Below are 115,343 nucleotides of genomic sequence, written 5' to 3' on the forward strand. Positions count from 1 at the left end.
TTTTGAGAGGATTTGCAAGTTATGGTCTCACGATTATTGGCTACCTTTGCAACAGAACAAGAACTATGCTGGGCAGAATGATTACTGCGCCATGCAGCAATGAGGCTTTGGAAGGCAGAAAAAGGAACGGCAAAGTAACAAAAAAGGTTCTTCCGTTAAATGCATAGATAGAAAAAAAAATTTTATATTATGATAAAAATAAAGCTGGCATCATCTATCTTTGTAGTGACCAAACTCAATGATAAATGAATGCCAGCATAATGCATAAAGCTTTTGGCATATCCTTGCAAGAATGTTTGGATATGCGTTGCGAAAGTAATAAAATAGTTTTGAATATCCAAACTCCATCAGACAAACTTTGCTGTCCGGAGTGTGGAAGCCATAATGTAGTCCGTAATGGTTTCACGGCCAGACGCTTTGTGAGCGTGCCGATAGGTTGTTCAAAGACTTTCGTCGAGATGAAGATCCAACGTGTCAAATGTTCTGATTGTGGCTGCATAAAGAACGAGGATGTCGATTTCGCAAAAGGCAAGCGCAGGCATACGACCGCTTTCGCCAATATGGTTATAGACTTGTCGCGCTTTGCAACTATACAGGACATTGCATGGTTCCTGGATGTATCTTGGGACATGGTGCGGAACATACAGATGGAGTTCCTGCAAAAGGAGTATGGCAGCCCTGACCTTTCAAACCTCAGATACATATCCATAGACGAGTTCGCTACCCACAAGGGACAAGTTTACAAGACGATAGTCGTAGACTTGGAAACCGGGCGGATTGTCTTTGTAGGTGACGGTAACGGCAAGGCTTCGCTTGAGGAATTCTGGAACAAGCTCGGAGACAGAAAGAATGACATAAAAGCCGTATGCACAGACTTGTCGTCTGCTTATACGGGGGCGGTAACGGCAAATCTCCCCAATGCCTCTCTTGTCGTGGATCATTTTCATGTGGTAAAGCTCATGAATGAAAGGATAGACCAGTTGCGCCGCCAGTTGTGGCATGCTGAGAAAGACGTTAACAAGCGTAAGGTAATCAAGGGCACGCGCTGGATATTGCTGAGAAACGGCAACGACATCTTTGACGCAAAATACAAGACAAGACTTGACAATGTGCTGAACTTGAATGAACCGTTGATGATTGCATATTACCTGAAAGAAGACTTGAGGGAAATATGGAACCAAACCAACAAGGATGATGCAGAATTGGTGCTAAACGAATGGGTGCGGCAGGCCATGGATTCAAAAATACAGCCATTGGTCAAAATGGCTGCTACCTTGCGGGCCTACAAGCCATATATACTTGCATGGTATGACTACCCGATATCAAATGGCCCTACTGAAGGTATAAACAACAAGATTAAAGTGCTGAAAAGACAAATGTATGGATTCAGAAATGATGAATTCTTCACGTTAAAGCTATACGCTCTACACGACAAGCGTCTACGCATTTAACGGAAGAACCACAAAAAAAATGAACATAAAGCAAAACAAAACTTAAATCAGACGTGACAAAACAAGAAAAGGTCTTATTTTTGTAGTATTCCTGTCAGTTCCTGCGTCAATATGGGAAAAGAGACAGAAACGCATAAAGAACAGAGAAAGAAAATATCACATTATTAACAACGCCGACAATCCCGGCGCGGCAAGCGACGGGAGAAGGCACTAAAAAAACCTAAACATTATGACAACAACAATCGTGATCATCGTTATCGTCGCAATCCTGGCGATATGGCTCGTGTCAATCTACAACAGACTCGTGAAACTGCGCAACAACCGCGAGAATGCTTTCGCAAACATCGACGTGCAGCTCAAGCAGCGCTGCGACCTCATCCCACAGCTCGTGGCTACGGTGAAGGGATATGCCACTCACGAGAAGGAGACGCTGCAGCGCGTGACCGACGCCCGTGCCGCATCAATGGGAGCACAGACCATAAACGACAAGGTGAAGGCTGACAACATGATGACAAGCGCACTCGCCGGTCTCAAGGTTTCGCTTGAGGCTTACCCAGACCTGAAGGCTAACCAGAACTTCATCCAGCTGCAGGAGGAGATTGCCGACATCGAGAACAAGCTCGCTGCCGTTCGCCGCTTCTTCAACTCTGCCACACGTGAGCTCAACAATGCCGTGGAGACTTTCCCAAGCAACCTCTTCGCCAAGATGTTCGGATTCTCACGCCAGCCTATGTTCGAGATTCCGCAGGAGAGCCGCGCCGCAGTGGAGAAGGCTCCGGAAATCAAATTCTAAGCCGCGGCCAGCATATCAATTCGGGTGAAAACCCGCTGACAAGCATGGGAGTCTGGACTAAGACTCCGATTTCTAACTCTTCCCCCGTCGCGGCAGCCACCATAGGCAGCCGGGCGGAGGATATAAACTCTTGATTATGAAATACGTAGGAATGTATACCCAAGTCAGCCGCAACAACAAACTGACTATAATGCTGCTGCTGCTCTTTCCGGCTCTCACGCTCCTCATGGTGTGGCTGTTCTACGTGCTGCTGAGCCTTTGCGGCGTCGCATTGGACGGCAATGCCGAACAGGTTGGGGGCAACGTGAACTGGACATGGGTGAACGGAGCGTTCATCGACTCGCTGCCTTGGGTAGTGGGCACCGTGAGCGTGTGGTTCGTGATAGCATATTTCTTCAACGCGTCGATGGTGAAAGCGGCAACGGGAGCCAAGACTCTGGAGCGCCGCGAAAACCCCAGGGTGTATAACATCGTGGAGAATCTGACGATGACGGCGGGAATGGACATGCCGAAGATAAACGTGGTGGACGACCCGCAGCTCAACGCCTTTGCCAGCGGAATAGACAGGAAGAGCTACACTGTGACGGTGACCACCGGACTGCTGAAGGTGCTCAACGACGACGAACTGGCCGGCGTGATAGCCCACGAGCTGACGCATATCCGCAACCGCGACACCCGTCTGCTCATCACGAGCATCATCTTCGTGGGAATCATCACGACGATAATACAGGTGAGCATAAGGTCACTGTTCTGGATTGTCAGCGACAGTTCGAGCAGCAGCAGCAGCGACGATGACGACAACAACGGAGGCGCTGCTATACTAGTGTTTCTGATTGCCATCTTCCTTGGCATCATAGCCTATTTCTTCGCCCTGCTCACCCGCTTCGCCATCAGTCGCAAACGCGAATATATGGCTGATGCCGGCGGCGCTGAACTCTGCGGCAATCCGCTTGCCCTTGCCTCGGCACTGCGCAAGATAAGCGACAAGCCCGGACTGAAGAAGGTGAAGCGCGACGATGTGGCACAGCTGTTCATCGTGCATCCGCAGGCTCTGAGCGGCGGCAAGGGCATGGGCTTCTTCACATCGCTCTTCTCCACCCACCCCGACACGCAGAAGCGCATCGAGATTCTGGAGCAGTTCTGACGCCTGCTGCCGCATCAACAATCGGGCATAAGGCCGTTAAACCCAAATCGCTTTCTATGTTAATATCCAAATGTTTTGACCATTATTTTCAATTTATGCTGAGATTTTATATTCAGGGGTGAATGTTTGGCGATTTCTGACCATGGCTGTGACCAAATGTACAAGTTTGTTCTTGACATTGTTCAGTGCAACCTGCTTCTTCTTTCCTCGTTCTACGAGGCGCATGTAGTACCTCGCCATAATGGGATTGAAGTTGACGGCAGCTAGTGCCGCTTGCGTCAGCATGGCCTTTATCTGGCGGTTAGCCATATAATGTACATGCGGATCGGAATGCACACTGGTTCCCGAATCTTTGCCAAATGGAGCTAGGCCGTAATAGCAGGCAATCTTGCGTGAGTCGTAGTTGAAACGCCGGAAGTTGTCGGTGTACACCATCAGGCACACAGCGTTCTGCGTTCCTATGCCAGGCACCGAGGTCACGATGGTGAACACCTCGGTGAGTTCCTCGTCCGACTTGATGAGATCGGCAATGCGCTTATCTATCTTCTCTATCTCCTTATTGAGTTCAGAGACGATGTGCCGTCCGCTCTGCGAAATCATTGTCTTGACTGGCGACTTCTCCATAGTGAGTCGCTTTTCGCCTCTACGCACCTGGAAACTGCATCTGTGTCTTACGATCATCTGACGGTATAGGAACAGCTCACGCAGTTGTGTAAGCGACTCGCTAAGAGGCTCGTACATAACGGCTTTATCGTAATTCCTCATGGCGTATTCTGCAATCATCGAGGCGTCAGCACGGTCAGACTTCAATCGTCTAAGACCAGATGCGTCTTTGATGCTCTTTGCGTTCTCAAGCCACATGTCGTAGCCTTTACCGTAGAGGAAGTTGCACAGTCCCTTGCTGTAGTCGCCCGTGTTCTCGCCACAGAAGAGCCACAAGGACGAGTCGATACCGCAGGAATTCTGCTCAACCCACTTGACCAACTGCCTATAGCCAGACACGGTTGTCTTGAACTCGTTGAACACTCTAGCAGCGGTTTCTGCCAGTCCGTCTGCAAAAAGGATAGCCACATCAACTTTTTCTTTCGAAAAATCAACTCCGATAAATAAATTCTTCATAACTTTGTACGAGTTATATTGTGTAGAATTGGTCAATAGTTGTATGGACTAACACTCTAACAAGGCTCAGAGCCGATAACTTTCTATCTGGTCTTTGCAACTATGTCGATGAGGACCTAAACGATTTATAGCTTTACGGCTGGGTCATTAGCTGGTTTACCTCTTCGACAGACCGATTCTACCTTTTTACAACAAAGGTACGAAACTGTCTTTAGCAATCATAGTTTTACCTTGATTATTTTGGAGTTTATGCGACTTCGTCGCAATCTTCTGCAAACTTAGAGGTCATTAGGGCTTGCCTGGATTTTGTTCTTTTAGAAGAGTGGATTTTGTTTGGCTTTTAATGAGTAATAGCGAGCTATTACGAATTAAAAACAAGCAAAAGACGCCTTATAAAAAACAAAAGACTGCAAGCAGTAAATATAAAATACAATAAACGGCCTAATGACCGTTTTGGGTTAAATAATATAATAGGCCGTCAATGTAATATTTTACGACTGCTTCAATGTAATATTTTACTTTGCAGTCTTCCGCATGCGGCAGAAGAGAATACAAACAGAATCACGCATCATGTGAGGATAATTCCCTCCATGATGCGTGATTGTTTTTTTATGGCCTTTCAGTCAGCCAGTCAAGCACGTATATCTGCTTGATGCCATCGTGCTGCGCAACAGGGTCATTGTCCATCGTGAGCAGATATTTTGGGAAAGAATCCGGCAACGACTTCAGCGGTGCCAGCTCCCTGTTCATCGTAGCCTCATCTCTGACGCTTAGCGCCACCTGATAGTAAGCCTTGTCATTGCCATTGATTACAACGAAGTCTATCTCCGCCTCTCCAGCCTTGCCCACATAGATTTCCCCACCGCGTCGCGCAAGTTCCAGAAAGACAATGTTTTCAAGAATATGTCCCATGTCGCCGCCCTTCGTTCCATTTATTACATTGCACAGTCCGATGTCAGCCAAATACAGTTTCATTCCCGTTTTCAGCAGTTGCTTGCCCTTGGTGTCGTATCTCTGTGCTTGATAGAAAATATAGCTGTCTGTCAATGCCGAGATATAGTTCTCCACTGTATGTGAAGTGATTTTCCTTCCGAGCGACGTCAAGGTATCGCTGATGCGCTTTATCACCGAGATGTTGCCTATATTGTCGGCTATGAATCTCACGATGCTCTGCAGCATCATCACGTCGGTTATCTTTTTCCTGCCCACCACGTCTTTCAGCACTATGGTATTGTATAGTCCCGACAGATATTCGCGCACCATCTCCTTGTCATTGCATATCTGAGTTACATACGGAAACGACCCGCATTCTACATACTGTCTGTAAGCCTGCTCAAGAGACTGCGGCTTGCCGCTTGCCATTATGAATTCACTGAAAGAGAACGGGAAAAGTTTTATTTCAACATATCTTCCGGTAAGCAACGTGGCAATTTCGCCAGACAACAAGTAGGCATTGGAGCCTGTGATGTATATGTCCACGTTGTCGAGCAAAAACAGACTGTCTATGGTTTTCTGAAAATTGCCGACCAACTGTATCTCATCGAAAAACAGATAGTTCATCCTGTCTGGCAGCAGCCGTTCTTTAATATGACTGTGAAGACGTTTGTAGTCAAGCAAAGGTTCATTGTCGAGGTCTTCAAAATTAACGCTCTGTATCTGTTCCTTCCTGACTCCATCCTGCTGCAGCTTGTCACTGAACATCTTCAGAAGTGACGATTTTCCACACCTGCGGATGCCTGTAACTATCTTTATCACCTTCTTGTTCTTCCATTTTTCAAGAAGTGATATGTATTGCTTTCGTTCTATCATATCCCCAAAAATGTAATCCATTGCAAATATAGCCATTTATGCCGACAAATTTGCATTCCATTGCAAATTTCTTCAGATTTAACTGCAAAAATGAAATGTATTGCAAATTTCTTAGGGTTATCCACGAAAAATGAAATGCATTGCAAATCTCCTTACATTTTCTATAAAAAATGAAATGCATTGCAAATTTCCATCGGCTTATATCGTCGCCCAAATCAGTCGAGAAGAAACGAAAAGGCGCCAAGCCGTGACCGTGGTTGGTCGTGACTTGGCGACTTGCTTATTTATAATTTGCCAAAACTATTGTTGTTTTGTCTGGCCATAGAGGGGGTTGACCTCCTGCCGGTTGGTGTGACAGCTTACTGCTTTTTGTTGAGATATGACATCACCTTCTCGTAGTAGCGCTGCGTACCCTTTATGGAGTATCGCATACCGCCGTTCCATGAACGGATTGCCTTCTCGATGTTGTTTTCTACATTGTAGAACGACTGAATGAGTCGGAACATCTCTTTCGACTTAGCCACATCGAAACGGTCTTTCAGCGAATAGCGCTTCTTGCTCTTGCGCGCCTTCAGTATGATGTTACACTGTGCCACGCAAATCGGAGTTATCTGCATTGCTCCGCACGAATTGCCGCTTCTGGCATTCGGGTTGCCTCCGCTCTCCACCTGTATCACCGCTTCCATCACGGGTTCCCAGTCGAAATCTGCTGTCGTTTGTTCGTCGCCTCCGGCAAGCGCTGCCAAAGGAAGACAGATGAATAATAATACTACTAATAAAATCCTACTCTTTGTTGAAAAATTCATAACCTTTTGTTTTTGGCATCTGGGCCGTATTGACTGGGCACAACAACAACTCTGGTCAATACTCTGAACAATATATGAACATTAATCCCGCGGTGTCAACTTTAAACATAAGAGAAAAAAAACGTTGACCCTGGACACCAGTTAAATACTGTGGCAAAACTTGCTTGATCAATACGTAAGCAGTTAAGCCGTTTCTTAAATTCGGATGCAAAAGTAGTAATAATTGTTGACATACACAAGCATTTCAGCACAAAACCCTCATTTTGTGCACATTCTTAACATGGGTCAACAGAAATTAAGACAGCAGTTTTTTAACTTGAATATTGACACCAGCCCCCACCTAACCTCTGACCCATCCTGACCTTCCCCAAGGGAAGGAATAAGTTACTCCGGCTATTGCCATCAGCCCCCACCTAGCCTCAAACCCATCCTAACCTTCCCCAAGGGAAGGAATAAGTTACTCCGACTATTGACACCAGCCCCCACCTAGCCTCAAACCCATCCTGACCTTCCCCAAGGGAAGGAATAAGTTACTCCGACTATTGACACCAGCCCCCACCTAACCTCAAACCCATCCTGACCTTCCCCAAGGGAAGGAATAAGTAACTCCGACTATTGACACCAGCCCCCACCTAACCTCAAACCCATCCTGACCTTCCCCAAGGGAAGGAATAAGTAACTCCGACTATTGACACCAGCCCCCACCTAGCCTCCCCCGAAGGGGGAGACTGTCCGAAAACTATAGCCACGTAGGTTAGATTCGTTACCAGTCGTGTGATTTTGTTTGTTTTGTTATAGTTGTTTAACTCAGAATCGTCTTTATTCTCAAGTATTTTTCGTACCTTTATAGTAAATTAAGACGATAAGATATGGCATACAAGAAAGGTTCTGACAGGCGACAGAGGGTTCTTTTCCCAGACTGCATTGACGAGTATGTGGAGGCTGACGCTCCCGTAAGACTCTTTGATGCATTCGTTGACCGTCTCAAGATGGATGAACTGGGATTTATCCGCAGTACACCCGCTGAGACCGGCACTCCTGGTTACAATCCTCGCGATCTGCTCAAGCTATACATCTACGGTTACTTCTATCAGGTTCGCTCCTCACGCAAGCTTGCCCGTGAGTGCAAGTGTAACGTTGAGGTTATGTGGCTGCTCGGCAAACTGTCTCCAGACTTCCGCACCATCTCTGATTTCCGCAAGGATAACAAGGAGGCTATCACCAAAGTATATAAGGAGTTCAATAAGTTTTGCATGGGACTGAAGCTCTTTTCCAAGTCGTACATCTCCATTGACGGCAGTAAGTTCAAGGCTGTAAATGCCAAGGACAATAATCTTACGTTGAGCAAGCTCGATGACCGAATCAAGCGTCTTGACGAACACATCTCCATCTACATGGAGGAGCTTGACGCTTACGACCATGAAGAAGGACGCAAACTCTCAAAGGATGAGATTCAGCGCAAACTTGATGTATGCAAGGAGCGCAAGGAACGCTACGAGGGCTACCGAAATCAGCTTGAGGAGAGTGGCGAAAGCCAGATTTCTCTTACCGATACCGATTCCCGACTGATGAAAGCCAACGAGGGTTTCTGTGTAGGCTACAACGTGCAGACTGCTGTTGATGCCGAGAGCCACATGATAGCTGGTTTTCAGGTAACCAACAACCCTACTGACCACGGTCAGATAACCAACGTTGCTTCTGAGATAAAGGCTGATTACGATGTGCCAGTTCTTGAAACCACTGCAGACAAAGGCTACGAGTGTCCTGAGGATCATGCTGACGCACTGGCAAATGGTATCATACCTAACGTCATCCAGCGTGATGGTGGATGTACGGAGCAAGTCCAATTTGACTACAACGAAGCAACCATAACCGATGAACAGAAGGCAAGCACAAAGCCGGAAGACCTGAAAGCATGCTTGGAGGCAGGCGTAATACCTGATGTTTACGAAGGAATCCTGACCGATGCACAGACTGCTGAGGTCAAGGAATTCGCTACCGATGTTGTTGACTCCGCAGTACTGAAGATGACTCCCGAGCAGATGCGTGCCAAGGCTCTTGAAGGATACTTTGTAAGGGATGCCGAACGTAATCTTGTCTATTGCCCGCAGGGTGAAATCCTCAGACAGAAGTCAATCAAACGAAACGGCATGATACGCTACTGCAACAAACTGGCATGCAAGAAATGCAAATGCAAGTGTACTGCCCAGAGGTTCAAGGAGGTCGACTTTAATAAGGATACATTGATAAAGGCTACCGAAGCTAAGCGCAAGCAACTCAAGGAAGAGAACAAGGACAAACCGAAACCTCCCAGAACGAAGGTAGTGAAGAAAGTCGTACGCTATGTCCTTCACCTTGACCAGAATAAAATGGACAATCGCAAATGTCTCTCCGAGCATCCTTTCGGAACCATGAAGCGAACTCTTGGACAATACTATTTCTTACTCAAAGGCTTTGCCAAAGTCAGTGCTGAGATGGGCCTCTTCTGCCTATCTTACAACCTTCGTCGTGCCATAAGTCTCAGAGGTGTGCTAGCCCTTGTTGCTGCACTCCGATAAATTTATTTAGGGGAATCATATACCATCAAAAACACGCTCTAAGTATGCTCGTAGCGGCAATTTTTAGCCCTTATGACGAATTGTTTAACATAAACTGATTTTTTAAGATGAAAACTTATATGCCCTTAAATGGGCTCAGGTGGAGTCGCAATAGCGGCTCTGCCAACTGTGATATGCCTCAAAGTGCCGTTTTCGGACGGCCTGGGGGAGGGACAGATACACTTGACTGGCCGATTGACTGACGACACCAGACTGTCTAACAGACTGACGACACATAGCTGTCTAACAGACTGACGACACATAGCTGTCTAACAGACTAACGACACATGGATGGCCGATTGACTGACTACGCCTGCCTGGCAGATTGATATCGTCAGAATACCATTTTCTTGCCGTTGTGGATATAAATCTGGCCTCTGACGAGCCGGTCAACTTTCTGTCCCATGAGGTTGTAGTAGGTGTCAGAGGGGCGGGTCTTGTATGTAGGGGCGGTGATGCCATCGACGGGCTGGTTGGGGTTAGGACGGGGCGTGATGATATAAGGGGCGTCATCGTAGCCGGGCACGAGATGCAGGTCCTGGAAGGTGTCTATTTCAGTGGACGTCTCGCCGATCAGACCGCAAAACTGCAACACGCCGGTTGCCACGCGCACGAAGTCGATGTGGTCGAGAGCCACCGGACGACCATCCTTGTCAACAGCCCAGTCGATGTCGAACGAACAATATTTCGGGTCGTTAGCCGGACAGGCGTCCACATATCCGTAAGAGTCAGCCGCATAGCGGTATTGCACCCAATAGTCCCTGCCGTCCACCTCGTATTTCTTGGCCGGATTCGGCAGGCGACCGCCCTCGAAGGTCAGCTCATCGGCAGTCTCCCACATAGGCCAGTATGTCTGCTTGTGGGCAGCGAGCTTAGGAAAATAGTACGTGAAATCCCAACATGAGTTGTTTTTTTCCGTCACCAGTCCTGAGCATTTCAGATACATATCATACATCGACCCCGGCAGTGCGTGGTCGCCCTCCTCAGCCGTCGGTCTGTAGTAAGTGAGCCTCATCCTGCTGTATTCATCGGTGAAATATTCCGAACCTGCGAGTTCATACCATTCCGCCGTCTCCACATTGTCGCCCACTCCCACATATACTATTCCCGGTTCAATGCTTCCGCCTATCGTCTCCTTGCCATACACGGGGTCGTCGGCGGCATACATGGCATTGCCGGTGATGAGAAGGTCTGAACCGGTCTTGTTCTCCACGGGATGGTCGAACTTCACGGTGATGTATCCGCCGAAAGAACCGAGGTGTACGAGATAGCCTTTCTTTGCCAACTGTTCCTCGCAAGCCTTCAATACCTGTTCGCGGGTCATCCCCTCTTCCACTTCGGGCAGTACGTTGACAAACTGTCCCGGTGCCGGACAGTATTCCAATACGCTGACTTTCTGAGTCTGTGCGCCGGCAACTGCCGTCATAGCGCATAATGCAAATGCCAATAACAACTTCTTCATAATCTGTGTGGTTTTAAGTTCTTCTATTCTTTTATTTCAATAAACGCTGATTTACATTTCTGCAAGTCACCGCTTCCGTTTCAGCAAGCACTTCACTTCTTCAGAAACAGCAACTTGCCGGGATTTATCCCCTCCAGAGGGTATCGCCCTATCAGCTCGCCTGTGGGAGAGAATTCATACAGTCTGCCGTTCGTGGCATATCCCCGGGCATCGGTGACATACAGGTGTGCCGAGTATGGCGATATGAAAATGCCGTAGGGCGCCTGCATCTTCAGTATTTCCGGAGCTGCCGCGGCATAAGAGGCAAGTCCGTCTGCCACGTCAAGCGAGGGCAGGCCGATGGTGTGTGTGGTGAGGGTGTAGGCGCCGGTGACATACGAGAAGCTGCTGCCTATCAGATAGAAGCGGTTGCCGTAGGCACAGGAGTATGTGGCAGGGAAATCAAACACCCGGAACTCCTCGTCCGCCATGTTCATCACCACGGTCTTTGACGCCACGTCATAACTGTCGCCGGCGGAATTGATACACAGAAACTGTCCGCAGCACGTCATGTCGCCGAAGAGATTGATGCACCCCGTGTCGATGCGCCTTATCTCGCACATCGTGGCGGCGTCCACCACAGAGACGGTGCTCTCATACTTATGACCAGCCTGGCCGCCGTATCCTCCGGTGTTTGCCACGAAGAGCCTGCCGTCATAGTATGCCACACCCTCCGGCTCGTAGCCCACATGACAGGTGTCTACTATCTGCTTCGTCCTGATGTCAATCTTGGCCACATAGCCGTTGTCGGCATACGAGGTGCAGTAGAGATATCCGCAGCGGTCGGTGGCGAGGCGGCGGTTGTTTGGTATGTCTTCGGTGGCGGCAATCGCCCTGCCGTCGGGATAGATATACTGTATGATGTTCGACCAGTTCACCGATATGGCAATCAGCGTGTCGTTCACCTGCAGTATGTCGTTGCCCGTGTCGCCGAGGTGCATTCCGGGATTGTTCTTCTTGAACCACCCGTTTGTCACCGTTCCGCCGTCGATATAGCTCAGCGTGGAGTTGTCGAGTCCCCACAGTCCCTGGCAGAGAACCACGATTCTGTCGTCTGTCTGCGTGGGCGCTACGGGTAGCTCGCTGTCTGCCGGCTCCAGCGAGCAGGCGGCGAGCAGCGTTGCCGTCAGCATTATCGTCAGTATATATATATAATGTCTGTTCATATCATCAAGAGTTGGAGAACTTCTCAGAGTTCGAATTTCACTGTCGCCTTCCAGTTACGTCCCGGCATGGGATAGCGCTTCACCACTTCGTGGCGCGAGTCGGTCAGATTGTTGCATTCCACTGTAGCCTGCACCACCATACCGTTTTTCAATCTGAACCGCTTGTTCAGCTTCAGGTCCACGGTATACCAGTCGCCAAGCAGGTCGTCGGCATTGTTTGAGATGAGGGCGAAGCGCTCACCGGTATACAGGAACGAGGTGCAGAGCGAATATGAGTCGTAGCCGAGATCTATGATGAGCGAACCGGAATGCAGCGGACTGTATGGCACGTAGTGCTTGTATTCCGGGTCGGAGGGCATACTGTAGTCGCGGTCGCTCTGACAGGTGTAGTTGGCGTTTGTGGCAAGTGAGAATTTTCCCCATTCGTTGCTGTATCCTCCGGATAGCGACAGTCCGAGCGACTTCACCATGCCGAAGTTCACCATCGACCATCTGAACTGGCATTTCATCGGTATCGCCACTATCTTGTCTTCTATCTCGTTGTAGTATCCGTCGATGGCAAAGTGGAGATGTCTGCCGCGATAGTCCACTCCGGCATCCCACTGCGTGGTGTATTCCGGCTTCAGGTCGGTGCTACCCACAAGGGTGTAGTATAGGTCGTTGAGCGTGGGGGCGCGGAAGATGCGCTTGTTGAAGGCTCTCACCACCCACGGCCCGCTCTTGTAGGAGGCGAGGAACATCGGTGTGAGCTTCCTTAGCGGCGAGGCGTTGCCGCGTGTGTGGTCTTGTATGTGGGTATAGAGCATGGCGAGGTTCACCTCCAGTCCTCTATACGAGAGAATGGCTGAGAGTAGGCTCTTGGAGTCGAGGCGGTATACGTAGCTCGACTTATACACGTCGGTATTGAGGTCGCTCCATGTGATGTCGGTGCTCGCCGTGAGCGACAGGTATTTCATGTTGTACGACCCTGCCACAGAGGCGTAGACGCTCTGCTGCGTGTAGTGGTTGTTGCAGTAGATGGCGGCGGCGTTGGTAGATGGGTCCTGCAGATAGTGCAGATAGTCGAACGAGTATTTCAGGTTGGTGCGCAGTCCGAAGTTCTCCCACAGTTTCTTGTATGACGACTGCACGAAGAAGTTCTGGTCCCACTGCCGGTCGGTGGAGTCCCACTGGTCGGTGAGCCGTCGTATCACGGGACCGGGCAGTCCGCGCTCCGAGTTGTAGTAATACACGTGGGTGGCGAGACCCTTGTAGAATCCAGCCGCCTCGAGCCTGTAGAAACGGATGTCTGAATTGTGGCGCTTGCCGATGGTGTCTTCAGAGAGGGAGCGGAAGCGGAACTTGTAGTTTCCGTCAGTATGCTGATATTCGGCATCCACGAAGAGGCGGTCTTTCAGCGAGAAATACCCCTTCACCTTGTTCAGTCCGAACGACCCCGTGCCGTATTCTGCGGTCAGCGTGGTGCGGTCGGGTTTCCTGGTCTGCATATACACTGTGGCAGCCGAGGCATATTCGGTTGCCGACTGCAGGCGCTCGTTCTTGTTGGCGTTGTATAGCGACACCGACTCCATATTGGAGAGTGAATATCTGCCCAGGTCCACCTGTCCGTTCTGTGCGTTGGTGATGCGGATGCCGTCGAGATACACCCCCACGTGCTGCGAGCCGAGCGAGCGCACGTTTACGGTCTTCAGTCCGCCCAGTCCGCCGAAATCCTTTATCTGCACGCCTGAGAAATATTTCAGTGCGTCGGCAACAGAAGTGGTGGAGAGGTTCTGCAGCGTAGGACCCGAGATGGTCTGGCTGGGTGTGAGATAGTGGGGACGCTCCCCCACACACACCACGTCGTCGATGCTGAAGAGGCTGTCCTCATAGTTTATGAGACTCTTCTGCGCCCAAAGGGTATGGAGAGAAGAGCACAGGATTATCAATGCTGATAGTATTTTATGATTCATAGAATAATGTATGGGCGGATTGCCGCTGCAAAAATATGAAAAAAAGGATATATCAGCACTATATATGTCGGAAAAATGTATCGGGAGGCATTATAGCATTGTATGTCTATAAGGCCCCAATCGGTCATCAGAACGTTTACCCCACCATCGGTCATTATACCTTGCATGTGATTATTGTCAGTCTTTCAGACATCCGACAGGCACAACATACACGCCGTCTTTCCTTCGATATGCGAAGTCGCCAGTTCCCGTCAGCACCATCATGAATGAAGGTACATTCATCTTGTCTGTATTGATTTTTTCTGCAAGACTAATAAGATTGGTAGCTCCCTCGTTGATGAGCTTGTCGCCACCGAGCTTCACTTCCACAAGACCATATTTCCCGTTTCGCAGATGCACTACAGCATCACATTCCAATCCGTTTTTGTCCCTATAATGATATACCTCTCCATCCAAAGCGTCAGCAAAGACTCTCAAGTCTCTGACACAAAGAGTCTCGAAGAAAAGTCCCATCGTATTGAGGTCGTTAATCAGATCCTTAGGACCAAGTCCCAATATCGCAGTACCTATAGAGGGGTCAATGAAATATCGGGTATTTGCAGTTCGGATTGCGGTTTTGGAGCGCAGGTTCGGATTCCACGCTTCAGAGTCCTCGATAACGAATATCTTCCGCAACGTTTCCAAGTAGCTTCCTGCCGTCTTGACGCTGATTTCATTTTCATCATTTGTCAGCATGTCTGCCACGATAGTACCGATAGTAGCTTGCGAACCTTGGTTGCGGGCATACGACCGCAGGAGCAACCTTGTAGTAGTGGCATTACGATTCACGCCATCAACCCGCGAAACGTCTTTCTTGACAACCGCATCCACATAGTCGAAAGCCTGTGCCAAAGCAGCCTCATCCTGCAATCCGCATGCAAAAGGCCAGCCGCCACGGCAGATAAGAAAGGCAAGGTCTTCAATTTTCAACTTGTTAGTGGCAATTATTTTTTCCGGTGTCTCAAACAAATGTGCCAAGCTCACCTTTCCGTTTGATTCTCCCGACTCATACAGACTCATGGGACGCATGGTAAGCCAGCTGAATCTTCCTGTTCCAGAATGATGCATGTCTTTTTCTTCGGCAGGAACGGCAGAACCTGTCAAGACAAACTGTCCGACATCATGCCTATGGTCAACCTCAAATCTTATGGCGTCCCAGAGTTTTGGTGCCAGCTGCCACTCGTCGATCAGCCTTGGAGTTTCACCATCCAGCAAGACAGAAGCGTCGATTTCTGCCATCTGCAGATTCGTCTCCAGCGAGGCAGGATTGTCCATATACAGGATACTGCGGGCTTGTTGCTCTGCGGTGGTCGTTTTTCCGCACCATTTAGGTCCTTCAATCAAAACCGCCCCCTTGCTTGCCAGTTTCTTAGCAAGCATCTGGTCAGCAATTCTATGTTTGTATTCCATATCTCAGATATTTGATTACGAATTCATATAATTAAAATGCATGAAGAACGGTAACATCAAACGTGTTTTTATGTTATCACAATATGCATCTTTATATTTCAAGATAGTGTAAATCGAATGCAAAGATAGGAATTTATTGTCATATTTCCTCAGTTGGCCGTGTTTTATTTCCTCAGTTGGCCGTGTTTCACTTCCTCAGTTGGCTGCATTTCACTTCCTCGGTTGGCCGATATTCGTTTCCTCAGTTGGCCGTGTTTCACTTCCTCAGTTGGCCGAAACACTATCAAAAGAAACTATTTTTGCATGGAAGAACTACTGCAAGCTACACAAGACTGACACTCCTCCGGTAGTTGTTCTTTGCTTTGAAAATTGCCAAGCCATAATCATTGGAAAGTATAACAAAAACTACAGGAAATGGGCAAGCACCGTGCCCATGTGGGGCAAGCAGCTTTCTCACTTGGGGCAAGCAGCGTGCCCCAAGTGGGCAAATTTCGTACTCCAAACTGCGCCCAAAACATTACATTGGACGGACAGTAATCCACTATTCTGAAAAAGCAAAATCCAGACAAGTTCCAATGACCGGTTTGGGATAAAAACACTTCAGGCAGCATAAAAAAAACAGTTCAGGCAGCAGTGGAAGAAAGCTCTTCATCACTGCTGCCTGCTGTTGATGTGACGACGTCCAGACAAGTTGGCGGAAAAGTGGCGCAACCGACAAACCCTGTGGGGAGGGTGTACGGACGCTAACCCAAAACTGTTGCTAAACGATACATAATTGCCCCCAAAGTTAGTACCTTTGCACTATGAATCGTAGCAGCAACATAAATATGTATGAAGGCCTTGCCTCATATTTTCTCCCTACAGGTATCCTTGAGTACTTTGAAGTGACAGACTTCACTGAGATTCCGACACAGGACACCGAAGTCCTATACACAACCGAGCTTCATATCTATCTTGATGAACGCGACAATCGCACTCCAGACATGAGTGGCTCTGTGAGCGATGGTTTCGGCGAGGAGGCATGTCTTCTTGGTTTGAACCACCAAGGCTTACTAACGGAGAAACACTCGTTGAAGCATTAACCCGGTGTCGCAGGCAATTGTCCATGAGCCGGGAGAAATGGAGCCTGACGCAGGAAAAACGGGCGAAGACTCTCTTTGAACTGCATCCAAAACTAGAATTACTTCACGAGAACCCTCTTTCCATTGCATATATAAATACCTCGGGGCAGTGACGAAGCACGTTTTGCCGAAACCTTTCGTCCACTGACATCGTAGATGCAATCTGCTGACGATTTGCCGGCACCGGGAATGGAGATGGATGATGGAATACCACTGCCGGAAAGAAGAAAGCCGCCACCACCCTCTGGTGTAAGGCACGAAAGTGTGTATGCCGCACCGCCTATTTCCTCAATGCGTATTATACCTGCACGGACGGAACAAACTGCAGTGGAAAAATCCACGTCAAGATTATCTATCTTCAAGTCAGGCATCTCAACCACACATTCGCCATCAAGGGCCGGAACGGAGGCCGCAAGGATGTGGTTGAATGTTTTTCCATAATCAGTCGAGAGCGTTATCCTCAGTCTGCTTTCCGAATTAAAATAACTGGTATTTACTCCCCATGAAAGACGCACCTTGTCGCCAGGAACATAGTTCTGCTTGTCTGGAGAGAGGGATAGCGAGAAGCGTTCGCCTCCTACAATATCCACACCTATCTGGCGTGTAGTATAATTGCTGTAGAAAGGTGAAGCGATAAAAGTCTGCCACGTAAGAATGTCGGAGTCGGGCATATCGTTGATAGAGAGTGTCATGGAATAACTGCCCGCTGCCTTGTTATGGATGTCGGTCTTGTTTACTATATAATAATAACCGTCATAAAAGATATCCGCCACGTATTGGGGTCGGAAATCCAATCGCGAACTAAAGGTCGGAGGCATCAGGGTAAAATCATTGCTGACAGTAGCGTAAGAAATCCTGTTATTCTCTGCATCGTCTGCCTGAACATCCAACGCAAGGCATGCTCCCAAGGGAATTCTGACAGAATATGGCATGTTGCTTCCAAATGCAGGTGCTGTATTGGATACCTTCTGTCCGTACACATAGTTTCCTCCCAAATCTGAACCGACAAGGGTGTTCTTGTCCTGGTCGCTGTAGTAGGCAGCGTTATTCTTGACACATGAAGAGCGTATCTGCATAATGGAAGTCAGGGAGAGAAAATTTCCCCCTGCGTCCATCAGCGAAGCATCCTCTGTGTGCCCGGCACCAAACAAGTGTGCTATTTCATGCGCCACAATCCATGGATTAGGGGCGGCATATCCGGATGCCTTGCTGTCCTTCTTGTATGCCCCTTCCAGTATAGAAAGGCCGTTGTTGTTTTCATTCTCGGGACGATGCAGAATCCAAATGCCTATATCGTACGAAGACTGACCGATAAGTTCGTCGAGAAGTTCTGTTCCGTAACTGGGAGCATTCATATAGTTTTCATCTATAATGTTATACGAAGACAGCAAAAGTCTGCTATCCCTGTTCACGGTAAAACAAAATCCCAACGGAACGTAAACCTTGTTGAGATATTCCTCCACATCGGACCAGAATTGTTTTACAGCGGCTTCATCGCCATGAAAGTCTTCCTCAAAGGATGACCTTGTAACTGGCACTGCCGCCTTGTAATAACGCATTACATTGTCGCCGGGAATGGTATTTTGCGACATGGACGGTGCGGATACAAGGATGCACAGTAAAAAACAGAAAATAAAACTTAACCTTGAATGTTTCATAGAAGTATGTCTTTAGGGAGGGTTTATAAATCCACTTTAAGCTCAGCGAGAAGTCAGAACCTCATTATGGCTACCGCTGATGTGATTTTGTTTCCGCAAATTAAGCGAAACTTTTTCAAATATTGCAAGTATCTCTATTGATATTTTTCGGAGAGAGTATCGCTTTGATTATTATTAACAACTAAGCATAAAGATTTTAAGCGGTTATCCAGTTTCTATGGTATTTGAATACCTGTGCCGTACGGGCGATGTTATATGTCAGGTTTGTCAATGCAACATTTGCTTTGTCACGGATACTACCTATCCCACTAAAAACAAGACCTCCCATCGAACGCTCTATTAAAGCATGACCGCGCCTTGCTGATGCAAATCGCGTCTTTTTAACATTTCAAGGATTGTATTCAAATGTTAATACGATTTGCTTTTTGCCGAAAAATGTTGTATATTTGTATAGTGAAAAGGAGAGAGCCCGAAGACAGAAGGCTTTCTCCTCTTTTTTGGCCCATATTGGCCGTTGTTTTTTCTTTGAGATAGAAAAATTTCTCGTTGCGAGCGAATTTTTTCTCCGTGCAGTTGGTGCGTGCGGCGGCCCTTTCCCGATTTTTTTTCGGGCCCTGAAACTATAAAAAAACCGTCAACCATCTGGTCCCATATCCGGAAGTGTCTATAATTCAGCCACTTCCGTCTGTTTCTGCATGCAAAAACCATCTGGTAATTGTCCGGACAATTCAATTATCGTCTGATGAAAACAGACATAAAGCTGCATGAGAACCAAGGAAGACCCTGATGCGTACAGACGCAAAAAAAATCCTCCGGAGGATTGCTCTTCCGGAGGATTCAAGCTTTAAAGTGAAAAAAGGCGGTTACCTACTCTCCCACATTGCATTGCAGTACCATCGGCGCAAGCGGGCTTAACTTCTCTGTTCGGAATGGGAAGAGGTGGAACCCCGCCGCTGTCGCCACCTGATATGGGGGACATGCGTTATAGTTACAGACATATCACTTGGTAGAATTGACAGTTGCAATACAACTGAAAGTGTGTGCCGGAAAGCGAAAGCTCTCGGGCAATTAGTAGCGCTCGGCTTTGACGTCGCCGTCTTTACACCTGCGCCCTATCAACGTCGTCGTCTGCGACGACCCTCAATGGAGTTCTAATCTCGTGGAAAGCTTCGCACTTAGATGCTTTCAGCGCTTATCCGATCCAGACGCGGATACCCGGCGGTGCGCCTGGCGGCACAACCGGTACACCGGAGGTCTGTCCGTCACGGTCCTCTCGTACTAGTGACAGCACCACTCAAAACTCCTGCGCCCACGATAGATAGAGACCGAACTGTCTCACGACGTTCTGAACCCAGCTCGCGTGCCACTTTAATGGGCGAACAGCCCAACCCTTGGGACCTTCTCCAGCCCCAGGATGTGACGAGCCGACATCGAGGTGCCAAACCACCCCGTCGATATGAGCTCTTGGGGGGGATCAGCCTGTTATCCCCGGAGTACCTTTTATCCTTTGAGCGACGGAGTTTCCATACACATCCGCCGGATCACTATGCCCCAGTTTCCTGCCTGCTCGGGATGTCTCCCTCCCAGTCAAGCGCCCTTTTGCCATTGCACTCTTGAAGGCCGCTTACCAAACGGCCCGAGGGCACCTTTGGAAGCCTCCGTTACGCTTTTGGAGGCGACCACCCCAGTCAAACTACCCACCAAGCAGTGTCCGCGACTATCCGCGTTAGACCTCAGACAGCCAAAGGGCCGTATTTCAAGGATGGCTCCACAACGCCTGGCGACGCCGCTTCGAAGCCTCCGGCCTATCCTACACATCGGATGACCAAGGTCAATGCTAAGCTGTAGTAAAGGTTCACGGGGTCTTTTCGTCCCATCGCGGGTAATCGGCATCTTCACCGATACTACAATTTCACTGAGCTCATGGCCGAGACAGCGTCCGGATCATTACACCATTCGTGCAGGTCGGAACTTACCCGACAAGGAATTTCGCTACCTTAGGACCGTTATAGTTACGGCCGCCGTTTACCGGGGCTTCAATTCAATGCTTCCCTTGCGGTGACATCTCCTCTTAACCTTCCGGCACCGGGCAGGTGTCAGGCTGTATACTTCATCTTTCGAGTTCGCACAGCCCTGTGTTTTTGTTAAACAGTTGCCTGGACCTATTCTCTGCGCCTCACCCGGAGGTGAGGACCCCTTATCCCGAAGTTACGGGGTCAGTTTGCCTAGTTCCTTAGCCATGAATCTCTCAACGCCTTAGTATGTTCTACCCAACTACCTGTGTCGGTTTGCGGTACGGGTACCGCCAACATGAGTTTAGCCCATTTTCTCGGGAGTATGATTACCCTCGCTGTCAGGTTCCCCCGAAGGGGACCCCGTACTTTCGGGTTTCAGCTCAAACGCCGGATTTGCCTGGCATTCTCATAGCCTACGCCCTTCAACGCCCTATTCCGTCAGGGCGCGGAGGTGTCACTGCTCCGTCTGGACATCACTGATGGCGGTAGTCACGGAATGTTGACCGTGTCTGCCATCGGCCTCGCCGCTCGGCTTAGCCTTAGGACCCGACTGACCCCAGGATGAATGGCATTGCCTGGGAAACCTTAGTCGTTCGGCGGGAGGGGTTCTCGCCCTCCTAATCGTTACTTATACCTACATTTGCTTTTCCATAGGCTCCAGCAGTAGTCACCTACTGCATTCTACGCCGATGGAATGCTCCCCTACCGATACTTTTATTATTTGCTATCCCGCGCCTTCGGTGCCTGTCTTATACCCGATTATTATCCATGCACGGACCCTCGACCAGTGAGCTGTTACGCACTCTTTGAATGAATGGCTGCTTCCAAGCCAACATCCTGGCTGTCTCAGGGACCACACTTCGTTAGACTAACTCAGACAGAACTTCGGGACCTTAGACGGCGGTCCGGATTCTTCTCCTCTCGGGGACGGACCTTAGCACCCGCCCCCTTACTGCAGGAATACTAAGCGTGAGCATTCGGAGTTCGTCAGGTCTCGATAGGCGGTGAAGCCCTCTTGACCTATCGGTCGCTCTACCTCTCACGCTGACCTTCCCACGCGGCACCTAAATGCCTTTCGGGGAGTACGAGCTATCTCCAAGTTTGATTGGCCTTTCACTCCTACACTCACCTCATCCAGAAGCTTTTCAACGCTTATTGGTGCGGTCCTCCATCCCGTGTTACCGGGACTTCAACCTGGACAAGTGTAGATCACTTGGTTTCGCGTCTGCCTCCGCCAACTTGACGCCCTCTTCAGGCTCGCTTCCACTACGGCTTCGTCCCTCATGGGACTTAACCTCGCTGGCGACGGCAACTCGTAGGTTCATTATGCAAAAGGCACGCCGTCACATCACATGGATGCTCCGACCGCTTGTAGGCGCATGGTTTCAGGATCTCTTTCACTCTTCTCGTCGAAGTGCTTTTCACCTTTCCCTCACGGTACTGGTACACTATCGGTCTCACGGGAGTATTTAGCCTTGCCGGATGGTCCCGGCGGATTCGGGCAGGATTCCTCGTGTCCCGCCTTACTCAGGATACCGCTAGGCCTTCGCTCGCTTCACGTACGGGGCTTTCACCCTCTACGGCCGGACTTTCCAGTCCATTCTGTTCACGATAAAAGTACCACAGCGCGGTCCTACAACCCCGGCGTTGCCTTGACAACACCGGTTTGGGCTCTTCCCCGGTCGCTCGCCACTACTGGGGGAATCATTGTTTATTTTCTCTTCCTGGAGGTACTAAGATGTTTCAGTTCCCTCCGTTCGCCTCCGGACTTTTGTCCGGATGACAGTCCTTCAGACTGCCGGGTTGTCCCATTCGGAAATCCCTGGATCAAAGGTCATTTGCACCTCCCCAGGGCTTGTCGCAGCTTATCACGTCCTTCATCGCCTCCGTGAGCCTAGGCATCCGCCATACGCCCTTTCTTACTTTCGCCTATGTCCGCATGTGAATATGAATACTCACAAGGGACCTAGCCCATACTTTCAGCTGTATTGAAATTTTCTTTTCTACAGTTTTGTCTGTAACAACATGTCAAAGATCGTTTTCGTTGAGAATCTTCAGAATTCTCACGAATCGTGGAGAATAACGGATTCGAACCGTTGACCCCCTGCTTGCAAAGCAGGTGCTCTAGCCAGCTGAGCTAATCCCCCAAATTACATTGAAGAACAATATTGGAGAGTGAGGCTCATTTCGTTTCGCCTCTTACGTAGTCCCAGGCAGACTTGAACTGCCGACCTCCACATTATCAGTGTGGCGCTCTAACCAACTGAGCTATAGGACTGTCAGGTTGGTCAGGTGTATGGACTTCTCCGCCCAGTTTCCTTTGTCTCTCTTTATTCTTGAAAAACAGGAGTTCGTGAGTACAAGAAGATTTTTGGAAAGACTTACTTCCGTATCCTCTAATCACAGGTGCACCTTTTCGAAAGGCATCTCCAGAAAGGAGGTGTTCCAGCCGCACCTTCCGGTACGGCTACCTTGTTACGACTTAGCCCCAATCACCGGTTTCGCCCTAGGCCGACCCTTGCGGTCACGGACTTCAGGCGCCCCCGGCTTTCATGGCTTGACGGGCGGTGTGTACAAGGCCCGGGAACGTATTCACCGCGCCATGGCTGATGCGCGATTACTAGCGAATCCAGCTTCGTGGGGTCGGGTTGCAGACCCCAGTCCGAACTGGGGGACACTTTAGCGATTGGACGGACGTTGCCGGCCGCCGGCGCTCTGTATGCCCCATTGTAACACGTGTGTAGCCCCGGACGTAAGGGCCGTGCTGATTTGACGTCATCCCCACCTTCCTCACACCTTACGGTGGCAGTGTCCGCAGAGTGCCCGGCATCACCCGATGGCAACTACGGAGAGGGGTTGCGCTCGTTATGGCACTTAAGCCGACACCTCACGGCACGAGCTGACGACAACCATGCAGCACCTTCACAGAGACCCCGAAGGGCGTCATTATCTCTAAATCCTTCCTCTGCAATTCAAGCCCGGGTAAGGTTCCTCGCGTATCATCGAATTAAACCACATGTTCCTCCGCTTGTGCGGGCCCCCGTCAATTCCTTTGAGTTTCACCGTTGCCGGCGTACTCCCCAGGTGGGATGCTTAACGCTTTCGCTTGGCCACTCGCCCAGGTGGGCGAATAGCGGGCATCCATCGTTTACCGTGCGGACTACCAGGGTATCTAATCCTGTTCGATACCCGCACTTTCGAGCCTCAGCGTCAGTTGCGCTACCGTCAGCTGCCTTCGCAATCGGAGTTCTTCGTGATATCTAAGCATTTCACCGCTACACCACGAATTCCGCCAACGTCCCGCGTACTCAAGTGGACCAGTTCGCGCCGCACGTCCGCCGTTGAGCGACGGAATTTCACGACACGCTTAACCCACGGCCTGCGCTCCCTTTAAACCCAATAAATCCGGATAACGCCCGGACCTTCCGTATTACCGCGGCTGCTGGCACGGAATTAGCCGGTCCTTATTCAAATGGTACATGCAATGCGGGACGCGTCCCGCACTTTATTCCCAAACAAAAGAGGTTTACAACCCGTAGGGCAGTCTTCCCTCACGCTACTTGGCTGGTTCAGGCTTGCGCCCATTGACCAATATTCCTCACTGCTGCCTCCCGTAGGAGTTTGGACCGTGTCTCAGTTCCAATGTGGGGGACCTTCCTCTCAGAACCCCTACTGATCGTCGCCTTGGTGGGCCGTTACCCCGCCAACAAGCTAATCAGACGCATCCCCATCCCATACCGCCAGTCCTTTCGTCATCAAAAAATGCCTCTTAATGACAGCATACGGTATTAATCCGCCTTTCGACGGGCTATCCCGTGGTATGGGCCAGGTTGGATACGCGTTACTCACCCGTGCGCCGGTCGTCATCCTGGAAGAGCAAGCTCTACCAGATGTTACCCCGCGACTTGCATGTGTTAAGCCTGTAGCTAGCGTTCATCCTGAGCCAGGATCAAACTCTCCATTGTATAATATCTTTATAATGACCTTTCCCGAAGGAAAGTTCGTTTTGTCTCTGTTCAGAATGCCTCCGAAAATCATTCGGTATCACCTTCAGAAATTGATAGGTTTCGTTCTACCCAGAACTCCTTTATCCATGACCCCTATATAATATAAGGTGGAAAAGAAGCCTGCTTCTTGTACTACTACTTCTCTGTTTATTGTAATCTTTTCAAAGAACTCTTTCTTCTGTCGCTCTTTCTGACTTAATAACTGTTTTGTAACAGCGTTCGTTCTCAAAAGCGGATGCAAAGGTATGGGTTTTTCTCATACCATCCAAATGTTTTCAAAAGAAAATGAGAAAAAAGTGACGGTTTTCCTTTTATTTGACAGAATTAAAGGGAAAGGTGTAGGGTTTACATTATATTTATATATGCGCGCGAAAGGAAATTATCAATGATTCCTCTTTGGGTGTTTCTTAGATTTGAAAGTGCGGGGCTCCCCTTTCACTTAGCAAATGATTCGGTTGATGGTTTTTTATACAAAAACCATGATAAACCGCAAGTATAATGGCAGAAAATGAAAACAAGTCTGATGGCATCAGCCCCCTCTCGGTCTCGAACCCATCCTAACCTTCCCTGCAGGATAACCCATCCTGACATTCCCCAAGGGAAGGAACAAGTTACTATGCTTTGTCAAAGACTTCTTCAGACAATCATATCAGCCCCCACCTAGCCTCCCCCGTAGGGGAGGGACAGATACTATTGCTTTTGATAAACCACTGATAATCAGACGACTACTGACGATAATATTACTTGCAAGGGTATCTGTCCCTCCCCTACGGGGGAGGCCAGGTGGGGGCTGATGTCATTTAACCAGAGTAACCTGTTCCTCCCCTTGGGGAAGGTTAGGATGGGTTGTACTAAAATCCCTCCCACCCTATCATGAGGGCAAGAGGGAAAATGGCGTCAGAATCAGACAGTCTTGTTCTTCTCCTTGTTCGCACTGTCTACGAGCATCTTGTCACTTTCACGCATGAGAGTATTGAAGTTCTTGAACGACATCGCCTTGGTGAAGGCCGAACGGGTGAGGTTGTCCTTGTTTTCGGTCTGTGATGAGATGAAACGCAGTCCGCAGTCCATGATATTCTCTGCGGCGTTGAACTCCTCATACTTTGCTGCAGGCTTCGAGGTGAGATTGAGATAGAAAGTGCCGAGGTCGCCGAGCTGCACCTTCTTGCTCTGTGCCACGAGTTCGAGCAGACAGTCCACGAACGACATCATCACTCCCGACACTACACCTCTTGGGAATCCCACGTTGTGGTTTGCCATGTGGGTGATGAGCTCGTCGAAGGTCACGGTGTCGATGTGTTTCGCCTTCGCATACCACATCTTGTAGAATTTAGAGTCAGCAACGTTGTTCTGGAACAACTGATAATAAAGCTTGCCATTCTGTACTTTTGACATGATAATAAATTTTTAAGGGTTAATGATAATTGTTACTTGTTCAACGGGTTGTTCCGTTTTACATTTGCAAAGTTACAACATCCCCCAGGCGAGTTTTACGGTTATGGCGTGTTAGCGTTGGTTGATTAAAGTTATTGTTGAAAGAAAGTTCAGTTTAGGGGTAAAATACCAAGAAATAATTCGTAAAAGAATCAGATAAATGATAATTTAGCAATGGCTATGACCGTTCATAAGGGGCAGAACTCTCCGATGCTTAGTCAAGCTGATTTCTGCAGTTTCAGTATTTGCCGAATGAGAAGGTGAAACGTTAGCTAAACAGTGGCGGAGCATATGGTCTTGGTATTAATATTGAACGAAGATACAAGAGGTTCATCACTGAAGCACTTAGTCTAGATAGCTGCCATACTTCATTATGTGCAATTACGTTTGAGCGGCAACATTCATTAACAATGAAAGATGGTGAAGCATTATCTTTTCTATAAGAGTAAATGATGTTCACTTAGTTCAATTGCGGATATTCGACAATATACAATTGCGCCAATGGGCCAATACACTAATATCAATATGCACAATTTGTAACTGTGAACGTGATTGACTTTAGAAGCTTCAGAATAATGTTCGCAGTGTTCCTGTCTATCTGTTGTCGCCAAACTGTCTAATGTCACATAATAATCATTTCACGCTACCTTAGACTAAAGTCTTCGTGGAATGAATCTCGTTATGTAATGCGTCATATAATCAAAGATACACATATGCTCCACCCCTGTGGTATCTCACGTCTTCAGCTTCTCATTCCAACCATAGCTCCGCCACTCGATTTATACGGCTTGCCATCCTCATTCGGGAAGTCAAACTGCACAAACCAGTAGTCGTACGAGTTGCTTTGCCATTGCCTCTAAATTATCATTTATCAGCATCGTTTCTTTCTTCCATTATATTATATAGAGTCCAATACAAGTTTTATGACATGAAAGAAACAATTTTACAAGCCGTTTTGGACGGTATGCGAGCGTTTTTGACTGAAAATCAGTTGGAATTGCTGAATGATGTGACCCGAAAGGCACTGTCAGAGTGTGAGATTACGCCAAAGGCAACAGAGGAAGAACAACGCAATAAGGAAAACGCTGAACTTCTTGGCGCTTTTATATCCTCAAAGAAAGTGGAGGGTTGTTCTGACAAGACAATCCACTATTATAAGTCTTCCATTGAGAAGCTAATTGCTGCAGTTAAGAAAAACGTATGTGAAGTTGCAACCAATGACATTCGTTGCTATCTCGCTGAACAACAGGAACAACGAGGACTTAGCAAGGTTACGATTGACAACTTGCGTCGTATTTTTTCCAGTTTCTTTTCTTGGCTTGAAGACGAGGACTATATCACCAAAAGTCCTGTGCGCAGAATACACAAAGTGCGCACAGATGCTCTGGTGAAAGAGGTGCTGACAGATGAAAATATAGAAGTGTTGCGTGACAGTTGCCAAGAATTGCGTGACATTGCTATGATTGATTTGCTGCTTAGTACAGGTATGCGTGTTGGGGAGTTGGTGAAAATCAATCGTGAGGACATCGACTTTCAAGAGCGACAGTGTGTAGTGTTTGGCAAAGGCAACAAAGAACGTGAGGTGTATTTCAACGCACGCACTAAAATCCACCTCAAAAGGTATTTGGAGCAACGCACAGACACTAACCCTGCATTGTTTGTGAGTCTGCATGAACCTCACACACGGCTAACCATTAGTGGCGTAGAAGTTCGTTTGCGTCAGCTTGGAAAACGTGTAAATCTCAACAAGGTTCATCCTCACAAATTCCGTAGGACTTTGGCAACAATGGCTATTGACAAGGGTATGCCAATAGAACAAGTACAAAAGATGTTGGGACACGTAAAAATCGACACTACGCTGCATTATGCTATGGTAAACCAAGCCAATGTAAAGGCTGCTCACCGCAAATTCCTTAATTAAGGTTTAGAAATAAGTTATTCTGCTTGATTTTAATTACCTTTGCCATATAATACTATATGGGCAAATGAACAAGCCGATAAATATTTTAGACAAGGACTACTTACAATGGGTCAGTGAACTCTGTAAGCGTTATCACCAGAGTCAGGTAAAGGCCGCGGTGAAAGTCAATACCGAGATGCTCAAATTCTACTGGAGTTTGGGTAGGGACATTGTTGCCTTAAAAGCCGAAGCGCGTTGGGGAAGCAAGTTTCTTGCCAATTTGAGCCGAGACTTAAAGGAGCAGAATCCTGGTGCTACTTGCTTCTCGCCAAAGAACCTTCTCTATATGAAAAATTTCTACTGTATGTACTTGCCGTATTTTTCAATTGGTCAACAAATTGCTGACCAATTAGAGAATAATTCTACTCTGCTACAAAATGAGGGTAGAAACAGCAATAATGAAATTGGTCAGCAACTTGCTGACCAATTAGAGAGTGATATATTTGCTACTCCTTGGGGACATCATATTTTGTTGATTGACAAATTCTTGAATGAACCACAAAAGGCATTGTTCTATGTCCACCAAACCGTAGCAAATGGTTGGAGCAGAAATATGCTTCACAATTACAAAATGGAAGCAAGCAGATCATGAAACTAAATGATATAGCAGAATTTGTCACAGACAAAATTAGCAGTAGTAACATTTCTTTAGACAGATATGTCACTACGGATTCTTTATTGCAAAACAGAAGAGGTAGAGAAGGTGCTCTAAATCTACCTCCAATTCCGTGTGCCCTTACTCATTATAGGCAAGGTGATGTATTGGTAGCAAACATTCGACCTTATCTTAAAAAAGTTTGGTATGCAGATTCTGAAGGAGGGTGTTCTTCTGACGTTCTTGTTTTTAGAGCAAAGAATGGTCACTGCACTTCGTTTCTTTATACTGTTTTAATGCAGGATCCTTTCTTTGAATATGCCATGTTGGGTTCCAAAGGTAGTAAAATGCCACGTGGTGACAAAGACCAAATCATGCGATATGAATTGCCGACATTCACTCCTATGGAGGAAGAGAATATCGGCAATATGATGGTTGATATTATGTCAAAAATCAATGTCAATCGTCAGATAAATGATAATTTAGAGGCGATGGCAAAGCAACTCTACGACTACTGGTTTGTGCAGTTTGACTTCCCGAATGAGGATGGCAAGCCGTATAAATCGAGTGGCGGAGCTATGGTTTGGAATGAGAAGCTGAAGCGTGAGATACCACAGGGGTGGAGCGATTGCTGTTCTTGGTTGAATATCGGAGCGCAATTACATAACGGCTTAAATCCACTGAAAGAACATTTGTCTTAGGTAGCGTAAATATTTACTTATGTGACAATTAGACAGTTTTCGGACAATAATAGATTGGACCAACTGTGCAAAGATGTGATGATGAAGCCTTATGTAATGTCAACTCACTGTTCACATGCTTACAAATTGGTGATATTGTATTCAGTGCTATTGTTGTAACCATTGGGCTTGCACATATTATATTCTCGAAGAACTGACATTAGAACAAAGTTGAAACATGAACTCTTAGAGCAGTGTTCGACTATTATGGGTGCGCTCATAACGAACAAGAAGCAGACAAGTCGGCTCTGTAGCACTGTTGATCTTAGTAATAAGTCTTTATTTCGTTGCAATATATTAAGCCAAGCTATTGATGAGCTGTTTGCAGCAAATTTCATTGGTGAAGTCAAACTGCACAAACCAGTAGTCGTAGAGTTGCTTTGCCATTGCCTCTAAATTATCATTTATCTGACGATTGAGGGCTATTTTTGAGTCTAACAGTTGAAGAGTATAAGCAATTTTATTTTGCTCTTTTACTGTTGGTATGTATAGTTCTATATTCTTTAAGTCAGATAGAGCGAAACTTGATTGGTTAATGGCATCCTTACGAATATTGTCTATATGCCTTTTGAAAAGGCTAGTTCTAAATAAATAGGAAGCAAATATTGGATCTAGAATGTCCTGATTAGTTTTAATCCTTAGTACATTCATTCCATGAATAATCTTTTCACCATTTCTTTTACGATATAGAACAGTTCTCCCCAGGAATGTACGACTATTAATATGCGACATAAGCAAATCCTTATCATCTAAAATGTAATGAGAATATTTCTCCTCGTCAAAAATATCCCCATACCCCAATCTATCCCGATTAAAACAATCATTAGATAGTGTTTCTATACGTGTTATTGGCATTCCTTTAGCTGCTTTTGTCTGTTTTATAACAAGACCATTTTCTGCCATACGGAAGCAATCTCCCAACTTGTATTTTTTAAATTCCATAGCCAGTCATAAATTTGAAATAGTGCAAGTCAGACTTGCACTATTGTTAAAATCAATTTGGCAAGTGTACTTGCAGAATTGTATCATTCCTTACCCAGCAATCCTCTTATCTCCTTATCGAAGTCAGAGTCAATGCGTTGCGTCTTATTGAAAATATCATATTCTTCTTCCGCTTTCTTCTTGGCTTGCGCTGCCGATATTTTTCCTTTATCGGGCAATATCTGATAGCGCCGGAAAGTTAGGAATTCATTGACACTTGTAGAGAACTGCGCCATGTTGAACGTGTTTTCACGCTCAATGAGGTCTTCAATATAGTCGAAGAAGCCTGTAACGGCACGCTCCAGTTGTCGGATTTCCTTCTCTTGCAAGTAGTTCTTGGCAATAGATACGTCCGACTTTAAGACACGCCCGTCAGGAGCGTTCTTCCATGTGGTCAATCCCATGTGGTCTTTCGTATGGTCTGCCTTTGAATAGATAATCTCCGCTGCGGTCTGCCCTGTGATGGCAAAGTGGAAGCGGTTTTGTATCATCGCATAGAAATCTTTTGTTGTCGGAGAGTTCTTGTCATAGTCGGTGCTACACTCTGCATAGATGTCCGTAATCTGTTGCCAAATGCGGCGTTCACTCGCACGAATAGAACGCACACGTTCAAGCAATTCACGGAAGTAGTCTTTGCCAAACACCGCCGTTCCTTGTTTCAACCGCTCATCGTCCATAGCGAAGCCCTTCTTTATATACTCATTGAGAATCTTCGTAGCCCATTGGCGGAAACGTGTGGCTTTCAGAGAAGACACGCGATAGCCTACGGCGATAATTGCATCCAAGGAATAATATGTCGTGGTGTAGTTTTTGCCGTCAGCGGCAGTTGTTTCCATTTTGGAAATAACTGAATCCGCTACAAGTTCCCCCTCTTCAAAGATATTCTTCAGATGCTTGCTTATGGCAGGAACACCAACACCAAAGAGTTGTGCCATAGCCTTTTGGGTACACCAAAGCGTCTCGCCCTTGATAACCACTTGCACCTTGCCGTCAGCATCCGGCATGCTATACAGAAGATATTGGATCTCGTTACTCATCGTCGTGTTCCTTCCCTACGTTTTCATTAAAGTTGATACTATCCAACTGCTTCAGTATCTCTTCTTCGAGGCGGTGACTCTCCTCAAACTGTGCTTTCAGCGTTGTCTTGTATTCGTCCATGCGCTTGTTGAACTCCTCCTCGGTGATGTCCACATAGTCAATCTTGATGTCGAAATACTGTCCGGCAGACAGGCTATATCCTTTCTCTTTGATTTCATCGTATGTAACAGCAACCGAGAAGTCATCAACAGCCTCCTTGTTCTGGAATGTGTTCACGATCTTGTCAATCTCAAAATCGCGGAGTCTTCGCTTCTGGTTGTTACCCTCCTTGTATTCCTCACCCAGCTTGCTTGCGTCAATAAGAATCACCTTCTCGCTCTTTGCCGATTTGTCAAAGAACAGCACGGAGACATTGGTACCTGTAGTTGCAAACACGTTTGACGGCATGGAAACGCAGCCATACACCCATTTCTCGTCCACAATGCGCTGCAAAATACGCTTCTCCACACCACTCTTGGAAGTGATAAATCCAGTAGGAATGACAATGGCACCCTTACCCGTAGGTTTCAGCGAGTTAAGCAGATGTTGGATGAAGCAAGTGTATATAGCCATCTTCGGCTTGTTGGGATCAACCTTTTTCACAGCGTTAGGAACGCCAGCCCAAAAGCGGATGGTATCAGCAGCAAGCGTGTCACGGTATTCAGGGAAATCGAGCTTGAACGGAGGGTTGCTGACGATGAAGTCAAACTTCTTCAGCACCCCGTTGCTCTCCTTGTGCGAAGGCTCAGTGAGCGTGTTTCCCTGCACCACGTTAGGCAGCGAAGCCGCAAAATTGTTGAGAATAAGATTAAGACGAAGCATCTCCGACGACTTCTCCGAAATATCCTGCGAATAGATGGAGCATCTGTCCTCACCAATCTGATGGGCGAGCGCCATGAGCAGCGTACCAGTACCAGCCGACGGGTCATAGCAAGTGATGCCACGAAGATCAGCATTATCGCCAACCAGCAGCCGAGCCATCACCTGCGCAATGGCACGAGGCGTGTAATATTCTGCATACTTGCCACCACCGGCATTGTTAAAGCCCTTCAGAAGATATTCGAAGATATGAGAGAAAAAATCGTATTTCTCATCAAACACATCCTCAAAGTTGAACGAAGCCACATTACGCATCAGCGCCTTGGCAAACTCGTCACGCTTCTGCGTGTCAGTAACATAAGTGGTAAGCGGAAAGAAAATGTTCACCTTACTCTTGCCCGAAGTAGATACAGAGAATGTGTCGGCATTGAGGGAGGCGATGTCAACGAGCGTAGCGTCGAGCAGCGTAGAGAAGTCGCCCTTAGTGGCAGAGTTGTAAAGATGCGAAAGCGTATGCTCAGGTTTCATGCGTGGCACCGAGTGCGGCAGATAACTGAACAAGTCCTCCACCTCATCCTCTGTGAAAGAGTCATACTCGGCATCCCATTTTTCGGCGTTTCTCAACCGCTCGCCATACACCTCGTCGCGTTTGGCCTCATAACCGAACTTGTCGTTGAAAAACTTGTAAAGGAACATCTCCGTTACAATCTTGTATTCACTGCCCGTACCAGCCAAGCCGAAAGCCCCGGTAGTGCTCTTCAGAGAATCAATGAGGGCAATAGTAGCCTCCGATATATTGATGTTGCTCATTATTTAATATGCGTAGTTGCGTTGTTGTAAATATTCTGTTGTGATGAGATTATTGATAAACTTGCGGTCTTTGATGTCCGCCCGAATGTGCATCTTCAGGAGTTCCTTGCCAATGATGGCAAGCACATCCTGCTGGAAAGCCGGCACATTGTCGAGCTTGTTGATGTCGAGAAAAATCATTCTGTCGATGTCCTGTTTCATATTTGCCAGGTTCTCCGCAATCTCATATTCCTGTTTAGAGATGATAGGCTTTTCGCGCTTTTCGTTTTGCTCCTCGATGCGTTTGTGTATGCGTACAAACCGCTCGTCGCCCTTGTACTTGCTTTTCAAAATACGGTTGCGTCGGTTGATTTCCCTTATTTTCTTCATCACCTCGTCCATATATTGTATGCTCTCTTTCGCATCAGCCGTATCCTTTGGCACAAAGCCCTTTTTGCGGAAATACTCGCGAAACTCGTCGGCAAGAATCACATATTTGTCCTCCTTTGTGTCGAAGTTCGCCTCAAACTCAGCCTGCACACGCTCACACCGTTCACGGATGTCGTTGACGATGATGCGCATTTCCTCAGGCATTCCTTTCTTGAATTCAAATTCCAACTCAGAAAGCGCAACGTTAATGATGCCCGACACGTCAGCCTTATGCTCCGTATTCTCAAGAAGATTGATGCGCTCAATGCGGTGTGTTACCTCCGTGATAAGCGTAGGAATGGTGCCTGTGGGAAGAGAATCAAGTTTCTTTTTCGTCTCCTCGTCGCCGAAAGAACGAACTTGATTGACAATAGCCTTCGCCTCCGAAAGCGTGTTGCGCAGCTCATACAGACTGTCCTTATTGTCAATCTCGTCAATCTGTTTGCGGAACTCCTCCATATTGTCGGTGGTGAAGTTGAATAGCACACCTTTTACCTGCTTAATCTTGGCTTCCACCTCCTCCTTAGTCACCATCACGTCATTGGCGATATTGTTCTGTCCGGCACCAGCGTCATCAGTAGTGCGGTTAAGTTCACGCAGGTAGCGGTCGTTAGTGGCATCAAAATTCTCCTTGATGTTCACGAAGTCCACCACATAGCCATATTTGAAATCATGGTAAGGGCGGTTGACACGAGTCAAAGCCTGCAAAAGGTCATGTCCGTCGAGAGATCGTCCAAGATACAACTTCTTCAGACGCGGAGCGTCAAAACCAGTGAGAAGCATCTTGTTGACAATGAGCACATCTACCTCCTGTAGCTTTTTGAAACCCTCGATATATTCCTTACGCTCCATCTTGTCACCCTCGTCATGCAGGATAAGCGAAGCCGTCAAAGGTCTGTAACCGGAAGGCAAAACCATCGGTTCAGCTGCCATACCGAGCTGTTCCTCCTTATGGTGCCATATATTCTCCGCATTATGGAACCGATCCTGCCACAGGCGGAACATCTCCCTTGCCTGAAGATTGGTCTTGCAGACAATCATCGCTCCGACAGAATCGTCGTTCTGCTCCCTGCGGAAACGGCGGAAGTCGGATATTATATAGTCGAGCAACGCATTGAGATAGCTGTCATCCTCGATAATCTTGTTGCGGTCAATGTCAGACTTCTTAACCTGCACACTTCCCGCCAGTTTGTCGAGGATGTCCTCTATCTTCTCCTTGTATATCGTCTCAACAGGCTCGCGCATCAGTTTGCAAGTATAGCCGTCAGCGATTGACTTGTCATAATAATAAGTATGGATATAGTCGCCGAAGACGCGCCACGACTCGCGCTCCTCCTTTAGAAGCGGCGTGCCGGTAAGCGCAATCTTCACAGCGTTTTTGTCAGCCTCGAGCAAATTGGCAAGGAAGCTGCCCTTGGGGTTATACCCACGGTGCGCCTCGTCGATAAAGAATATACGTTGAAGGTTGGTGCTGTAGCTGTCGTCAACTTGCACCTTGGCCTTGTCTTCTTTGAACTTTTGGATGTTGACCACCATGATCTCCAACTTGCCTTCGTTGTTCTGTGTGATAGACCGGCTGGCAATGTCCTTCATCAGTTCTTCACGGCTCTTGGCATTATGCACGATAAGACCGCGAGCAGCAAACTCGTCAGTAGCCTGTTCCATCAGGTCGATGCGGTCAACAATGAAATAAAACTTAGCCACAATATTCTTCTTAGCAAAGAAGTCAGTAAGGCTGCGAACACTGTAATAAGCCAAAGCCGTCTTGCCGCTACCCTGTGTGTGCCAAATGATACCACTCTTTACTCCATTATTCAATGTACGGCGGATGGCATAAGAAGCGAACATCTGCTGATAGCGCATAATTTGCTTTTGCAGCGTGGTACCCTGCGTGCCGTCATCCAGTTCCACCTTGCGCTCAACATACGCTATGCCATAGCGAAGCAAGAAAAGGAAACGCTCCTTGCTGAGCATTGAAGTAATGATACGGTTGGTGGGAGTATTGACATCCTTGTTGGTCTGATACTCCTTAAGGTTCTTTATGACCACACAGTTGCGATGCTTCAATACCTTATATTCGTCCTCATCCGTTATTTCATGATAGGGATAATTGGTAACAAACGTTTTGTTCTCCTCACGGAACACATTGAAGAAAGCCTTTCCCTTAGCAGAGCAGCAATAGAATGCACCCTGGATAGGCACACGGCTCTCATTGTCGTACTCCTGATTGTTGGAGAATATCATCAACTGCGTAACGTTGAAGAAGCGGCGGAAGCACGTCTTGCTCATACGGGTGTTTATGCGTTCACGCTCCGCTAAAATACCCTCGTGATTATTGGGCTTCTTCACCTCGATAAAAGCCAGTGGCATTCCATTGATGAAACAGGTGATATCAGGACGGAAATTGTCCTCCGTGTCTTCGTTTTCACAAGTAAACTCCGTGGTAACGTGCCAATCGTTGTTGTCAGGATTGTCAAAGTCAATAAGTTTTATTCCGTTATTGGAAGAAAGCATCTGATACAACTCGCGCCCCAAATCATCATTGTTTGCAACGTTTACAATCTTTGAAAACAACAAAGAGACTTCCTGACTTGACAAAGACGGATTCAGACGTTTGACTGCATTCAGAAAAACGTCTATCAATATATTAGTCTTGGTATCATATGCATTGATATTGTCCAAGTAGGTATAGCCCAACTTGCATAGATGGAGAGCTGCAGGCACTTGTACCCTGGTATTCTCAGTGAAGTAAGGATTTCCCATAAATATAGATTTAGTCAAAGTTAATGATTTCACTTACATTGACATTCAGCAACTCTGAAATTCGCTTCAGTGTTGCCAAATCAGGCTGTGTCGTATTGGTACACCATTTTGAAACAGTAGTCTGATTAACACCCAACTGTTCCGCAAGCCATTTATTGGTCTTTTTATTCTTTACCAATACAAGTTTTAATTGATTTAATTCTTCCATACAGTCACTATATTGCTTTAGATGCAAATATAATGATTTTTAATGACAAAGTAGAGACAAAGAATGATTCTTTAACAAGATGTAACAATAAGAACACTGACTATTCCTAAAATTAGTTGACAGAATTGGATGCGATTAACTAATTAGGTTTACTACTTTTATTCAGTTCTCTGTTTTACTTTACAAGTTCTGTTAGTTGAACTGATTTGTTTTACAAGATTTCATCAGTAAACTGATTTGCTTTACTACCTTCTCGCATTCCAATTGCAAAGTTAATGATTATTCCTTTGATTAGTGCAAGAAATAAAAATATTTCGTAATTTTGCTGTCAGAAGCCGAAGAGGAAGCGAGCTCTGCTGAGGAGCAACTCGCCAGCAATAGGTTTCTGCATCACACTGAAATAGTGGTATGGGCGTTGTCTTTCGGGGCAGCGCCCATTATTTTAGGAGATGCTGTATGGCTAAGAAAAACCTATCAGCTGCCTGTGGCAGCAGGTCTGTTCCATGGATTGCACCAACACCTTTTTTGTTCTCCAACTTCTGTATGTACCGTTTCGGGAGTCTTGTATCCAATGCTCATATGCGGACGTTCTGTATTATAGAAACGTATGATACGAGTCAGTTCTTCCTTACAATTCTCTATTGACGGTATGCTCATCTTGTAGAGCCATTCTGTTTTGATGATGCCATTGGCGCGTTCTGCAATGGCATTTTCGAGAGGATCACCGCTTTGGGTCATGCTTATCATTATATTATGTGCCTTTAGCTCCTTAACGTATGCAGCACTACAGTACTGGCTTCCTCTATCAGAATGATGGATGAGACGGGATGCTGTTTCATCGTCAATTGTTGCCAGTGCCATACGCAGTGCCTCCAATGGGTATATGGTTTCCAAGGTCGGTCCTACTGCCCATCCCACAATCTTATGAGAATAGGCATCCGTGATAAGCGACAAGTAACACACACCCTCAGTTGTTTCTATGTACGTTATGTCACTGACCCATATTTCGTTAGGTCGCATGGGAACCACATCCTTTATCAAGTTGTCATACTTGTGGTAATGATGACTGGAGTCAGTTGTCTTGTAGTGACGACGTCTTTTCAACTGCACCATCAATCCATTGGCACGGAGCAATTCTATGAACGCATCTCGTCCAGGCATACGATCAGTGGATTCAAACAAGCGTTTGACGATGAGGTATAGTTTGGCACAACCAAGTCCAGGGTTATCCTTACGGTATTCTCTGGCCTTCTCCACTATCATGGTTTCTAAGGCATTATCGACAAAGTCATTGTCTGGATCTTCACGGTTGTAGAACGACTGTCTGCTATAACCAAACAGCCTGCAAAGGGTATTCATCGATGCTGGTGAAGACTCTTCGCGGAGCAGACTTACTGTTTGGTGCCAGATTTTTTTCTTATTGGAATATTGAATCGTTCTTCTGCAAGGTTAATCATTGTGTCGTAGGCATGGGCACGTAGTTTCTCTAGTTCTGCCTCTTTTCTTGCTTTCTTGAGCTCTGCTTTCAATTCTCTGATCTGCTCGTCTTTACTTTTGTTTGCCATAGTGTCATCGTTGTTCTCCTGCAAAGATACTAAACGATTTTCAGAAAGATAACGACCTACCCAAGAAAACAGCACCTGAATGTTGGAAATATGATGTTTCTCAACTAATTCCTCAGGCGTATTCTCGCCTTTAAGGAAATCAAGTGCAGCAAGTACTCGATCTTCTTCATCATGAATGTAGCGAGTGGATTCTACCCATACCCATTCATACTGACCTGTCGCTTCATTTAGGACACGATCTCTTTCACGTTTTACTTTTGTTCTCATACACTTTTGTTTTAGGCATCCAAAAGTGTCAAGTTTTTTTAGGGTAAGTCACACTACACTCTCCAATTCACTACTATTATCCCCAATCGGTCATTAGGACGTTTATAGAAATATTTAATGACTGCTTGCAGTCTTTTGTTTTTTATAAGGCGTCTTTTGCTTGTTTTTAATTCGCAATAGCCCGCTATTACTCATTAAAAAACAAACAAAATCCACTCTTCTAAAATTCCAAAATACAAGCAAGCCCTAATGACCGATTTGGGATTATCCACACACTGCCGACTGGCAGGACCGGGAGTGTTTGACGGAAAGGTGTAGGGCAATTGTCCAGATGCCGTCTGGAGGATTTCATACAGTTTTATGACTGCCGGCGAGGACGGAAGTGGAAGGAGAATGATGGGGGGACAGGAAATGGGAAGGGATGGCAGATTGGGGAGAATGCGTTGCCGGGGAAAGGGAAAGGAATAGGAAGATATTGGTGTGATGAAAAAGTGGGATATTGGGCACGGGAGGAGAAGGAAATGTGCCCAGGTGGGGCAACGTGCTTGCCCTTGTTGGGTAACGTGCTTGCCCCACTTGGGCAACGTGCTTGCCCAAAAACGGGACAAAAAACGGTGTAGAGAGGAGGGGATGCGTCACCACCTCGCAAACATATCGAGCGATAAACCATGATAAACAGCAAGTATAATGACAGAAAATGAGAACAAGTCTGATGGAATCAGCCCCCACTCGGTCTCAAACCCATCCTAACATTCCACGTAGGATAACCCATCCTGACCTTCCCAAAGGGCAACCCATCCTAACCTTCCCCAAGGGAAGGAATAGGTTACTCTGGTTAAATGCCATCAGCCCCCACCTAGCCTCAAACCCATCCTAGCCTTCCCCAAGGGAAGGTTAGGATGGGTTGCCCTTGGGGAAGGTCAGGATGGGTTTAAAGGTCAGGATGGGTTATCTTCAGAGGAAGGGACGGTTTTGGAGCGGAGGCGGAGGAGGCGGTGGTGGATGGCATGGCGAGCCTTGGCGATATTGAAGCGGTAGACTTCGTGGGCAAGGACGAAATATACGATTGTCTGGATCCAGAGGGCACGGTATTCGGTGGAGACGTCGGTGAGGGTGGCTCCCATGGAATTCATCCTCACGAAGCCACGGATGCCGAAGGTGGATGGGAAGAGCCACGACACCCCCTGCCAGAAAGCCGGGATGTTGCTCTGCGGCCACGATACTCCCGACATGAAAAGGAGCATGACGGAGGAGAAGACCACAAGGAGCATCACGTTCTCACGATAGCGCATCATTACCGAGAGCGTCATGCTGAAGAATATGCACGAGAGCAGATATGGCAAGGAGAAGAGAGCCAGCTGGCTCAGCGTGACAAGACTGATGAAATTGAAGAAATACGGTACGGCACACAAGAGGTATGCCGCCATCACAACGTATATCATCAGGTATGCCATCGCCTTGCCCCACACGATGCGCATCACGCCACGATAGCGACGGTGGATAGGCACGAGAAATCCGTAGTTGTTCTTCTCCCTCGCCGTTCCTGCCGCCATTCCCACACCCAGGAGCAGCGTCTGCTGGATGATGAGCATGAGCACTCCGGGGATGATGAAGTTGCCATATCCCGCCGTGTTGTTGAATATCGGCACCTCCTGGAAGTCGAGCGGCCGGGTGGTGATCTCGTTCTCGCGCTCGGTGTAGTTGCCCGAGAGCTTCACCTGAATCCTGGAGTTCAGTTCGCCCTGAATAGCCACGCAAGTCTGGAAAATCGCCTTGTAGGCAAGCATGATGCTCATGTCGCAGTATACCCCCACGTGGGTCTGCTCCATGCGGTTGAGCTTGGTCTGGAAGTCCTCAGGAAAGTATACCACTCCGTAGGCATCGCCACGGCCAATGCGCTGGCGCGCCTCGTCGAGACTGTTGCATCGCAGAGCCACGCGGGTGTCGGGCGAGGCGTCTATCATACGGGTGAATTCGCGGCTGGTGTGGCTATGCGAAAGGTCGACTATCGCCACGGGCACCTCGCGCGCCACTTCATTGTTGTATATCCACGAATACAGGAGCGGATATGCCAACGGCACCACGACGAGGAAGATGAGCACGCCCTGGTCGCGGAACACATTCTTGAGTTCCTGCAGGCAGATATAGCAAGTGTCGCGCAGTATGTTGAAAAACTTGTTCATTGTTGTCATTCATTTGGCGTTATCGGAAATCATACATCCACAGAATCCGGGACGCACTATTCCATATACTTATATTCCCTCATCGCCTTGCGTATGTTGCCAGCCACCAGCACCGGCAGCAGCGAGAAGGCAATCATCGCCACGAGGTTGACCCATGCGTAAGAGAGGGGGAAATCATTGAATACGCTCGTCTGATAGATGCGGAAATAATGCCGCAGCGGGAACATCTGTGCTATGCCTTCGATGGCAGGATCCATGGCGAAGACGGGGAACGCCGTGCCGACGAGCGAGAAGCTGAGCACCGCCCACAAGGAACAGGTGCTCATCGACATTCGGAGCGACGGCATGAGTCCGAACATGAATGCCCCGAATCCCTGGGATGCCGTGACGGCGAGGAGTCCGAGCAGGAGGATGTGGAATGTTCCCCCACTGTGTGGGAATCCGAGGATGCCGTAGACATACAGAGAATAGAGGTAGAAGACGCTGAGGAATATCAGCGTCTGCGGCAGCAGCTTGCCGAGCAGCAGCGTCCATTTGTCGCCCCCTGCCACAAGGAGGAGTTTGTGGGCGCGGTTGAACTTCAGTTCCGTGCCGAGCGAATAAGGCGTGAGCAGGAAGATGAAGAGCATGAGGCATCCCGGCACGAGCATCGTGGTGAGATAGAAGTTATAGTTGGTCCACGGGTTCTTCACGGCGTGTAGGTCAACGACGATGGGCTGCAAGAACGCCATTATCTGCTTCTGTGTGTATCCCCTTGCCTGCATCGTGGCAGAGCCGACACCAGCCGAACCGAGCGTCGCTATGGTCTTGAGGTCTTTGTAGAGCAGTGCGCCTGCCGTGAGCGAGGTGTATGAATAATAGAAGGAAATCTTGGGCTGACGTGAGGCGAGCAGCTTGTCGGTGGTTCCCTTGGGGAAATACATGAATCCGTAGATTTCGTTGCGCTGCATCGCCAGTCGCGCCTCGTCCACACTGTTGTAGTATGCCACCACATCGGTGTTCTGGAAGGCGTCGAGCTTACGCGTGAGATTGCGTGTGGTGACGGTGTTGTCGAGGTCTACTATTCCCACCGGCATCTTGTTGGGCTGTCCCTGGTCCATGAGCGAGGTGAAGAACACCATGACGAACATGGGCAGCAGGAACATGCATATCAGATACACCGGCGTGGTGAATATGATATGCAGCTCGCGCAGGAAAACGGCAATGAACCCCGTGCGTCCGGCAGGGGTCTGCATGCCCTCGCCCTGTTCTGCGGTCAGCGGATCTGTATGCTTTGTCTGAGTCATTTTATATCGGGTTGTGGTTTCTCCCCCACCGCTGCCGAAGAGACATGGAGAGGGAGATGTGTGGGGTGGGCAATTACTTTATCACGAGCGTCATTCCCGGACGCAGACCATCGGTCTTGCCCACTGGGCGCGCCTTCACCTCGAAAGTCTTGAGGTCGTATTGTCCGTTAGACTTCGTGGCCTTCCACACGGCGTAGCTGCCCTGGTCTTTGAGGTAGTACACCTTCATCTTGATGTCTTTCTTAAAGGCTGGCGAATATGCGGTGAATTCAGAACCCACCTTCATGCCCGAGAGCTGGTCTTCGCGCACGTTGAAGGTTCCCCACATGTCACTCATCACCGATATGCTCATGATAGGCGAACCGGTTCCGACGAGTTCTCCCACGTTGGGATAGATGTCGGATACCTCACCCTCCACCTGTGCTATCTGCACCGTTTCGTGGATGTATGAGTTCACCTCCTGCACTGCACCACGGGCACGGCTCACCTGTGCGGCGGCGGCAGCGCGCTCCTCTTTGCGTGCGCCCTCCTTGGCCATGTCATACTGGCTCTTGGCAGCCTTCTCCTGTGCCTCGTAAGCCTTGTATGCGGCGAAAGCCTCATCGCGCTTCTGTGCGCTCATCACTCCCTCGCCGAAGAGGCGCTGCACACGGTCGTAGGTCTTCTTGGCAATGTCGAGACCCGCCTTTGCCTGCTGCCAGAGTTCGTAGGCACCCTGTATCTGCTGCTGGCGCGCACCGTTGTCTGCCATGTCTTTCATTGCCGATGCCGCGTCTTCGGCTCCGAGAGCCTGTGCCTTCTTAGCCTCCACTTCGGGAGCGTCGAGGATGGCGAGGGTGTCGCCCACGTGTACGTAGTCGCCCTCTTTCACTCTGAGTTCGAGAATTCTGCCGGGCACCTTGCTCGATACCCTGTATTCTGCCACTTCCACTTCACCCTGAATGATGTCGGGCTGGCTGCCGAGGGTGAAATAGCCTATCAGCCCTGCCAATACGACAACCGCGGTGAATCCGGCGATTGCCAATGCTATACTTTTCTTTTGTGCTTTATTTTCCATTGTTGTTATTTATGTTGCAAAAATTCAGCTCACTATCGGTTTTCCTTAAACCCAAAACGGTCATTAGGCCGTTCAATGTATTATTTTAATACTGCTTGCAGTCTTTTGATTTTTATAAGGCGTCTTTTGCTTGTTTTTAATTCGCAATAGCTTGCTATTACTCATTAAAAGCCAAACAAAATCCATCCTTCTAAAAAACAAAATCCAAGCAAGCCCTAACGACCGATTCGGGTTAAAAGAAGCTTCTCCTAACCTCCACTAAAGGGACGGGACAAGTTTCTCTGCCAATCAATTCAGCCCCCTGTCGTTCTCAAACCCATCCTAACCTTCCCCAAGGGAAGGGACAAGTTACTCTGTATCTTGATTACAGCAAATCAACAACAGCCCCCACCTAGCCTCCCCCGTAGGGGAGGGACAGATACCATCGGCTATCAGTTTATTGTCTGTAGATATCTTATTATCAGTTACTCTGTATCTTGATTACAGCAAATCAACAACAGCCCCCACCTAGCCTCCCCCGTAGGGGAGGGACAGATACCATCGGCTATCAGACTATTGTCTGTAGATACCTTATTATCAGTTACTTATCCGCAAACGGAGTAACCAGCATCTCCCCTACGGGGGAGAACGAGAGGGGGCTGATGACAATTAGCTGTAGTAACCAGTCCCTTCCCTTGGGGAAGGTTAGGATGGGTTTGAGGCCAGGATGGGTTTGAGGTCAGTCCTACATCTGTCCGATAGCTTTCTTGAGGTTCACCTGGGCAATCTTTATCTCCACCTCGGAGTCTATTTTCTGCGACTGCGCCTGCATCCATGCGGTCTGCGCCTCCATCACATCAGTGGTCTGGAGCACACCCTCCTTGAATCCCACGTTGGCACAGCGAAGGTTCTCCTCCGCCTTGTCCACGTTTTTCGTCGCCATAGCATATTTCTTACGTGCCTCCTTGAGCTTGAAGCTGCACTGGCTCACCTGGAGGTCCACCTTCTCCTGCGTCTCGGCGAGTTCGAGTTCGGCAATCGTAGTGGCTGCCTTGGCGGCGCGCACCTTGTAAGTGCCGTCCATCCAATGCCATACGGGGATGCGTACCACCACGCCCACGTTCCAGACGCCGGCGAACTTCCTTGTGAATCCGTCGTACACGTTAGGGTTTGTCATGAGGTATCCTCCCGAGAGGAGCACCTGCGGCAGATAGGTAGCCCTGGCGAGTTTCGTTGCCTGGCGGCTGATGTCCACGGTATTGGAGAGCAGTTCCAGTTCGGGGCGATACCAGTATGCCACGGTGTCGGCACCGTTTACCGAATCCTCTTCGATGGCGATAGCCGAAGCCGCCTCATCGGCAAGCGTGATGTCAGACTCCACAGGCATTCCGCAGGTCTGGCAGAGGAGCATCTTGGCAAGGGAGAGACCGTCTTCCACCTGCGTCACCGCCATCTCCGCCTCGTTCACCTTCACGCTGACCTTGAGTCCGTCAGCCTTGGTAGCCACTCCCGCCGTTATCATCTTCTGCACATCGTCGTCGAGTTTCTGCACGAGCTGCAGGAAGCTGTTGGCGAGGTTGAGTTTATGGCGGAGCGACACCACGGTCCAGTAAGTCTGGTCGATGTTCTGCAGCGTGTTCTGGCGTGCCAGTTCCTCGTTTACAGCAGCCATCTTCTCGTTGATGTCGGCGATATTGTTTGCCGCCGTGATGGCTCCACCCATATATATCGGCTGCGTCACCATTGCCGAAGCCATATACATGGCGCGGTTGTTGGTGCGGAAGCCGTCCACCACATCCTGTCCCAGATGGTTCAGCGTTCCCTGCAGTTTGGGGTCGCTGATGCCGAGCAGTCCGCCGAGCGAGGTGCCGATGTTCTTGAGTGTGGACTTCTGGGTGTTGTTGAGGATTGAAATCTCACGGCTTGAGAATATCGCACCGCCCATCACATCGAGGCTCGGCAGATATTTCGTGCGTGCCGACTTTCTCATCTGTGCCGCCATCTCTCGCTGCACGCGTTTCGATGCGAGCGTCTTGTTGTAGCCCAACGCCATGTCGCGGCAGGTCTGCAGAGAGAGCGGTCCGCCGGCCATCACCCTGCGTGCTGCCTGCACCTGGGGCGACGCCACACGCGCCTCACACTCTATCGTGTGTTGTGTTTCGTGATGGTCCGTCTCCTGAGCCACAGCAGCTGCGGCGAGGAGGGAGAGGACTATCGTTGCTTTTAATCTGTTCATTATGATATAATTATCGCAAGTTGACGAGTTGACGAGTTGACGAGTTGACGAGGAAATTAGCAGTGCAGACTCCTTGTTTACACGTATCTTGTCTACTCATTATTTGAATGTGAAGTTGCGCTGTCCGATGAGGTTGCCGTCGGCGAATACGCTCACACTGTATGTGCCGGGGTTGAGAGTCTCGCTCACGTTCCAGTACATAGTCACCGGAGTCTCGTTGCCGGTATATTCGATGGTCTTCGCCATGGTGTATTGCAGCGAACGGTTTTCATACTTGAACGATCCGCTGGCTCCCATCACTCCACCAGCCGGTGTGGTGATTCTGACATAGAGCTGGCGCTTGCCGTTCTGGGCTGTAACGTTTCGTGTTATGGTGAATCCCACGGTGATGAGCTTGGCGTCCTTGATTTTCTTCACGTTCTTCTTGGCTCCGTTATTCTTCTTGGCTCCCATGGTGATGCCGGTGGCGTCGAGCTGTGCGGCGATTGCCACCTTCTCAGAGAGTGATGCCTTGTCGGAGTTGAGACCTTCGATCTGTCGGGTGGCCTCCTCATACTGTCCCTTCACACGGGTGTTCTCAGCTGTGAGGTTCTGGTTGAGACGGTTGAGGGAGTCGATCTCGAGCACGTAGCTGCGGATTACGGCACGGCATGTGGCAAGCTCTTTCTTGAGGCGTGCTATCTCGCGAGCGTCACTGCTCTTCACGTTTTTGAGTTCCTGCAGCAGGGCTTCGGTGCGTTCCTGTTCGCGGGTGAGCTGTGCCACGATGGAATCGTTGTTGATGCGTGTTTTCATCTCCGAATACTGGTCGGCAAACTGCTGGTATTCGTTCTCCATCTCTTTCTTGTCCATCTCGGCGAGCTCCTGCATCGCCTTGTTAGCCTGTTTCTCTTTCTGCAGACTCATCGTGAGATAAGCTATTCCGCCGAGGAGCAGCACTCCCACTACTACCAATGGTATCAATACTTTCTTGTTCATATTGCTGATGTTTAAATTGTCACTAAATAAAAGCCTGTCTTTCCATTTTGCAAATTTACTTTCTTTTTAGCAACGACTGAAAAAATTTACGTTACTTAATATTTAACTAACATAAAATTATAGGGTTTTAAGGAAAAATAGAACAACATGGAAGCCTGGCTATCCGACAATCGGAGAATAGCACAACAGGTCAGGCTATGCGCCAGTCGGTGATATTGCCGACGGAAGAGTCGAAATTGATGCCCACCTTAGTAATCAGCTTGCCAGAAAGGGCGAAGCGATCGGCATAGTTCTTCAGGTCTATCTGCTTCATGGCAGCATCGGCATCCTTGTTGAGTTTCAGTTCTATCAGGTAAAGGCGGTCGGCAGTCAGCATCACGATATCCACCCTGCCCTTTGGCGTGTGCACCTCCACATCCACCACATAATGAGTGAGCAGCGTGAAGATGATGAAAAGCATCTGCTGATAATGCCCCTCATGATTTGTCACGTTGCAGTATGGCACCGTGGCGAGGAATGTCTGCAGCAGCCTCAAGGCACCGTCGATGTCGTTCTGGCGGATGAGCACCGACATCCGGGCTATCGCCACATCGCCCTGCTCGGCATACGAGCCGTCGAGATAGTTGGGCAGCAGACTCTCGAAGAGCCCCACCTTCACCTCCTTGTTAGGCAGGTCGAGGGTGTATAGCTGGCTTATCTTGTCGTAGCCCTTGATGGTGATATAGCCGCTCTGATAGAGCAGCGGCGTGATGGTCTTCATGGTTTCCGTCGGCGAGTCGAAAGCCGACGACTTGGCACACATCCGCTGCAGGCTCGCCGGCTGCACATTGAATCTCTGCAACATATTGACGAGATATGTGGGTGTGCCCGATGCGAACCAGTAGGAATCGAAGTCTTTGTTGGCGAGGCTGCTGAGCAGGCTGAAGGGATTGAACACTCCCGGCGAATGCGCCGAGAAATGATAGCCGTCGTAATTCTCCTTCAGCTTTGCCACCACCTGCCGCGGCGTCAGCTCGTTGGCCTGAGCCAGACCGGCGATGCCGTCCTGCATGTCGTCCAACAGTTCCGTTTCCGTTATGCCGCAGATGCCGGCATAGTCATCCTTCATGGAGATGTTGCTGATATTGTTCAGTTCGCTGAAGATGCTGAGCTGCGAGAATTTCGTGATGCCGGTGAGGAAGACGAAGCGCAGATATGGGTCGCAGTCTTTAAGCGGACTGTAGAAATTGCGCATGATGTCGCGCATCGCCACGAGTTGTGACTCTTCATGCGCCACATCGAGGAGCGGGGCGTCGTATTCGTCGATAAGCACCACCACCTGTCGCCCGGTCTTCTCATAAACAGCCATGATGAGGTTTGTCAGCCTGAGATTGGGCGCCGCGGAATGGAATTCCACTCCGAAGCGTTCCTCATTCACCTTCAGTATATATAGCAGATACTCCTGCAGTCCCTCCACATCCATGTGTTTGGCCCCTGCCATGCTGAGAAGGACAACGGGATATTCCGTCCATTCCTTTTCCAGCTTCTCTATCGCCAGTCCTCTGAAGAGGTCTCGCCTTCCCTCGAAATAGCTCTGCATGGTGGATACGAGAAGCGACTTGCCGAAGCGTCGCGGACGGCTGAGGAAATAATACGTTCCGGCAGCATGTGCCATGTTGTATATATACTCCGTCTTGTCTATATACAACATATCGTTCTCTCTGATTTTGCTGAACGTCTGTATTCCTATGGGATATCTTCTTCTGGTCATGATCTCGTATCCTCCCTGCTTGATTATAGAACGGTCATCAGACCGCATATCGGGTTTTCATTACTGTCTGCACAGTATTTCAGTTCTCATTCCACTTCCCCTCCCTTCTGCCCCGAGGCATACCGGGTGGGGAAGCCGTCACTCCTTAACGGGCACGATCTTGGTCTTGGGCTGCTCGCGGTTGCGGCGGTTTACCATTGTCACCACTGCCTGTGCGAGATTGAGGAACGCCTGTCCGGTGATGCTCTCCGGATGGCAAGCCGCCGGCATTCCCTTGTCGCCGTCCTCACAGATGCTCTGCACGAGAGGAATCTGTGCGAGCAGCGGGATATTGAGTTCTTCAGCCAATTTCTTGCAGCCCTCCTTGCCGAAGATGTAGTATTTGTTTTCTGGCAGTTCGGCAGGAGTAAACCATGCCATGTTCTCCACCATTCCGAGGATGGGCACGTTCACCTTGTCGTTGCGATACATGTCGATACCCTTGCGGGCGTCGGCGAGGGCAACGCTCTGCGGAGTGCTCACAATCACGGCTCCCGTGATGGCGAGGGTCTGGAGCAGAGTGAGATGGATGTCGCTGGTGCCAGGCGGCGTGTCAAGGACGAAATAGTCGAGGTCGCCCCAGTTGGCGTCGGCGATGAGCTGCTTCAGGGCATTGGATGCCATACCGCCTCGCCACAGCGTTGCGGTGTCGGGATTCACGAAGAATCCGATGCTCAGGAGCTTCACTCCATATTTCTCTATCGGCTGGATGAGCTGGCGGCCGTCCACCGGCACGGCATACGGACGCTCGCCCTCAACGTCAAACATCTTTGGCATCGACGGACCGAAGATGTCGGTGTCGAGCAGTCCCACCTTGTAGCCCAGACGGGCGAGCGAGATGGCGAGGTTTGCCGACACGGTGCTCTTGCCCACTCCGCCCTTTCCGGAGCTTACGGCGATGACGTTTTTCACCTCCGGGAGCAGCTTGCCCACCTCAGGGCGCGGCTTGGACTTATATTCCAGTTTGATGTCGATGGTCATCTCCTTGCCGGAGTCGTCGCCTTCGTGCTGGCTCACAGCATAACGGATGGCAGCCTCGGCAGCCTTGACTGTGGATTTCAGGAACGGGTCGGTGTCGCGGGGGAAGATGAGCGTGAACGACACGCTGCTGCCGGCGATACGCACGTCGTCGGCGAGCATCTCGCTCTCGATGAGATTCTTCTTGGTGCCTGGATACGTCACGGTCTGCAACGCATCGGTAATGAGTTTTGGATATAATGTCATTTCTGTCTTGAATTTATTTTCATTGAAGATAACCGCATAGCAGACTGACCGCGCCGCTGACACGCCCCACACTAAACGGGGATGCCACGCCGGGAATGCCGCGAAACGGCAGGCGCCGCGGACTGTCGCCATACGAAAAAGCGCCAACCTCACAGACGTCACTGCAAAGTTAGCGTTTTTTATTTATCCTGCAAAATATAGATGGGTCACTTTGCCGAATCCTTTCCACTACGCTTCGTGCGCTTGTAGCTGCGGTATTCGTCGAGCGGGATTTCCACGTCAGACTCTTCGAGAGTGCCGGCGGCCGGCAGACGGAATTTGAGGTATTTGATGTTCAGTCCGCGGTCTATCCACTGGTTTTCATAATATGTTTGGATGGAGAGGATAGAACGGGTGTCGTCGTCGAGCGACTGGTCGTGGTAGAGGTCTTCGGTCTGCATCAATACGGGCAGCGCGTTTTTCTCCACCATGAGTCTGGTGTATGTGAAAAGGAAGTTGGAGTCTGTCTTCAGATGCACGAGTCCTCCGTCTACGAGGAAGCGGCGGTATCTCTCCATAAAATATGTGCTGGTGAGACGCTTGCGCGGATTCTTCATCTGCGGGTCGCTGAAGGTGAGCCATATCTCCTGCACCTCGCCCGGGGCGAAGAAGCGGTCGATTATCTCGATGTTGGTACGCAGGAAAGCGGCGTTTTGGAGTCCTTCCTCCAGAGCCTGCTTAGCTCCGGTGTGCATGCGCGCTCCCTTGATGTCAACTCCGATGAAATTTACGTCGGGGAACATGCGCGCCAGTCCCACGGTGTATTCTCCCTTGCCACAGCCCAGCTCCAGGACAATGGGGTTCTGGTTGTGGAAATATTCCTCGCGCCATTTGCCTTTCATCTCGAAGGGCACGTTTTCGATTACTGAATATGGATACTGGAAGACATTCTTGAATGTCTCCATCTCTGCGAATTTCTGTAGTTTTCCTTTACTCATTTATGATGTTGTACGTGGTTGCGGTGTCTGATACCGGCATATAGTATATATATCGCAAATAGGTGTTCAAGATTAATTATACTGACGATAAATTAATTCTGAACACCTATTCACTTATTGTTAATAGAATCTATCAGCGTATTAGTCGATAATCACCTTAGTCCATCCGTGTGTGTCAGGCTCGATACCATACTGGATGTTGCGCAGATGTGTGTAGAGCTTGTGTGAGATAGGACCTGGCTTGCCATCCTTGCTGAATGTGTAGCGCTTGCCGGTGTCGAGGTCGTCGATATAAGAGATAGGGCTGATAACGGCTGCTGTTCCGCATGCTCCTGCCTCCTCGAAGGTCTCCAGCTCCTCTTCCGGGATAGGGCGACGCTCTACCTTCAGACCGAAGTCCTCAGCGAGCTGCATGAGGCTCTTGTTGGTGATTGAAGGGAGGATAGATGTTGACTTAGGAGTAACGTAGGTGTTGTTCTTGATACCGAAGAAGTTGGCAGCACCACACTCGTCCATGTATTTCTTCTCCTTGGCGTCGAGATAGAACTCACAAGCGTAGCCCTTCTCGTGTGCCAGATGGTTGGCCTGCATAGAAGCTGCATAGTTTCCACCCACCTTGTACTTACCGGTGCCGAGAGGAGCTGAACGGTCGTACTCGCGTACGATGACGTATGGGTTGGTAGAGAAACCGCCCTTGAAGTATGGACCTACCGGTGTGACGAAGATGATGAACACATACTCTGTTGCAGGGTGAACACCTACCTGGGCACTTGTTCCGATGAGCAGCGGACGGATATAGAGCGATGCTCCGCTCTCGTATGTTGGGATGTACTCCTGGTTGAGGCGTACCACCTTTGCCACCATCTCCTCGAAGAGCTCTGTTGATACCTCAGGCATCATGATACCGCGGCATGTAGACTGCAGACGGGCTGCGTTCTCGTCCATGCGGAACACGCGCACCTTACCGTCCGGGCAGCGGAATGCCTTGAGTCCCTCGAATGCCTCCTGTCCGTAGTGCAGACAGGTAGCTGCCATATGCAGATTAACGTATTCGCTGGAGCAGACTTCAATCTCGCCCCACTTGCCGTCGCGATAGTAGCAACGCACGTTATAGTCTGTCTTTCTGTAACCAAAGCCTAAATTAGACCAATCCAAATCTTTCATATTGTAATCGTTTTAAAGTTAATCTGCCGCAAATTTAGTAAGAATATTCATTCTCTGCAATAAAAATCGAGGGAATTTCTTTTTTTCTGCAAAATCACCCTCGCTAAAGGGCACAGAATTGCCGTTTTGCATCAATATCGGGCATCAGGGCCGGCTGATTGTGGAATGCAACGGGGACGGGTACTGTAGGCAGATAAACGCTAAGGCAGATGGATGCGAATCTGATATACTGACTGCAACGGGTACAGGGGGCTGTCGGCTGAACATACGGAGCGGTGCCCACTGTCATTCGTCGAGCAGTTTCTTTATCTCGGCGTCGGTCTTCTGGAGCTTCGCCTTGCATTTCTCTATCAGTTGCTTGGCAGTCTTGAGCTGGTCGCAGAGGGAGTCGATGTCGAGTTCTCCGCTTTCCATCTTGCGAACTATTGTTTCGAGCTGGGTGACAGCTTCTTCGTAGTTGAATTTCTTCTCTGACATGATGTTTTTTTATTTATAAATGACTATTATTTTTGTTGGGCTGATGGATACTATGATCTAATGGATATCAATCTTTTTGACGTGGTGTCCACGACCTTCGGCGTGGACAAATCAAAGAAAAAAAACACGGATATCACAGACTTTACACAGATTGGTCTTCACGGATTATTTTTCTTTGATATTATTTTGCCAATGAATCTTGGATTCTGTTTGGATTCTGAAGGATTTGGAGCACTATGGTGCTCGCTGCTTCCAGACGAGTTCGTTACTCTGACAATGAGTTCTGCCAATCACTTCAGCCCCCTCTCGTTCTCAAACCCATCCTAACCTTCCCCAAGGGAAGGAACAAGTTACCCTGCTTTGTCAAAGACTTGTTCAGCCAATGACATCAGCCCCCACCTAGCCTCCCCCGTAGGGGAGGGACAGATGCCATTGGCTTTTGATTATTGTCTGTAGCTACTAGATTGTCAGTGGTTTATCATTAACAATGGTAACCAGCTTCTCCCCTACGGGGGAGAACGAGAGGGGGCTAATGTGATTGACTGAAATCAGTCGCCAAAGTAACTTGTCCCTTCCCTTGGGGAAGGCTAGGATGGGTTATCCTACGGGGGAGGATAGGTGGGGGCTGATGGCAGTATCCAGAGTAACCTGTTCCTTCCCTTGGGGAAGGTTAGGATGGGTTGCCCTTGGGGAAGGCTAGGATGGGTATACCGCCACTGTCTTCGCCTCCACCCTACCATTTGCGAGCCTCGTCTCCACCACGTCGCCGGGAGAGAGCTGGCTGCTGTCGGTCACCGCCTTGCCGTTGTGCGTCGTTATCGAATATCCTCGGCTGAGCAGCAGCTGGGGGTCGAGGGCGGCAAGGCGCTGACTCATCATCTCCATCCTGTGGCGCTCCGCCGTCATGCGGCGGTCTACTGCCGGCCGGATACGTCCTTCTGCCATCTGCAGCCTCACGCTCTGCCGCTCCACTGCCGCAGTGGCTGCCGTGGCGAGGCGCGAGGAGAGGGTGTCGAGACGCGACGTCTGCCGTGTGGTGACGAGCGAGAGATATGTGGGTATGAGATGCGTGATGCGGTCGAGCCGCTGCGTCTCGCGCTGCATCAGCAGCCGGGTGTTGTCATGGATGCGGCGTGCCGCCGTGTCGATGCGGTCGGCAACGGCTTTCAGATTGTCGATGAGCAGTGCGGCGGCTGCCGTCGGCGTCTTCACCCTGGTGTGTGCCACCATGTCGGCAACGGTCTCGTCGCGGTCGTGTCCGATTCCAGTTATCACGGGCAGGGGGAAGTTGGCGATATTCTCGGCGAGCATCAGCGAGTCGAAGCCGGAGAGGTCGCTTGTGGCTCCTCCGCCACGGATTATCACCACGCAATCGAACTGGTCTGCCCTGCCGTAGATATCGTTGAGGGCTGCCACTACGCTCTGCTCCACTCCCTCGCCCTGCATCGTGGCAGTGAAGAGTTCTATGGTGAAGGCGAAGCCATATCCGTTGTGTGTGAGCTGATGGCAGAAGTCGCCGAGTCCTGCCGCCGTCTGGCTCGACACCACGGCGATGCGCTGGGCGAAGAGCGGCAGGGGGAGCTGTTTGTTGAGGTCGAACACCCCTTCTTCTTTCAGCCGCCTCACTATCTCCTGGCGGCGGCGCGCCATGTCGCCGAGGGTGTATGTGGGGTCGATGTCGGTCACTATCCATGAGAACCCGTAGGCTTCATGAAACTGCGGATACACCTTCATCAGCACCTTCATGCCTGCCCTTGGCTGTGCTCCCGTCACGGTCATGAACTTGGGCAGGATCCTGCTCCACGTGCCGCGCCAGCATTTTGCCGATGCCTTAGCCACGGGGGTGTTGTGGAGGTCGTCTTTCTCCACGAGTTCCATATAGCAGTGGCCGTTCACCTGGCGTGCCTCGCTCAGCTCGGCTTCCACCCAGTATTCCTCCGAGAGGGTCTGTTCGATGGTCTGCCTCACGAGGTTGTTGAGTTCAAAGAGTGTGTAGTGCATATCTGGTATATGTGTGTATTTCTGCAAAGTTACAGATTTTTCTCTTTCCATCCGCCCGGAATAAAAAAAAAAATCCCCGCCTCCGGTCATATCGTGCCGGGGGCGAGGACTGAGATTATCACTGATCGGTCATCAGCGTTCGTCTGGATTTTCTCTTTTCAGAAGAGTGTATCCTGTCTGCCTTGTACGGGTGGCGCTATTTGCAGCCTATGGGTTTCTTGCCGTTGAGTGCCGGGAAGTGCCACTTTGAGCACTGCCGTATTGAACAGCATAGCGAGGGCAAGGAGGAGCAGGGCTAAGGCGTTGCGGCGGTTGGCTGTGCCTACATGAATGTGCGTCCCCATTTGCCGGTGAAGTTAAAGGATGTAAGATAGAAGTAGTTTATCCTTCCGTTATCTATCTCGTCTTTGAAGATAGTGTATACCATCGGCTCGGTGAGCTTTGTCAGATCGAGGGTCTCATATATCATGCCTCCGCCGTCTTCGAAGTCAATATCTGCCTTATAGAGCATGTCGTTGCTCCATCTGAAGTAGCACACCTTGGCTCCGTTGTATGGGAAGTCCTGGCAGGCTTCCTTCTCTGCCACCCATTTCCCTACGCCTTCGAGTCGCTCATAATCGGAGCCGCCTGCAAAGAACACTTTGTATTTGAACACGAGAACGTTGTCCACCATCTTTCCCAGGCGCAGCGATGTGGCACCGTCGTAGTCGGTAACCTCGGCAACGTAGAGTCCCGACTGTCCTTTCACCTTACCTATGCGCCAGCTCATGGCCTGTGCCATCCATCCTGCCGTGGCGTCGGGGTCGTCGGTTGTCGTCCATACATATGGCGTGTTCTGACATTTGTTCACCATAAACGGCTCCGGCACCACTTTTGTCATCACAGACTTGCTCATGTAAACGGTTTTACCTTCCACATTGGCCTCCACCCAGTCAGGGTTGTCGCCCTCGTCGGCAACGATTTGTGCGTTGGGCAGCCACCAACCCTGGTCGTAGCTTTTGTATACTGCCACTTTCCTTGCTTTGGTGCTTGGAGTTTGCCTCATGTTTGCAGAGTTTCCCTTAGGGTGATAGAGTGCCTTGGGGGCATCGAATGTAAGACTTCGGAGTACTTGGCTAGCGGTCTGTGCCGTAGCAGAAAGACTCATCGCGATGAGTGCGACGAGAAGAGAGAATCTTGTTCTTTTCATAAATAGTATCGTTTTAAAGAATTAGTTTTCATTTTACTTGCCACACCTCTGTCCGCATGGCTCCGCCTCTGTGTATGCCAGTGTGGATATGGTGTCTATAGGCATCCGTACGCATGGCATCCTCTTCGGCAAATGGTCTGTTATGATGTCTGTTCTTGCTTGCGTCGGCAAATGTAATGAAAAAATCTAAACAATCCTAAAAATTACTTGATTATTTGTTTACGAATATATTAAAATGGTCATCACTCTATTTTTTCCATATCGACAGGAAAAGGGAGTGCCCCGGCACTCGCGAATCCACTTAAATCCCAAAGTAAATCCAAAGAATACAGGTCTAAAATGATCCGTGATGATTTATCCGTGTGCATCGGTGATATCCGTGTTTCATTTTAGACCGGTGGACATCGCCGAAGGCTGATGGACACCATATTATCACTGATATATTTTTTCCGTGTTGTCGTTGTGTCCCCAGCCTTCGGCGTGGACACAAATCAAAAAAAAACACGGATACCACGGACTTTACACGGATTAGTCTTTCACGGATTTCTTTTTTTATATTATATGGCCAATGAATCTTGGATTTGGGTTATGGATCTATTTGGATTTGCGAGTGCCGGGACACTCCATTTCTTGGCGGTATCAGATGACAAATAAGCGGGCAAAATGTTTATTGATAAATCAGCAAACAGTGCTACTACCCTACACGCCCCAAGACGAATCCAACCTCCAGCGGGACCTCATTTCGAGAAATCCGGCACGCCATATCCATACACATTGTCGGGATGGCTGAAGTTGTCGCCGAGACTGCGCACGAGGTCTATTATCTGCAGCGCCGTCATCTCGCGGTGCTCCTGCCACAGACATGCCGTGAGACCTGCCACGATGGGACAGGAGAAGGAGGTTCCCATCACCGACGTCAGTGTGCCGCGCTCCGAGAGTATGTTCGTCGGACTGCCCTGCGCCATCACGTCGGGCTTCACCCTGCCGTCGGCAGAGGGTCCCACGCTGCTGAACGAGGCGTTGCGGAGCTCCGGAGTGACGGCTCCCACACACAGCATATCACGGGCGTCGGCAGGGAACCCGATCTTCTTCCATGGGTCCTGACCGTTGTTGCCGGCACTGTTCACGAGCACCATGCCGCGGCTCGCCACCGTCGACGCCATACGCGAGATGAGTGCCGTCCTGCCGTCCTGCTGCCAGTAGGAGTAATAGTTGGTGAAGGGCTTGTCGTAGATGTTGAAACCAAGCGAACAGCTTATCACGTCGACTCCCGCACTGTCGGCAAACTCTGCCGCCGCAGCCCAGTAGTCCTCTTCCACTGGCTGCTCCGACTGCTGGTCTTCGCAGCGCAGCAGCCAATAGGCGGCATCAGGGGCGGCTCCCACATACACCCCCGGTTTGTTTATCGCCAGGATGGAGAGCACGTTGGCGCCATGCTCCATCTCGGCAAAGATGCTGCGCGACTGTGGCACCACAAAGTCGGCATAGCCTACGAGGTTTATATCCCTGAACGCCGGAATGAGGTCGGCATTCAGAAAACCGGCATCCATCACTGCAATCGTCATTCCCTGTCCGCGGAATCCCCTCTCATGGAGCTTCACTCCGCCCACCATCTCCAGCTGCGGCTGCGCCACTCCGTGGGAAGCGTGTATCGAGGTATCGCGCTGCTCTATCTCGGTGTGGTATTTGGGGCGCGGCGGTGTAGGCACGATGGAATCCGGCGACACCCACACCATCCTGACATCGCTGACGAAGGGCAACTGGGAGAGACGCCCGGTGGCTTCGCCGTCCTTCGTACGCACCACAATGGTGTTGCTCCAGCGGCTGCGGCTCACCACCTTCATCCCTGGCAGCTTCTCCACCTCGTCCACATACTGCTGCGCCACGGGCACATCGAGCGTGTCCACGCTGATTCCCTGTCGGCGGCGTCTCTCCAGTGCCTTTGCCGAGAGGAACGACAGTGGATTGCTCATCATGTGAATCGATGGCCGCTTGTCGGTGAGCGTGAGTCTGTACATATAATGCTTGCCTCCGGGATATGGTATCTTTGCCGAACCGTTGTTGCGTGCCTCTGCCGGAAGCATCATAGTGAGCAGGAGTGACACGAGGGTCACTATCATGGGTAGGAGTTTATCGTTTCGCATAGTGCGTCTGTATTTATATATAATATGGTGTGTATGTATATAGAATTATCGGAATGCAAAAGTAAACAAAATAGTTGAAAAGACAAAGATTAAGTTTAATCCATACAGACATCAAACCCATACTAATCTAAAAGCCATCCTAACCTTAAACCCATCCTAACCTTCCCAAAGGATAACCCATCCTGACCTTCCCAAAGGATAACCCATCCTGAACTTCCCAAAGGATAACCCATCCTAACCTTCCCAAAGGGAAGGAACTAATTACTCTGCAACTGACTTCACCCAATCACATCAGCCCCCACCTAGCCTCCCCAGTAGGGGAGGGACAGTTACTATTACTATTGATAAACGATTGATAATCAGATAACTGCAAATGATAATCAGATAACTATCATGTGGCCAATGGTATCTGTCCCTCCCCTTCGGGGGAGGTTAGGTGGGGGCTGAAATCTGTATGCGAAGTAACTTGTTCCTTCCCTTTGGGAAGGTTAGGATGGGTTTGAGGTTAGGTGGGGGCTGAAGTCGGTAAGCATAGTAACCTGTCCCTTCCCTTTGGGAAGGTTAGGATGGGTTTGAGGCTAGGTGGGGGCTGAAGTCGGTAAGCAGAGTAACTTGTCCCTTCCCTTGGGGAAGGCTAGGATGGGTTTGAGGTTAGGATGGGTTTGAGGCTAGGATGGGTTTGAGGCTAGGATGGGTTTGAGGTTAGGATGGGTTTGAGGTTAGGATGGGTTGCCCGTTATAGAAAAGTAACGCCCCCCAACCGGCACAATCACCGGTTGGGGGGCTGATAATAATGAAGTTATGACACACCTTTCTATTTCTTCACTCTCTTCACGCCGTCCACGATGTAGATGCCGGCAGGAAGTTCGTTCCATTGCAGGGTCTGCTTCACGCCCGTCACGCTATAGATACCCTTTGCGTGGGCAGGAACGTCGGTTGTGATGTCGCTAATGCCGCTGGCGTCTGGCTCAATCACCACTTTGTCCGTGACCACCTCGCCGTTGAGAGCAACGGCGTGCAAGGCTCCGTCGAAGGCTGCGCCCTCAGGCTGGGTGATGGTGCATCCGTCAAGAATGAGGTTTTGAAGGTCGCAGACAGAACCCTCCCTGCCAGTTGCCTCAACGTATGCGTTGCGCAAGGTCAGTATCTCACCAATCTTGCCATCAACTCCTGCTACACCATATTTTCCTTCCACATATAGCTTGACGCCTTCAACAGAAAGCGAAGTGTGCAGATATAATCCACAATCATAAGGGGTCTTCAGTCTGAGAGTTCCAGAACCACTAATGGTGGATGTTTTTTGAATCGAAATGCATGCTGTCTGTGACGTAATAATGTTATTGCCGACTACCACAATCTTCAAGCCCTCTACATATTTATTCCAAATTCCATTGCCGGGTGTATTAATAGTAACATCCTCCATAGTAAGGGTCTTAGTCTCGGGATCATAGCTTATCTTTCCATCCACACCGTCAATGACGCTGAGGTCCTTGCAGTTCTTTTTTGTCACATTCTCGCCGGCAATGTTGAAGCCATAGCTGTCTGGCTCAATCACCACCTTGTCGGTGACTAACTCGCCGTTGAGCGCAACGCCGTGCACATTTGCATCGAAGGCAGCACCAGTGGGCTGGGTGATGGTGCAGCCGTCAAGCACGAGGTTCTGGAGGTCGCAGATTGAGCCTGAGCTGCCAGTTGCCTCAACGTATGCGTTGCAAATAGTGAGCACATTACCAGATGTCTGAAATTCTTGTCCGGCAATCCCCCATTCTCCTTCCGCATATATCGTGACGCCTTCAACTGTGAGCGAAGAGGGCAAATATAATCCACAATTATCACTGCTCTTCAATCTTAAAGTTCCAGAACCACTAATGGTTGATGGTTGCAATATCGTAATGCATGCTTCATTTGTCGTAATAGTGTTATTGCCAACTAACTTAATCTTCATGCCCTCTACAGATCTATTCACAATTCCATTGATATAGGATACATTAATAGTAACATCCTCCATAGTAAGGGTGTTAGTCTCGGGATCGTAGCTCATCTTTCCATCCACACCGTCAATGACGCTGAGGTCCTTGCAGTTTAGGGACGTCACATCCACGCCGGCAATCTGAACGCCATAGCTTGGCACAATCACCACCTTGTCGGTTACCATCTCACCATTCAATACCACAGCATTATTCTTTGCATCGAACACAGCACCATCGGGTTGTGTGATGGAGCATCCCTCAAGCACGAGGTTGGCGATATCGCAGATGGAGCCCGTAGAGCCCTTGGCTTCCACGTGAGAGTTGCGGATGGTGAGCACCTCTTCTGCCACATTGTTGTTTGCGGATATGCCCCATGCGCCCTCTGCCTCCAACCAGCAGTTGCTGATTTCGAGAGGACAACCGCCGAAGAGCAAGGCGCATCCGTCGCTCTTTACGCTGAGTTTTCCGCCGCTGTTGCTCCAAATTGTCGTCTCCTCTTTCAACTTTATGCCAGCCGCGCCAGTAACATAAATGGTGTTTGTGCCGATCAACTCTATCGAAAGGTAGTCGCAGGTTTCGTTCAAGATGGCGTTATAGTCATTTGCCTCAATAGTGGCGTTGTCGAGCGTCAGGGTTCTTGTGTTCGGATCGAAAGACACCTTGCCGCTCACTCCGCTGATTTCGGTGAGGTCATAACGGTTGTAGCCCGTAATATCCTCTCCGGCAATCTTGATGCCATACGTTTCTTGCGCCATCGCAAACGCTGACGACATCATCATTATCACAAGCATGAAGAACATGCGCATCCAGGCTCCGCCTCTTGGATATCTCTCAAGGAGCCGCGGGATGACTGACTGTTGGTTACGGTTTAGTTTTTTCATAATCAGTTGGGTTTTAATTATTAAACATGTTTTTGTGTTATGCCAATAAAGGCATTGTTAGGCCACTAAAGGCATTGTTAGGCCACTAAAGGCATTGTTTTCGCCTGCAAAGTAAGCGATTTCCGGATAAAGTCAGTAGGATATAATTTACAAAAAATGGCCAATTTCTTACAAAATCACCTGTTTTGTAAATTTCGCGCATGAATTTACCAAAACGCGACTATATAAGGACTGCATTTTGGGGGACTGCACAAAGGAATATGTAGACACAACAGTGAAGTATTAATGATGCTATTGACTAAGGGAAAGGGAGCGCCTGTGGCACTCGCGAATCCATAGAAAATCCCAAATTAAATCAAAAAAACAGGTCTAAAATGATCAGTGATGATTTATCCGTGTGCATCGGTGATATCCGTGTTTCATTTTAGACCGGTGGACATCGCCGAAGGCTGATGGACACCATTTCTCACGGATTAATTTATACCTTATTTCTCACAGATTAATTTATTCCGTGTTGTCGTTGTGTGTCCCCAGCCTTCGGCGTGGACACAAATCAAAAAAGAAACACGGATAGCACGGACTTGACACGGATTGGTCTTTCACGGATTTTTTTGATATTATTGAGCTAATGATTCTTGGATTTGGGGTTGATTTATTGGGATTTGCGAGTGCTGGGGCACTCCCTTTTCCTGGCGGTATCGCTATTGTTACTCAGCATATCGACAACAGCCCCCACCTAACCTCAAACCCATCCTAACCTTCCCAAAGGGCAACCCATCCTGACGTTCCCCAAGGGAAGGAACAAGTAACTCTGCAACTGATTTCAGCCAATCATATCAGCCCCCACCTAGCCTCCCCCGTAGGGGAGGGACAGATACCATTGACTTTTGATTATTGTCTGTAGCTATTAGATTGTCAGTGGTTTATCATTAACAATGGTAACTAGCTTCTCCCCTACGGGGGAGAACGAGAGGGGGCTAATGTGATTGACTGAAATCAGTCGCCAAAGTAACTTGTCCCTTCCCTTGGGGAAGGCTAGGATGGGTTATCCAACGGGGAGGGACAGATACTCTTGGTTCGTCGCAAACAAGTGGACAAGCAGGATTCTGCTTAAGCCCAGACGGAGTCTGCCATATTGGGGACAAATGGGCAACATCCGTGCAGCAAACGTGCCCAAGTGGGGCAACGTGCTTGCCCATGTAGGGAAACGTGCTTGCCCCAAGTGGGCAAGCACCGTGCCCAAAACTGCACAAAAATCCCTATGAAATGAAACGTTTGACACATCAACAAGAGTAACCAGCACCAACAAGTCTTTAACCTGCACCAATCTATCTTTGACAATTCGGAGTAACTTATATCCACCAGTCTTTGACAATTCGGACTAACCTGCATCTCCCCTACGGGGGAGACCGAGAGGGGGCTGAAGTTCATTGGCAGGGTAACTTGTTCCTTCCCTTGGGGAAGGTTAGGATGGGTTTGAGAACGAGAGGGGGCTGAAGTGATTGGCAGGAATCATTGTCGGAGTAACTTGTCATGATATATATGAACCGCTTTCCAACTTCAGCCCCCACCTAGCCTCCCCCGTAGGGGAGGGACAGATACCATTGGCTATATAATTGTTATCTATAGATGTCTTATTATCAAACATTTGTCATTAACCAGAGTAACCTGCATCCATCTGTCTTTAATAATTCGGACTAACCTGCATCAACCTGTCTTTAACAATTCGGAGTAACCTGCATCTCCCCTTCGGGGGAGAACGAGAGGGGGCTGGAGTTCATTGACTGAAGAAGTCTTTGACAAAACAAGAGTAACCTGCATCTCCCCAACGGGGGAGAACGAGAGGGGGCCGAAGTTCATTGGCAGGGTAACCTGTTCCTTCCCTTGGGGAAGGCTAGGATGGGTTATCCTACGGGGGAGGCTAGGTGGGGGCTGATGTCATTGGCTGAAGAAGTCTTTGACAAAGCAGGGTAACTTGTTCCTTCCCTTGGGGAAGGTTAGGATGGGTTGCCCTTGGGGAAGGTTAGGATGGGTTTGAGAACAAGAGGGGGCTGATGTCAGTGGCAGAACAACATCATAACATCAATCAAGATACCATAACCGTATGAAACTGGACATCGGAATTTTCCTTTTCGATACTTTTGCGTGAAATTATCCATACAGGTAAACGGAAACATTACGATAATACACTAAACGGCCATCTGACCATTCAATGTAGTATTCTACCCACAAAACGGTAATCTGAACATTCTATGTAATATAAAAAATAAATTCCATGAGAAACACCACAACGAGAATCGCAAGAGAGCGAAAGACAAGATCGAGGAGAGGCAGAAAAGCTGTACGCTCCTACCCCATCGCGGCATCACGCAACGATGACCGCATACTGAAACTGCGCATGGACCACGGTATTGAGGGCTATGCCGTGTATCACATGCTGATGGAGAAGATTGCCGAGTCTGACAGGTGCGAATATGCAATAGACGACTACAAGGTGTTGGCATTCGACTTCCGTGTGGACGAGCAACTGGTGAAAAGCGTGGCGGAGGACTACCACCTCTTCTGCTTCAACGACGGACGCCTGTCTCTCAACCCCAGCGACATGCCGGCTGATGCCGGTGAGGAGGATAGCGAGGAGGACGTTGAAGAGGGCGGAAACGACTGTACGACAGCTTCAGAACGCCCATATACAGGCACTTCTGCGATGGTTTATGCACAAAAGAAAGAAAAAGAAAATCTCCCCCTGCACCCCCTAAAAGAAAAAGATAAAGAAAAAGAAAGAGCAGAAGAGAAGAGAAATTCTCTCGCTGAAGACAATGGCGGAGAGAATGACAGTAGTCTGAAAACCTCAGAAAACAAAGCTTCTGACTCTCCTGACAAGGGAAGAAACGACTGTGATAAGGGCGAAAACGACTGTGACAAGGGCTCTGGAACGAAAGAAGCGGCTACTAAAGAGAATGCAGAGGCATCAGCAGCTAACAAAGATGGCGGTTGTGTCAATACTACCAGTTCGCACAGTAAAGGAAGTACACCATCGGCAGCAGGCGGCAAAGAAGCGCGCATCGAGAGCTTTCTGGCATATTTCAGCAACTACTGGAACAGTGTGCTGACATCCACGAACAGCAGGCTGCGCCCCATCAGGGTGGTAAACGGCGAGAGGCGCAAGAGGCTCGTCAGGCTCCGACAGAACTATACCGACGAGGAAATCAGCCGCTTCGTGTTCCGCGCCGCCAACTCGCCATATCTAAATGCCCGCGACGGACGGTTGCGGCAGCCTGCCGACCTGAACTGGATGCTGTCTACCGACGACCGCATAGTGAAGATCATAGAGGGAAACATGTAGGGCGCTCTTGTGGTTTATCTTGGTTTTTGTCTTTAAATAAAAATTGTTACTCAGCATATCGACATCAGCCCCCACCTAACCTCAAACCCATCCTAACCTTCCCAAAGGGAAGGAACAAGTTACTTCGCATACAGATTTCAGCCCCCACCTAACCTCAAACCCATCCTAACCTTCCCAAAGGGAAGGAACAAGTGACTTCGCATACAGATTTCAGCCCCCACCTAACCTCCCCCGAAGGGGAGGGACAGATACCATTGGCCACATGATAGTTATCTGATTATCATTTGCAGTTATCTGATTATCATTTGCAGTTATCTGATTATCAATCGCTTATCAACAGCAATAGTAACTGTCCCTCCCCTTCGGGGGAGGCTAGGTGGGGGCTGATGTTCATTGGCTGAATTGATTTGCTGAAGTTTTTGACAAAGCAGAGTAACCTGTTCCTTCCCTTGGGGAAGGCTAGGATGGGTTTGAGAACGAGAGGGGCTAAAGTGATTGACTGAATTCAGTAGCAGAGTAATCCGCCTTGGGGTTATCCCGGTTTTTGTCTGAAATCGCAGGGGCGGATATTTGTTGTCAGAATATCATATCTGGAGACGGGTAAATGCCTAAATCCAAGGAAACCCCAATGGTACCCTTATGTTAAAATCGTGTTAAAACGCCGTTTATTCCGCCGCCAACCCTCATTTCACACCCTTCGTAGCGGAATAAACGTTGTTTTTTGCAGGAATTTGCAAAATATTGACACCTTCCACCTCACATATATCGGCGGCACGGAACTGGCGAAGAACGAATATTCCGACCTTTTCGTATCCGTATTGACACTTGACGACCTCTTCAGATAATCCCACACAAGACGGTCGCCAGCCGGCTGGATGCAGCGTTCAATCACTGCTTGCAGCCTTGCGGTTTTTTACTTCGCCTTGCAGCTTTTACCACAAGGCCACTTTTCCAGCCACGCCTAAATCTATGGTCCAACTTTTCCAAAGTGCTTGTCAAGCACATCGTCCAATGGGGTAAGATTCATCTGTGCCATAATTATGGTAACGAATCTAACTCATACTAAATTGGACTTTGGTTGAATATCAGGAAGTTAGGCGTTTGCCTTTATAATATAGGTAACAATATGGAAACGAGCGGACTTCTGCTCGTTTCTGTATTTTGCAATATGCAAAGAACGCCTTAATTCGGGGACAAAGATACGATATTTTTCTAAATCTCGCATAGCTTACAAGGAGAAAACCTTGGAAATTGGAACTTTTTACGTTAAAATCCATATTTGACAAGCAGATTTTGAAGAAAAATATTTGGAGTGTCCAATAAAAAAGAGTATTTTTGCAGCAACAAATCCCACCACGCCTCTCAACGATGCGTACCACGGTGGGACTTCGCTTTTTATAAAGGGTATATGGATTACGACAAACAACCGATAAACGTAGATGAACAGGTTGCCTTGCTCCAGAACAGAGGGCTGGTGATAGAAGATATTGCAATTGCCAAATTGCAGCTTCGCAATATCAGTTATTTTCGTATTGCCAGTTACCTACGATATATGGAGGAAGACAGACAGTTTCATCATTATAAACTGGGTAGTACATTTGAACAAGCCATCGACCTTTATCTCTTTGACAAAGAACTTCGTCAACTTATATTCAAGGCAATTCAAGATATAGAGATTTCTCTTCGGACCAAAATGATTCAGATATTCTCTATGGAGCATGGCGCATTTTGGTTTATGGATGCATCATTGTTCAAGAATGCAGACTTTTATGAAGGCTGCCTTGACAATATCAAGAAAGAGGTGTCTCGTTCAAATGAAGATTTCATCAAGGAGCATTCCGAGAAATATACTTTCCCTTCTCTCCCTCCTGTGTGGAAAACATTGGAGGTCGTTTCGTTTGGTACGCTTTCCAAATTATTTTGTCTGTTCAAGGATAATCGTCTCAAAAAGCAAGTGGCAAGAGAGTTTGGACTACCTCAATACACTTACTTGGAAAGTTGGATAAGGTGTATAACCGTGCTTCGCAATTGTTGTGCTCACCATGCCCGTATATGGAACAGGCGTTTTGCCTTGAAGCCACAATTGCCAAATCGGCTTCCACTTTCTTGGATTGCTCCAACCCAAAAGCCTATCAAACTTTACCATCAGTTATGCACCTTATTATATATGGAGCAAACTATAACTCCTTGTATGGATTTAAAAAGCTCTCTACTCAGATTGTTTGCAGATTATCCCAATATTGATTTACATGCCATGGGCTTTCCACAAGGATGGGAAAAAGAACCTTTATGGAGATAGCAACAAGTGTTCGGATATAAGTCTATCCAAGCACATGCTTGTTGAATTCGCGCTTTGGCTGCTTTAGAGCTTAATGTTAACTGTGCAAAGTTAATGCTTTTATTTTGCAAAATCAAAGAAATGACCTTGATTTCTTAAAATCCAGCCTATTTGTTTGATTTTAGTATTATATGGCATCTTCAGCTTATGAAATAGCCAAATCTAAGAGTAGTCCCTGATTTCCGAGAATCAAAGATTTTGAAGAAAACAATGCCCGATAGGTCTATCTTTTAGCAGAAAACAATGCTTGATTGGTCTATCTTTTAGCAGAAAACAGCGCTTGATAGGTCTTTCTTTTAGCAGAAAACAACACTCGATAGGTCTATCTTTTAGCAGAAAACAATGCCTGATAGGTCTTTCTTTTAGCAAAAAGCATTGAAAAACAGTGATATATGATAAATAATCAGTAACTTTGCAACGAGAGTAATAACTCACACAAGATTCTGAAAACAATAACAACCTCTACACGCAATCACTAACTGTAGAGAAAATAAAGGACTTATATGGCAGCTGATTATTTGACAAGAAGCATCGACAAGGCTTTGCTGGAATGGAAAGACAGTCCTCGCCGAAAGCCCCTGCTCGTGAGGGGAGCCAGACAGGTGGGAAAATCATCCACGGTGCGCCATTTGGGAAAGTGCTTCAAACACTTCATTGAAGTAAATTTCGAAAAGACTCCCGAACTGGCAGAACTGTTCAAGGGAAACCGCGACGTGAAGGACATCACAAGAAAACTGTCTGACTATTTCAACGTGCCCGTGACACCCGGCAAGACACTGCTCTTTCTCGACGAGATACAAAAAAGCGAGGATGTGATACACAGTCTGTGGTTCTTCAAAGAAGACTATCCGGAACTCCACGTCATTGCGGCAGGATCGCTCCTGGAATTCGCACTCAAAGACCTTTCGTCGTTCGGAGTGGGACGCGTCAGCTCGCTGTTCGTTTACCCCATGTCGTTCGACGAATTCCTGATGGCAACAGGCGACGACGGACTGCTGGCGGCCAAAAGGGAATGCGGACCGGACAACCCTCTCCCCACCCCATTCTACAACAGGATAACAGAACGGTTTCGCAGCTTCATGCTCACGGGAGGAATGCCTGAAGCAGTGGCAACATACGCAGAGACAGGGTCGTACAGATACAGCAGCGATGTGGTGAATGAAATAATACAGGGCTATCAAGACGACTTCGCGAAATATGGCGCCAAAGCAAACCCCACGCTCCTGAGACGTACATTGATAAGCATAGCCCGACAGACGGGAGGAAAATTCGTATGCAACAGGGTGGAAGGAGACTACAGGTCGGCAGAAGTGAAAAACGCCATCGGAATGCTGTGCGACGCCGGACTGATAATCCCTGCCTACCACACGGATGCCAACGGAGTGCCGCTCGGAGCGGAGATAAATGAGAGAGTGGTGAAATACCTGATTCTCGACAGCGGCATACTGCTCGGCATACTCGGCATCGACGACGACACTGACGAAATAGTGAAGGTGATGATGCTGGAAAGCAGTACAGACCTCGTGGACAAGGGAAGCGTGTCTGAAATGATTGCCGGACTGGAACTGATAAAATATTCATCACCCCAGAAGCGCCACCAGCTATACTACTGGCAGAATATGAACAAAGGCACCTGCGCCGAAGTGGACTACGTGATAACAAAAGGCAACGAAATAGTGCCGATAGAGGTGAAATCGGGAGTGAAAGGTTCGATGAACAGCATGTATTCACTTATGAACAACCAACAGAAGCACATATCCCGCGGCATCAGATGTTCGCTCGAGAATTTCGGTTCGTTCATGAGTCCCGCCAACAAGCGCATCGACATAATTCCCCTATACGCCGTGTCGAAAATATTTGAATGAATTACACGCCATCTCACCTTATTATATATATAGCAACTTCGCGACTTGAGAAATAGCGGAGAAGATACGAGTAGGTGACGGAAAACTCCTCGTCAACTCGTCAACTCGTCGACTCGTGAAATAGCTGAAAAAGGCGGAAAGGTGGAGAAATATTTTGCCGTGACATAATAAAGACGTAACTTTGCACCCGGTCGGCAAACTGCCGGCTAAGGGGTGCTGCCGCCGTTGCGGATGCTGAGACCATACCCTACAGACCTGATCCGGATAATGCCGGCGTAGGCGAAAACGACTACAATGACTACACTCCCCTTGATTCATTAACGAAAACGACGGGCAATATGGCAACTCTCAGAAACCATAATGCCCACCGCTATTGGCTTCATTACTGATCGTGGAGAAACAGGGAAACACATCTTTAGCTATCAGGCAGTCAAGGGTATCTGTCCCTCCCCTACGGGGGAGGTTAGGTGGGGGCTGGAAGTCTGCGCCCTTGGCATATCATGACAAATTACCCTGCCAATGAACTTCAGCCCCCTCTCGGTCTCCCCCGTAGGATAACCCATCCTAACCTTCCCGAAGGGAAGGAACAGGTTACCCTGCCAATGAACTTCAGCCCCCTCTCGGTCTCCCCCGTAGGATAACCCATCCTAACCTTCCCGAAGGGAAGGAACAGGTTACCCTGCCAATGAACATCAGCCCCCTCTCGGTCTCCCCCGTAGGGGAGATGCAGGCTACTCCGCTCCGGCAGAGATTGGGAGATGCAGGTTACTCCGCTCCGGCAGAGATTGGGAGATGCAGGGTACTCCGCTTTGGCAATGATTGGGAGATGGAGGGTACTCCGCTTCGGCAGAGATTGAGAGATGCAGGAACAGATGCAGCGCAACTGATTCCCACGACAGAAAAGGGAAGCCAAAAGTAACAAAACAACAATAAAAAAAACAGGTTAAGATGAAAAGAATCAACCAAGTGGCAATGGCAGTGGTATGTACGCTATGCGCACAGAACGCCCTTGCACAGAAAGACGTAGACACCGTGAAGGTGCGCCAGCTCAACGAGGTGGTGGTGAAGGCAGTGAGAGCACAGAAGAACGCTCCATTCGCCGTGGCAAACATCGAGAAATCGGAACTGAAAGACTTCTCCACTACGGGCCGCGAACTGCCATACCTCTTCTCTCGCACACCGGGAATAATATCATGGAGCGAGAACGGTATCGGAACGGGAACGACATACCTCCGCATGCGTGGTGCTGCGGGAAGCCGCATCAACGTGACTCTCGACGGAGTGGCACTCAACTCGCCTGAAGACCAGCAGGTGTTCTGGGCTAACATGAACAGCTATGCAGCACTGCTGGGCAGCGTGCAGATACAGAGAGGTGTGGGAGCGTCGACAAACGGTGACGGTGCGTTCGGAGGTTCGATTTCTCTCGCCACACAGGCGCCTCAGGTGAAGCCGTTCGCCGAGCTGACCGGCTCCTACGGCACCTACAACACCTACAACACGGGTGCAAGCTTCTCCACCGGACTGCTCTTCAACCACCTGATATTCGACGGAGCATACCACGAAACGGCAACCGACGGATTCGTTGACGGCACTCGCGGACGCTCGGGCTCATACTACGGCGGACTGACATGGCTGGGCGACAACTTCCAGATAAGATACAAGAATATCGGAAACTTCGAGAAGACCGGACAGGCCTGGAACTATATCACCGGACCGGAAGGAACTGAGTCTTACAAGCAGATATACGAGATGGGCCTGGGACGCAGCAACACACTGCTCGGAAACTACGACAAGGATGAGAACGGCAACTACAAGCTTACTCCATTCACCTACCGCGACGGCACTCCATGGGACCGCACGACGGACAATTTCTACCAGAACCACAACATCCTCTCTGCCACATGGCAACCCTCTGAACACTGGACTCACAATGCCGCCCTGCACTACACCTACGGACGCGGATACTACAAGGACCTGAAGGTGAAGAAGTCGCTGGCTGAGAAATTCGGCATCAACGAACGCAACGACGCAGGCAAGTTCATCAAGAGCGACGCCGTGAGACTGAAGGGACTCACACAGAACGCCTACGGACTGGTGTACAACGTGAACTACAAGGACGAGGAGTGGGACGTGACCGGAGGAGTGAACCTGCAGCAGTTCCGCGGCAGCCACTGGGGATATCTCACATACATCAAGGACGAGGCACTGGAACATAAATACTTCGACAACCACGGCAAATACAAATACTACGACTCCGACGCACGCAAGGATGACTACAGCGCATTCGTGAAGGCAGCATACACATTCCTCGACAACTGGAACGTATTCGCCGACCTGCAGTACCGCCACGTGGGATACAAGACCGACGGCATCAACGACAAGTTCGTGACGGGAAGCGACGGCAACTACTACGCACAGCGACTCGACGTGGACGACGACTTCAACTTCTTCAACCCGAAGGCCGGAGTGAGCTACACCAACGGCGGACACAAGGCTTACGCATCGGTATCGCTCGCAAACCGTGAGCCGGAGCGCAACAACTATACCGACAACGGCAACTATCCTTACCCGAAGAAGGAGCAGGTGACCGACTATGAACTGGGATACCAGTATACTGGCAACAACTGGCACGCCGGAGCAAACTTCTACTATATGGCCTACGACAACCAGATTGCACAGACAGGACAAACGAGCGACATCGGCGAGGCACTGACCACAAACATCAAGGACTCCTACCGCATGGGTGTGGAGCTGACCGCAGGATGGGCACCGCTCTCATGGATGAGCGTGGAGGGAAACGCCGCTCTGAGCCAGAACAAGATAAAGGACTTCGACGAATATCTGGGCGACCACGTGAACCACTACGACAAGTCTACCCTCGCCTACTCGCCAAGCGCCATACTCAACGGATTCCTGGATTTCCACTATCAGGGTTTCAACGCCACATGGCACACCAACTTCGTGAGCAAGCAATATGTGGACAACTCTGAGAGCAGCGAGCGCCAGCTGCCAAGCTTCTCTCAGACCGACATCAACATGAGCTACACCATCAACCTGAAGGGCTGCGGACTGAAGAGTGTGAAGCTCGGTCTTGACCTCAACAACATCTTCGACCGCCACTATGCCGTGATGGGCTACGACTGGGGATGGTATGAGGGCGACACCCGCAAGTCTTATCTGGGATATGTGCCGGCAGCGGGATTCACGATGATGGGTAACATCACGCTGAGATTCTAAGTTGACGGGGAAACATCCCATCGAGATTATAAATGACGGAATACTTCCCACTGGGATCATAAGACTACATCATGACTGAATTTATCACCGAACACTGGCTCGACATCTTCACCACGCTGCTGGGCCTACTGTATATCTGGCTGGAATACCGCGCACATATCGCCCTCTGGCTCGTGAGCATCATAATGCCGGCTCTCGACATCTGGCTCTACTGGAGCCACGGACTATACGGCGACGCCGGAATGGCGGCATACTACACCCTCGCCGGCATCTACGGATATGCCATGTGGCGATACGGCACGGCGATAAAGACGCTCTTCGCCAAAGGCGTGAGGATGGGCGACGCACCGAAGAACGCACTGCCCATCACCCACATGCAGGCAAGGAGATATGCTCCGGTGGCTGTGGCGTTTGTGGCGGCATGGGCGGCGACATACTGGATTCTGGTGGAGTTCACCAACAGTACGGTGCCGCTGCTCGACTCCTTCACCAATGCCCTGAGCTTCATCGGCCTGTGGGCGCTGGCAAAGAAATACATCGAGCAATGGCTGTTCTGGATTGCGGTAGACGTGGTGTGCTGCTATCTCTATGTGGTGAAGGGCATCCCCTTCAAGGCAGGACTCTACGGACTATATGTAGCAATCGCCGTAGCCGGCTACTTCAAGTGGAATCGGATGATGAAAGAACAGACTGTCCGGGCATAGCAACCGCTGACCGGACAACATATAACTGAATAAAAATAGAGGCCATCAACAAGAGGTGGTCTCTATTTTTTTTGTATCGGAAAATATTGCAATGGGAAAATATTGTAACGGGAAATAAATGTCGTTCATCAGGCTATTTCCCCTATAGGCAATCAAGACTATAACCGCCTGTTCCATCCTCTGCCTATGATTTCTGCCAATCACTTCAGCCCCCTCTCGTTCTCAAACCCATCCTAACCTTCCCCAAGGGCAACCCATCCTAACCTTCCCCAAGGGAAGGAACAAGTAACTCTGCAACTGATTTCAGCCAATCATATCAGCCCCCACCTAGCCTCCCCCGAAGGGGAGGGACAGATACCATTGGCTTTTGATTATTGTCTGTAGCTACTAGATTGTCAGTGGTTTATCATTAACAATGGTAACTAGCTTCTCCCCTACGGGGGAGAACGAGAGGGGGCTAAGGTGATTGACTGAAATCAGTCGCCAAAGTAACTTGTCCCTTCCCTTGGGGAAGGCTAGGATGGGTTACCCTTCGGGGGAGGATAGGTGGGGGCTGATGTCGGAAAGCGGTTCATATATATCATGACAAATCCGTCACTAAAACACGAATCCGTCCACGGCATACAGAGGAACATTAGTGACCCATTCCTCCTCCTTGTAGTCGTTCATCGAGATGCGGAATGCCTTAGGCGACTGATTGTCGGCAACGAACTGGCGCAGGCTTTTCGCCCTGACGTTCGTTTCTGCCTTTACCTCCAGCGGCACGATGGCATCTTCGTCATCCTGAAGCAGGAAGTCTATCTCCTGTGTGCTGGCTGCCTTTGAATAATAATATGGCGAGTATCTGAGGATGAGCTGCTGGAACACATACTGTTCGGTCAGCGCTCCCTTGAATTCGGTGAAGATACTGTTGCCAGCCACTATAGTAGTGGGCTTCAGACTGGACATGGCGCCAAGCAGCCCCACATCGAGCACGAAAATCTTGAACGCCGCCCTGTCTTCATAACTCACAAGCGGCAACCGGGGAGCCTTCACGTTACACACCTTGTATATCAGTCCGGCATCCTGAAGCCACTGCAGGGCTATCTCATACTCACGCGCCCTTGCTCCCTCTCTCACTACTCCATACACAAACTTCCTGTTCTCCTTGCTCAACTGTGCCGGAAGCGATTTCCACAAGTCCACGATGCGCGGCACAATCTCTGAAGGGGCATGCTTCGACATATCCCTCTGATAACTGCTGAGTATCGCCGTTTGCAGCGCCCTCACCTCCTTCCAGTCCCGGTTGCGACTGAAGCTCAACACCGCCTCGGGCATTCCGCCTACAAAGTAATAATACCTGAGCAGCTCCTGAAACTTGGGCGAGAGCATCGCCATCATATTCCAGTCGCCTGCCATCAGCACTTCAGACAGGTTCTCCTCTCCCATCGCCATCACGAACTCCACGAAGCTCATCGGATGAAGGGTGAGAAAATCCACTTTTCCCACGGGGAACGACTCTCCGCGATGCAGCTCTATCCCGAGCAGCGATCCGGCAGCGATAACATGATATCCGGGAGCATTCTCTGCAAAATATTTCAGCGAAGTGACGGCATGCGGAGCAGCCTGTATCTCATCGAGGAAAATCAGCGTGTCGCCCTCACTGCACGTCACACCCGTCACGGCACCTATAGCCGTGAGAATCCTCGGAATATCGAAATCCTGTTCAAAGAAATTGCGCAATATCTTCATCTCCTCAAAGTTGACATAAGCCAGCTGCCTGTAGTTTCGGCGTGCAAACTCCTTCACGAGCCAGGTCTTTCCCACCTGTCGCGCCCCCTCCACTATAAGAGGTTTACGATATGCCTTCGCCTTCCATTCCTGGAGTGCTTTGATTGCCGTCCTTTCCATACCTTATACTTTTAATCCACAATAAACATACTGAACATACTAAGTCTCAAGTACTTAGCAACTATTCAAGCATCATTCCATACACATTTCGTGAGGGAACGAACACCATTACTCACACATTTCGTGAGGGAACAAATGCCGTTTCATACACATTTCGTGAGGGAATAACGCTGCAAATATACACATTTTATGAGGGAATGCAATAGGTTTCTCTCACATTTCGTGAGGAAACGGACGAAAAAATCCGGCAGGAACGCGACACGCTGGTCAACGTTTCTGCCGGATTATTATAATGCCTTTGTTTTAACCCAAATCGGTCATTAGGGCTTGCCTGGATTTTGTTCTTTTAGAAGAGTGGATTTTGTTTGGCTTTTAATGAGTAATAGCGAGCTATTACGAATTAAAAACAAGCAAAAGACGCCTTATAAAAAACAAAAGACTGCAAGCAGTAAATATAAAATACAATAAACGGCCTAATGACCGTTTTGGGTTTAACCCCAATGGTCATTAGGGCGTTTTGGGTTTAAACTTACTTGCAGTTAGGACACCAAGGCTTGAGCTGCTTGAAGAAATCGTTGCCCTTGTCGTCAACGAGGATGAATGCAGGGAAGTCCTCAACGGTGATCTTCCATATTGCCTCCATGCCCAGCTCCGGATATTCCACACACTCGATGCTCTTGATAGAGCTCTGTGAGAGCACTGCAGCCACACCGCCGATGGTGCCGAGATAGAAACCGCCGTGCTTCTGGCATGCGTCGGTGACCACCTGTCCGCGGTTGCCCTTGGCAATCATCACGAGCGATGCTCCGTGTGACTGGAACTCGTCTACGTATGGGTCCATGCGGTTGGCAGTGGTAGGTCCCATAGATCCGCAAGGATATCCCTCCGGAGTCTTTGCCGGTCCGGCGTAAAGGATAGGATGATCCTTGAAGTATGCCGGCATCTCCTCTCCTGCGTCGAGACGCGCCTTGAGCTTGGCATGTGCGATGTCGCGCGCCACGATGATGGTGCCCTTCAGGTTTACGCGGGTGCTGACAGGATATTTCGTGAGTTCGGCGCGCACTGCGTCGATACCCTTGTCGAGGTCAATCTCGATACCCTTTGCTCCCTCGCCCGGGTTGCGGTATTCCTCAGGAATCAGCTCCGACGGGTTGCTGTCCATCTTCTCGATCCAGATACCGTCGGCATTGATCTTCGCCTTGATGTTGCGGTCTGCCGAGCAGCTCACTCCCATACCGATTGGGCAGCTTGCGCCGTGGCGTGGCAGACGGATCACGCGGATGTCGTGAGCCAGGTATTTGCCTCCGAACTGTGCTCCGAGTCCGATCTTGTGTGCCTCCTCCAGGAGTTTGTTCTCCAGGTCGATGTCGCGGAAGGCACGTCCTGTCTCGTCGCCGGTAGTAGGCAGCGAGTCGTAGTATTTTATAGAGGCGAGCTTCACGGTGAGCAGGTTCTTCTCAGCCGATGTACCGCCGATTACGAATGCGATGTGGTATGGCGGACAAGCTGCCGTTCCGAGACTCTTCATCTTCTCCACGAGGAATGGGAGCAGTGTGCCCTCGTTCTGTATCGTGGCCTTTGTCATCGGATAGAAGTATGTCTTGTTGGCAGAACCGCCACCCTTTGCCACGCACACGAAGCGGTATTCGTCGCCCTCTGTAGCCTCGATGTCAATCTGTGCCGGCAGGTTGCAGCGTGTGTTCACCTCGTCATACATGTTGAGCGGTGCGTTCTGGGAGTAGCGCAGGTTGTCCTCGGTGAAGGTGTTGTAAACACCGCGAGAGAGAGCCTCCTCATCCTCGAAGTCTGTCCACACGCGCTGTCCCTTCTCTCCGTGGATGATGGCAGTACCGGTGTCCTGGCAGAACGGGAGAATTCCCTTAGCTGCCGTTTCGGCGTTGCGCAGAAACTGCAGAGCCACATACTTGTCGTTTTCTGAAGCCTCCGGGTCGCTGAGGATCTTGGCCACCTGCAGGTTGTGCTCTCTGCGGAGCATGAACTCCACGTCGTGGAAAGACTGCTGTGCCAGGGCTGTGAGCGCCTCTTTTGTCACCTTCAGGATTTTCTTTCCTTCGAACTCTCCTACCGACACACCCTCTTTGGTGAGCAGATAGTATTCAGTATTGTCCTTGCCCATCTGGAACATAGGAGCATACTTGAAATCTGGTTTTGTTGCCATAATGTTTTGTTTTTATAATATTATGTGTCTTTGATTTTCTTTTTTCCGCCTTGCGCCGGCTTGCCCATAGGGGCGTGAGCGCATGGCCTCGTCATGCTACAGTCGTATTGAGGGGGAAGCCAAGGCATCCACCACGTGCAAAGATACAGTTTTTGATTGGAAATGCAATGACAAGGAGTAGATTATTTTTGTGTTGCCTGGTCTTGAGGGGGATGCGATGAGGAGACATCTGTAATTTGAACCGTAAAAACCGACAACGCCAGTAAAGGGAGTGGGTCTGCATTCCTTTGTCTTAGCCAATACATCGGCTGATGATTTTAAGACAAAAACCAAGATAAACCCAAGGCGGATTACTCTGCTTCTGATTTCAACCAATCACATCAGCCCCCACCTAACCTCCACCGAAGGGGAGGGACAGTTACTATTGATATTGATAAGCCAATGATAATCAGATAACTACTAACGACAATAATACTAACAATGGTATCTGTCCCTCCCCTTCGGGGGAGGTTAGGTGGGGGCTGTTGCCGATATGCTGAGTAACAACTTTTATATAAGAACAAAAACCTTGATAAGCCCAAGGCGGATTACTCTGCTTCTGATTTCAACCAATCACATCAGCCCCCACCTAACCTCCCCCGAAGGGGAGGGACAGTTACTATTGCTATTGATAAGCCAATGATAATCAAAGGTAATATTTTTATCCGATTACATAGACATAATTATAGAAAAATCTCCCAAAAAACATCAAAACACAGAAAAAGCAAAGACAAACAGCATACGTTTAAAATTATTTTTTAACTTTGTGGCCGAAACATCTTGAAGAAGACTGTACAATGAAAAAAATTGTAGTGCTTACCGGTGCCGGCATTTCCGCTGAAAGCGGACTCAGCACATTCAGAGACGAAGATGGCTTGTGGGAACAACACCCCGTGGAGCGTGTGGCCACACACGAGGCATGGGAAAGAGACCCTGTGTATGTCAACGACTTCTACAACATGCTGCGCGGCAAACTGCTTGCCGCCAAGCCCAACGACGGACACCGCCTGGTGGCCGACCTGGAAAAGAAATACCAAGTGACGGTAGTGACACAGAATGTGGACAACCTGCACGAAATGGCAGGCAGCACGCATGTCATCCACCTGCACGGCGAACTGATGAAGGTATGTTCCAGTAGGGATGTCGACAACCCTCACTTCATCAAGACACTCACCCCCGACAACCTTGAAGTGGCTCCGGGAGAAAAGGCGGGCGACGGTTCGCTGCTGCGCCCTTATATCGTTTTCTTCGGCGAAGCTGTGCCCAACATCGAGAAGGCTGCCGCCGAAGTGATGGAGGCCGACATCATGATCATCATCGGCACATCGCTGGCCGTCTATCCGGCAGCCGGGCTCATGCGGTTTGCCAAGCCTGGCACACCCATCTATCTGATTGACCCTCGACCCACCGTGTCGGCCAAGCAAAACCTGCATGTGATTGCCAAAGGCGCATCCGAAGGAATGAGAGAACTTTCAGCCATGCTCTGAGCACGACTCAACCAATAAAAACACCTATAGGCGGGAGGGTAAAGTTCCCGCCATTTTCCTAATCAAAAAACTTATGAGTAACCTGTTGGCGGAATTAATTTAGTGCATACTTAATTCTGCCAATGGGCTTGTCGTTAATGAAGTTTACGTATTGCAGAATGGTAAGTGCACTAATTTTGCCAATGATTCTGGCAAACAAACCATTCGTTATTTTCGCGTAGTTCCTGATGACCAGAAACTGGTCTGTAAGTTGTGAGAATATTGTCTCAATCCTCTTTCTTGCCTTTGCAAACGGGATGAATGTCGGTTTCCAGTCCTTTTGGTTGAGCCGATACGGACACTCCAGTCTTATGTGTGCGGTTTCGAACAAGTCAAGCTGTACGTCAGCTCCAATATACCCTTTGTCACCATAGATGCTACAGTCGTGATAAGTATGTTTTACATCCTTCATATAATGGAGGTCAGCCACACTTGCCTTTGACAGATCATAGGAATGGATAACTCCACTTAACCCACAGAGAGCGTGTAACTTATAACCAAAATAATACGTATTCTGCGAAGCACAGAAGCCGAAGTCGGGAGCTTGCGAGAAATTTCCGGTACGTCCCATCTTGCAACGTTTTCCTCTTGCAACCCTACAAACCTTTATCGGCTTGGAGTCAACAAAGAATTGTTCCTCTCCGCCATCCATTTCCATGGCAATCCTCTTGCGCAGTTCCTCACACAGGCCTGCCGTTTTCTTCCTGCGGTCATTGAACTGTCTCCTTGATATGAGATTGGGAATGTTGTCCTTGTATTCTTGCAATTTATAGTCGAACAACCACTTCTCACTATCAATGCTCTCGGTCTCTGCCGTCAAGGATAGCGCCACCACTTCCAAATCCGAAAACTTGGGAACAGGACCACGACGTGGAACATTACCCGATTCATTGACGAGATTTTCAGAGAATTGCTTGCATATCTCAAGTATTTTGACGAATTTTGTATAAAGGTTGTACATACGATGGTTTGAACTTAATGTTTTGAGCACCACTAAGTTACTAAAAATCAGCGATATGTACAACTTTTTACTCATATTTATCAACTTAAATTAATTCCGCCAACGGGTATGAGTAACAAAAAACATCTATTGATTACCGGCTTGCTGCTCTGTGCAGGCCACATGGCCTATGCGCAAAGCACCTACAAGTCGTTTGCAGAAGCTACAATCAACAGCGTGTCGCCCAACGGCAGCTATGTGGTGGGCAACAACCTCGGTTATGACAACGTCACCAATTTCAGCAGCTTCGTCTATTCCACCGCCGACGGCAAAACCAACTGGCGCACCGAATATGATGAAGACAACTACGACAACACGGGCAAATTCCAAGCCGTGAACAGCAACGGCGCCATTGCCGGTGCCATGAAAGACAAAGACCATCTGCTGGCCATCGAGAACGGCGGCTACATCATGGGCCAAAACGGCAAGCGCCCCAACAAGTCGGGCTACGATGCCGACGTGACCTATGTGCCCATCGTCACCGCCGCCGTGTGGAAAGACGACAAGACCTATAAGTTGGGCATGGGCAACCACACCATCGACGAACTGGGCGACGAGACCGACGGCACCTACGCCACAGCCATCAGCGAAGACGGCAACACCGTGACAGGCTACCTGCAGTCGTGGTGGATGAAAATCATCCCCTGCCTCTGGACCTACAACGCCGACAGCGACAGCTACACCTATCAGGAACTCACCCTGCCCAAAGGCTTCTCACGCGCATCAGCCACAGGCATCTCTGCCGATGGCAGCATCATCATCGGCGAAGGCACCCAAAACGGCTACACCTATCCCATCGTGTGGACATCGGCCACACAACCCACAGCCATATCATTGGGCGACAGCCCCTATTCCGACGCAACGGCCGTAGCCATCAGCCCCAACGGCAGCTATGTGCTCATGCACGGCAACGGCTATGGTGTGGTTTCAAAGCTCGCCATCTACGACACCACTACAGGCCACTTCGCCGAAATCGCCCTGCCCGATGCCGACAACACCTACCAGTGCAAGGGTCTGGCCATCACCGACAGCGGCGACGTGTTCTGCACCATCAGCGACAATGTCGATTACACCGACAAACTGTATTACTACAACAAGGCCTCTGAAACCCTGGCCGACATCGACTATTACCTCAGCAAGGCTGCCACAGACATCAGCAACCTGCCCTCTCTTGTCAGAGACAAGGTGGTTTCGGTATCTGCCGACGGCAAAGTGATTGCAGGCAACTCATCCTATAGCGGCGGTTGGGTCATCACCCTGGCCAGCACAGAGGCTGTCATCATCACCGCTCCGCAGCCCACCGCATTCTTCTACAGCGGCTACGACCAGGTGACACTGCGCTGGGAGGCCTGCCAGAATGTGCCTGAGGGGGCTGTCATCAACAACTACAAGGTTTATATCGACGACCAACTCGCCGCAACAATAGATGCTGCAGCAGCCACCGACGGCAAGTTCTCTTACACACACACCGTGAGAACCGGCACACACAATGCTTATATCATGGCCACCGCCACCTACAACGGCAACGAAATCGAGTCGGCCACCTCAGAAACCATCAGCACCTATCTCTCTGCCAAGAACGACCTGCCATTGTACGACAATTTCGATGAAGCCACTCTCGACCCCAATGGCAATCCTGTTCCCGGCAACGACTACTGGAGGGCAGAACGTTTACTCGGCGACGATGCCTGTCTCGTCAAGTGGTCGATCGATGCCAACAACTACGAGAATGCCACACCTTACCTCTGCACCACATCTATCAACACCACACCGTGGTCGTCTGTGGTCACCAGTCCGTTCCTCACTTCTGAGGATGCCGACAAACTCTATGTCAGCTTCTACACCGGCTATACCTTGGTGAACACCCCCGACCAGGATCTCGACTCCGACTATCTGGATGTGGAATATGCCCTGGACGGCGAAAACTGGATTACCGTGAAATCCATCTGCGCCGACGACCTCGACCCCTATTCGTGGAACTTCTTCAAGGTTGACCTTGACAAGAGTCTGACCGGCAAACCGTTCCAAATCCGCTTCAATGCCCACGGCGAGGGCAGGAGCACACTGCGCTGGAACCTCGACTGCATCGGCATCAGCGATGTGCTTGAAGGCAAGACTCCCTCTGCACTGAAAGCCATGGAAAATGCCGACAAGAGCGTGCAACTGATGTGGCACAACAGCATCGGCACCTATGAGGCCTCTTACTTGCAGAGCAGAAATGTGATTACCGACTTCTGCGTAGGCAGCGAAGGCGAACCACTCATCACAGCCATCGACCTTGAGCCCGCCCAATTGGCCAACCACGAGGGCGAATACATCTCCGGCGTATCGACATTCATCTACGACAACCCCTACATCGAGACCATTATGGCCACACAGGCCGAGGCCATTGTTTATGTTGACGGCAAGGAGGTTACCCGCCAGACCTTCGCCAACAGCTTCAACGAACCAGTGTCCTCATGCGTCAAGCTGTCGGCTCCCGTGAAGATTGAAAGCGGCAAGACCTACCGCGTTGCCGTGCGCATCTTCAACTATGACGCTCTGCAGACACCTGCGTATTATCAGTCGTCTGAACACTTCGTTCCCGGCAAGAGCGACCTCTATTCTGAAGACGAGGGCAAGACATGGAACAAGCTCTCTGATGTCTATACCACCGAGGAAGAACGCCTGCTGGGCCAGTGCATCTGGCCTATCCGTGCCCTCATCACCGATGGCACCATCGACGGCGAACCAGCCTACGATGACCAGCTGATGGCTTACAACGTTTATCGCAACGGCGAACAGCTCAACCACACTCCTGTGTTCGTGGCTCATCCCTATTTCATCGACCAAGCGCCCGTGAGCGGAGCCACCTACACCGTGCAGGCCTTCTACAAAGATGGCCGCGTGTCAGAATGTACCACAGCCGTTGATGTAACCCCATCGGCCATCAATTCGCTGTTCAAGGGCAATGACATCACCGTCAGTCAGAATGGCAACGCATTGACCATCAGCGGTGCATACGACCACGCCGAACTGCTGGGCACCAACGGCACCCGCATCGCACAGGGCCGTGGCTCTATGCACATCAGCAACCTGCCTGCCGGCATCTATCTGCTGCGTGTCAATGCCAACGGCAACAGTCAGGTGCAGAAAGTCATCATCAAATAAAAAGATAACCTGTTGGCGGAATTAATTTAGTGCATACTTAATTCTGCCAATGGGCTTGTCGTTAATGAAGTTTACGTATTGCAGAATGGTAAGTGCACTAATTTTGCCAATGATTCTGGCAAACAAACCATTCGTTATTTTCGCGTAGTTCCTGATGACCAGGAACTGGTCTGTAAGTTGTGAGAATATTGTCTCAATCCTCTTTCTTGCTTTTGCAAACGGAATGAATGTCGGTTTCCAATCCTTTTGGTTGAGCCGATACGACAACCACTTCTCACTATCAATGCTCTCGGTCTCTGCCGTCAAGGATAGCGCCACCACTTCCAAATCCGAAAACTTGGGAACAGGACCACGACGTGGAACATTACCCGATTCATTGACGAGATTTTCAGAGAATTGCTTGCATATCTCAAGTATTTTGACGAATTTTGTATAAAGGTTGTACATACGATGGTTTGAACTTAATGTTTTGATCACCACTAAGTTACTAAAAATCAGCGATATGTACAACTTTTTACTCATATTTATCAACTTAAATTAATTCCGCCAACGGGTATAAGAACAAAAACCTTGATAAGCCCAAGGCGGATTACTCTGCTTCTGATTTCAACCAATCACATCAGCCCCCACCTAACCTCCCCCGAAGGGGAGGGACAGTTACTATTGCTATTGATAAGCCAATGATAATCAGATAACTACTAACGACAATAATACTAACAATGGTATCTGTCCCTCCCCTACGGGGGAGGTTAGGTGGGGGCTGTTGCCGATATGCTGAGTAACAACTTTTATATAAGAACAAAAACCTTGATAAACCCAAGGCGGATTACTCTGCTTCTGATTTCAGCCAATCACTTCAGCCCCCACCTATCCTCCCCCGAAGGGGAGGGACAGTTACTCTGCTTTGACATAGACTGGTGGATGCAGGTTACTATAGTTAATGATAAGTCACCGATAATCAGATTGCCATGGGTAATAATCAAATTGCCATGGGTAATAATCAGATAGCCAATGGTATCTGTCCCTCCCCTTCGGGGGAGGTTAGGTGGGGGCTGGATGGCAGTATGCGGAGTAATAATTATTGTTCCCCCACAGTTCAGAATTACGAATAGATAACAACTTTCCTGCGCAGCCGGTTTATCTCTCTAAGTTTTTGTCTGAAAATCTGAGGACAAGATGCCAGGAAAGGGAGTGCCCCAGCACTCGCAAATCCCAATAAATCCTTAAGCTAAATCCAAGAATCATTGACTAAAATATAATCAAAAAAAGATCCGTGAAAGACCAATCCGTGTCAAGTCCGTGGTATCCGTGTTTCTTTTTTTATTTGTGTCCCTGCCGCAGGCTGGGGACACAACGGCAACACGGAATAAATTTATCTGTGAGTAACACGGAATGACAATATCTGTGAGTAACACGCAATTACAATATCTGTGTTGTATATTCGCTATTGCCCGTCGCAAAAGAGATTTTTCACCATAATATATATGTTGAATCAGCTTTTTAGTTTATCTTTGCATAAGATAAGCTTCGGCTCGGCATAAGAAATAAATACATTTATTTCATTCTGCTCTCGCCTTGCATTATCTTTGCATAAGATAAGCTTCGGCTCGGCATAAGAAATAAATACATTTATTTCATTCTGCTCTCGCCTTGCATTATCTTTGCATAAGATAGGCTGCACCTCAGCAAATTATTCAAACAAGTTTGATATTTTGCATTCGGTTTGCACTATCTTTGCATATATTTTACTATTGCATATAATTTCTTCATATTAGCATATCATAAGACAACGACATAGATGAAAGAATTCGTAATATCAGAAGTCAAGGCCGAAACAGCCGTACTCGTGGGACTCATCACGAAGGAACAGGACGAGGCCAAGACCAAGGAGTATCTCGACGAACTGGAATTCCTTGCCGACACCGCCGGCGCCGTCACCGTGAAGAGATTCACGCAGAGAGTGAACGGTCCCAACCAGACTACATACGTGGGCAAGGGAAAGCTCGAGGAGATAAAGCAATATATACTCGACGAGGAAGACGCAGAGAGAGAAATCGGTATGGTGATATTCGACGATGAGCTCTCGGCAAAGCAGATTCGCAACATCGAAAACGAGCTGAAGGTGAAAATCCTCGACCGCACATCCCTCATCCTCGACATCTTCGCCATGCGCGCACAGACCGCCAACGCCAAGACGCAGGTGGAGCTGGCGCAATACCGCTACATGCTGCCACGACTGCAGCGACTATGGACCCACCTCGAACGACAGGGAGGAGGATCTGGTTCGGGAGGCGGAAAGGGAAGCGTGGGACTGCGCGGACCGGGTGAGACGCAGCTCGAGATGGACCGCCGAATCATCCTGCAGCGCATGTCGCTGCTCAAGGAGCGACTCGCCGAGATTGACAAGCAGAAGACCACACAGCGCAAAAACCGCGGCCGCCTCATCCGCGTGGCACTCGTGGGATATACCAACGTGGGAAAGTCTACGCTCATGAACCTCATGTCGAAGAGCGAGGTGTTTGCAGAGAACAAACTCTTCGCCACACTCGACACCACGGTGAGAAAAGTGGTGGTGGAGAACCTGCCGTTCCTGCTCGCCGACACCGTGGGATTCATACGCAAGCTGCCCACAGACCTCGTTGACTCCTTCAAGAGCACCCTCGACGAGGTGCGCGAGGCCGACCTGCTGCTACATGTGGTGGACATCAGCCACCCCGACTTCGAGGAGCAGATAAAGGTGGTGGACAAGACTCTCGCCGACCTGGGATGCGCCGACAAGCCGTCGATGATAATCTTCAACAAGATAGACGCATACACATGGGTGGAAAAAGAGGCCGACGACCTCACGCCTGCCACAAAGGAGAACATGACCCTCGACGACCTGAAGAAGACCTGGATGGCGAAGATGGGAGACGACTGCCTCTTCATCTCGGCACGCGAGAAGATAAACATTCAGGAGATGAGAGACGTGATATACAAGAGAGTGAGAGAGCTGCACGTGCAGAAATACCCTTACAACGACTTCCTGTATCAGGACTACAGCGAGGAAGAACAAAATTAAAAAGAACCCCATACACCACACACACATCATGCGCACACTCACACCATCAGAGATAAAGCGGCTCGAAGAGAACCGCTGCCACGCTGAAGACTGGCAGAAAATCACCGTGGGAGAGAACTTCTCTGCCGACAGGCTCTACGACGTGCAGTTCATAGGAGAATGCAGCATAGGGTCTAACAGCGACACCGTGACCACGGACATGGGATACGAACTGCCCACCGGAATTCGACACGCACGCATCATAAACTCCACCATCGGAGACAACACCCTCGTGGAGAACGTGAGCGCATTCATCTGCAACGCCGACATCGGCGACAACTGCATCGTCAACAACGTGAGCGTGATACAGACCACCGAAGGCACCACCTTCGGACAGGGAAACACCATCAGCGTGATGAACGAGGCGGGAGAGGGAAACGTGGTGCTCTATTCCGGACTCACAAGCCAGATAGCTGCCCTCACAGTGCTGCCGCCATGCTTGGGCGAACAGTATGACGACGCCGACGCCACCATAGAAACCCGACGCCAGGCTAAAGACGCCGTGAGGAGAATGGTGATGGAGGAGGTGATGAGCCGGATGCCGAAGCGCACGCTGATAGAAGACAACGTGCGCATCACCGACACAATAGAAATCACCAACTCCTGGATAACCCAATGGACAGAGGTGAGAGGAGCGCAGCGCATCAGCGAGACCACGCTGTGGAGCCGACGGGACAACAGCGTGTTTGTGGGAGCCGGAGCGATAATCGACGGATGCATCGTCACCCTCGGCTCGTCGGTGAGCAACAATGCGATAGCCAAAAACTGCTTCATCAGCGAGAACTCCACGCTGACCGACGGATTCTCAGCCACCGACAGCCTCTTCTTCGCCAACTCATACATGGCCAACGGAGAGGCATGCGCCGCATTCTGCGGACCGTTCAGCGTGAGCCACCACAAGTCAACGCTGCTCATCGGAGGTATGTACTCCTTCTACAACGCCGGTTCGGCAACCAACTTCAGCAACCACGCCTACAAGATGGGACCCATCCACTATGGCATCATGGAGCGCGGAGCCAAGACGGCGAGCGGCGCCCACATCCTATGGCCGGCACATATCGGAGCCTTCACGATGTGTATGGGCAAGATTGCCACACATCCCGACACCTCGTCGCTGCCGTTCTCATACGTCATCGGCGACGGCACCGACACCTACATCGTGCCGGCACGCAACATCGCCACCGTGGGCACCTACCGCGACACCGCAAAATGGCCACGCCGCGACATGCGTCCGCAGGGCAGCCGCCGGAGCATGGTGGACACCGAGTGGCTCAACCCCTCAACGATGACCAAGGTGGTGGAGGCGAAGGTGACGCTCGAAGCCCTGCGCGACCAGAAGGGGGCCAGAGAAGTGTATCAGACCGCCGACGGGTCGCTGATAAAGCGGTCGGCGCTCGAAAAGGGAATATCGCTATACACGCTCGCCATAAAGCTATATCTCAACCGCCATCTGAAGTCGGCTGACGAGGAGGCGGACTACAACACCCCGTTTGACGACACAACGGCGAGCCAGACCTTCGGCAGACCGCTCAGCAGGGGAGCGTCGCTCTTTGCCGACCTCGGCGGAATGCAGATAAGCAACGCCAGCGTGATGCGCATCGTGGACGCCATCACCAGCGGAAACATAGACACCACAGAAGACCTCATGGTAGAGATATGCCGCTACTACGACGGCGGAAGTCTCGACACCGACATCGACAGGAAACTGGCACTGCGTATCGCTGATGCCATCTACGGATGGAACAGTATGGATGCCGACGACCGCCGCCGCCTGATAGACAGCTGTCATGAGGCGCGCCGCGAATGGTATGATATGGTACGCCGCGACGCCGAGCGCGAATACGAACTGGGCGACGTGGACGATGCCACTCTGAACGGATTCCTGGCGAAACTCGAAGAGGAGGAGCCGGCTTCGTGAATCAGAGAGGGACAGATTGGGTGGACTTGGTAAGTCTATCATGATATATGAAAAGACTAATTGCCACCAGCCCCCACCTAACCGCTAACCCATCCTAACCTTCCCAAAGGGAAGGAACTGGTTACTCTGCCAATGACATCAGCCCCCACCTAGCCTCCCCCGTAGGGGAGGTACAGATACCATTGGCTGACTGACTGTCATCGGTTTGTCATAAAGCAAGACTAACCTGCATCCACCAGTCTATGACAGTAACAGAGTAACCTGCATCAACCTGTCTTTGACAATTCGGAGTAACCTGCATCTCCCCTACGGGGGAGAACGAGAGGGGGCTGAAGTTCATTGGCAGGGTAACCTGTTCCTTTTCCTTGGGGAAAGAGCAGTTTTACTTCGGCTAAATGACATCAGCCCCCACCTAACCTCCCCCGTAGGGGAGGGACAGATACCATTGGCTGACTGACTGTCATCGGTTTGTCATAAAGCAAGACTAACCTGCATCCACCAGTCTATGACAGTAACAGAGTAACCTGCATCAACCTGTCTTTGACAATTCGGAGTAACCAGCATCTCCCAATCTCTGCCGAAGCGGAGTAGCCTGCATCTCCCCTACGGGGGAGACCGAGAGGGGGCTGAAGTTCATTGGCAAAGTAACTTGTCCCTTCCCTTGGGGAAGGTTAGGATGGGTTTGAGAACGAGAGGGGGCTGAAGTTCAGTTGCAAAGTAACAACAAAAAAAACAGAAAGAACAAATTATTATCCTAAAATAAATATTATGAAATTAAAGTCAATGTTTGTAGCCTGTCTCGCCGTGTTTTCCATCGGCACACAGGCAAAAGATTACAAGTATGTGGCGGTGCCCGGCGACCCTATGCACGCCCGCATCTACACCCTCGACAACGGACTGAAGGTGTATCTCTCGGTGAACAGCGAAACACCGCGCATCCAGACCTACATCGCAGTGCGCACCGGCAGCAGGAACGACCCTGCCGAAACCACCGGACTCGCACACTATCTGGAGCACCTCATGTTTAAGGGAACATCAAAGTTCGGTACCGTAGACGCCGCCAAGGAGAAGCCATACCTCGACGACATCGAGCGCCGCTACGAGCACTACCGCAAGCTCACCGACCCGGCACAGCGCCGGCAGGCATACCACGAAATCGACAGCGTTTCGCAGATTGCCGCAAAGTATTTCATCCCCAACGAATACGACAAGCTCATGTCGGCAATCGGAGCCGAAGGCACCAACGCCTACACCAGCAACGACGTGACATGCTATGTGGAGAACATCCCCTCAAACGAGGTGGAAAACTGGCTCAAGGTGGAGAGCGACCGCTTCCAGAACATGGTGATACGCGGTTTCCACACTGAGCTCGAGGCTGTGTATGAGGAGTATAACATAGGACTGGCAAAGGACAACAACAAGCTCTGGAACTCGCTCCACAAGCTGCTCTATCCCACACACCCATACGGCACACAGACCACTATCGGCACCCAGCAGCACCTGCAGAACCCTTCGATAACAAACATCAAGAACTACTTCCGCAGCTACTACGTGCCAAACAACGTGGCAATCTGTCTGGCTGGCGACTTCGACCCCGATGTGGTGATAGCACAGATAGACAAGTATTTCGGATCATGGAAGAAGAGCGACAACCTCTCGTTCCCCACCTACGCCCCCGTGGCTCCCATCACATCGCCACGCGACACCACAATCGTGGGACAGGAGGCATCGTGCATGATGCTGGGATGGAAGTTCGACAAGGCTGCATCGCTGCAGTCTGACACCCTCGACGTGATTTCTGAAATGCTCTCAAACGGCATGGCGGGAATCCTCGACCTCAACGTGAACCAGAAGATGAAATGCCAGTATTCCGCAGCATTCTGCAACGGAATGAACGAATACTCTGAGTTCATCCTCTTCGGCCAGCCGATGCCGGGACAGACTCTCGACAGCGTGCGCGACCTGCTCCTCGGTGAGCTCGCTAAGCTCAAGACAGGCGACTTCAGCGACGACCTGCTGCCATCGGTGGTAAACAACATGAAGCTCAACTACAACAACCAGCTCGAGAGCAACCAGTGGAGAGCAAACGAGTTCGTGCAGGCTTTCGTGAACGGAAAAGACTGGAACGACCACGTGACATATCTCGACCGCATCTCACGGATGACAAAGCAGGACATCATGGCATTTGCCAGGAAACACTTCGCCGACAACTACGTGGCAGTGTACAAGAAGGAGGGAGTGGACAACACGCAGAAGAAGATAAACAAACCGCAGATCACCGCCATCCCGTCTAACCGCGACCTGCAGAGCCAGTTCGTTACAGAGATCATCAACTCTAAGGTGGAACCTATCAAACCACGCTTCGTTGACTACGACAAAGACCTCACCAAGGCGCAGACAAAGAAGAAGCTCCCCGTGCTCTACGTGAAGAACAAGACCAACGACCTCTTCGTGCTCAGCTATCGCTACGACTTCGGCGAGGAGGCAAACAACATGCTCGCCTATGCTGCCGACTATCTCAGATATCTCGGCACAGACAAGATGACCGCCGAGCAGCTCAAGCAGGAGTTCTACAAGCTGGCATGCGACTACAGCATCAACGTGAATACCGAGAATATGAGCATCACCCTCAACGGTCTGAGCGAGAACATGCCGCAGGCGATGACTCTCTTCGAGAACTTCCTCCAGAACGCCAAGGTGGACAAGGAAGCCTTCGGCCGCTGGGTGGAGAGCGACCTCAAGGCGCGCCAGGATGCCAAGATGAACCAGGAGCAGAACTTCAGGGCTCTCGCCAAATATGCCATGTATGGCCCATACAACACTCAGCGCAACATCCCAAGCAACGAACAGCTGAAGAACCTCGACCCGCAGAAGCTCATCGATATGCTCAAAGACCTGAAGAACTACAAGCACACCGTGCTCTACTACGGACCGATGGAGGTGAAGGACATGGCAAAGGTGGTGGACAAATACCACGCACTGCCCAAGAAATTCAGAGCCGAACCTGAGAGCCGCCCATACAAGATGGAGCTGACTCCTGCCAACGAGGTTGTGATTGCGCCATACAAGGCAAAGAACATCTACATGTATCAGTATCACAACGAGGGCAAGAAGTGGACACCTGAACACGAGGCGATGATAAACATGTTCAACGGATACTTCGGCGGCGGCATGAACACCGTGGTGTTCCAGGAGCTGCGCGAGAGCCGCGGACTGGCATACAGCGCATGGGCAAGTTATATGACACCATACCGCCCGGCCGACTCGGAATTCTTCCTCACCAGCATCATCTCTCAGAACGACAAGATGACGGACTGTATCGCCACCTTCAACAGCATCATGAACAACGTGCCGCAGTCGGAGAAGGCATTCGAAATCGCCAAGCAGGCAGAAATGAAGCGCATCGAGGCAAGCCGCACCACTAAGCTCAACATCATCTACAGCTATCTCAACGCCAAGAAACTGGGCTACGACTACAGTCTGCAGCAGAAGGTGTATAACGTGCTCCCGAAGATCACGCTGCAAGACCTCGTGAAGTTCGTCAACGAGAACATCGCCAACAAGCCTTTCCGCTACATCATCCTCGGCGACGAGAGCGACATCGACATGAAGTCGCTCGAGAAGATCGGACCGGTGAAGAAACTCTCTACAGAGGAAATCTTCGGATACTAAACCGGGGACAAGTAGACTAATAGACGAGATACGAGTAAACAAGTAAACGAGTTACTAGTAAACGAGATACGAGTAGACAAGTAGACAATCAGACGGGCAGTCAAGCTGACAAGGATATTCCTTCGTCGGCTTGTCTGCCCGATGTTTTATTAAGAGGACATGTATTCATTTTCAGACAAAAACCGGGATAAAACCCTGTATCCTTTTGCGAGCCTTACGGCTTGATTCCTGCCACACAGGTCGCCCTTACGAGAGCAAGCTCTCGACAGTCTACCTGTATGACAGGAATCGGTGGCGACCTTGTCACCACCTCGCAAAAGAATACAAGCGATAAACCAAGATAAACCGGCTGCACAGGAAGCCGTTTCCTATTCGTAATTCTGAGCCGTGTGGAAACAATAATTATTACTCCGCATACTGCCATCCAGCCCCCACCTAACCTCCCCCGAAGGGGAGGGAGAGATACCATTGTTAGTATTATTTTCGTCTGTAGTTATCAGATTATCAACGTTTTATCAATAGCAATAGTAACTGTCCCTCCCCAACGGGGGAGGTTAGGTGGGGGCTGATGTTCATTGGCTGAATTGATTTGCTGAAGTCTTTGACAAAGCAGAGTAACTTATTCCTTCCCTTTGGGAAGGGTAGGATGGGTTTGGAGGCTAGGTGAGGGCTGATATGATTGACTGTAATCAGTTGCAGAGTAACTTGTCCCTTCCCTTTGGGAAGGTTAGGATGGGTTATCATACGGGAAGGGACAGATACTCTTGGTTCGTCTAAAACAACAAGAGGACAAGTGAAATTCAGTCTTTTTTAAAAAGCCCAAACGGAGTCTGCCATATTGGGGACAAATGGGCAACATCCGTGCAGCAAACGTGCCCAAGTGGGGTAACGTGCTTGCCCATGTTGGGTAACGTGCTTGCCCATGTGGGGCAAGCACCGTGCCCCAAAATGGTACAAAAGTATTATATGAAACGCTTGTAAAGGAACGTATAGCAAAAGCCACAGAACTGATGACCGCTCCGTGGCTTGGTGACGGTGAAAAAAAAACTTGGCATGATTTGAGCCTCATATTTTTTCTCACTCAAATCATACCAAGTTATTATATTACCGTCACTTATGTCTATCCCCTGGCGTCAATCGTCGCCCCACTTGTCGCTGTTGGATTCTCCCCACAATGTTTTGTACGTGCCATCAGTCTTGGTCACCGTTTCGTCTACCACCTGAAAGCTGCCGATACATTCACCCTTGAGACTTCCTTTATACACGCTCGCCACCCGGAAACTGCTGCAGAGAGCCTCAACATACATCACATCTATCTTTGGACTTATATATTTCTTTTTCATTTTGCGTTACTGTTGTTTTTGGGTTATCTGATTATCATCTTCTTTCCGTCCATCACATAGAGGCCCTTGGGCAATCCCTCCAGACTGCTGCCACGGCGCACCATCTGTCCGTTCATGTTGAACACGCCGTCTATGCCGCGCTTGTAGGATGTGCAGTCGGTGCTGCCGTGTATGTCGGCGATGCCTGTGGTGCTGTCTTCCACTCCGTCGATGAGCAGCGATACGGATTTGCCCGTTGTGCCTCCGGCAGAAGTATTGCCCGTCAGCTCAAACCAGCAGCGGAACGCCTTCAGTCCGTATGAATACCGTTCGCCGCCGTTTTCTTTAGTGCCGCTTGGCACCTGTATCAGCTTTCCCTTATACATGAAGTAGTCGCCGTTGAGGTCGTCTCTGCCCGAGATAATCTTGTTCTTGCCGCTTTCGTCCTTGTCGTATGTCTTCGCCATAGTGCCTTTGCAGACCATGCCACCGCCGGTGGCAGAGACGGTTGTTGTTGACTCCCAATTGGTGGTGTTTACATAGTCATTCAGCTTCTCCCTGTCGAGCGACACCATCGTGATGTCGTAGTGGTCGGCTTCCAATTTTTTCGTCAGTCGGTTGTTTTCGTCTTTAGACGGCTGGTAGTCAGTGCCCAGCCATTCGCTGTTGTCCTCGCCCTCTGATGTATAGAAGTGTTCTACGGTGTAGGCTGCCGACTTCACCTGTGTGTATGGCGGGAAGACGATATATGGCTCGAATGCCCTTACCATCACGGCTTCGTCGCTGTCTGGCTCCACGGTGACGAACTGCACGCTGTTCTCCGTCAGCGCCGCAAGCTTCGCCACCTTCACGGCATCTCCGAACGTGCGCTTCATCTGTCCCCATGTCAGGTCTACGGGCAGTATGAGCGAGTTCCACATATTGTCGTTCAGCTTGCGGTTCAGATGAAGCACGCTGTTCTTGTATTCGTCTGCAGCCTTGGTCAGATAGAGCAGGTCGGTAGACTCCTCGTCGAGAATCAGCTCCGGGTTGCGTCGCGGTCCGGCATAAAGCAGCTTGAATTCGTCCACGGCGGTCAGCTCGTTGGCGGCTACAGCCGACTTTCCGTCGGGTGTAGAATCTACGTAGAAACCAATGCGGAGAGTCACGGGATTGTCGTTTGATATTTCATTCCCATTCGGGGCTTTGTCGAGACATATCTGCACCTGGTTCTCATACTCTCCCTCGAAGAAGGCATGTCCGATACCGGCTCCAGCGTAGTTCTTGCCATTGTGTGTTTGGGCAAGCGCCTCGGCATCAGTCTGACTGATACCGTTGAGGGCTGCTGTTGAGTATTTATCGTTAATCGAATTGCTGTTGGCATCGACCGCCGTAATGAACAGGTTTGCAAGCGGTCCGCCGTTCTGCTTGATGTTCTCCGAGCTGTTCGCTGTGCTGAATCCGTTGCATCGCAGCAGGTACCATCCTCCCTTGTGTACCTGCACGTCCTGATAGAATGTGAAGCCGCGCAGGCCCTTGGTGTAGCAGTAGAAATACTGGCCATAGTCGCGCTGATGAGCTTCTGTATAGTTTTTCCAGCTATTGGAACCTGTACTCTGTAGCTTGTCATGCGTCTTATACATATTTTCGTCTCCAAAGCGCATATAGCTTTCCCAGCCTGTTGGCAATTTATTATCTTTACCTGTGATGTTCCATTTTGTAGCGTCCGCATTATTAGCTCTGAAATCCGGACATGCAATAAGGAAAGAGGCATCGACAGCCGATTTCATATTTGCAGGAGATATGTTGAAGAGTTTGTAATACTCATTCTTTGTAATCACCTTCCACTCCTGGTTCTTGTATTCCGGAGTGCCCTCGGCGGCTATTGCCTGATGATCGCAAAGTTTGTCCTCGTTGTCAGGATAAGCAGTGAGATAACCTAATGTTGTTTTATTGCCGATTCTGACGAGATAAACCTTGTTGGTTTCTGAATAGTCATTGGCTCTATCAAATCTGATAGCGCTTCTCTCTCCGTCTGTTGTGTCCATAAACACCTGTTTATGCTTTGTGTCGATTCCCAGATATGGATGTGCTGCAGAACCTTTCACCTTGCTCTCCAGAAAATACGTTTGTGAACCACTATTCCATATCATATAAATGGGATATGGCGTAACATCCAATGAGGCATGAGTACCCCACATACCGCCAACGCTCAGAAACTTTCTGGCACCGACGTTATACAGACACACAATCTTGTCTCCGTCGGTTTCATCTGTGTGCTTAGTTGTACAATAAGTTTCCGAAGGATCAACGCCACAAAGGTCGTCAACACCTACAAGAATCGTTTTTTCTGTTCCGTTGTTTTCCGTCGCTTCATTTTGCGCCGAGGCTACAGTAGCATTTGCAGCCATCAGCACTGCGGCCAAAGCGACAGCCGCAATGTTTCCTCTTGCCTTGGCAAAAGAAAACAGATAACTTCCAATCTTCATAATTTACTAATACTTGTGTAGATCAATATTTCCTAATACTTGTCGCTGATAATTTCGCTAAAACTTGTCGCAGACAATTTCGCTAATACCTGTTGCAGACAATCCCGCATAACCTGTTGCAGATTTTTATATTTCCTGAATAACACTGATTCACCCGAATGTGCCATTTATGTCAATCGTACCATCGAGTCTGAAAACGATTTGCAAAGGTATGAAAAAATTATTTTTTCATCCATCTCCTCCCCCACCACCATTATTTTTTATGATTTATTAGTATTGGCAGAGATACACCCTGACTTCGTCATCGTGTCAACCCTGAATCTTCATCAAATGGATATTTCCTTTTACAGACAAACACTGTGAAGCCCAATATCAGGTGCACAAAGATGAAAAATTGATTACTACATTGAACGGCCTAATTAGCGATTTAGGTTAAAGGTGTTTAAGAAGGTGACGAAGACAACCAAAACTCTCATTCCAACCTTCATCACGCCTTATGGGCTATATAATAATATGTATGATAGAAAGATAAATAAGCAAGTAACAGGAAACGACTTATTCTTAGTGTCACATTCTTGAGGGCTGTACTTCCTTTTCTTTGTAGCCACCAGACTTATAAATCGGTCATCAGGGCTTGAATATTTGTTAAAAACGGATTCAAATATTATTTTCTTTCCGCCGAACGGGCGATATGAAGGAGAAAAACACTATATTTGTAAATTCTTAGAAATCCCTGCTGTCATTTTGCGAAGCCTCAACAACCGACGCCAAGCGAATAATCGGAGCACTGCCGAGGAGGAAAGCCTTGCCTATGGCATCGGCAATATGACTGTAAACCCCAATCGGTCGTTATGGCTTGCTTGGATTTTGAGTTTTTAGAAGAGTGGATTTTGTTTGTAATAGCGAGCTATTGCGAATTAAAAACAGACTAAAGACGCCTTATAAAAAACAAAAGACTGCAAGCTGTATATATAAAAAATACAATAAACGGTCTAATGAACGATTTGGGGGTAAGCACCCCATGACTCCAGCGGCAGCAGGACACGGATATAAACAAATAGGAATCATAACAAAAAAAACATAACACCACACGATGACCACCACGCCGAAGACAACACTACCAGAGGAGTTCTCCACATACACCCGGGAAATCATGGGAGAGCAGCGGTGGACGCGTTTCGCTGAAGCCATGGGTGAGGAACCGCCGGTGAGCGTGAGACTGAACCCGATGAAATTCCGCTCCGACAGCATGGCACTGCCGGCTGAGGAAGACGAGCCCGTGGAATGGTGTCGGGAAGGACGCTATCTCAAGGAGAGGCCGATGTTCACTCTCGACCCCCTGCTACACGCCGGAGCATACTACGTGCAGGAGGCTGCCTCGATGTATATCACCCAGGTGATACGCGACCACGCACCCGCCGACCGTCCGCTGATGGTGCTCGACCTGTGTGCCGCACCGGGAGGGAAGTCCACCGCCATGCGCAGTGTGCTGCCCGAGGGAAGTCTGCTGATGACCAACGAGCCGATGCGCCCCAGGGCAAACATCCTGATGGAGAACATACAGAAGTTCGGACACCCCGACGTGATAGTGACCAACAACTATGCCATCGACTACCAGCGCAGCAGACTGCAGTTTGACGTGATACTCGCCGACGTGCCCTGCTCCGGCGAAGGGATGTTCCGCAAAGACGAGGGGGCGATAAGGGAATGGTCGGTGGCTAACGTGAAAAAATGTGCCGCACTGCAACGGGAGATTATCACCGACATCATGCCGTGTCTGAGAGACGGCGGACTGCTCGTATACTCCACCTGCACATACAACAGGCAGGAGGATGAGGAGAACGTGGACTTCATCTGCTCTGAATGGCAGATGGAAAAGCTCTCCGAGAGGCATTTCATTCCGGGCGAGACCAGATCAGAAGGTCTGTATATGGCGGCTCTGCGACAGACGGGAAGCGATGCCTCTCAGCAGACCACAATCAGTATGCTCGACTCCTCGGCAACGAAAAAGGACAAGAAGCTGAAGCGGCGCGGAAAGGCGTCGGCAGAACAGGCCGTGAAGGGGGCTAAGGAGATGAGCGGATGGATAAAGGGCAACGAGGACTTCAGCATCACCACGCTCGGACAGCGCTTCGTGGCGGTGAGGAAACAGTGGTGCAACGTGTATGACACCGCACTGGAGAAGCTGCGCGTGATGCATGCCGGCATCGAACTGGGAGAGCCGAAGGGCAAGGACATCATACCGTCGGAATGTCTCGCTCTCTCAACGTCATTCAACCCGGAAGCCTTCGCCACGGCGGAGCTCGACCGCGACACTGCGATTGCCTATCTCAGACGCGAGCCGATACAGTTGCCGCCAGACACGCCGCGCGGATTCGTGGCTGTGGGGTATCAGGGGCTGAACCTGGGATTCGTGAAAAACCTGGGCAACCGCACCAACAACCTCTTTCCGCAGGAATGGAGAATAAGGATGCAGAATGATGCATAGGTCTGGTGTCAGCCACACCTGACCGCAGACCCATCATAACCGCAGACCCATCCTAACCTTCCCAAAGGGACAACCCATCCTAACCTTCCCAAAGGGACAACCCATCCTAACCTTCCCCAAGGGAAGGAACTGGTTACTCCGACTAAATGTCATCAGCCCACAGCGGAAATAGCTGTGCAAGGTAACCTGCATCTCCCCTACGGGGGAGAACGAGAGGGGGCTGAAGTGATTGACTGATGTGATTGGCTGATGTGATTATCTGAAGTCTTTGACAAAGCAGAGTAACCTGTCCCTTCCCTTGGGGAAGGTTAGGATGGGTTTGAGAACGAGAGGGGGCTGATGTTCATTGGCAAAACCATTGGCTGATGTCGTCTGGAAGCAGCGAGCACCATAGTGCTCCAAATCCGGAAAAATCCCAACCGAATCCAAGACTCATTGGCAAAATAATATCAAAGAAAAAAATCCGTGAAGACCAATCCGTGCAAAGTCCGTGATATCCGTGTTTTTTCTTTGATTTGTCCACGCCGAAGGCTGTGGACACGATGTCAAAGGATGGAAAGGATTCCAGTGTGAAAGCATATAGTGTCCATCAGCCTTCGGCGATGGCCACAGGTCAAAAAAAACAAAACACAGATAACACCGAGGAACACGGATTAATCTTTCACGGATTATTTTTTGACCTGAAATCTTTGGATTTCTATATGGATTTCAGAGGATTTGCGAGTGCTTGGGGCACTCCCCCATTCAACAAATGAGAGATTTGCAAAACTTGAATAAGTAACATATATATAAATACGACAAACCTAACAAAAAAACATAATTATGCTGACAGCAACCGAAATACAGGAGAAAGTGAACGCATACATCGCATCACTTCCCTACGAGAGAAAACCAAAGTCGCTCTACGACCCGATAGAATATGTGCTCGCCGCCGGCGGAAAACGCATACGCCCGTCGTTCGTGCTCATGGCATACAACCTCTTCCACGACGATGTGGACAGAATACTGCCCGTGGCTACGGCACTGGAGACCTACCACAACTACACACTGCTACACGACGACCTCATGGACAAGGCGGACATGAGGCGTGGCCGTCCCACCGTACACAAGAAATGGGACGACAACACGGCGATCCTCTCCGGCGACACAATGCTCGTATTGGCATACGAACACCTGGCGAAATGCGACACCAAATATCTCAAGCCCGCTCTCGACCTCTTCACCGAAACGGCACTGGAGGTGAGCGAAGGACAGCAGTTCGACATGGAATTCGAAACACGCAACGATGTGGCTGAGGAGGAATACATCGAGATGATACGACTGAAGACGAGCGTATTGCTGGCTTGCGCACTCAAGATGGGTGCCGTGGTGGCTGGGGCTTCGGATGCCGACGCCAACGCTCTGTATGCCTTCGGAGAGAAGGTGGGACTGGCGTTCCAGCTGCAGGACGACCTGCTCGACGTGTATGGCGACCCGAAGGTGTTCGGAAAGGCTATCGGCGGCGACATCACATCAAACAAGAAGACCTTCATGCTCATCAACGCCTTCAACAGAGCCGACGCCGGGACGCGTGCCGAACTGGAGAGATGGACCACGGCGACGGAATTCGATCCGGCAGAGAAGATTGCTGCCGTGACGGAGATTTACAACAGGCTCGGAATCGACAAGCTCGCCGAACAGAGGATAAAGGAATACTTCGAACAGAGCAGACAGCATCTCGACGAGCTCTCGGTGAGCGACGACCGCAAGGCGGTGTTGCGCGAATACACCGAGAGAATGATGAACAGAAAGAAATAACGAAACACCCACAAAAAGAGAGGAAATGCCATACAGAAGACTCCCCAATACCGACAAGTCGAGACTAAGTGCACTGAAGACGCTGCTCGACAACAACGACATATACATGGCCCGCGACAGGTTTCTGGAATGGAAAGACATAAACCAGGCGCGCACCTGCTACGACAAGCTGCTCACGGCAGTGACGCAATACGAGGTGGACAAAAAGGCGCAATGGCGGAGCGGAACGAAAATAGACCAGCTGCAGAAAAAGGCTTACATGTATGAGAGCCACTTCATGCAGGTGTTGCTCATGGCTGTGACAAGAGGGGAGATAAAGCGCTCTAACCTGAAACTCTACGGACTGGAGGAGACCGCCACCATGATTCCCGTGGACAACAGCATAGGGTCGATAACGGAATGGGGACCGAAAATCATCAGCGGAGAGAAAAACCGCGTGAAGAAGGGTGGCAGACCGATTTACAACCCCACGATAGGAATGGTGGAGACCCACTTTGACATCTTCAAGGAGGCTTACGACAAGCAGAAGGCGCTGCAGAAACGCACAAGCGAAATGGAGCAACGGCTCAAGGAGATACGACCCGAAATCGACGAACTGATACTGCGCATCTGGGACCAGATAGAGGCGCACTTCAGCGAGGAGGGAAAACTCGTGATAGACCGAGTGGCCGACTGTGAGCGCTTCGGCATACGCTACTACATGCGCCGCAAGGAGAAACGCAAGATGCAGGAGAAGGAAAAGGAAAACAAACAGGAGAATGAACAATGATTGACACGCATACTCATATCGACGGCGAGGAATTCGCCGAAGACCGCGCGCAGACAGTGCTGCGGGCACAGGATGCCGGAGTGGAGAAAATCTTCGTGCCGGCAATCGACCTCAAGAGCATCGGCAGCGTGGTGGACACATGCCGGCAGTTTCCGGGCTACGCCTACCCCATGATAGGTCTCCACCCGGAGGAGGTGAAAGAGGACTGGAAAGACGCAGTAGGCCAGATGCGACGGATTCTCGACGAGCAGAGGCAGAAAGCACCGTCGGCAGACAACCCTCCGTTCATCGCCATCGGCGAGGTGGGACTGGACTTCTATTGGAGCCGCGAATTCGAGAAAGAGCAGCTGGAGGCTTTCGAGGAGCAGGTGAGATGGTCGATAGAGGCCGACCTGCCGCTGATGATACACTGCCGCAAGGCACAGAACGAGATGGTGGGAATACTGCGCCGCTACGAACGGGAACTGCGCCGCGGAGGAGTGTTCCACTGCTTCACGGGCAACGAGCGGGAGGCAGAACAGCTGCTGTCGTTCGGCAATTTCAACATCGGCATCGGCGGTGTGCTGACATTCAAGAAGAGCCATCTGCCTGAAGTGGTGCCCCACATCCCCCTCGACCGCATCGTGCTCGAGACCGACGCTCCATACATGGCTCCCGTGCCGATGCGCGGGAAGCGCAACGAGAGTGCCTATGTGGCATACGTAAGAGACCGCCTCGCCCTTGCCTACGGCATCTCCCCCGAGGAAATAGACCGCCACACCACAGCAAACGCCATGAGGATGTTCCTGCCGGAAGGATAGAATGCCATAAGGATGTTTCTTAAACCCAAATCGGTCATTAGGGCTTGCTTGTATTTTGGAATTTTAGAAGAGTGGATTTTGTTTGTCTTTTAATGAGTAATAGCGAGCTATTGCGAATTAAAAACAAGCAAAAGACGCCTTATAAAAAACAAAAGACTGCAAGCAGTCATTAAATATTTCTATAAACGTCCTAATGACCGATTGGGGTTAAAGGAAGGATACTATAGAAATCCCCCGACCTGTCCCAGAATGGACAGAATCGGGGGATTTTATTATAGGCAGGTATCAGGTTATGTAAACACAAAAGGATGTAGCTACCTGCCTTGTTTTCTTATCAGCCGAGCAGAGGTTATGGCACTACCACCTTGACTGTCTTCTCTCCGGCCTTCACGATATACACGCCGGGAGCAAGGCTGACGGCATGACGACCAGCCGGAACAGTTGCCACTGTCTTGCCCTGCATGTCGTATACATCAGCTGAGTCATAGTCTGTAGACAATGAGATGCTACCGTGGGCCACTCTGATATCAAGGGCGTTGCTGCCGGTTGAGACACTGCCTACTGCGGTTTCTATGCCATTCACATACACACGGTCTGAAGTTTCAGATACATAGTTAGTGTAATCCTTGGTCCTCATCGCCGTAACATCATAGGCATAAGTATACTGCGGGTCGAGATCCGTCACGTTGAAACCGCTTCCTTTCGGATACATCACCGAATACGGAGCTATGAGAGTCTCGCCCTTGCGCACATTCTGGCGGATGGTTACCTCATCGATGAAGAAAGGTTGGCCATACATGCTCATGAATGCCAGGATGACGTTCTCACGCAGGTTCTTGTTGTCGGTAGCGTCGAAGTGGATTGTGGCAGATGTCATTCCCGTGCCATTCAGCGTGAGCGGCATGATGCGATGGTCGGTGGCTACATTGTCGGTGTAGTTTTTCAGGAGCATCACGAAGAGAGTGTCGCTGGCAAACGTGTTGTATGCCTTCACGTCTACATCAAACGCTCCGCCGTCGCAGGTGAGGTCGAGGTGCGGCGATGTAACGAGTCCTGCCAGACCCATCCACACGTTGGTCTGCTGTGCTCCTGCCATTCCATCAGCCAGATAAGGCAGCTGCAGGAGCCATTCGGTAGTGGTGTATCCGTTTTCAGCCAGGTTGAACACATATGTGTATGGGTTATAAGGATTGTCAGTGGTACCCTGGTCAATCTTGTTGAAGTTCTCGCTCAGCACCACCACATTCTGCATATCCTCTTTGGGCTGCAGCACCTTCATGATGTTGAGCTTGTATCTGTCGGCATTGTTCAGCTCCGTCCAGTTTGCCGTGAACGAGGTTTCGGTGACATTCGTTGCCTCCTTTGCCTCCACCTTCACTCCGAGAATGCCGTCGACCCACATGTCGGGCGATGGCTTCGACACCACGCTTCCGTTCTTGGCTCTCACATTGTAGAAATATTCATAGTTGGGGTCGATGTCCATGGTGTAGCAGGTGTCGGTCAGTTCCTTGTCGAGCTGGGTCACCGGCACTCGCTGTGTGGCATAGTCTATCTTCACATCGTCGATGGCGAAGTCGACGGAGTTTTTCTGTATGAAGAAGAACTTCACCCTTGTCATTCCTTCTCCTATCTGTTCTGATGTGAACGAGTATTGTCCGCCTTCGGCCTGCATATAGTAGTTTGGCATATTGGCGATAGGTATCCATCCGTCTTTCTCGTTGTATACGGCTACCTGCACCAATGAGTAGGTATAGTCGGTTTCATTCTCCATATTACTCGGTTTCACCCAGAACGAGAGTGATGTTATCGGGGCCGGTGTCTCGGGCGAAATGATTTCGTCGCCTACGGCATCCAGACAGAGCGACAATGGGGCCGAACTGTAGTTGCCCTCGGATGTGTATACATCCTGTGAGCCTTGTGCCGACAGATTGATAGTCCATCCCTCCGGATAGCCGGGGTTGTCCTGGTTTATGGTCTTGCCGTCGGCGTTGATGTTGATACCGTCGAAATTCTCCGACAGAGAGCCTGGCTCCACACTGTGTTCCGGCATCTCCTTGCGGTATACGTTGAGGAGATACGAACTCGCCGTCGTAGTGGGGCTCCAGCGGGCTGTAAACGAGGTGGAAGAGTTGTTTACTGGTTGCAGCACCTGTGGCGCCGGTATCTTGTTGGCCTTGCGCGTCACCACGATATCGTCGAGCAGGAGGTCTACCTCCTCGGCAGAAAACTGAAATATATTGTTGGGATTGAATGTGGCCTGGTCGGTGGCGAAGGTGAATTCCTGCCACTGGTCGGAAATGTCAAAATCACGGTCGTCAACGGGACCTTCGTTGTTGTCGCACAGTGCCACACGGATGACGCCCTCGTCGCCGGCTTTCAGACATCTGGCGCGGAACTTCAGCACTACGTCTCCGCTGAGTTCCATCTCCGGTGTGCTTATGAATCCTCCTGCAAGACCACCGTATTCAGACTCATACATGCGTAGCGCACATGCCTGTCCTGCCTGGTATACCTCATTGCCGGTCCAGCCCTTCGTTCCCATGAGGTCTGCCGGCAGCACATAGTTCACGCTGCCTCCTCCGAGCATCTTGGTGTCGGGTTCGGCGTTGGTACCTGCTGTCCATTTGTCGAAATGCTGGTCTACAACTGTCTTGGTGGGAATCTCGTCGTCTGCACGGTTGGGCAGACTGTGGCATTCTGAAGTTCTCGGCATTGCTTTCATTGCCGCTCGGGCAAACTTGCCCATCGGTGTTTTCTGGGCGTAGGATACTGACGGCAGAAGCATGAGAGAACACAACGTTGCCGAAATAATCATGTGGATATTCTTCATAGATAAATTGTTTTATTTAAGGCAGCACTGCAAATAAATATGTCGTTAATCTCTAATCGGTGTCTAAGCATCAGCCTGCCACAATGCTGCCACAAAGCAGGCGACATTTTCAAAACCGTGCCAAAAATAGCAAAATTATTCCACCTTGCAAATCATTATAGACAAATTCTTCCTTTATGTCATCAAAATACCGACTTTTGCAAAATAGAGGTTTCAGATGCGGCTTTAACCCAAATCGGTCGTTAGGGCTTGCTTGGATTTTGCTCTTTTATAAGGCGTCATTTGTCTGCCTTTAATTCTCATTACACTGAACAGTCCGGAGTATTCTCCTTCAGATACTTTGTCTTGCAGAGTGAGAGCTCGCGACATCAACCGGACCACATCCTTCAATTCGTCATAGTGGTCGAGGCGTCGTTGGTCTATGGCATAGCCTCTGATGAGGTACTGCTTCAATATGCTGTTAGCCCATCTTCTGAAAGCAATACCATTCCGGCTTTTCACTCTATAGCCCACAGAAATAATCATATCAAGATTATAGTAATCTATTTTCTGCATTTGGATATAACCCTCTTTTCTGCCATATTTCTTGGGTGTCGCAAATTTTGCGACTACCGGCTCTCCTTCTAGTTCCTCCCTCAATGCATTATTGATATGCTTTGCTATTGTCTTATAGTCTCTGCCATAAAGTTGAGCGATTTGCTCTCTATTAAGCCACACAGTTTCCTTTTCCAACTTTACTTCAAGTTGGGTGTTGCCATCATCAGTCGTATATATAACGATAGACGAGCCATTATTTGCAACAATTTTATTCTCTGTCATATTCATCCTTGCTCCTTATATTGATTCCACATTTCGAGCCATATACATATCACGTCATTACATACATAACTTCTTAACCGCAAAGTTATTGCTTTTGTGTTTCTTTTTAGTTCACACCTGCCTCTTCTCTTGCAAAAGAAACTTTTTGGGGGGACGAATTCCAAATGTAACCTGTTGGCGGAATTTATTTAGTGCATACTTAATTCTGCCAATGGGCTTGTCGTAAATGAAGTTTACGTATTGCAGAATGGTAAGTGCACTAATTTTGCCAATGATTCTGGCAAACAAACCATTCGTTATTTTCGCATAGTTCCTGATGACCAGGAACTGGTCTGTAAGTTGTGAGAATAAAGTCTCAATCCTCTTTCTTGCCTTTGCAAACGGAATGAATGTCGGTTTCCAATCCTTTTGGTTAAGCCGATACGACAACCACTTCTCACTATCAATGCTCTCGGTCTCTGCCCTCAGGGATAGCGCCACCACTTCCAAATCCGAAAACTTGGGAACAGGACCACGATGTGGAACATTACCAGATTCATTGACGAGATTTTCAGAGAATTGCTTGCATTTCTCAAGTATTTTGACGAATTTTGTATAAAGGTTGTACATACGATGGTTTGGACTTAATATTTTGATCACCACTAAGTTACTAAAAATCAGCGACATGTACAACCTTTTACTCATATTTATCAACTTAAATTAATTCCGCCAACGGGTAATATGTAGATTTTTCTGCAACTGAATAATAACTAAAATCGTAACAAGAGTGCAATGAAAAAAATGATGTTTCTGATAGCCTGTGTGTTATGCGCCGTAGCAGGCTATGCGCAGCAAGGGCCTCTGGCCACCACACAATATGGTGTGCTTGAAGGCGTGTGCGAGTCGGGTGTAAACGTGTTTAAAGGTGTGCCCTTTGCAGCACCACCCGTAGGCGAAAACCGTTGGCGTGCGCCACAACCGTTGCAGTCGTGGCAAGGGGTGCGCAGTGCTAAGAAGTTTGGCAACGACCCCATGCAAGGCAACCCTTTCGGTGATATGGGCTTCGATGCCGAAAAGAAAAGTGAGGACTGTCTGTATCTTAACATATGGACGCCTTCCAAGACCTTGACCGACCGTCTGCCGGTGGTAATCTACTTCAATGGTGGCGGACTGATTGCCGGTTCGGGCAGCGAGCCGCGATACTCGGGACGTCAGATGGCACGCCACGGCATTGTGGCTGTTACTGCCAACTACCGCGAAGGCATATTCGGGTTCTTCTCACATCCGCAGTTGTCGAAGGAAACATCGTATAAAGGTTCTGGCAACTATGGTTTTATGGATCAAGCGGCGGCCATCAAGTGGGTGTATGAAAACATTGCTGCCTTTGGTGGCGACCCCAAGCAAATAACCATTGTTGGCGAGTCGGCAGGCTCTATGTCGGTCAGCGCGTTGCTGGTATCGCCTCTTACGCGTGGCATGATTGCTCGTGCTATGGCATCGTCAGGAGCCGTGTGTGGCCGACGCTTGTTTTCACTTAAAGATGCCGAGAAGCAAGGCGTCGAGAAGCTGAAAGAGTTGGGGTTGAAAAATATTGCCGATGCCCGCAAGATGTCTGCCGACGAACTGTTGGCCAAGACGCAGTCTGGCGGACTGGCATCTTATTGTCTTGACGGCTACTTCTTTACCGAAGACCCCACCGATGCTTATCTCAATGGACACCAACAGAAAGTGCCGTTGCTCGTAGGTCGCAATAGTTTAGAGATGTCGCCGCAAGCCTATCTTGGCGGAAAGGCCCCCACACTTGAAAACTTTCGCCCCGCCCTTGAGGCCACCTTTGGCGACAAGACCGATGAGGCCATGCGTATGTATGGTCTGAATACCGACCGCGATGTGTTGGGCAAGCCTGGCGTCGACTTCGCCTCCGATCAGTTCATTGCCTATGGCACGTGGCTTTTTGGCTATCTGCATGCCAAAACCTCTGGTCAACCGGTCTATCGCTACTATTTCTCACGTCCGCGTCCCGCGATGCGCAACAACGAGCTGGTCGCAGGTCTGGCTGGCGGTGTGCAAAAGAAAGGCGATGGCGACGTGATGACCATTCCCGAATATGATGAGTTCAAGGGTGCTGTCCACTCGGCCGATATCGAATATGCTATGGGCACCTTGCCCACCAATCGTGTGTATGACTGGCAACCTGACGACTACCGCGTGTCAGACCAATTCATAAACTACTATGCCAACTTTATAAAGACTGGCAACCCCAACGGTCTTGGACTTGCCGACTGGACTTCAATCACAGGCAAGGAGCGGCCCACGCAACTCATTTTAGATGTAGACTCGCATGAAGAGTATGACCCGGCATTTGAGCAACGCAACCTGTGGCTCATGCAGTTTAAGTGTTTCGGCAGCCGATAAGGAATACTGAAATTAACGATGTGAATAGCAAAGGGGTAATCCTTTTTAACTCCAATCGGTCATTAGGGATTACTTGGATTTTGCTCTTTTAGAAGAGTGGATTTTTGTTTGACTTTTAATGAGTAATAGCGAGCTATTGCGAATTATGCTCATGAAGAGTGAGTCCTGAAGGTGTTCACATGTCTGGTATATGACACATGCCAAAAAATCCCCCACGGCGTGGGGAACGATTCCCCCTAATGTGGGGTTTCATTCCCCACGGCAGGGGGGAGATTTTGAGCATGAAAATGGTGTTTTTCTGACCAAAAATCACAACACGCCCGTTTGGAAGTGCAGACTGAACGAATGATGGATTTCAATTCGTTGTGAAAGCCGTCTGAGGCCAGAGCTATTAGATGTGATGCGCACTTCAAATCACTCCAAATGTCGGATGAGCCAACTTTCTGCCCTTTTTCTTTTTAATATCCAAGAAATAGTCGTACCTTTGTCATTACAAAAAAGTTGTAACATAAAACATGTAATGGCGTATGACACTAAGTTACAAGAAATTAGCGAATCCTTTCGTCTATCAAGGTTATGAAAGCCCTGAGTATTTTTGTGATAGAGAGGCAGAAACAAAGACTTTACTTTCCCACTTGAAGAACGGAAGAAATACTACCCTCATCTCTCCTCGAAGGATTGGCAAGACAGGACTTATTAAGAACACCTTCTACCATCTCAAGGAAGAAGAGAATGATGCCATATGCCTATACCTTGACATTTTCGCCACCAAGAACTTGAATGATTTTGTGGAGCAACTTGGCGTTATGGTCATCAACGACATTGTGCGCAAGAACGCCTCATTCTTCGAGAAGACCATTGCTTTCTTCAGTGCCTTACGCCCAGTGCTTAGCATGGATCCATTGACAGGCGAACCGAGTGTCTCCATCACGGTGGAACCAACACAAGAAGATATTACTATTCGTAGCATCTTCAATTATCTCAACGAGAGTGGCAAAGAAGTATATATCGCCATCGATGAATTTCAGCAGATAGCTGAATATCCAGAGAAGGGAACGGAGGCTTTGCTTCGCTCCTACATTCAGTTCGCCCAACATGTACACTTTATCTTTTCTGGCAGCAAACAACATTTGATGGCAGAAATATTCGGCTCGCCAAAACATCCATTCTACCAAAGCACAGAGATGATGGGCTTAAAGCCACTGAAATGCGACATTTACTATAACTTCTGCCAAAGCTTCTTTAAGCAGAAAGGTGGTGACTTATCAAAAGAGATTTTCGAGCATATCTATCAGCAGTTCGATGGGCATACTTGGTATATCCAATGCATTATGAACCGCCTTTACGAATCAGAAAGCCAAGTCGAAAACATGTCGCAAGTCAATGCCGCTCTCCTTTCCATCCTTGAGGGAAGAGAACCGCAGTATGAGAGCATGACGCAGTTCTTTACAGAAAATCAGTTTGCTCTTCTCAAAGCCATTGCCAAGGACGGCATCGTTGCACAACCAACAGCAGGCAAGTTCATCAAAGGTCATAAATTGAGCGGAGCCAGCAGCGTAAAGGCTGCTCTTAAGATTTTAGAAGACAAGGAATTGGTATATAGAACCAATGACGGCTACCACATCTACGACAGATTCATGGATCTGTGGTTAAAGAGAATATAAACAAGAAAATAATAACATGAAGACCTCTTTAGATTTTTTCGACCATATAAATACCCCATAACCTCCTATCCACAACTGTGAGGAAATTATGGGGATATTAATATAGTATAGTTCCGAAAGGATAGATATGGTTTTATTCCTCCACTCTGCCGGGATAAGCCTCGAGGGCCTTGCGCAATACGATGATCGCACGCTCCATGTCTTCCTTCTTCAATACGTAGGCGATTCTTACCTGGTTGCGGCCGGCACCTGGGGTGATGTAGAAGCCGCTGGCAGGTGCCATCATGACTGTCTGGCCCTCGTAGCTGAACGAAGAGAGACACCAGCTGCAGAACTTGTCGGCATCGTCAACCGGCAGCTTCGCCACGGTATAGAAGGCTCCCATCGGTGTGGGAGAGAATACTCCGGGGATGTCGTTTAGTCCGCTGATGAGACAGTTGCGGCGCTCCACATATTCGTCGTACACCTCACGGAAATACTCGTCGGGAGTGTCCACCGAAGCTTCGGCGACGATCTGGCCTACGAGAGGAGGCGACACGCGGGCCTGGCAGAATTTAATCGCCGTGTCTCTGATTTCCTTGTTTCTGGTGACAAGGGCTCCGATACGCACTCCACACTCACTGTAGCGCTTGCTCACGGAGTCGAGAATCACCACGTTCTGCTCTATTCCCTCCAGACTGCCTGCGCTGATATACGGGTTCTCAGTATACACGAACTCGCGGTACACCTCGTCGGAGAAGAGGAGCAGGTCGTGTTTCTTCACCATGTCTCTTATCTGGTCCATCTCCTCTGGAGTATAGAGGCTTCCGGTGGGGTTGTTAGGGTTGCAGATGAGGATGGCCTTGGTCTTCTCGTTGATGAGTTCTTCGAATTTCTCCACTGCCGGCAGTGCGAATCCGTCTTCAATCTTGGTGGTTATCGTGCGCACCTTGATTCCTGCCGGGATGGCGAAGCCGAGATAGTTGGCATAGAGAGGTTCGGTGAGAATTATCTCGTCGCCCGGGTCGAGACAAGCCATGAATGCTATCTGCACCGCCTCGCTTCCGCCGCAGGTTATCACGATGTCGTCCGGCTCCACGTTGATGTCGTATTTCCTGTAGTATCCGGCGAGCTTCTTTCTGTAGCTCAGATAGCCCTCTGGAGTGGAATATTCCAGGAGCGTCCTGTCGATGTTTTTCAGAGCGTCGAGTCCCACCTGCGGTGTAGGCAGGTCTGGCTGTCCGATATTGAGGTGATACACCTTCGTTCCTCTTTCTTTCGCTGCGGCAGCCAGTGGAACCAGCTTGCTGATTGGAGATTCAGGCATCTCTTGTCCGCGCATTGATACTTTACTCATATCTTTTTTGTTTTTTATGATATTTGATATTAAATCCCAAACGGTCATCACGCCGTTCGATGTAATATTATATAACAGCGTACAGCCTTGCCTCTGTCAGCCATCTGCCGCAAAATGCCGATGGTATCAAGTGTGTGTGTCTTGAAGTGAGGAGACTGGTTCTGTCACCTGTAGTGTCGCGTTTTTCTTTTATTAGATACAGCCCTGAACGGTAATTATGCCATTCAGGGTCCAGCCCAGAACGGTAATTTTGCCGTTCAAAGTTTATACAGGGCAAAGATACGATGTTTGTATATGATTATCAAGTTTTTTCATGAAAATATTTGAAAAGCAGTCAGAAATCATCTGCCGCCTCTTATACTCCGGAAACCTTTTATGCCCTCTCCCACTCCATCCACGGCAGGGGCATGAAGAAAAAATGTGAACGCAAAATGCGGTTATGTCATGCAAAAGTATTACCTTTGCAGCAGAAAAGCGACTCCAGACCGCATTGGAGTCTACATCAGCCTCAAAAAGAAAAAAGGAAAGGTGCTCGAGTGGCTGAAGAGGCACGCCTGGAAAGCGTGTATACGTCAAAAGCGTATCGGGGGTTCGAATCCCCCTCTTTCCGCTATAAGTCTACAGACCGGCAAGCGATGAAGCCCGATGGTCTGTAGACTTTTTTCGTTATCAAAGTTAATTTCAATGAAGTTCTTGTAATTGGCTTTTGCAAATTGACGGACCTTGGCAGTATGTTTTGCTCGACAAACTCCATGAGGTCGAGGCTTACGTTTCGTGTATCCATAATTGAATGATATAGATATTAACTTGCAAAATCAGTTTATTATGGCTAAATTTGCAAGAAACAATTGATAAAAAGACCAATAACAGATTAAAACAAATATAATGGATGAAACAAATGTAAGGGTTAATTCTCTTAAGGCTTGGATTCTTGCCGCACGCCCCAAGACGCTCACCGGTGCTGCCGTGCCCGTTATGATAGGTATTGCCTGTGCCGTGGCTATGTATGGATGGTGTGGAATAAGGGTTGTGCCAGCTGTGTTGTGCATGCTGTTTGCTTTGATAATGCAGGTGGATGCCAACTTTATTAACGACTACTTCGACTTTATGAAAGGTACTGACGACGAACAACGTCTTGGTCCGAAGCGTGCCTGCGCACAAGGATGGATAACGGCATCGGCTATGCGTAGTGGTTTATTCCTTACTACTCTCTTGGCTTGCATCGTTGGACTGCCTCTGGTATATTATGGTGGTTGGGAGATGATAATGGTTGGACTGGCATGCGTTGTCTTCTGCTTTCTGTATACCATATCGTTCTCGTACATCGGACTTGGCGATTTGCTTGTGCTCGTATTCTTTGGTATTGTGCCTGTTTGCATGACCTATTGGCTCACGGCTCCTCCTACCGCGCTTACGTCTATTCCGTTTGCCGTGGTATTGATGTCGATAGCTTGCGGACTGATTATTGACACATTGCTCGTGGTGAACAACTATCGTGACATCGAGAACGATAGGCGTGCAGGAAAGCTTACGCTTATTGTGCGCATTGGCGAGCGCGGCGGACTGGTTTTGTATCTTATGCTCGGACTTGTAGGCACCATTCTGGCTATTGTAGGTGTTGTGTTACTCGATTGGCACGACGGACAATGGACACAATCGCTATTAATTATATACACGCCATTCCATACATGGGCGTTCAACGAGATGCGATATATAAGGAAAGGTGCCGAGCTTAACCGTGTGCTTGGAATGACGGCACGCAATATGTTTATATTCGGATTGCTTGCATCAGCTGCCCTTGTATTTGCCAACTGATGACAAGCCGACTGTGTCAACTTTTTCCTGACTTCGTCATTGCGTCACCCAAAATCAGGTGACGCAAAGATAAAAATATTGTTTATCAATCACTTATAAAATAAGTGTTTCTTGAGTGACAAGTCAGGAGAACATAAACACCCGATTTCTGTACCATTATATACCTGTTTTGGGGCAAGTAGCGTGCCCAATGTGGGCAAGCTGCTTTCACACTTGGGGCAAGCACGTTGCCCCAAGTGGGCAGAATCCGTAAATGTAAAATGTTACGGATATCATTTGTATTCTCCGTAACTTTTAACACAAAACGTTCTTTATTCTCAACAAGTAGTTGTATCTTTGAACGCAAATAAGAATAACATGGATAAAAAAACAGTCATTGACACGCTACAACAGCAAGGTGGATTCATAACCACGGGTGAAGTGAAAAGCCGTGGTGAATATGAGCAGCTTCGCCGTGCAATAGAAGATGGAACGCTTGTGCGGCTTCGTAATGGTGTCTATGTGGAAATGTCAGCGTTGGCAAACAACATGATAGATGTGGAACGTATAGTTCCGCATGGGGTGCTTTGCCTGTATAGTGCTTTTGCTCATTATGGACTTTCCACACAAGTGCCTTCCGCTACTTGCATAGCCATTGAAGCCAAGCGAAAGGTGCGTTTGCCAGACTATCCTCCTATTGACCTCTATTATTGGAAAAAGGAGAATTTGGAGTTTGGTATAATCAAAAAGAGTATATCTGGCTATGATGTACTCATTACAGATATGGAGCGAACGGTCTGTGATGCTGTAAAGTACCGAAACAAGATAGGGCTTGATGTGTGCGGTGAGGTGATAGACAACTATCTCAAAAAGGAGAACCGCAATATATCTCTACTCCATGAATACGCACAGAAACTAAGAGTGAAAAATATATTGACTACATATTTGGAGACAAGACTATGACAAAGAATATAGGGAAGTCCATTAGGACACGCTTGCTGAACCTCGCCAAAGAGGAGAAGCAAGAGTATATGAAAGTATTGGTTAGGTACTTGCATGAACGCTTGTTGTTCCGTATCTCTGCAAGTCCTTACAAGAGCCACTTTCTTCTGAAAGGCAGTTCGCTGTTGTTTGCCTTGGATGGGTTCAAGGCTCGTCCAACCATTGACATTGATCTGTTGGGAGAACGCATCAACAATGACAGAAATAACCTAAAAGAGGTTTTTCAATGTGTATCAGTTGTTCGCCAACCATGAGATAGACAAGGAACTTCTTGCGGAAGCCATTGTCGGTACGTTTAAGAACAGGAATACTCCTTACCGGGAGAACCTTGCCCTTTTCACAGACAAGTTTGCAACGGATGCCACACGCAATATTTGGTGGAAAGCATTCTTGAAAAAGATACGTTGGAAAGAACAGATAGACTTTTCAGTTGTGATGAAGTGCATCAAAGAGAACCTACAGGCATATTGGAACAAAGAAACATTAGGATGATAGCGAAAGGGCACATTTCGTACTTGTATTGATACATATGCTAACCATTTTGGCTGCAAAGATACAAAAATCAAGTCTGTTGACTCAGAAAACCTCTGTAACTAACTATATTTCAATTATTTCAAAGAACGCTTGGCGATTTTTAGTGGACAGCAATGGAGATAATGATTGAATTATTGGAATATTGATTTAGTATATAGAGCCTCCATATAAGGCAAGGTGTTTAGTATTGTTAATTCAAAGGTTAAGAATATATAAAGTTTCAAATTATCCTTGCAAATGTATATAATACTTTTCTATTAATAAGAATATATGTATAGTTTTATTTTTTGTTGCGAAAACAAATAATATTATTACAAAACATTTAATTTGTTTGATTATAATCTAATCTTAACCAATAGTTCCTTATTCCCTCAAGGAAACCTCTTGATAAATAGTCATTTGGCTGTTTGAAATATAAACGCTATATTTACAGCAAAATATTTAATAAACGCAATGGCACACAAAGAAAATCAAAAGGCATTCGTAGTTACATTTCCACTTCGTACCGAGAAATGGCAGGAGGATAGGATTGACAAATAATAACGAATGACCATAATGTTCAGATTGAATTCAAAATAAACTTTTAAAATTGGACTAAATTAATAATTCTTTTAAAATAGATTATATGGTAGAAGTGATAAAAACTCAACTTATGGATGGTGATGTTTATGGACGTAGAATTCTTACGATGCAAACTCGTTCTGTAACATTAAGCGTATTTCCCAAAAACAATATAGAATCCTATGGTGGTGATTCTGTACTTGAAATGCATTGTGTATATTTTTTATTAAATATTCACAAAAAACAAATATATATAGGTAAGACTGAAAATTTTCTTAAACGATCAATAGATCATAAGTATAACAAGAATTTTTGGGATACTCTATTCGTTTTTACATCTCCAGAATTTAAAGAAGATCCTTATTTAATTGATGATATTGAAAAAGTGGCTATATCGGAGATAAAGCAACAGGTTGAATGGTCTTATGATAATATAAGAAATGAAAAAGACGAAAAAATAGAAAATAATAGAAAAGAAATATGTGATAAATTTTTCGAAATTATAAAGGTTTTATCACATATAGCAGGTTGTCAAGCTTTTTCACCTGAAAGAATAATACCAACCTCTGAAAATAACCATACTAATAGAACCAAGCGAAAAGAGTTCTCTCCTAATCGGACGAAAGCACAAATGTTCTGTTTGGGAGAATCAGAAATCGTTAATGGTGTAGGAAATTTGCTAAAAAGTTTTGCAAACCAATATATGAATTTGCAGAAAGATTTATCTATTGAAAAATTTGTGGAATTATTCAATGATAAAGCACATAACGAACAGCCATTTTATGCATTTGAGGAAACTCTCTTGAATACGAAAACAGAGAAATTATATAAAGCTATAACGATAAATAGACAAAAGTTTTTTTATTTAAGGCAGCGAAAAAATATAGGGTCTTTGTTGTGTCAAGTAATGACAGAAATGGGAATAGTTACTAAACAAGTTGACCCCAACAACATTGTTTATCCATCTGGCATATATAAATTTAAATCACCACGTGCTAATATAATTGCAGAGATTATGCCATACTCTAATGACATAATAGTAAAGAAGGAAAGTTATAAAATTGAGAAGAATATTAATAGAGAAGAAAAATTTTTCCCACATGAAGTAGACACTCCATATAAAACTTTCAATCAAATATGTGATGCATTTACAAACTCTAGTGGTTGTAACTTTAAGAAAAACGTTATTTTCCAAGATGGACGGAATGTATCTGAAATTGATCATCAACTGCTGAAAGAACAAGCTCAACAAAATAAATAAAGATAATCGTATCAACAATGTGAGGAGGTAAATAACGTGAGTCCGACGAAATATAAGTGCTTGAAAATTTGGTGATTAGCGAAAATTGTTGTAACTTTATAGTGTGAAATACAAAGAATTACAAACAATAATCGCTATGATCACCGAGGACAAAGTTTTTCACTTCGTTCAAGGAAACTCCAGAATTATTTTGTATTGCAGATGATTTTTGCAAGTTATTTGATGCCATGATGGAAAAATATACACTGAAAGCAGATAAGAAACGGCAATATTACCGCAAGTCAACCATGTCAAAGGCAGAAATTATGGTAATCATGATACTGTTTCATGATTCAGGCTACCGTTGCCTGAAACATTTCTATATAGAAAAGGTATGCAGACATATGCGTCACCTCTTCCCGAAAGTTGTCTCATACAACCGATGGAGCAGCGAGAGCAGAAGCCAAACTTGTTTGGATTATGCCGAGTCGCGACAGAGGAAGACGATATTCAACCGATTCGTGGAACTTGAAAAGGAAGTAGCCATCCCTTTGGCTCTATTCATCAAGAAGGTGCTGCTCGGAAAATGTACTGGCATAAGTTTCGTGGATAGCACTCCCCTTAGAGTATGCAGGAACCAGAGGATACATATCCACAAGGTATTCAAGGGCATTGCGCAAAGAGGCAAGTGCTCCATGGGATGGTTCTTTTGCTTTAAGCTGCATCTGATATGTAAGGAGAGGGGTGAGTTGCTGAACTTTATGATAACCCCGGGAGATGTGGATGACAGGAAACCATTGGAATACAAAGCCTTCGTAGAATTCGTATATGGCAAGCTGGTCGGAGATAAAGGGTATATCAGTAAGAACCTTTTCCAACGCCTGTTCGTGGATGGCATACAGCTTATCACCAAACTTAAAAACAACATGAAAGGTGCATTGATGAGCGTGTCTGACAAGCTGCTGCTTAGGAAACGAGCAATAATAGAAACGGTAAATGACGAGTTGAAGAATATTGCACAAGTGGAACATTCAAGACACAGGTGCTTTGACAATTTCATCGTGAACCTGCTTGGAGCTATCGCTGCTTATTGTATGTTTCCTAAGAAGCCGTGTATCAATGTACAACGTACAGTTGATACACAGCTTTCATTGTTTTGAATTCATCGAACTCACGTTATTTAATAATAAAGAAGACGATTTTCAATGGTTACTCAACACACTTTGCACAGAATGCGATTTGCCCTATGTCGTAGTGGATATCCGAAAAGACACCCCAGCTATATTGGAACGTATGATATTAATGCCAATTGAAACGTCATTAGAAAAGAAAGCTCCTCATTGTATTCCTTATTGGGATCAAAAAGAAAATGGAAAGATTACTCCTGCTGTTATTGGCTACACCAGTAGTCATATCATGAATTGGTGTTGCCCGGAATGTAAGCAGAGATGGAAAGAAAAAGTATCAAATGTTACCCATAGAGTTTATCCTTGCAAAAGGTGCGGTAAAAACAAAATAGGTGCTTCTATCTCAAAATCAAAAAAAGAACTATTCGCCAAAAAGAAGAAAATATAGATTTGAATATGAAATAGAATTGAACAGGAGTAATAGAAAAAACTGAATAAAACAATATAAAAACTTATAACAAAAATATGGGAAGAAAAACAAATGAAGTAAAAGCAAAAGAACGATTCTTTAGGATTCTTTTGAGTGCCGGATTCACAGACATCACCAAAAACTTTTATAAAGAAAAAGGTTATTCAGAGGAAGTCCTTGCCAATTACTCTGAAGTCATAAAACGTGCCTTCCAGAAA

General features: G+C 48.8%; 72 protein-coding genes, 3 tRNA genes, 3 rRNA genes and 4 pseudogenes (2 of these 82 running past the window's edge). 35 read left to right on the forward strand and 47 right to left on the reverse strand.

All coding sequences use genetic code 11. The annotated features are described in order from the left end of the window. From ACDC99_RS07180 to ACDC99_RS07195, 4 genes are all read left to right on the forward strand, one after another. Positions 1-167: the 3' portion of a hypothetical protein gene (locus tag ACDC99_RS07180; RefSeq protein WP_370756418.1), read on the forward strand. It extends 40 nt beyond the left edge of the window; the window shows 167 of its 207 coding nt (coding positions 41-207); the start codon falls outside the window, past its left edge; the stop codon is at positions 165-167. A 78-nt stretch (positions 168-245) separates the two neighbouring features. Then, entirely contained in the window at positions 246-1,451 is a 1,206-nt protein-coding gene (locus ACDC99_RS07185) for an ISL3 family transposase (protein ID WP_042517111.1), read from the forward strand. A 229-nt stretch (positions 1,452-1,680) separates the two neighbouring features. Beyond that, entirely contained in the window at positions 1,681-2,244 is a 564-nt protein-coding gene (locus ACDC99_RS07190) for a LemA family protein (RefSeq protein ID WP_287073078.1), read from the forward strand. Between the two features lie 136 nt (positions 2,245-2,380). Beyond that, positions 2,381-3,388: a M48 family metallopeptidase gene (locus ACDC99_RS07195; RefSeq protein ID WP_370756419.1), complete on the forward strand. Its 1,008-nt coding sequence runs from the start codon at positions 2,381-2,383 to the stop codon at positions 3,386-3,388. A gap of 93 nt (positions 3,389-3,481) precedes the next feature. On the opposite strand, the gene ACDC99_RS07200 is transcribed toward ACDC99_RS07195, so the two are convergent. From ACDC99_RS07200 to ACDC99_RS07210, 3 genes are all read right to left on the reverse strand, one after another. Further along, entirely contained in the window at positions 3,482-4,507 is a 1,026-nt protein-coding gene (locus ACDC99_RS07200; RefSeq protein ID WP_042517114.1) for an IS110 family RNA-guided transposase, read from the reverse strand. A gap of 609 nt (positions 4,508-5,116) precedes the next feature. Further along, positions 5,117-6,316, reverse strand: a complete 1,200-nt coding sequence (locus ACDC99_RS07205) for an ATP-binding protein (protein WP_370756421.1) — start codon at positions 6,314-6,316, stop codon at positions 5,117-5,119. A 359-nt stretch (positions 6,317-6,675) separates the two neighbouring features. Next, entirely contained in the window at positions 6,676-7,122 is a 447-nt protein-coding gene (locus tag ACDC99_RS07210; RefSeq protein ID WP_042519391.1) for a lytic transglycosylase domain-containing protein, read from the reverse strand. 869 nt (positions 7,123-7,991) lie between these two features. On the opposite strand from ACDC99_RS07210, the gene ACDC99_RS07215 reads away from it, so the two are divergent. Further along, positions 7,992-9,680 (forward strand): transposase, encoded by a 1,689-nt coding sequence (locus ACDC99_RS07215; RefSeq protein WP_042517040.1) that lies wholly within the window; start codon positions 7,992-7,994, stop codon positions 9,678-9,680. Positions 9,681-10,053: 373 nt separating this feature from the next. Here the strand turns inward: ACDC99_RS07215 and ACDC99_RS07220 are convergent, their stop codons facing one another. The 4 genes from ACDC99_RS07220 to ACDC99_RS07235 form a co-directional block, all read right to left on the reverse strand. Continuing rightward, positions 10,054-11,181: a PKD domain-containing protein gene (locus tag ACDC99_RS07220; RefSeq protein WP_288965852.1), complete on the reverse strand. Its 1,128-nt coding sequence runs from the start codon at positions 11,179-11,181 to the stop codon at positions 10,054-10,056. A 92-nt stretch (positions 11,182-11,273) separates the two neighbouring features. After that, positions 11,274-12,386, reverse strand: a complete 1,113-nt coding sequence (locus ACDC99_RS07225; protein WP_288745847.1) for a YncE family protein — start codon at positions 12,384-12,386, stop codon at positions 11,274-11,276. A 23-nt stretch (positions 12,387-12,409) separates the two neighbouring features. After that, complete coding sequence (locus ACDC99_RS07230; protein ID WP_370756423.1) at positions 12,410-14,338, reverse strand: TonB-dependent receptor plug domain-containing protein; 1,929 nt, start codon at positions 14,336-14,338, stop codon at positions 12,410-12,412. 177 nt (positions 14,339-14,515) lie between these two features. Then, positions 14,516-15,787, reverse strand: coding sequence for an ATP-binding protein (locus ACDC99_RS07235; protein ID WP_370756425.1), 1,272 nt, complete (start codon positions 15,785-15,787; stop codon positions 14,516-14,518). An 827-nt stretch (positions 15,788-16,614) separates the two neighbouring features. Between ACDC99_RS07235 and ACDC99_RS07240 the strand changes: the two genes are divergently transcribed. Next, positions 16,615-16,869 carry a hypothetical protein gene (locus ACDC99_RS07240; RefSeq protein ID WP_288772686.1) on the forward strand — a complete coding sequence of 85 codons (255 nt, stop codon included), beginning with the start codon at positions 16,615-16,617 and terminating at the stop codon, positions 16,867-16,869. Positions 16,870-16,967: 98 nt separating this feature from the next. On the opposite strand, the gene ACDC99_RS07245 is transcribed toward ACDC99_RS07240, so the two are convergent. From ACDC99_RS07245 to ACDC99_RS07280, 8 genes and pseudogenes are all read right to left on the reverse strand, one after another. Next, the gene (locus ACDC99_RS07245) at positions 16,968-18,467 is read right to left on the reverse strand and encodes a reprolysin-like metallopeptidase (RefSeq protein ID WP_042519386.1); all 1,500 of its coding nucleotides are present in this window, start codon (positions 18,465-18,467) and stop codon (positions 16,968-16,970) included. A 953-nt stretch (positions 18,468-19,420) separates the two neighbouring features. Continuing rightward, a 5S ribosomal RNA gene (gene rrf / locus ACDC99_RS07250) occupies positions 19,421-19,533 on the reverse strand. 81 nt (positions 19,534-19,614) lie between these two features. Then, positions 19,615-22,510: ribosomal RNA gene (locus tag ACDC99_RS07255) — 23S ribosomal RNA — on the reverse strand. A 144-nt stretch (positions 22,511-22,654) separates the two neighbouring features. Then, positions 22,655-22,728, reverse strand: a tRNA-Ala gene (locus ACDC99_RS07260). A 57-nt stretch (positions 22,729-22,785) separates the two neighbouring features. Further along, positions 22,786-22,859, reverse strand: a tRNA-Ile gene (locus tag ACDC99_RS07265). Positions 22,860-23,014: 155 nt separating this feature from the next. Next, positions 23,015-24,546, reverse strand: a 16S ribosomal RNA gene (locus tag ACDC99_RS07270). Together the 16S, 23S and 5S rRNA genes with 2 tRNA genes alongside form the textbook arrangement of a ribosomal RNA operon. Positions 24,547-25,491: 945 nt before the next feature. Beyond that, positions 25,492-25,983: an HU family DNA-binding protein gene (locus tag ACDC99_RS07275; protein ID WP_370756428.1), complete on the reverse strand. Its 492-nt coding sequence runs from the start codon at positions 25,981-25,983 to the stop codon at positions 25,492-25,494. A gap of 751 nt (positions 25,984-26,734) precedes the next feature. Continuing rightward, positions 26,735-26,894: pseudogene (locus tag ACDC99_RS07280) on the reverse strand (restriction endonuclease subunit S); the annotation flags it as partial. A gap of 56 nt (positions 26,895-26,950) precedes the next feature. Here ACDC99_RS07280 and xerA point away from each other — a divergent pair. From xerA to ACDC99_RS07295, 3 genes and pseudogenes are all read left to right on the forward strand, one after another. Continuing rightward, positions 26,951-27,943 carry a site-specific tyrosine recombinase/integron integrase gene (xerA, locus tag ACDC99_RS07285; protein WP_370756429.1) on the forward strand — a complete coding sequence of 331 codons (993 nt, stop codon included), beginning with the start codon at positions 26,951-26,953 and terminating at the stop codon, positions 27,941-27,943. 64 nt (positions 27,944-28,007) lie between these two features. Further along, the gene (locus tag ACDC99_RS07290; RefSeq protein ID WP_370756431.1) at positions 28,008-28,574 is read left to right on the forward strand and encodes a DUF1016 N-terminal domain-containing protein; all 567 of its coding nucleotides are present in this window, start codon (positions 28,008-28,010) and stop codon (positions 28,572-28,574) included. Further along, positions 28,571-29,206, forward strand: a pseudogene (locus ACDC99_RS07295) (restriction endonuclease subunit S domain-containing protein); the annotation flags it as partial. The gene ACDC99_RS07290 and the pseudogene ACDC99_RS07295, both read left to right, overlap by 4 nt. Before the next feature lie 444 nt (positions 29,207-29,650). Here the strand turns inward: ACDC99_RS07295 and ACDC99_RS07300 are convergent. From ACDC99_RS07300 to xseB, 17 genes and pseudogenes are all read right to left on the reverse strand, one after another. Further along, positions 29,651-30,259 (reverse strand): annotated as a pseudogene (locus ACDC99_RS07300) (restriction endonuclease subunit S); the annotation flags it as partial. A gap of 83 nt (positions 30,260-30,342) precedes the next feature. Continuing rightward, positions 30,343-31,335: a virulence RhuM family protein gene (locus ACDC99_RS07305; protein ID WP_370756432.1), complete on the reverse strand. Its 993-nt coding sequence runs from the start codon at positions 31,333-31,335 to the stop codon at positions 30,343-30,345. Further along, positions 31,328-33,004: an HsdM family class I SAM-dependent methyltransferase gene (locus ACDC99_RS07310; protein ID WP_287073269.1), complete on the reverse strand. Its 1,677-nt coding sequence runs from the start codon at positions 33,002-33,004 to the stop codon at positions 31,328-31,330. The genes ACDC99_RS07305 and ACDC99_RS07310 overlap by 8 nt, the downstream gene beginning before the upstream one ends. A 3-nt stretch (positions 33,005-33,007) precedes the next feature. Next, positions 33,008-36,175, reverse strand: a complete 3,168-nt coding sequence (locus ACDC99_RS07315) for a type I restriction endonuclease (RefSeq protein WP_370756434.1) — start codon at positions 36,173-36,175, stop codon at positions 33,008-33,010. Positions 36,176-36,185: 10 nt separating this feature from the next. Then, a complete protein-coding gene (locus ACDC99_RS07320) occupies positions 36,186-36,383 on the reverse strand; it encodes a helix-turn-helix transcriptional regulator (protein WP_042520009.1) in 198 nt (65 codons plus the stop codon). Positions 36,384-36,857: 474 nt separating this feature from the next. Next, positions 36,858-37,742, reverse strand: coding sequence for an IS3 family transposase (locus tag ACDC99_RS07325; protein WP_042517742.1), 885 nt, complete (start codon positions 37,740-37,742; stop codon positions 36,858-36,860). A gap of 32 nt (positions 37,743-37,774) precedes the next feature. Next, positions 37,775-38,215 carry a hypothetical protein gene (locus tag ACDC99_RS07330; protein WP_052484576.1) on the reverse strand — a complete coding sequence of 147 codons (441 nt, stop codon included), beginning with the start codon at positions 38,213-38,215 and terminating at the stop codon, positions 37,775-37,777. A 938-nt stretch (positions 38,216-39,153) separates the two neighbouring features. Continuing rightward, positions 39,154-40,398 carry an ABC transporter permease gene (locus ACDC99_RS07335; RefSeq protein ID WP_370756436.1) on the reverse strand — a complete coding sequence of 415 codons (1,245 nt, stop codon included), beginning with the start codon at positions 40,396-40,398 and terminating at the stop codon, positions 39,154-39,156. A gap of 56 nt (positions 40,399-40,454) precedes the next feature. Continuing rightward, complete coding sequence (locus ACDC99_RS07340; protein WP_370756918.1) at positions 40,455-41,633, reverse strand: ABC transporter permease; 1,179 nt, start codon at positions 41,631-41,633, stop codon at positions 40,455-40,457. 124 nt (positions 41,634-41,757) lie between these two features. Beyond that, positions 41,758-42,741, reverse strand: a complete 984-nt coding sequence (locus ACDC99_RS07345) for an HlyD family secretion protein (RefSeq protein ID WP_042520006.1) — start codon at positions 42,739-42,741, stop codon at positions 41,758-41,760. 724 nt (positions 42,742-43,465) lie between these two features. Continuing rightward, on the reverse strand, positions 43,466-44,956 hold the full coding sequence (locus ACDC99_RS07350) for a TolC family protein (protein ID WP_231572929.1): 1,491 nt from the start codon (positions 44,954-44,956) through the stop codon (positions 43,466-43,468). Between the two features lie 99 nt (positions 44,957-45,055). Continuing rightward, entirely contained in the window at positions 45,056-45,934 is an 879-nt protein-coding gene (locus tag ACDC99_RS07355) for a hypothetical protein (protein ID WP_042520005.1), read from the reverse strand. A 190-nt stretch (positions 45,935-46,124) separates the two neighbouring features. Beyond that, positions 46,125-47,684: an ATP-binding protein gene (locus ACDC99_RS07360; RefSeq protein WP_370756437.1), complete on the reverse strand. Its 1,560-nt coding sequence runs from the start codon at positions 47,682-47,684 to the stop codon at positions 46,125-46,127. A gap of 138 nt (positions 47,685-47,822) precedes the next feature. Next, positions 47,823-48,947, reverse strand: a complete 1,125-nt coding sequence (locus tag ACDC99_RS07365; RefSeq protein ID WP_370756439.1) for an Mrp/NBP35 family ATP-binding protein — start codon at positions 48,945-48,947, stop codon at positions 47,823-47,825. A gap of 206 nt (positions 48,948-49,153) precedes the next feature. Further along, positions 49,154-49,924 (reverse strand): tRNA (guanosine(46)-N7)-methyltransferase TrmB, encoded by a 771-nt coding sequence (gene trmB, locus ACDC99_RS07370; RefSeq protein WP_370756441.1) that lies wholly within the window; start codon positions 49,922-49,924, stop codon positions 49,154-49,156. A 141-nt stretch (positions 49,925-50,065) separates the two neighbouring features. Continuing rightward, positions 50,066-51,088 (reverse strand): branched-chain amino acid aminotransferase, encoded by a 1,023-nt coding sequence (locus ACDC99_RS07375; RefSeq protein WP_022316288.1) that lies wholly within the window; start codon positions 51,086-51,088, stop codon positions 50,066-50,068. Positions 51,089-51,373: 285 nt separating this feature from the next. Further along, a complete protein-coding gene (gene xseB, locus ACDC99_RS07380; protein ID WP_022316289.1) occupies positions 51,374-51,565 on the reverse strand; it encodes an exodeoxyribonuclease VII small subunit in 192 nt (63 codons plus the stop codon). Between the two features lie 60 nt (positions 51,566-51,625). On the opposite strand from xseB, the gene ACDC99_RS07385 reads away from it, so the two are divergent. Then, positions 51,626-51,892 (forward strand): hypothetical protein, encoded by a 267-nt coding sequence (locus ACDC99_RS07385; protein ID WP_156132567.1) that lies wholly within the window; start codon positions 51,626-51,628, stop codon positions 51,890-51,892. 369 nt (positions 51,893-52,261) lie between these two features. On the opposite strand, the gene xseA is transcribed toward ACDC99_RS07385, so the two are convergent. From xseA to ACDC99_RS07410, 5 genes are all read right to left on the reverse strand, one after another. After that, complete coding sequence (xseA, locus tag ACDC99_RS07390; RefSeq protein WP_370756442.1) at positions 52,262-53,566, reverse strand: exodeoxyribonuclease VII large subunit; 1,305 nt, start codon at positions 53,564-53,566, stop codon at positions 52,262-52,264. 158 nt (positions 53,567-53,724) lie between these two features. Next, the gene (locus ACDC99_RS07395) at positions 53,725-53,910 is read right to left on the reverse strand and encodes a hypothetical protein (protein WP_044074133.1); all 186 of its coding nucleotides are present in this window, start codon (positions 53,908-53,910) and stop codon (positions 53,725-53,727) included. Next, positions 53,889-54,755 carry a hypothetical protein gene (locus ACDC99_RS07400; protein ID WP_303222777.1) on the reverse strand — a complete coding sequence of 289 codons (867 nt, stop codon included), beginning with the start codon at positions 54,753-54,755 and terminating at the stop codon, positions 53,889-53,891. The genes ACDC99_RS07395 and ACDC99_RS07400 overlap by 22 nt, the downstream gene beginning before the upstream one ends. 737 nt (positions 54,756-55,492) lie before the next feature. Continuing rightward, the gene (locus tag ACDC99_RS07405; protein WP_370756444.1) at positions 55,493-56,899 is read right to left on the reverse strand and encodes a S8 family serine peptidase; all 1,407 of its coding nucleotides are present in this window, start codon (positions 56,897-56,899) and stop codon (positions 55,493-55,495) included. An 814-nt stretch (positions 56,900-57,713) separates the two neighbouring features. Then, positions 57,714-59,750: a hypothetical protein gene (locus ACDC99_RS07410; RefSeq protein WP_370756446.1), complete on the reverse strand. Its 2,037-nt coding sequence runs from the start codon at positions 59,748-59,750 to the stop codon at positions 57,714-57,716. Positions 59,751-62,025: 2,275 nt separating this feature from the next. Here ACDC99_RS07410 and ACDC99_RS07415 point away from each other — a divergent pair. The 5 genes from ACDC99_RS07415 (at position 62,026) to pnuC (ending at position 71,237) form a co-directional block, all read left to right on the forward strand. After that, positions 62,026-63,093, forward strand: a complete 1,068-nt coding sequence (locus ACDC99_RS07415) for a Lin1244/Lin1753 domain-containing protein (RefSeq protein WP_370756447.1) — start codon at positions 62,026-62,028, stop codon at positions 63,091-63,093. Positions 63,094-64,501: 1,408 nt separating this feature from the next. Beyond that, positions 64,502-65,392, forward strand: a complete 891-nt coding sequence (locus ACDC99_RS07420) for an Abi family protein (protein ID WP_044073767.1) — start codon at positions 64,502-64,504, stop codon at positions 65,390-65,392. Positions 65,393-65,934: 542 nt separating this feature from the next. Continuing rightward, positions 65,935-67,296, forward strand: coding sequence for an ATP-binding protein (locus ACDC99_RS07425; RefSeq protein ID WP_370756448.1), 1,362 nt, complete (start codon positions 65,935-65,937; stop codon positions 67,294-67,296). Positions 67,297-68,244: 948 nt separating this feature from the next. Then, a complete protein-coding gene (locus tag ACDC99_RS07430; protein ID WP_370756450.1) occupies positions 68,245-70,533 on the forward strand; it encodes a TonB-dependent receptor in 2,289 nt (762 codons plus the stop codon). Between the two features lie 71 nt (positions 70,534-70,604). After that, entirely contained in the window at positions 70,605-71,237 is a 633-nt protein-coding gene (gene pnuC, locus ACDC99_RS07435) for a nicotinamide riboside transporter PnuC (protein ID WP_370756452.1), read from the forward strand. Positions 71,238-71,834: 597 nt separating this feature from the next. Here pnuC and ACDC99_RS07440 read toward each other — a convergent pair. Next, positions 71,835-73,127 (reverse strand): ATP-binding protein, encoded by a 1,293-nt coding sequence (locus ACDC99_RS07440; protein WP_370756454.1) that lies wholly within the window; start codon positions 73,125-73,127, stop codon positions 71,835-71,837. Between the two features lie 529 nt (positions 73,128-73,656). Further along, the gene (locus ACDC99_RS07445; protein WP_370756456.1) at positions 73,657-75,306 is read right to left on the reverse strand and encodes a fumarate hydratase; all 1,650 of its coding nucleotides are present in this window, start codon (positions 75,304-75,306) and stop codon (positions 73,657-73,659) included. An 836-nt stretch (positions 75,307-76,142) separates the two neighbouring features. On the opposite strand from ACDC99_RS07445, the gene ACDC99_RS07450 reads away from it, so the two are divergent. Beyond that, complete coding sequence (locus ACDC99_RS07450) at positions 76,143-76,832, forward strand: SIR2 family NAD-dependent protein deacylase (protein ID WP_042519984.1); 690 nt, start codon at positions 76,143-76,145, stop codon at positions 76,830-76,832. 94 nt (positions 76,833-76,926) lie between these two features. Here ACDC99_RS07450 and ACDC99_RS07455 read toward each other — a convergent pair whose 3' ends face one another. Then, positions 76,927-77,907, reverse strand: a complete 981-nt coding sequence (locus ACDC99_RS07455; protein ID WP_370755793.1) for an IS982 family transposase — start codon at positions 77,905-77,907, stop codon at positions 76,927-76,929. A gap of 33 nt (positions 77,908-77,940) precedes the next feature. On the opposite strand from ACDC99_RS07455, the gene ACDC99_RS07460 reads away from it, so the two are divergent. Further along, positions 77,941-81,021 carry a T9SS type A sorting domain-containing protein gene (locus ACDC99_RS07460; protein ID WP_370756458.1) on the forward strand — a complete coding sequence of 1,027 codons (3,081 nt, stop codon included), beginning with the start codon at positions 77,941-77,943 and terminating at the stop codon, positions 81,019-81,021. 21 nt (positions 81,022-81,042) lie between these two features. On the opposite strand, the gene ACDC99_RS07465 is transcribed toward ACDC99_RS07460, so the two are convergent. Further along, the gene (locus ACDC99_RS07465; protein WP_082026185.1) at positions 81,043-81,543 is read right to left on the reverse strand and encodes a hypothetical protein; all 501 of its coding nucleotides are present in this window, start codon (positions 81,541-81,543) and stop codon (positions 81,043-81,045) included. 1,276 nt (positions 81,544-82,819) lie between these two features. Here ACDC99_RS07465 and hflX point away from each other — a divergent pair. The 3 genes from hflX to ACDC99_RS07480 all read left to right on the forward strand — a co-directional run bounded on the left by hflX (position 82,820) and on the right by ACDC99_RS07480 (position 89,711). Next, positions 82,820-84,082, forward strand: coding sequence for a GTPase HflX (gene hflX / locus ACDC99_RS07470; protein WP_022316317.1), 1,263 nt, complete (start codon positions 82,820-82,822; stop codon positions 84,080-84,082). Between the two features lie 28 nt (positions 84,083-84,110). Continuing rightward, a complete protein-coding gene (locus tag ACDC99_RS07475) occupies positions 84,111-86,039 on the forward strand; it encodes a DUF4954 family protein (protein WP_370756460.1) in 1,929 nt (642 codons plus the stop codon). A 768-nt stretch (positions 86,040-86,807) separates the two neighbouring features. Then, on the forward strand, positions 86,808-89,711 hold the full coding sequence (locus tag ACDC99_RS07480; protein WP_370756462.1) for a M16 family metallopeptidase: 2,904 nt from the start codon (positions 86,808-86,810) through the stop codon (positions 89,709-89,711). Positions 89,712-90,844: 1,133 nt separating this feature from the next. Here ACDC99_RS07480 and ACDC99_RS07485 read toward each other — a convergent pair. Next, positions 90,845-91,054, reverse strand: coding sequence for a hypothetical protein (locus tag ACDC99_RS07485; protein WP_370756464.1), 210 nt, complete (start codon positions 91,052-91,054; stop codon positions 90,845-90,847). Positions 91,055-91,077: 23 nt separating this feature from the next. Next, positions 91,078-93,501, reverse strand: a complete 2,424-nt coding sequence (locus ACDC99_RS07490; protein WP_370756466.1) for a hypothetical protein — start codon at positions 93,499-93,501, stop codon at positions 91,078-91,080. Between the two features lie 1,093 nt (positions 93,502-94,594). Here ACDC99_RS07490 and ACDC99_RS07495 point away from each other — a divergent pair. From ACDC99_RS07495 to ACDC99_RS07510, 4 genes are all read left to right on the forward strand, one after another. Further along, positions 94,595-95,989, forward strand: a complete 1,395-nt coding sequence (locus tag ACDC99_RS07495) for a methyltransferase RsmF C-terminal domain-like protein (protein WP_370756467.1) — start codon at positions 94,595-94,597, stop codon at positions 95,987-95,989. 822 nt (positions 95,990-96,811) lie between these two features. Then, the gene (locus ACDC99_RS07500) at positions 96,812-97,786 is read left to right on the forward strand and encodes a polyprenyl synthetase family protein (protein ID WP_022316529.1); all 975 of its coding nucleotides are present in this window, start codon (positions 96,812-96,814) and stop codon (positions 97,784-97,786) included. Between the two features lie 25 nt (positions 97,787-97,811). Next, the gene (locus tag ACDC99_RS07505; RefSeq protein ID WP_022316528.1) at positions 97,812-98,555 is read left to right on the forward strand and encodes a hypothetical protein; all 744 of its coding nucleotides are present in this window, start codon (positions 97,812-97,814) and stop codon (positions 98,553-98,555) included. Beyond that, on the forward strand, positions 98,552-99,355 hold the full coding sequence (locus tag ACDC99_RS07510) for a TatD family hydrolase (RefSeq protein ID WP_044074157.1): 804 nt from the start codon (positions 98,552-98,554) through the stop codon (positions 99,353-99,355). Before ACDC99_RS07505 ends, ACDC99_RS07510 begins: the two co-directional genes overlap by 4 nt. Before the next feature lie 349 nt (positions 99,356-99,704). On the opposite strand, the gene ACDC99_RS07515 is transcribed toward ACDC99_RS07510, so the two are convergent. The 3 genes and pseudogenes from ACDC99_RS07515 to ACDC99_RS07525 all read right to left on the reverse strand — a co-directional run. Then, complete coding sequence (locus ACDC99_RS07515) at positions 99,705-102,185, reverse strand: T9SS C-terminal target domain-containing protein (protein ID WP_370756471.1); 2,481 nt, start codon at positions 102,183-102,185, stop codon at positions 99,705-99,707. A 225-nt stretch (positions 102,186-102,410) separates the two neighbouring features. Further along, positions 102,411-103,004, reverse strand: coding sequence for a virulence RhuM family protein (locus ACDC99_RS07520; protein WP_370756472.1), 594 nt, complete (start codon positions 103,002-103,004; stop codon positions 102,411-102,413). A 186-nt stretch (positions 103,005-103,190) separates the two neighbouring features. Next, positions 103,191-103,688, reverse strand: a pseudogene (locus ACDC99_RS07525) (IS982 family transposase); the annotation flags it as partial. Between the two features lie 87 nt (positions 103,689-103,775). Between ACDC99_RS07525 and ACDC99_RS07530 the strand changes: the two are divergent. After that, positions 103,776-105,398: a carboxylesterase/lipase family protein gene (locus tag ACDC99_RS07530; protein ID WP_370756474.1), complete on the forward strand. Its 1,623-nt coding sequence runs from the start codon at positions 103,776-103,778 to the stop codon at positions 105,396-105,398. Positions 105,399-105,925: 527 nt separating this feature from the next. Further along, positions 105,926-107,062: an AAA family ATPase gene (locus ACDC99_RS07535; RefSeq protein ID WP_370756476.1), complete on the forward strand. Its 1,137-nt coding sequence runs from the start codon at positions 105,926-105,928 to the stop codon at positions 107,060-107,062. Positions 107,063-107,195: 133 nt separating this feature from the next. Here the strand turns inward: ACDC99_RS07535 and ACDC99_RS07540 are convergent, their stop codons facing one another. Beyond that, the gene (locus ACDC99_RS07540; protein ID WP_370756477.1) at positions 107,196-108,398 is read right to left on the reverse strand and encodes a pyridoxal phosphate-dependent aminotransferase; all 1,203 of its coding nucleotides are present in this window, start codon (positions 108,396-108,398) and stop codon (positions 107,196-107,198) included. Between the two features lie 522 nt (positions 108,399-108,920). Here ACDC99_RS07540 and ACDC99_RS07545 point away from each other — a divergent pair. From ACDC99_RS07545 to ACDC99_RS07585, 9 genes are all read left to right on the forward strand, one after another. Next, positions 108,921-109,008, forward strand: a tRNA-Ser gene (locus ACDC99_RS07545). Positions 109,009-109,283: 275 nt separating this feature from the next. Continuing rightward, entirely contained in the window at positions 109,284-110,213 is a 930-nt protein-coding gene (gene menA, locus ACDC99_RS07550; RefSeq protein ID WP_370756478.1) for a 1,4-dihydroxy-2-naphthoate octaprenyltransferase, read from the forward strand. 357 nt (positions 110,214-110,570) lie between these two features. Further along, positions 110,571-111,155: a type IV toxin-antitoxin system AbiEi family antitoxin domain-containing protein gene (locus ACDC99_RS07555; RefSeq protein WP_370756479.1), complete on the forward strand. Its 585-nt coding sequence runs from the start codon at positions 110,571-110,573 to the stop codon at positions 111,153-111,155. Next, positions 111,152-111,448 carry a nucleotidyl transferase AbiEii/AbiGii toxin family protein gene (locus tag ACDC99_RS07560; RefSeq protein WP_370756480.1) on the forward strand — a complete coding sequence of 99 codons (297 nt, stop codon included), beginning with the start codon at positions 111,152-111,154 and terminating at the stop codon, positions 111,446-111,448. Before ACDC99_RS07555 ends, ACDC99_RS07560 begins: the two co-directional genes overlap by 4 nt. Continuing rightward, positions 111,423-111,686 carry a hypothetical protein gene (locus ACDC99_RS07565; protein ID WP_370756481.1) on the forward strand — a complete coding sequence of 88 codons (264 nt, stop codon included), beginning with the start codon at positions 111,423-111,425 and terminating at the stop codon, positions 111,684-111,686. The genes ACDC99_RS07560 and ACDC99_RS07565 overlap by 26 nt, the downstream gene beginning before the upstream one ends. Before the next feature lie 667 nt (positions 111,687-112,353). Further along, positions 112,354-113,550 carry a GIY-YIG nuclease family protein gene (locus tag ACDC99_RS07570; RefSeq protein ID WP_370756482.1) on the forward strand — a complete coding sequence of 399 codons (1,197 nt, stop codon included), beginning with the start codon at positions 112,354-112,356 and terminating at the stop codon, positions 113,548-113,550. A 194-nt stretch (positions 113,551-113,744) separates the two neighbouring features. Then, positions 113,745-114,689 (forward strand): IS982 family transposase, encoded by a 945-nt coding sequence (locus tag ACDC99_RS07575; protein WP_462686420.1) that lies wholly within the window; start codon positions 113,745-113,747, stop codon positions 114,687-114,689. Further along, positions 114,649-115,104 carry a zinc-ribbon domain-containing protein gene (locus ACDC99_RS07580; RefSeq protein ID WP_370756484.1) on the forward strand — a complete coding sequence of 152 codons (456 nt, stop codon included), beginning with the start codon at positions 114,649-114,651 and terminating at the stop codon, positions 115,102-115,104. The genes ACDC99_RS07575 and ACDC99_RS07580 overlap by 41 nt, the downstream gene beginning before the upstream one ends. 77 nt (positions 115,105-115,181) lie before the next feature. After that, positions 115,182-115,343, forward strand: partial view of a hypothetical protein gene (locus ACDC99_RS07585; protein ID WP_370756485.1) — the 5' end (the start) only. The gene runs 312 nt beyond the window's last position; the window shows 162 of its 474 coding nt (coding positions 1-162); its start codon is at positions 115,182-115,184; the stop codon falls past the right edge of the window.

Source organism: Prevotella pectinovora (genome assembly GCF_041323955.1).
Classification (GTDB): Bacteria; Bacteroidota; Bacteroidia; order Bacteroidales; family Bacteroidaceae; genus Prevotella; species Prevotella pectinovora.

What these genes read in the sequence shown, in the direction of transcription:
- ACDC99_RS07185 (WP_042517111.1), top strand. Translation starts at nt 246, where the DNA reads ATGAATGCCAGCATAATGCATAAAGCTTTTGGCATATCCTTGCAAGAA.
- ACDC99_RS07190 (WP_287073078.1), top strand. Translation starts at nt 1,681, where the DNA reads ATGACAACAACAATCGTGATCATCGTTATCGTCGCAATCCTGGCGATA.
- ACDC99_RS07195 (WP_370756419.1), top strand. Translation starts at nt 2,381, where the DNA reads ATGAAATACGTAGGAATGTATACCCAAGTCAGCCGCAACAACAAACTG.
- ACDC99_RS07200 (WP_042517114.1), bottom strand. Translation starts at nt 4,507, where the DNA reads ATGAAGAATTTATTTATCGGAGTTGATTTTTCGAAAGAAAAAGTTGAT.
- ACDC99_RS07205 (WP_370756421.1), bottom strand. Translation starts at nt 6,316, where the DNA reads ATGATAGAACGAAAGCAATACATATCACTTCTTGAAAAATGGAAGAAC.
- ACDC99_RS07210 (WP_042519391.1), bottom strand. Translation starts at nt 7,122, where the DNA reads ATGAATTTTTCAACAAAGAGTAGGATTTTATTAGTAGTATTATTATTC.
- ACDC99_RS07215 (WP_042517040.1), top strand. Translation starts at nt 7,992, where the DNA reads ATGGCATACAAGAAAGGTTCTGACAGGCGACAGAGGGTTCTTTTCCCA.
- ACDC99_RS07220 (WP_288965852.1), bottom strand. Translation starts at nt 11,181, where the DNA reads ATGAAGAAGTTGTTATTGGCATTTGCATTATGCGCTATGACGGCAGTT.
- ACDC99_RS07225 (WP_288745847.1), bottom strand. Translation starts at nt 12,386, where the DNA reads ATGAACAGACATTATATATATATACTGACGATAATGCTGACGGCAACG.
- ACDC99_RS07230 (WP_370756423.1), bottom strand. Translation starts at nt 14,338, where the DNA reads ATGAATCATAAAATACTATCAGCATTGATAATCCTGTGCTCTTCTCTC.
- ACDC99_RS07235 (WP_370756425.1), bottom strand. Translation starts at nt 15,787, where the DNA reads ATGGAATACAAACATAGAATTGCTGACCAGATGCTTGCTAAGAAACTG.
- ACDC99_RS07240 (WP_288772686.1), top strand. Translation starts at nt 16,615, where the DNA reads ATGTATGAAGGCCTTGCCTCATATTTTCTCCCTACAGGTATCCTTGAG.
- ACDC99_RS07245 (WP_042519386.1), bottom strand. Translation starts at nt 18,467, where the DNA reads ATGCGTTATTACAAGGCGGCAGTGCCAGTTACAAGGTCATCCTTTGAG.
- ACDC99_RS07275 (WP_370756428.1), bottom strand. Translation starts at nt 25,983, where the DNA reads ATGTCAAAAGTACAGAATGGCAAGCTTTATTATCAGTTGTTCCAGAAC.
- xerA (WP_370756429.1), top strand. Translation starts at nt 26,951, where the DNA reads ATGAAAGAAACAATTTTACAAGCCGTTTTGGACGGTATGCGAGCGTTT.
- ACDC99_RS07290 (WP_370756431.1), top strand. Translation starts at nt 28,008, where the DNA reads ATGAACAAGCCGATAAATATTTTAGACAAGGACTACTTACAATGGGTC.
- ACDC99_RS07305 (WP_370756432.1), bottom strand. Translation starts at nt 31,335, where the DNA reads ATGAGTAACGAGATCCAATATCTTCTGTATAGCATGCCGGATGCTGAC.
- ACDC99_RS07310 (WP_287073269.1), bottom strand. Translation starts at nt 33,004, where the DNA reads ATGAGCAACATCAATATATCGGAGGCTACTATTGCCCTCATTGATTCT.
- ACDC99_RS07315 (WP_370756434.1), bottom strand. Translation starts at nt 36,175, where the DNA reads ATGGGAAATCCTTACTTCACTGAGAATACCAGGGTACAAGTGCCTGCA.
- ACDC99_RS07320 (WP_042520009.1), bottom strand. Translation starts at nt 36,383, where the DNA reads ATGGAAGAATTAAATCAATTAAAACTTGTATTGGTAAAGAATAAAAAG.
- ACDC99_RS07325 (WP_042517742.1), bottom strand. Translation starts at nt 37,742, where the DNA reads ATGAATACCCTTTGCAGGCTGTTTGGTTATAGCAGACAGTCGTTCTAC.
- ACDC99_RS07330 (WP_052484576.1), bottom strand. Translation starts at nt 38,215, where the DNA reads ATGAGAACAAAAGTAAAACGTGAAAGAGATCGTGTCCTAAATGAAGCG.
- ACDC99_RS07335 (WP_370756436.1), bottom strand. Translation starts at nt 40,398, where the DNA reads ATGAACAAGTTTTTCAACATACTGCGCGACACTTGCTATATCTGCCTG.
- ACDC99_RS07340 (WP_370756918.1), bottom strand. Translation starts at nt 41,633, where the DNA reads ATGCAGACCCCTGCCGGACGCACGGGGTTCATTGCCGTTTTCCTGCGC.
- ACDC99_RS07345 (WP_042520006.1), bottom strand. Translation starts at nt 42,741, where the DNA reads ATGGAAAATAAAGCACAAAAGAAAAGTATAGCATTGGCAATCGCCGGA.
- ACDC99_RS07350 (WP_231572929.1), bottom strand. Translation starts at nt 44,956, where the DNA reads ATGAACAGATTAAAAGCAACGATAGTCCTCTCCCTCCTCGCCGCAGCT.
- ACDC99_RS07355 (WP_042520005.1), bottom strand. Translation starts at nt 45,934, where the DNA reads ATGAACAAGAAAGTATTGATACCATTGGTAGTAGTGGGAGTGCTGCTC.
- ACDC99_RS07360 (WP_370756437.1), bottom strand. Translation starts at nt 47,684, where the DNA reads ATGACCAGAAGAAGATATCCCATAGGAATACAGACGTTCAGCAAAATC.
- ACDC99_RS07365 (WP_370756439.1), bottom strand. Translation starts at nt 48,947, where the DNA reads ATGACATTATATCCAAAACTCATTACCGATGCGTTGCAGACCGTGACG.
- trmB (WP_370756441.1), bottom strand. Translation starts at nt 49,924, where the DNA reads ATGAGTAAAGGAAAACTACAGAAATTCGCAGAGATGGAGACATTCAAG.
- ACDC99_RS07375 (WP_022316288.1), bottom strand. Translation starts at nt 51,088, where the DNA reads ATGAAAGATTTGGATTGGTCTAATTTAGGCTTTGGTTACAGAAAGACA.
- xseB (WP_022316289.1), bottom strand. Translation starts at nt 51,565, where the DNA reads ATGTCAGAGAAGAAATTCAACTACGAAGAAGCTGTCACCCAGCTCGAA.
- ACDC99_RS07385 (WP_156132567.1), top strand. Translation starts at nt 51,626, where the DNA reads ATGGATATCAATCTTTTTGACGTGGTGTCCACGACCTTCGGCGTGGAC.
- xseA (WP_370756442.1), bottom strand. Translation starts at nt 53,566, where the DNA reads ATGCACTACACACTCTTTGAACTCAACAACCTCGTGAGGCAGACCATC.
- ACDC99_RS07395 (WP_044074133.1), bottom strand. Translation starts at nt 53,910, where the DNA reads ATGGGGACGCACATTCATGTAGGCACAGCCAACCGCCGCAACGCCTTA.
- ACDC99_RS07400 (WP_303222777.1), bottom strand. Translation starts at nt 54,755, where the DNA reads ATGAAAAGAACAAGATTCTCTCTTCTCGTCGCACTCATCGCGATGAGT.
- ACDC99_RS07405 (WP_370756444.1), bottom strand. Translation starts at nt 56,899, where the DNA reads ATGCGAAACGATAAACTCCTACCCATGATAGTGACCCTCGTGTCACTC.
- ACDC99_RS07410 (WP_370756446.1), bottom strand. Translation starts at nt 59,750, where the DNA reads ATGAAAAAACTAAACCGTAACCAACAGTCAGTCATCCCGCGGCTCCTT.
- ACDC99_RS07415 (WP_370756447.1), top strand. Translation starts at nt 62,026, where the DNA reads ATGAGAAACACCACAACGAGAATCGCAAGAGAGCGAAAGACAAGATCG.
- ACDC99_RS07420 (WP_044073767.1), top strand. Translation starts at nt 64,502, where the DNA reads ATGGATTACGACAAACAACCGATAAACGTAGATGAACAGGTTGCCTTG.
- ACDC99_RS07425 (WP_370756448.1), top strand. Translation starts at nt 65,935, where the DNA reads ATGGCAGCTGATTATTTGACAAGAAGCATCGACAAGGCTTTGCTGGAA.
- ACDC99_RS07430 (WP_370756450.1), top strand. Translation starts at nt 68,245, where the DNA reads ATGAAAAGAATCAACCAAGTGGCAATGGCAGTGGTATGTACGCTATGC.
- pnuC (WP_370756452.1), top strand. Translation starts at nt 70,605, where the DNA reads ATGACTGAATTTATCACCGAACACTGGCTCGACATCTTCACCACGCTG.
- ACDC99_RS07440 (WP_370756454.1), bottom strand. Translation starts at nt 73,127, where the DNA reads ATGGAAAGGACGGCAATCAAAGCACTCCAGGAATGGAAGGCGAAGGCA.
- ACDC99_RS07445 (WP_370756456.1), bottom strand. Translation starts at nt 75,306, where the DNA reads ATGGCAACAAAACCAGATTTCAAGTATGCTCCTATGTTCCAGATGGGC.
- ACDC99_RS07450 (WP_042519984.1), top strand. Translation starts at nt 76,143, where the DNA reads ATGAAAAAAATTGTAGTGCTTACCGGTGCCGGCATTTCCGCTGAAAGC.
- ACDC99_RS07455 (WP_370755793.1), bottom strand. Translation starts at nt 77,907, where the DNA reads ATGAGTAAAAAGTTGTACATATCGCTGATTTTTAGTAACTTAGTGGTG.
- ACDC99_RS07460 (WP_370756458.1), top strand. Translation starts at nt 77,941, where the DNA reads ATGAGTAACAAAAAACATCTATTGATTACCGGCTTGCTGCTCTGTGCA.
- ACDC99_RS07465 (WP_082026185.1), bottom strand. Translation starts at nt 81,543, where the DNA reads ATGAGTAAAAAGTTGTACATATCGCTGATTTTTAGTAACTTAGTGGTG.
- hflX (WP_022316317.1), top strand. Translation starts at nt 82,820, where the DNA reads ATGAAAGAATTCGTAATATCAGAAGTCAAGGCCGAAACAGCCGTACTC.
- ACDC99_RS07475 (WP_370756460.1), top strand. Translation starts at nt 84,111, where the DNA reads ATGCGCACACTCACACCATCAGAGATAAAGCGGCTCGAAGAGAACCGC.
- ACDC99_RS07480 (WP_370756462.1), top strand. Translation starts at nt 86,808, where the DNA reads ATGAAATTAAAGTCAATGTTTGTAGCCTGTCTCGCCGTGTTTTCCATC.
- ACDC99_RS07485 (WP_370756464.1), bottom strand. Translation starts at nt 91,054, where the DNA reads ATGAAAAAGAAATATATAAGTCCAAAGATAGATGTGATGTATGTTGAG.
- ACDC99_RS07490 (WP_370756466.1), bottom strand. Translation starts at nt 93,501, where the DNA reads ATGAAGATTGGAAGTTATCTGTTTTCTTTTGCCAAGGCAAGAGGAAAC.
- ACDC99_RS07495 (WP_370756467.1), top strand. Translation starts at nt 94,595, where the DNA reads ATGACCACCACGCCGAAGACAACACTACCAGAGGAGTTCTCCACATAC.
- ACDC99_RS07500 (WP_022316529.1), top strand. Translation starts at nt 96,812, where the DNA reads ATGCTGACAGCAACCGAAATACAGGAGAAAGTGAACGCATACATCGCA.
- ACDC99_RS07505 (WP_022316528.1), top strand. Translation starts at nt 97,812, where the DNA reads ATGCCATACAGAAGACTCCCCAATACCGACAAGTCGAGACTAAGTGCA.
- ACDC99_RS07510 (WP_044074157.1), top strand. Translation starts at nt 98,552, where the DNA reads ATGATTGACACGCATACTCATATCGACGGCGAGGAATTCGCCGAAGAC.
- ACDC99_RS07515 (WP_370756471.1), bottom strand. Translation starts at nt 102,185, where the DNA reads ATGAAGAATATCCACATGATTATTTCGGCAACGTTGTGTTCTCTCATG.
- ACDC99_RS07520 (WP_370756472.1), bottom strand. Translation starts at nt 103,004, where the DNA reads ATGACAGAGAATAAAATTGTTGCAAATAATGGCTCGTCTATCGTTATA.
- ACDC99_RS07530 (WP_370756474.1), top strand. Translation starts at nt 103,776, where the DNA reads ATGAAAAAAATGATGTTTCTGATAGCCTGTGTGTTATGCGCCGTAGCA.
- ACDC99_RS07535 (WP_370756476.1), top strand. Translation starts at nt 105,926, where the DNA reads ATGACACTAAGTTACAAGAAATTAGCGAATCCTTTCGTCTATCAAGGT.
- ACDC99_RS07540 (WP_370756477.1), bottom strand. Translation starts at nt 108,398, where the DNA reads ATGAGTAAAGTATCAATGCGCGGACAAGAGATGCCTGAATCTCCAATC.
- menA (WP_370756478.1), top strand. Translation starts at nt 109,284, where the DNA reads ATGGATGAAACAAATGTAAGGGTTAATTCTCTTAAGGCTTGGATTCTT.
- ACDC99_RS07555 (WP_370756479.1), top strand. Translation starts at nt 110,571, where the DNA reads ATGGATAAAAAAACAGTCATTGACACGCTACAACAGCAAGGTGGATTC.
- ACDC99_RS07560 (WP_370756480.1), top strand. Translation starts at nt 111,152, where the DNA reads ATGACAAAGAATATAGGGAAGTCCATTAGGACACGCTTGCTGAACCTC.
- ACDC99_RS07570 (WP_370756482.1), top strand. Translation starts at nt 112,354, where the DNA reads ATGGTAGAAGTGATAAAAACTCAACTTATGGATGGTGATGTTTATGGA.
- ACDC99_RS07580 (WP_370756484.1), top strand. Translation starts at nt 114,649, where the DNA reads ATGTACAACGTACAGTTGATACACAGCTTTCATTGTTTTGAATTCATC.